This is a genomic window from Gluconobacter sp. Dm-44 (genome assembly GCF_018256175.1).
Taxonomy (GTDB): domain Bacteria; phylum Pseudomonadota; class Alphaproteobacteria; order Acetobacterales; family Acetobacteraceae; genus Gluconobacter; species Gluconobacter cadivus.
On the sequence record NZ_JAERLZ010000007.1, the window covers coordinates 57,672 to 142,500 of the forward strand.

Sequence of the window (84,829 nt, forward strand, 5' to 3'; positions counted from 1 at the left end):
ATCCGGCCCAGCCGGCGCCTACAATGATCGCATCGATATGTTTGACCATCAGGCAGTCTCCCCGGAAATGGAAACCGGACCGATGGGGTAGTACGCACCTTCCTGATTCACCCAGTCCATGAAGTCTGCTCGGGCTCCGGGAAAGCCCAGCATGACCCATCCCCCAAGGCCCCGGTTGCCACCGTAAAGCGGATCGGCAAAAGCTCCTTCTAGTGTGTTGGTCCGAAGCTGTTCGAAAAAGACACGCCCCGGAATGTCCCCAAGCTGTACCGATCCGCCTTCCAGGGCTGTCAGGATTTCGTCCTGCTGCAGAGCGGACAGAGCCGCAAATCCCTTCCCGTATTGCTGACGGGCGTAGTGCTCCACGCCTGCAATCCCTTTGCGGTACAGGTCCTTGGGGACGAACGGCAGTTGGTAGCCCAGATTGGCTGGTCCCTGCTCGAACGGGCCGGACATGTACCAGTTCTCCCCCAAAGCGTATGGGGTCTGCATCTGCCGGTCCAGGAATTCCGCAACACCGAGCGCCCTTGCGCCCGGGCCGTTATGGTCAGCGGGAAACAGGCGTTCGCAAGCGGATTCGAGAAACTGGTATTCCGCAACATCGAAAAAAACTGGACGATAGGGCTGGGCCGCTTCAGCCGCCAGAGCTTCGGCCCAGTGGGCATTTCCTGACGCCACCCAGAATGACGTGGTTCCCAGAAGGCCTTTCATGACACTGCGGCGCAGTGGATTGTTCAATGTCGGTTCCATGGGCGCACAGCTTTCTTCGGGGATAGAACCAAAGGGTATAGAAAATATGGAAATGGGTAATTTACAAAGCCTGTTTTCTAACGAAGACAGATGAAGCCCGCCAGACGACCGCTCATCACAACCTGTCGAGAGGCCTTAACCCGAACTGAAATTCAGTGGGTTGCGGAACTGCCCGTTGAAGGAAGTTGCAGGGTTCCGGGCTGGGGTGAGCGCTGGACGGTGGCGGGCGTGGTTGTGGTGTCGGTCTCTGCACCCGTCGGGAAAATAGCATCCGGAGCACTGGGGGCCGCAACAACGGGCGTTACGGTTTTTGCAGATGTAGGAGGTGCCGTATCCGGTGTGCTCAGTGTGGGCGTTGTGGGTGCTGTGACCGGCTTAGCTCCCGGTACGCCCAGTGTCTGCTGCTCTACGCCGCCATTGACGATTGGCGTTCCCGCAGCATCCGTTATCCAGGACAGGAGCTTCTTGCGGATCTGAAATTCCAGCTCCACATTCATATCCTGCATCATCTGGTTGGTAAGGGTATAGAGTTCCTTGCGGGATGTCGGATCGCGGTCTCCGGCGTCCAGCTTGCGCGTGATGCGGGCATGAACGAATCCGGTATGCTGGTTGTTGGCATCCGCGACATTCAACTGCACATCCATGGCGCCTTCCACCGCATTGTCGCCCGCACGGTTCAGATAGGCCTGCTTGATGATGAAGTCTGCCTTGCCCGAAGTCCCGCTGGCGACCAGACGCTGTGCGGCCATATTTTTAAGCGCCTGATCCGGTGCAATGGGTGCTTTGGCCGACAGGGAATCCTGTGCGGCAGGCGCTTCGTCCTGAACGTCGATCGAAGCCACATTCAGATGGATCTGGGGAAGATAGCTGTAATCGGTCGGGGGAAATGTCTCGTCCGCAGTTCCGTCCGAGCAGGCCGTCAGACCCAGAGACAGCATCAGGGCTCCCAGACCGGTCCAGTAACGTATGCGCATATCCTGTCTCCTGAAGGCTTTACCGACGACTGAAAAGGGACTTGATCCGGCTTTTCAGCCTCTGTCCAGAGGCTGGAAAGTGGGAAGTGGGCGCTGGCGGCTGGGACAGCGTATAAGACGGCGCCTTTTCGGGAGGCGAAGGAGGCGGCGTTTCTTCCGGGGGCGTTGAACGAAAGCCGGAAGCCTGCCCGACCCCAAAATCTTCCGCTCTGAACGGACGGGCGTCCCGGATCAGGGAAACATGTTCGGGATGACGGGCATACCAGCCCAGAATCAGCCCCGGAATCATTGCGGCTCCTGGATCGTCACTGATCAGCATCGGAGCATCGGGATAGTAAAAAGACGGACGCAGCGCCGGAAATGCCTTATTCCAGATCAGGTAAAATACTGTATCGGCGTCCTGAAAGCGGCTTACACTGAGCGACTGCACCTGAAAGGTGATCTGGGCCAGCAGCGGCAGCGCCGTGAAGGGCGACGAGACGATCAGCGGACCCTGCCCGCGCTGGGCTGCCAGCAGGGCTGTGAGCCGGTTTTCAGCAATCTGCCGCCCGTTCGGACAGGACAGGGCTTCGCCGCTATCGGCATGACCAGACGGCAGCAGCAGCGTATGGGGCGCAAACCCTCCAATCCATGAGCCGGAGAGTTCATTGACGGCGATTTCAGGCAAAGTTTCGCAGGACGGACTGGCCTGCGGGGGGAGGGGAGCACCTAAAACTCCAGTCGCCAGCGGCCAGAACACTCTGTCCATCGCCACCAGAAGACGCTTCCGGGCGGCCTCATCGAGCGTCAGAACATGACTTGCGCAGTAGTCATCCCCTTCAAGCCACCAGCAGGCCTGCTTGCCGGTCGCGTCTTCCTTAAAAACCACAACGCTGAAATCATCCGCCACAACATCCCGACTGCTCGGACTCCAGCCGGGGTAAAGCTGCTCGACCGGAAAGCCATCGAGCTTCACGCCATCAAGCAGGGGCAGCGTCATGCAGTCCGTTCTCCCAGTTCCCCGCGCGTAAAGCGGAAACCGACATTGCAGAATTCACAGTTCATCGTGATGGCGCCATTTTCGACCATATGGTCGAGGTCGTCCTCGGGGAATGTCTCCAGAACGGAGGCCAGCCTCGCCCGGTTGCATCGGCAGCCATAAGCCAGCGCGCGTGGCGTCCCAACACGGACGTCCAGCGTGCCGAAAAGCCTCTGGATCAGGCGCTCGTTGGACAGGTCCGGGTCAAGGATCTCCTGCTCCGTCACTGTCGCGGCCAGCGTACAGGCAGTTTCCCAGGCGTCCTCATCCTGTTCGGACGCCTCGATCCCGCCTTCTGCCGCGATCCGCTCCAGAACAAGTGCCCCGGCCTTCCATCCATCCGCCGATTGCGCACAGAACAGCCGTATCCAGCAGTCATGCTGCTCGCTGGTCTGGAAATAGTTCACGGCCATGTCCGCCAGCGTCGTGCCGGTCAGATCCACGATGCCCTGATGCCGGTCCATGTCCGGCCCCTGATCGATGGTGAACGCCATGTAGCCGTCCCCCAGAAGGCCCTTGGCCGTCTCAGGGAGGGCATCCCGGTCCGCATCCTCGCGCAGACGCGCGAAGAACCGCAGATCCCCGCTGTCTGTGGCATCCGTCACGAGCATCGAAACCGGACCGTCGCCCTTGATCTGGAGGGAAAAGGCCCCCTTGAACTTCAGAGCCGACACCATGGCCGCCACGAGGGCCAACGCCTCTCCCCCAAGCTGCGAAACCGCATCGGGATTGTCATGTCGCGACAGGATGGCATCTGCCAGAGGCCCAAGTCGCACCAGACGTCCCCGTACCGGGGAGCGTTCCAGATAAAAGGGCGTAACGCCGCCCGAGACGACCATGTTCGGAACGTCAGGCCGGTTCGTGTCGAGGAAGGGGGGTGTGTCCATCAACCGTTTTCTTTCCCGAGAGCCCAAAGCAGCAGGCCCTTCTGCGTGTGCAGGCGGTTTTCCGCCTCATCGAAGACAACGGACGCCGGGCCCTCAAAGACCTCTGGCGTCACTTCTTCCCCAATATGGGCAGGCAGGCAGTGCAGGAACAGGGCATCGGGTGCAGCTTTTGCCATCAGCGCCGTATCGACCTGATAGGGCTGGAACACCTTGAGGCGGGTTTCACGGTCCTTGTCGCCCATGCTGACCCAGGTATCCGTCAGCACGGCATCCGCGCCCGCGACGGCTTCCGCCGGATCGCGGAAGACCTCGATCGTCGCACCATGGGCGCGTGCCCACGCCACGGCGTCCGGATTGGGCGCGAATTCTTCCGGTGTTGCCAGACGGACATTGAAGCCCAGCAGGGCCGCGCCCTCCATCAGGGACGTGGCGACATTGTTGCCGTCGCCGATCCAGGCCAGCGTTTTGCCGCGGATCGGCCCGCGATGTTCCTCGAACGTCAGGACATCCGCCAGAATCTGGATCGGATGGGAGACGGGCGTCAGGCCGTTGATGACCGGAACCGAGCTCCACTTCGCCAGTTCGCGCAGATTGGCGTCATTCCCGGTCCGCAGAACGATTACGTCCAGAAAACGCGACAGGACGCGGGCGGTGTCGGCTACAGTCTCGCCCCGGCCAAGTTGCATATCACCCGGCGAAAGCACCGAAACGGACCCGCCAAGCTGCCCCATCCCGACCTCGAACGACACGCGGGTGCGCGTCGAAGGCTGAGCGAGGATCAGGCCGAGGGTACGGCCTTCCAGCGGGCGATCCGGATGCAGGGGCTGACGGCGCCCGTTCTGCATAGCCTTGACCTTTGCGGAAAGGTCAATGATCTGCCGGATGATTTCGGGGCTGAAATCGCGCAGATCCAGAAAGTGCCGGGGGGCTGTTGTCGCACTCACGATGCTTTCTCCTGCGTGGCAGAGGCTTTCAGGGACAAAGCGGCTTTCACCAGCCGCTCGCAGGCCTCACGACATTCCGCTTCCGTGACGATCAGCGGCGGGACGAGACGCAGCACATTGTCTCCAGCGCCTACGGTCAGAAGGCCCTGATCCAGAACGGCCTGCATGACGTCGCCCACAGGCGGCACACAGTGTAGGCCGCGCATCAGTCCAAGACCGCGGGCATTGTCGAAAACGCCTTCCGAGCGGCTGACAACGTCTTCCAGCATCTTGCCGAACGCATCCCCGACCGTGCGGACATGCTCCAGAAAGCCGGGGCTCAGGATTTCTTCCAGAACGGTCACCCCGGCCGCACAGGCCAGCGGATTGCCGCCAAAGGTCGTCCCGTGGGAGCCCGGTGTCAGGTGTCGCGCCAGTTCTTCCGTCGCAAGCACGGCACCAAGCGGGAAGCCACCGCCAATGCCTTTGGCCACCGAAATCACGTCCGGACGAATGCCATACCATTCATGCGCAAACAGCTTGCCCGTCCGGCCAACGCCCGTCTGGACTTCATCAAAACCCAGATACAGCCCGTATTCGTCACAGACGGCGCGCAGCCCTTCCATGAACTCGCGGGTCGCAGGCTTGATGCCGCTCTCACCCTGAACGGGCTCGACGATGATGCCGGCCGTGTGCGGCGTAATGGCCTCACGCAGCGTGTTGGTGTTGTTGAACGGCGCATGGTCGAACCCCTCCACCACAGGGCCAAAGCCCTTCTGATAAGCGGGGTTGCCCGTCGCGGAGATCATGGCGAGCGTCCGGCCATGAAAGGCTCCGTCGAAACACAGAATGCTGGTCCGCTCCGGATGCCCGTTCTCGAACTGGGCGCGGCGGATCATCTTGACCATGCCTTCATTGGCTTCGGCGCCCGAATTGCAGAACAGCACGGAGTCCGCGAACGTGTTCTGCACCAGCAGTTCCGCCAGCGCCTCCGCCTGCGGAACCCGGTACAGGTTCGAGACATGCATGACCTTTGCGGCCTGTTCCGCAATGGTTTTCACCAGTTTCGGATGGGCATGTCCCAACGAGGTCACGGCAATTCCGGCCCCGAAATCCAGATATCGTCGCCCGTTCGTCGCCGTCAGCCAGACGCCTTCGCCCTGCTCGAAAGCGAGGTCGGCACGTTTGTAGTTCGGCATCAGCGCGGGGATCATGATGGATCTCTGAATATCTGGTTGAAAACGAAACGGTTCATGCGGAATCGCAAAACCCTGCTCCGGTTGCCCGGAGCAGGGCTTCAAATTCCGCCAGCGCATAGTGAAGGGCAGAACGGGGTTCCGTCAAACCCCGGCGTGCCGGAATGTGGCGGTCAACCCGGCAAATCAGACCCGTTGATACAGCAGATCCCGCGCCAGCCAGCACCCGACCCGTACCGCCGTCACGCTCCCGCCCTGCCGCTCGAAGGCCAGCGTCCAGTCTCCGGGAGCCGTATGATCGAGTGCGCGCGGGCAGGGCAGAACCCACACATCCTTTGCCAGACGCTGGAGCATTTCCATCCGTCCATCGCCCAGAATTCCCGAAAAACCGCCATAAACCACGCCACCCGCCAGTGTGATGGTGACTGCGGCTTCGTCCAGTTCCTCGCAGCGATAGACGCCAGCCAGTTCAGCAATATCCTCGCCGGGCGTCTCGTCGCAGCGGGTAAGGATGCTCGTCCGGTTTTCTCCCGGACGCTCCACCACGACTTCCGGTCCCTCCGCAGTCTCCTGCGCTTTTACGACGACCGATCCAGCTTCGGCCCGCGTTGCCGAAATCCCTGCCAGAACCTCCGGTACCATTAGATAGCGCAGTGTTGCTCCACCGGGAGCGGGTTCGATTCGGGCCGACAGACCCGTTTCCCGCTCCAGATAGGTCCCATACAGCGCGGTCGGAGGCTGCGTGCTGCGGTCCGGCTCGTATGGAACACCCAGAGCCGCTGCCAGAATCTGCGCCGCCGCAACCTGTGCCGCGCTCATGTGATTGAACATCACCACAACTGACAGACGCTCGGACGCGACATGCAGCCGATGGGAGCGCCAGCCCCGCAGAGCGCCGCCATGCATCGTGACGTCCCGCCCGAACATCGTGCTGCGTTGCAGGCCGAATCCATAAGGCGCGGCCTGACCGTCGCTGAACATCACCGGCGCGGTCAGGCGCCGATACAGACTGTCCGGCGCGTCGCGGGTTTCATCAATGAACCGCTCCCACGCGATCATGTCGTCCAGAGACGCCCCAAGTCCGGCATCTCCCGTCCAGATGACATTGTTGACTGCCGGACGGAAGCCGCTCTCCACGGTTCCTTCATAGCCGACTGTCCCATCCGGCATGGCACGCGTATCGGCGGCCAGAATGGCGCGTTCCATGCCAACCGGATTGAAGATCGACGTCTGGAGCAGTTCGGCGAAGCTGCGTTCCGTCCGGTCCTGAAGAATGTCGGACATCAGCCGGAAATTCTGGTTCACGTAGGAATAGGACGTGCCGGGCTGAAACTGGAGCGTCCGCGTTCCTTCAATAACGCGCCGTGCCTCGCGGTCTCCGAAGTCGCCTTCGATGGGCGCACCATGCAGCATCGCCACGGCCCAGTAGTCCCGCAGCCCTGACTGGTTGTGAGCCAGATGCAGCATTCCCGGCGAAGGCTCGTCGAGCTGCGGCAGGCGCGCATCCACATCCGCATCCAGCTCGGAGGGATCGTCATACAGATCAAGCAGCGTGCCGCAGGTGAACTGCTTGGTGATGGAGCACATACGGAACAGCGTGGACGGCGTGAACGGAATGCGCCGCTCCACATTCGCATAGCCCCAGCCATGCCGGATCAGAACTTCACCGTCCTTCAAAACGGCCACAGCCCCGCCGGGGCCGGGAAAGCGGGCAGGGAGGGCGGAGACGGCCGCTTCAAGACGGGTCAAAAGTGAATCGCTCATGGAGGGAATGATGGCTCCAGACCGGCTTGCCGTAAATGCCTTTCACCCGGCATAATTGTCCCATCATGGAGGACAATCCCGCCCCGCCCCCCGTTCCGGATGCCGCGTCCCTGCGTGAGGCCGCGCTGACACATCTCGCCCGCTTCGCCACGACCGAACAGGGGCTGCGTCAGATGCTGGACCGTCGTCTGCGCCGTTGGGGCGTGCGTGCGTCGCATGCCGGTCTGCCGAACGAAGATATCGAATCCGCCATTGCCGCCCTGCGCCCCGCCATCGATGGAATCGTCGCGTCCATGACCGATCTGGGCGCCGTGGACGATGCTGGGTTTGCCCGCAACCGTGCCACCAGCCTGACCCGCACCGGTCGGTCCCGCCGCGCGGTGGAAGCGCATCTCGCCAACAAAGGTGTCGATCAGGAGACGGTCCGCGACGCCCTCAACGACTCGCTGGGCGAACGCTCGGACAGCAGCGCACGGGAAGCCGAACTCGCTGCCGCCCTCGTTCTGGCCCGCAAGCGTCGTCTCGGCCCGTTCCAGCGACCTGACCGCGAAGACGACGATTCTCTCAAGACCCTTGGAGTCTTTGCCCGGAACGGCTTCTCCCGTGATGTCGCGCAAAGCGTGCTCGACATGGACCCTGATGAGGCGGAAGACCGCATCATCGCCTTTCGGAGTCTGTGAGCATGACATCCCGCTTCCTGCCGCTCGGTCTGCTCGTGATGCTCGCGGCCTGTGGCAATCGCTACGAATACAGCCGTGCCAGCTTCAACGGCCCGCTGCAATGTGCGCCCTATGCCCGTGAACGCACCGGCCTGAAACTGAGCGGAAGTGCGGCTTCATGGTGGGGGCAGTCCAGTGGACGCTATGCCCACACCCATACGCCCCGTCCCGGAGAAGTGCTGGTTTTCCGCGCCACGTCCCGGGTTCCCAGCGGCCATGTCTCCATCGTGCGCCGACAGGTTTCAGACCGCACGATCCTCGTCGATCATGCCAACTGGGAGCCCGGCCGCATCGACCACGCCGTCCCCGTGACGGATGTGTCGGCCCGCAATGACTGGACGCTGGTGCGGGTCTGGTGGGCGCCGGTTCATGGTCTGGGAAAGCGCGCTTACCCGACCTATGGCTTCATATCATCGCATGACAGTGACGATGCTTCCTGAGAGGAATGCTTGCACAATCGTCCAAGCCTTGCCACATGATGAGGCCTCGGGTGGATCCCCTCGCTTTTCGGAGTAACACACTATGGGTAGCATGAGCCCCGTTCACTGGCTGATTCTGGCGGTTGTCCTGCTCGTCGTGTTTGGCGGCGGCGGCAAGATCAGCGGCCTGATGGGAGATTTTGCGAAGGGCATCAAGTCTTTCAAGAAGAACATGGCCGACGATGAATCCATGACCGCGTCGGACGCCCCGCAGGCTCCGGGTCATATTTCGCCGCCGAACCAGAACCCCGGCTACAGCCAGACGACCAGCAGCGACACGCACCGCAATCAGGTCTGATGCAGAACCTCAAGGTTGATGAAAGCTGGGGCAATGCCAGCCGCCAGATCGTACGCGCTGGCCAGCGGATGGACCAACGCGGCTGGGTTCCGGCCACAGCGGGGAATCTGTCATGCCGTCTGCCGGATGGTCGGATCGCCATTACGCGCTCCGGCGGCCACAAAGGCTTCCTGACGGACAGCGACGTCATCGAGATCACGCCGGACGGCGTGCCGGTCGATCCCGCCAATCGCGCGAGTGCGGAAACGCTGCTGCACACGCAGCTTTACGCCCATGACCCCGCGATCGGCGCCGTTCTGCATGGCCATTCCGTCGCCGCGACCATCCTTTCGATGGATGAACCGTCCGACGCGATCACACTGGCAGGCTATGAAGTCCTCAAGGTTTTCGAGGGCCAGACAACCCATGACACAAGCCTTGAACTGCCCTTGTTCAACAACGATCAGGATATCGCCCGGCTGGCCACGGTCGTTGCACCAAAGCTTGCGGATATGCGCCTTGGCTATCTTATCCGCGGCCACGGCGTTTATGTCTGGGGCAAGGACATGTTCACGGCCTTGGCCCGTCTCGAAGGGCTTGAGTTCCTGCTTGCCTGCGAACTCGCCCGTCTGCAGAGAAAGGCCTGATCATGAGCCGCCTGACCGTCTATCGCGACGATGCCCCCGACACGATTCTGTTGGACGTCACCACCCCCGGCGAGATCGCGGAAACCCTGCGACCGCACAACATCCGCTTCGACCGCTGGTCGGCGCCCGTCACACCGGCCCCCAACGCTCCGGCGGAAGAGGTTCTGGAGGCCTATCGCCCCTATCTCGACACGCTGATGGGCGAGACGGGCGCAGGAAGTGCCGACGTGGTGCGGATCAACGCGTCCACGCCAAACCTTCCGGAACTCCGGAAAAAATTCCTCTCCGAACACACTCACAGCGAAGACGAAGTTCGCTTCTTCGTGCATGGGCAGGGTGCGTTCGTCCTCCATATCCGCGGGCGCGTCTATTCCGTTTTATGTACCCAAGGGGACCTGATTTCCGTCCCCGCAGGCGTCCCGCACTGGTTCGACGCCGGGCCGAATCCGGACGTGGTGGCCCTGCGCGTCTTCACCGACACGACCGGCTGGATCGCGCAATATACCGGCGATGACATCGCCAACCGCTTCCCCGCTGAAGTTCCCTGAAAGTCTCCCATGATCCGTCTCGTCCTGCTTGATATCGAGGGCACAACCCTGCCGATCTCTTTCGTGCGGGACGTCATGTTCCCCTATGCGGCCAAGGCCCTTCCGGCCCTGATGCAGGACCACACGAACCCGACGGTCGTGGCGGCGCGGGCGGATATCGTCATGGAATATCCGGGACAGGACCCGCTGAAAGTCTGTCAGGACTGGATGAAAGCGGACGTGAAGGCGGCCCCTCTCAAGACGCTTCAGGGCCTGACCTGGCGTCAGGGGTTTGAGGACGGTACCCTTCAGGCTGATCTGTACCCGGATGTCCCGCCCGCCCTGAAAGCATGGTCGAAAGGCGGCCTGCGTCTTGCCGTCTATTCCTCCGGCTCCATCCCGTCGCAGAAACTGCTCTACGGCCATACAGCACAAGGCGATCTGACGCCTCTGTTCGAAGACTTCTTCGATCTTTCAACCGGCGGAAAAAAAGACGCGGCCTCCTACGAAAAGATCACCGCCGCCGTCGGTCTGCCCGCAGACGAAATCCTGTTCCTGTCCGATATCGGCGCAGAGCTGGACGCCGCCCGGACGGTGGGCATGAGCGTCTGCCAACTCGTTCGGGAACAGGACGGCACTGTCCCACATCGGGGTGTCGCGCAGGCTCCCGACCTGAACGCCGTTTCCAGCCAGTTTGGCCTGCCCGTCGCATGATCCTGCACACGGACTGGCGCCATATCCCTGCCTCCGCCCGCAATACGGTGGCAGCGCTTGGCAATTTCGACGGCGTACATCGCGGCCATGTGCATCTCCTCGACACATTGCGGATGGCTCGTCCCGATCATCCGCTGTCAGTCGTTACGTTCGACCCGCACCCCCGTACCCTGTTCCGCCCGCAGGACCCGCCGTTCCGCCTGATGCTGCCGGATGTCCGCGCTTCAGCCCTCGGCGGGCAGGGCGTGGAACATGTCTTTCAGATCCCGTTCGATGCGAAGTTCTCCCGTCTGAGTGCCGACCGGTTCGTGAACGATGTCCTCGTGAACGGCCTCGGCGTGGCGCACGTGGCCTGTGGCGCGGATTTCGCCTTCGGCCATCGCCGACACGGCAATATCGACCGTCTTGAGGCGCTTCTCGCGCCACACGGAATCGGCCTGACCATCGTGCCGCAGCTTGTCGATGAGGGCGGCCCGATCTCCTCCAGCCGCATCCGTCGCCTGTTGCAGGAAGGTTATCCAGAGCGCGCCGCCGAGGAGCTGGGACGTCCCTGGAGCATTACCGGTCCTGTCATGCACGGAGACCAGCGCGGGCGTCTTCTCGGCTTCCCAACCGCCAATATTCCCCTGACCCAGCATCTCGAACCCGCGCGCGGCGTTTATGCTGCCCGCGTTACGCTGCCGGATGGCCGGGTGATCCCCGGCGTTGCCAATATCGGCCGTCGTCCCACGATCAATGATGGTCGGGAAAGCCGTCTTGAAGTCCATCTCTTCGACTTCAACGAAGATTTGTATGGCCAGATCCTCAGCGTCGCCCTGATTGCGCTACTGCGTGAGGAAAAGCGTTTCTCCGGTCTGGACGAACTCAAAGCCCAGATTGCCGCCGACGCCGCGCAGGCCCGCGCCATTCTGGCCAACTGAGTCTTCTTCTCAATCACCTGAACCTCGATGGACCGCGGCCCTTCTCCGTTTTCGGGGAAGGGCTTTTTCTGTATGACATTGTGTGTCATTTCGGTCACTTTCCTAAAGAGAGAATGAGAATCCTTCGCATTCTTGCGGAATCTGTATTGAGAATAATTCTCAATAAATCTTTAAGGACAGCATCAGTTTTCGTTTGCAGGATCGTGATCCGATGTCGTCCAGACTACCTCGCCCTCCTCTGGGCCCGCTCTCTCTGGCCGCTGGTCTGACGTTTGTCTGTACCGCAGCCCATGCCCAGCAGACTGATGCCCGGCATCATCACAAAGCCCGTCGTCAGCCCGTTCCCAAAAATACCGTACTCCCGCCGCAGGCCGCCAAATCCGCAGTCCCGAAGAGTGCAACACCCACTCCGAAAACGGCGGATAACAGCGTCAGCGCCGCCCCCGGTGAAGACGAGCATCTTCAGGTTCTGGGCTCGCCCATGAACATCCTGCACGAGACCATGGGCCTGAGCCGGATGCCGGAAGACGCGCTGCATACGCCGCAGACGATCAACATCGTCCCCCAGCTTCTGATGCAGCAGCAGAACGTCAAATCCCTCGACGAAGCCCTGCGTAACGTGCCGGGCATCACAGCCTCCGTCGGTGAGGGCGAGGGCGGCATGGCGGGCGATCAGTTCCTCATCCGCGGCTTTCAGGCCCAGAACGACATCTACGAGAACGGCCTGCGCGATTTCGGCGTCTATACCCGCGATAGCTTCGATTACGACCATGTCTCGGTCATCAAGGGACCGTCTTCCGAAGTCTTCGGTAATGGCACCACGGGTGGCGCCATCAACATTACCACCAAGGTCGCACATCTCGGCGACAGCTATGGCGGCAGCTTCTCGGGAGGCTCAGCGGACTACTATCGGGGCACGCTCGATTTCAACAAACAAATCGGGGACTCTACGGCCATCCGCATCACCGGCATGGGCAACGAGAACAACACGGTCGGCCGCGACAACGTCTATTCGCACCGCTGGGGTCTCGCGCCGTCGATCGCGTTCGGTCTGGGCAAGCGCACGACGTTTACGCTCGAATATTTCCACCAGACCGACAACCGCGTGCCGGATTATGGCGTGCCGGTCGTGACCAAGCCGGGTACGCGGATTGCGAAGCCTCTGACGGAGTATGGCCTGAACCGCAACAACTGGTACGGCACAACTTACGATCAGGATGCCTCGAACGTGGATATGCTGACAGGCCGCCTGAAATTCGACCTGAACAAGCATATCACGCTGTATGACGACCTGCGCGGCGGCATGTACAGCCGGTATTTCTCCGCTTCACAGCCCGGCTGCGATACAACCTGCGTGGCCAATTATTTTAACAACCCCGAGGCGGCGACCATTAACCGGCGCGGCCATCTGGGCGGCCCGGAGCCCTACCAGCAGGACGACTGGTCCGTGCAGAACGTCTTTTCGGGCGTTGCAAAATTCTCCACAGGCAGCATCCGTCATCAGATCATCGCAGGCGTCGACGTCGCGCATATTTATGACCGGCGCACCAACTACGCCTATAATTTCAATGGCCAGAACGGCACGCGGACCGATACGACAAGCCTGACCAATCCTTCCGCCACACAGCCCGGCCTGCTGCTCGGCACGCTTGGCCAGTATAGCGGTACCCTCGTCAACATTCCCGGTGTCGGCCGTGCGCTCTACAAGACGGGCGATGCCACCGATGTGGGTGCGTTCTTCTCCGAACAGATGTGGCTTCTGCCGGAATTTTCGATCCGTGGTGGCTTCCGCTGGGACCACTGGGACAGCCATTACTCCGCCAACGGTGGAACCACAGGCGCCGGGGTATCGTACGGACAGACGCAGGACACGTTCAACCCGACCGTCAGCCTGATGTACACACCGACCAACGACCTCATGGTCTATTTCAACTGGGCGCAGTCCACCACGCCGCTCGGCCTGTATGTGACGAACAGCTCCGAACCCCTGAAATCCTCGACGCAGGGGTTCAGTCCCGAACGCAGCAGCCTGTACGAACTGGGCGCGAAGTATAACGCGTTCCATGGCCGGATGGGCTTTACGGCTTCCGTGTTCCGTCTGGAGAAGGGCAACGCCCTCATGACCGATCCTTCGACCGGGGATGTGTCGTCTTCCAGCGACCGCCAGCGGAACCAGGGTGTCGAACTCAGCGTCTCGGGCGAGATTCTGAAGAACTGGACGATGATCGGCACTTACGCCTACTACGACGCTACAACCGTCTGGTCCCAGACGGCGGCCGATCTTGGCAAGCGCATCCAGTACGCCCCGAAAAACTCGGCCACGATCTGGTCCACCTATACGATCGCGCCCAATCGCCCGTGGAATGTCACGTTCGGCGGTGGCCTGACATGGCGTGATGGCGTGTATCTGAATGCCGCCAATACGGGCTGGGTGCCTGCGACCATGGAGTGGGATGCCGTCATCTCGCATAATTTCGGCAAGCACTGGCGCGTGGCCATGAACGGCTACAACCTCGATAACCGCCTGAACTACAGCAACCTGTTCAGCGACCGCGCCACCCCGTCCGTCGGCCGCTCTTTCCTCTTCAATCTTTCGGCGAATTACTGAACCGAAACAGCCTCGCCTGAAGGAGAAATTCCCATCTCCCTCAGGCGCTCGCGGACCCGCCCCAGCAGGTCCGCATCGCCCTGCGGCCCCAGCGCCGTGAGCTTCTGGTCCATCGCCAGCAGGATGTCGGACGTCGCATCCACAACAGCCTGACGCCACCAGCCCAGCGCCTCTTCGACCTTCCCGGCATCCACGAGCGCCGTCGCGTAATTATGCTGCCCCCGATAATCGCCGCCCTCGGCCGATTTCCGGTACCAGTCCAGCGCCGCTATCCGATCTTGGGGCACAACCCAGCCTTCCTCCAGAAACCGCGCATAGAGGTTCATGGATTTCGCATGACCGTGACCAGCGGCCGTGCGGAACAGATCGAGCGCCCGCGCGAGATCCGCCTCCATGCCGATCCCGCGCATGGTGAGGATGCCCAGATTATACCGGCCCCATTCGTCGCCCGCTGCGGCGGCCGCTGCGTAACATTGTGCCGCCTGTTGCAGATCCTTCTCACAGCCCCAGCCGAACTGGAAACACCGCCCGCGCATGTTGTGCCCCGGCCCGAACCCGGCACTGGCCGCAATCGTGAACCACTCCAGCGCCCCTGCCGGATCATGCGGAACATGCACGCTGTCCAGCAGCACCTGCCCCCACTGCACGATCTGAAGATGCTGACCCTTCAGCGCACCCTGCCGGATCTCCTCGATCTGCGGCGGCAGCACAGGAGCCTCAGGACGACGGGGGCGGGATTTGCGGCCCAGAAATTTCCGAACGATCCGCTTCATCAGAGTGCCGGCACGATCTGCTGGACCGTGAACCCGTCCTTCCGCAGAAGGGCAGGCAGTCCTTTCGGCCCTGCCATATGAAGGGAGCCCACCGCCACGAACAGCGAGGTTCCGTTTTCATGGATCTTCGCAATTTTCGCAGCCATGCCGACATTCCGATCGTCCAGAAGCCGCGACATGAAGCGCCGTTCCTGCGCGGTGTTCAGACAGTCACACCAATCCCGGTACGCATCCAGCCGCTTCACGTCACTGGACGCCCACATTTCCGCAAGCCGCCGGTTTTCGGCCTGTGTCTTGCCCGATGACACGCCTTTGACGATGTCGTCGATGAACGCATCTTCATCTGCCTGATCCGGCCCGATCAGCAGGTCACGCTGCATCTGCACCGTCTCCAAGCCGATCAGCGGTTTTTTCAGACTGCCTGCCATGCCCTGAAGCACGGCATCCACAGCATAGTCGGGATAATATCCATCCCCGCGCGCCGAAAGTGCCTCGACGCCCGCTGCTTCGACGCCCACAGCCACATGGGCGAACGCCGCACTCGGCACACATTGCTGATCCATAAGCGCATCCACCTTCGCCTTGCGTCCGGACTGCACGAGATGCGCCCAGCGCGCTGCATCTTCAGGCTGACGCAGGCTGGTCGCGGTGTCGGGCGCGTTCAGATCAAGCTCCAGTGCGACCTCGCTGCTGTGCAGGATCGCAGCCCGCGTCAGCGGACCGGGCATCAGCCAGTCCTGCTTTGCCACATGCAGCGTTCCGTACAGCCAGGACGAATGCCCGTCCTTCGTCACTTTCCACAAAAAGCCCCGGTCCGGAGCCGTCCTGAACATCTGCCCCATCCGGGCCTTATCCGGCACACTCGCCGCCGCCGGACAACGGGGTGCCTGCGCGAAGGCTCCCGTGCAGAAAACCAGCACAAGCCCTGCAACAGACTGGAAAAGACGATGTGACCGCACGGATCTGCCTTCTGAAAAAAGCGTTATATCCTACATCATCCGCCAGTCCCGCTGTCCCGGCAACCCGCTTTGAGACGGCTCTGCATTGCTGTCGCCCTCAACCCTGGACTTGACCGGATTGGCTCTCGATCTCCATATGGTCCCCCTTAGTGTGAATGACCGAAACTGGCCCGTCCCCCATGTCCGATAAGACTCCCGATCCTTCCGTCGCCGCATTCAAGGAACAGCAGGACCGCTACCGCGACACTGTGTTCCTTCCCCGCACCGGTTTTCCGATGCGCGGCGGCCTGCCCAAGCGCGAGCCCGAAACGCTCGCCCGCTGGGCCGCGATGGGTCTGGACGACAGGATCCGCGAAGCCGGGAAGGGACGTCCCGTCTTCACGCTTCACGACGGCCCGCCCTACGCCAACGGTCATATTCACATCGGACACGCCCTGAACAAGGTGATGAAGGACGTGGTCAACCGCGCCCATCGTATGGCGGGCTACGAGGTCCGCTATCTTCCGGGCTGGGACTGTCACGGCCTGCCGATCGAATGGCGGATCGAAGAACAGTACCGCAAGGCGGGCAAGGACAAGGATCAGGTGCCGCTGCTCCAGTTCCGTGCCGAGTGCCGCCAGTACGCCGCCGAATGGGTCCAGAAACAGGCCGAAGACTTCAAGCGCATCGGCGTACAGGCCGAATGGGCCAACCGCTATGTGACGATGGACTTCACCTCCGAAGCCAAGATCGTCGATGAAATCGGCAAGTTCCTGCTTAACGGCAGCCTCTATCGCGGCCTACGCCCCGTCATGTGGAGCCCGGTCGAGAAGACCGCCCTGGCCGAAGCCGAGATTGAATATCACGACATCGACTCCACCACGATCTTCGTGGCCTTCCCGGTCATCAAAGACCCGACCCCCGCCCATGCTCTCGCAGGCGTGTCCGCTGTCATCTGGACGACCACGCCCTGGACCATCCCGGCCAACCGCGCGCTCGCCTATGGCCCGGACATCACCTATGTCGTCCTGCGCATCGACGAGACGAACGAAAACAGCATCGTCCCACAGGGCGCGAAGCTGCTGGTGGCCGAAGACCGCGTGGAAGCCTTCTGCACGGAAGCGGGCATCACCGCCCATCACACGCTCTACACCCTTCCGGGCACGGCCCTCGAAGGCGCGGTCTGTGCCCATCCGCTGCGTGGCCGTGGGTATGAATATGACGTGCCGATGCTACCGGGCGAGTTCGTCACGACCGATGCTGGTACGGGCCTCGTCCACATGGCGCCGTCGCATGGTCAGGACGACTTTGCACTCTGCCGCCAGTACGGCATCGAAGTCCCCGAACTGGTGGAAGACGACGGGCGTTACGCGCCGTGGGTTCCGCATCTGGCCGGCATCCATGTTTTCAAGGCTGCCGATCCGGTTTGCGACCTGCTGACGGAAGCCCGCCAGTCCGCCGAACATGACGATGCGGCCGCCACCGGCCTCATGGCCCGCGGCTCGGTCCGCCATTCCTATCCGCATTCCTGGCGCTCCAGAGCCCCGATCATTTTTCGCGCCACGCCGCAATGGTTCATCGCGATGGATGGCGAGACGAAGCTGCGCGAAAAATCCCTGAGCGCGCTGGACAACGTCACCTTCGTCCCCGAAGCGGCCCGCCGCCGTCTCACGTCGATGATCGAACAGCGTCCGGACTGGTGCATCTCCCGCCAGCGCGCCTGGGGCGTGCCGATCGCGGTCTTCGTCGAGAAACGCACCGGCGAGGTCCTGCGCGATGCCGCCGTCATGCAGCGCATCGTCAACACCTTCCGCGAGAAGGGGGCCGATGTCTGGTATGAAGCCGACCCGGCCGTGTTCCTTGGCGCTGACCGCAATCCAGCCGATTATGAACAGGTCTTCGACATCGTGGATGTCTGGTTCGAAAGCGGCTCGTCCCATCGCTTCGATCTGGGGCAGGAGGGGCTGAACTTCCCCGCCGATGTCTATCTCGAAGGCTCGGACCAGCATCGCGGCTGGTTCCAGTCCTCCCTGCTGGAAAGCGTCGGCACAATGGGTGTCGCGCCCTACAAGGCCCTCGTGACCAACGGCTTCGTCATGGACGAGCAGGGCCGCAAGATGTCCAAGTCTCTGGGCAATGTCGTGGCCCCGTCTGACGTGACCGACAGCCTCGGCGCGGACATCCTGCGTCTGTGGGTCCTGAACTCCGACACGAACGAAGACCTTCGCATCGGGCAGGAAATCCTCAAGCAGCAGGGCGAACTTTACCGCCGCCTGCGCAACACCCTGCGCTGGCTCCTCGGCGCGCTCGATGGCTTCACGGCCGAAGAGGCTGTTCCTTACGCCGATCTGCCGCCGCTGGAGCAGTATATCCTGCACCGCCTGTCCGAACTGCGCGGCCTGATCTCCAGCGCGGTCGAGACGCATCAGTGGGTGGGCGTCTATCCGGCTCTGCACGGGTTCTGCACTACCGATCTTTCGGCGTTCTATTTCGACATCCGCAAGGACGCGATCTACTGCGACGCTAAATCCGATCCGACGCGCCGCGCGGCCCGCACGGTTCTGGACGTCCTGCACCGCGCGCTCTGCACTTGGCTGGCCCCTGTTCTCGTCTTCACGGCGGAAGAAGCCTGGCAGGCCCGTTTCGGCGAGAACGACAGCGTGCATCTTGCGCAGTTCTTCGAACCGGACGTCGAATGGAACGACCCCGAACTCGGCAACCGCTGGGAAGACATCCGCGCCTATCGCCGCCTCGTCACGACCGAGCTGGAAACGGCCCGCCGTGACGGCACGATCGGCTCCTCGCTCGAAGCCAGCGTCACGCTGCCGCTGTCGCAGGAAGAAGCCGGAATTCTGGGCGGTCTCGACTGGGCCGAACTTCTCATCACGTCCCATGCCGAAACCGAGCTGCTGCCGGGCGACACGGCCCATGGCGGCCCGCAGGTCGAGCGTGCGCCGGGCCATAAATGCGCCCGCTGCTGGAAAGTCCTGCCCGAAGTTGGTGAAGACGCCGAACATCCTGCCCTGTGCCGCCGTTGCATCGATGTGGTGAGCGCCTGATGTCCCTGTGGCATGACGGCATGAGCCGTACAGGGCGTATGGTTCTGGGCTTCGCCCTGCTGGTTCTGGTTCTCGTTCTGGATCAGGCCAGCAAGGACTGGATTCTGTACACCTATCACCTGCCGGATCGTGGTTCGGTCGAGATCCTGCCGTTCCTGAACTTCACGATGGTCTGGAACCACGCCGTGACCTTCGGCATGTTCGGCGGCCTCGGCAGCCGTGGGCCGTGGATTTTCTGCGCGGTCTCGCTGATTGCGGTGGGGCTTCTGGTCTGGACCCTGACGCGGACGAAGCGCACGCTGGTTGCGGCGTCCTGTGGGGCGATCGCCGGGGGCGCCATCGGCAATGTCATCGACCGCCTGCGCTATGGCGCGGTCGTGGATTTCCTGCACGCCCATGCGTTCGGCTGGTCATGGTATGTCTTCAACGTTGCGGATTCCGGGATCGTCTGTGGCGTCATTGTCTGGCTGATCGACTCCCTTCTTGCCGAACGTCAGGCCGCCAGAGCGTCGAACGCGAAGTGATACGCTGGCGGAACTTGTTTCCACGCTCCGCTCCGGCCTTGCTCCCGCGCCGCGCGGACTGTAGGAGTGTTCCAATCATGATCGCGTCCCAGGGGCCCTCCATGCGTCGTAACCGTCTTTTCGTTGCCCGTCTCAGTGTCCAGATGGGTGCCATGGCTTCCGTCGGCCTGCTGCTTTCGGGCTGCTCGGGCGCCGATGTCTCCCGCGCGATCGGTCTCGAACGGGCCATGCCCGATGAGTACACCGTCACAACCCGCGCCCCGCTCTCCATGCCGCCTTCCGAGCAAATGCAGCTCCCCGGCGCGGCGGATGCCCATCGCCCGGATGAAAGCCCGCGGATGCAGGCGCTCGAAACGCTCTCGCCGGACACGGCCCTGCATCCGGACTCCGGTAAAGGCAGCACGGGGCAGACCGCACTGGTCGGACAGGTGGACAAGTCCGCCAATGCGCCGAACAACGCCGAACTCGGCGCGGCCGATGCGGGTTTTGTGGACAACCTGATGTTCTGGAAAGGCGGCAATGCCGGATCCGTCGTCGATGGTGACGGCGAAAACCGTCGCATTCGCGAGAATTCGGCTCTGGGCCGCAACCCCGCAACGGGCGCCACCCCGACGGTCCGTAAGAAGAAAGCCTTTCTCGGCGTTCTCTGAGTATGCCCGTTCCTTCCGCTCCCTGACGGAGCAGAAGGAACGGCCCTGTCTGCCGTCCGGCTCCTGCCCGGACGATGAGGAGGCATCGTGACCGAGGCCCCGTCCTTTCCCCACCCCCCAAGCCGTCCCACAATCCGTCGTCTGTCCGGCCACGTCATCGACCTGATCGCGGCGGGCGAGGTCATTGAACGTCCTGCCGCTGCGCTGAAGGAACTGGTCGAAAACGCCATTGATTCCGGCGCAACCCGCATTGTGGTCGCGCTGCGTGCAGGCGGGACGGACCGGATTGACGTTACGGATAATGGCTGCGGCATGAGCCCGGTCGAACTGGAACTGGCTGTCGAGCGGCATTGCACGTCCAAACTTCAGGACGACCATCTCGTCCAGATCCGCACGCTCGGGTTCCGGGGGGAGGCGCTGCCCTCCATCGGCGCCAGCGCGCGCCTCTCCATCACGTCCCGTACGCCAGAGTCTGACACCGCCTGGTGCATCCGCGTTGATGGCGGTGTCATCACCCCGCCACAGCCCGCCTCCGGCCCGGTCGGCACGCGCATTGTCGTAACGGACCTGTTCTTCGCCACCCCGGCGCGACGCAAGTTTCTTAAGAGCGCGCGTGTTGAGAGCGGGCATGCCGAGTCCGTCATGCGGCGGCTGGCCCTGTCCGCGCCCCATTGCGCCATGCGTGTCCTGCTGGACGACAAGGTCCTGTTCGACCTGCCCGAACAGAGCCCGATCAGTCGTGCGGCGTCCATCCTTGAGACCACGCCCGATACGCTGATCCCGCTCGACGAGCAGCGCGGGGCCGTGCGTCTGTCGGGGTTCGCCTGTGGTCCGGCCCGCACTCGCGCCACCGGATCGGGTCAGTTCATTCTGGTCAACAACCGCCCGGTGACGGACCCCATGCTCCGGACCGCCATTCGCGTGGCCTATCGTCCCGTCATCGAGCGCGGGCGCTTCCCGGTCATGGCGCTGCATCTGAAAGTACCGCTGGAACGGCTGGATGTGAACGTCCATCCCGCCAAGACGGAACTGCGTTTCGCCGACGAAGCCGAAATCCGCTCTCTCGTGATCGGCGGTCTGGGCAGGGCGCTCGGGCATGGCTCGAAGGGCGGAGGCGGCATTCATGCGAGTTTCGCCCCGCGGCCTTCCATCGTCTATCCGCCCCGCCCGCCGGAACCCCGTGAGGCGGTGACGTCGCTCCCGTTACAGACCATTCTGCCCACGGCCTCAGCGCCCCAAACCCCGCAAGCCGCCTCCCGTCAGGGGTTCGCAGAAACGGACCCGGCTTTCGCTCCTGTCGCCCGCGCTCCGCAGCAGCCCGAGGCGCTCGATCCGGCATTTCCGCTCGGCGCGTCCATCGCGCAGGTTTTTGACACCTACATTCTCGCGCTCGCACCCGATGGCGATCTGATCCTCGTGGACCAGCATGCGGCTCATGAGCGCCTGACCCATGAGCGCCTGCGCGAACAATATGCGAGCGGCGGCACCTTGCGCGCCCAAGCCCTGCTCCTGCCCGAAGTGGTGGACCTGCCCCGCCGTGAGGCCGAGGCCCTCATGGCGCGGGCGGAGGATCTCGCCAAACTCGGGATCGACCTCGAATCCTTCGGTCCCGGCAGTGTTATACTGCGCTCGGTCCCTGCGCTTCTGGGCGCGAAGGACATTCAGGGCCTCCTGAAAGACGTTGCCGACGAACTGGCCGGCGATCCGGATCTGGATGCCGCCAGTACGGGAAGTTTTGCCCATCATCTGGACGCCATTCTCGCTCGGATGGCCTGTCATGGCAGTATTCGTGCAGGTCGTCGGCTCAAGCCCGAAGAAATGGATGCCCTGCTGCGGGAGATGGAACGGACACCGCGTGCCAATACCTGTTCGCATGGACGGCCGACATGGCTTCGATTGACACGACGGGAACTTGAACGTCTCTTTGGACGCGTAAAATAACACGCAGGGTTGAAGAGTGGTTTCTTGCAGCCCCATGTTAGGACCAGCGGCGATCACGTTGCCGGCAGGAAAGACAAGAGAATGTCAGCGTCAGTACAAGGCAGTTCCGAGGCAACTGATGCCTCGCTCATCCACTCCCTCCGCGCCATTCTCGGAGCGCGACATGTCCTGACGACCCCTTCGGCGACTTATCGCTTCCGCAAGGGGTTCCGTTTCGGCATGGGAGACGTAGTGGCGGTGCTTCAGCCGGGCAGCCTTGTTGAACTGTGGCGTGCCGCGAAGCTCTGTGCCGAGTCCGGCCGGATCATCATCATGCAGGCCGCTAATACGGGCCTGACCGGTGGTTCCACCCCTGACGGCAACGACTACGACCGTGGTGTTGTCATCATCAACACGAACCGTCTGGACGGCATCCACCTGATCGGCGAGGGGCGGCAGGTCGTGTGTCTGCCCGGCTCCACCCTGCATGATCTGGAAGATAAACTTGCTGCCATTGGCCGCGAACCGCATTCCGTAATCGGCTCGTCCTGTATCGGTGCCTCGGTTCTGGGCGGTGTCAGCAACAATTCCGGCGGCGCGCTGGTCCAGCGCGGCCCCGCCTTCACGGAAATGGCGCTGTTCGGCCAGATGGGCGCGGACGGCAAACTGCATCTCGTCAACCATCTCGGCATCCGTCTGGACGGCAATCCGGAACAGATCCTCGCCGCCGTGCAGGCGGGGCAGCTTCCCGAAACCGCCATCGACTGGAACGCCGGACGCGGTCACGACGAAAATTACGCCACCCATGTCCGGGACGTGGATGCCGATACGCCCGCTCGGTTCAATGCCGATCCCAACCGCTGGTATGAAGCTGCGGGATGTGCGGGCAAGCTGGTCGTGTTCGCGGTGCGTCTGGATACGTTCGAGGCGAACAAAAATCCGGCTGTGTTCTATATCGGGACGAACAGCACGTCCGATCTTGAAGACCTCCGCCGTCACGCCCTGACCCATTTTGATGAACTGCCGATCGCCGGTGAGTATCTGCATCGCGATGCGTTCGATATTGCCGAGAAATACGGCAAGGACACGTTTGCGGTCATCCGCTATTTCGGCACGAAATACCTGCCGAAATTCTTTTCCATGAAGTCCCGTTTCGACGTTTTCGCTCAGAAAGTGCCGTTCCTGTCCGATCATTTCAGCGATCTGGCGATGCAGTTCCTCAGCCGCTTTCTGCCGAAGCAGCTCCCCAAGCGCATGAGCGACTACCGCGACCGTTTCGAGCATCACCTGATGCTCAAGGTCTCGGCCCCCATGACCGCGCCTGTTCGGACCTATCTGGAACAGTGGGCCTCAAGCACGGGCGGGGCTTTCTTCGAATGTACGCCCGAAGAGGGCAAGCTCGCCTTCCTGCACCGCTTTGCCGCGGCCGGTGCTGCCGTGCGTTACCGCGCAATCCATACGAAAACCGCCGAAGACATCGTGGCGCTCGACGTCGCCCTGCGCCGTAATGATCGTGAGTGGTTCGAGGTTCTGCCGAAGGAGATCGAAGACAAGATTATCGTCAAACTCTATTACGGCCACTTCTTCTGCCATGTGATGCACCAGGATTACGTGATCAAAAAGGGCTACAACGCCATGCAGGTGGAGCACGACATGCTCCCCGGACTGGACGCCCGTGGCGCGCGCTATCCGGCGGAACACAATGTCGGACATCTTTACAAGGCGCCGGACGAGATGGTCGCCCATTACCGCAGCCTCGATCCGTGCAACTGCTTCAATCCGGGCATTGGCCTTGCGACAAAGACCCGGAACTGGGTTGCCGAGAGCGTCTGACGCTCTCGGTTCTGTTGCGGCCCGACCCTTGTTAGAATGCGGCGGTCAGGTTCATGTTGAAAGACCGCCCCATTCCCGGCAACGCCCCTAGCATACCCGTAGCGTCGTAATCCCCCAGCGAGAGGCCGCCCAGCGGCAGATAATATCGCTGATTCAGCACGTTCGCGAGTTCGGCATTGAGCGTGAAATACCGCCAGCGATAGCTTCCCCCAAGCCCCAGAAGCGCATAGCCGGGCGTACGCGGCTCATTGCGCAGCCAGTCCACGGTGTCCTTGGATTTCACGAGCGTCACCTCGACGCGGCCTGTCCAGTTCTCATAGGTCTCGTGCAGCCCGATCAGGCCGTTCGCCGGCATCTGGTGATACAGGCCCGAATGCGTGACCAGATCCACACCGCGCACCCAGTTGATGTTCCCGACCAGCTCGCCCCGTCCATAAGCCGTCCTGTCCCACAGACGCACTGAGCCTGAGGCGTTGATGCCATAGCTCTGGGCGTTGTGATTGACGAAACCCAGCATCGACAGTCCGTTGGAGAAGCTGCTCAGACGCCGGACGTTAATGTAGTTGTGCGTGTAGGTATAAAACGGCTGGATCTTCAGGTCCCAGCGCTGGGTCGGGTTCGGGTCATGCCAGTCCACCGTCACGCTGGCCGTATTGGCGACCTCGGGAGACAGGTTCAGGTTTCCCACATAACCGTTGCCATCGCCAAACCAGCCGATCATCCGCGTCGCCATGCTCCCCATGCCCCAGGCATAACGTTCATAGAGGTTTGGCGAGCGCGTCTTGCGGGCATAGCCGCCTTCGATGGACAGGCTGTCCAGCGGCTTCCAGCGTCCTGTTGCGGTCACGTCGAAATTGACGTCCGTGCGCCCGCGTGACGCCTGGTTGAACCGCTCCGCCGCCATCGCATCGGCCATGGACATCATCCCGGTCCAGGAATAGGGCGCGACCTTGCCCGTATTCATCATCACCAGATCGTTGCGAAATCCGAGCTGTGTGGAAAAACGGGGCAGCCACTGCGCGTCCCATTCCGCGAAATGACCCAGCCGATCCCGATGGCCGTTATTGATGTTGTGATAGGTGCCCGGCCCCATCATCATGCTGCCCTGAAGTGGCGGCCACCAGTCGTTCAGTCCGTTATGGTCGAAGGAGCTGCCCAGCTTGAGCGTGTGCTTCAGCCCGAGCGGAATGGTCGCCTTGATCGCATAGGTCGCCGTCCGCGCATCTGTATTCATCGGCATACCCGTGGTCGCACTGTGACCGCCCTTGTCCGAAAGCATGTCCATGACATGCGTCACCCGCTGCCAGGAGCCGCGCACATCGAGTGTGCCCCAGTTGAAGTCGCCCTTGTACTTGCCGTTCACGAAGGTGGAGCGGTTGTTGGTCATGTCCATGTACTGGTTGGGAAAACCCTCATAGGGGATGTCCTGCTGACCGAAGGTCAGGGCCAGAAGATGGTTGGCCTTTTTCACGCCCAGCGTCACGGCATGGTTGAAGCTCAGATACTCGGTGGACCGCACGCGCTGCCCGCTCCCGCCTGCCTGATAGTCGCTGGCATGGGAATAGGACGCGGTATAGCGCAGGCTGAACATGTCATTGGCGACCGTCAAAGACCCCGAGGCCCCCGAACCGCCGCCATTGCTGCGATAATCCCCCCGCACATGCCCCGTCACGAGGATATTGCCCGTTTTGGCAAAGAGCGGGTCTTTGCGCTCGATCTCGACGGTCCCGCCGATGCTGTCCCCGCCCAGACTTACGGGCGTGATCCCCGCAATGGCCACGGCCCGCGAAACGCTGTCGGGATCGACATAGGACATGGCGGGATTCATATGGTTCGGACAGGCAGCATCAATCCGCATCCCATCCACGAGCGTCGCCACCCGGTCGTCTGCCATACCGTTCAGGACGGGCAGGGCGGAAACGCCGCCCGCGGAATAGGTGCTGTAACCGAGCGCATGGTCCAGAAGGTGCGCCGTATCTGCGCTGGTCGTCTGGGGCTGGTGTACGCCGATGACACGCAACTGTTCCGCCTTGGCGGACTCTACGGAGTCCGGCTGGACATCCTGTGCGGACGCTGCTGAAAAGGTACTCAGGGTAAAGAGAATGGCCGTCAGACACGGGCGCGCATAACCTGCGCCCGTGCGGGTCCTGTAATGGGGGAGCATGATCCACATCCTCGACTGATCTGAAATCCAGTCACGGCGGATCACGCCCCACAGACTGTCCCGAAAAAGACAGATCGCAGGCAGTTCCTTCCTCCGCCATGACCACAATGGGGTTCAGACGAGGCGGGGCGGTCCTCGGGAGGGGGGAAGCAGTCGCCAGATCGCGGGAGGCGCACGAGGCGCACCGGGCGTCTGGCGGATCTGGCGTCCTAGGATCCCACAGGCCGGCAGCACAGGCAGACTGGCCAGAATGACCGCCAGAAGCTGTAACAGCGGACAGAGCGGGCAGGTGCCGTCATGCGAGTGATGGTGATGATGCTGATGTCCGGTAGTCATGCCGGGCATCGGTCCCGCCATTTGCTCCGTCATCACCATGGGGGACGGTGCAATGTCGATGCCCGTCAGGCGCTCGATCGTCGCCCGGGGACTTTCTTCGGGATAGGAACATCCCTGAAGAACGAGCTGCCCCAGAAACCCCAGAAGAACCGCGGCGATGACTGCGAGCGCAGGCAAACCGGACCGTCGGTTCGAAGGGGACAAGAGGCGCGACATGACGCCCGCATCTGGCGCCGACATCCCCCGTCGGTCAAGAGAGCGAAATACGTCCCGACCCTATATTTCTGTCTGTTTTCAGCCGATTATAGGGCCCGCGTTGCGTCAGTGCAGGGACTTCTGCCGTCCGGTCAGCACATTCCCTGCCGAGGCGGCGGCAATACACAGCACCCCCATCCAGCGCATCGCGGACAGGGCCTCGTGCAGGAACACAAACCCTGACAGAGCGCCCAGCATCGGCTCCATGCTCAGCAAGATGCCCAGATCGCGCGGGCTGAGAGTCCGCATCGCCATCATGTCCAGAATATACGGCACTGCTGAAGACAGGACCGCTACACTCAGCGCCGCCCCGCCCTGCCACGGATGGGTCAGAACTGTTGGAATCGTCGGGATCAGGCAGGGTAGAAGCAGAATGGCCGCCGTGCTCATGCCCAGTGTCGTGGCAACGGGCGCCGGGAACATTTTCCCCATCCGCGTGCCGGTCAGGATATAGACCACCCATCCACACCCGCTCAGAAGGGCCGCTGCCACACCGAACAGATTGAGCGACGCCAGACCCACTGTCGGCCCCTCAGGCCGCAGCAGCAGGAACAACCCAGCCACCACAAGCCCCGCCCAGCACAGATCCAGCCAGCGGCGGGAGCCGACCAGCGCCAGCGTCAGGGGGCCGGTAAACTCAAGCGCGACGACCACACCCAGCGGCAGCCGGACCAGAGCCACGTAAAAACAGAAATTCATGATCGCGACAGACGCGCCATAGGGCAGCAGCAGCTTCAGCCGCTCGACCGTCAGCGTGCCCGGCGTCGGCCGCCAGATGCACAACAGAATGACCGCAGCCAGACAGACGCGCAGCCCCACCATGCCGGTCGGGCCAAACAGTGGGAACAGTCCTTTCGCCAGCGTCGCGCCGATCTGGAAGGAGGAAATTCCCCCGATCAGACATCCGACCGCCTTGAGCTGGCTATTCGTTTCCGTGGAGCTGACCTGTGACGACACGCTCAGACGTCGAGTTCGTCAACGGAACGGGCATGTTCCTGAATGAAACGGAACCGCAGTTCCGGCTTGCGGCCCATCAGGCTTTCCACACGCTCGCTGGTCACCAGACGGTCCTCAGGCGGGGTGATAACGCGCAGAAGCGTCCGCCGGGCCGGGTCCATGGTGGTTTCCTTGAGATCCTTCACCGGCATTTCGCCCAGCCCCTTGAACCGGGAGACCTCGACCTTCGCATTGGCCTTGAAATCGGTCTTGATCCGTCGGACGCGGTCCTGATCGTTCATGGCATAGACCGTCTTGGGTCCATGCGTGATGCGATAGAGCGGTGGCTGCGCCAGATGCAGATGGCCCTGACGGATCAGTTCCGGCATTTCGCGATAGAAGAACGTCATCAGAAGCGAGGCGATATGCGCCCCGTCCACGTCGGCATCCGTCATGATGATGACGCGCCCATAGCGCAGACGGCTGATATCGAATGACGCTCCAATGCCGCAGCCCAGGGCTTCTGTCAGATCCCGAAGTTCCTGATTGGCCCGCAGTTTGTCGGTCGTGGCGGAGGCCACGTTGAGGATCTTGCCCCGCAGCGGCAGCACGGCCTGCGTCTCGCGGTCACGCGCCTGCCGAGCGGAGCCGCCAGCCGATTCGCCCTCCACGAGGAACAGTTCGGTCTCTGCAGCATTTTCGCGCGTGCAGTCCGTCAGCTTGCCCGGAAGGCGCAGCTTGCGCGTGGCGCTCTTGCGGGCCGTGTCCTTGACTTCACGGCGGCGCAGACGCTCTTCAGCGCGTTCCACCATAAAGGCCAGCAGGCTGTCCGCCTGTTGCGGATTGCCGCCCAGCCAGTGATCCACGCGGTCACGCAGCGCACCTTCGACCAGTCGCGATGCCTCCTGAGAGGTCAGTTTGTCCTTGGTCTGGCCCTGAAATTGCGGATCGCGAATGAAGACCGAGAGCTTGGCGGCCACGGAGCCGAGAACGTCCTCAGCCGAAATCGCAGCGGCCCGCTTGACCTTGCGCTGATCGCCCCAGGCGCGCAGGCCCTTGACCAGAGCCGCGCGGAATCCAGCCTCATGCGTGCCGCCCTGAGGCGTGGGAATCGTGTTGCAGAACGAGGACAGGGTCGCCGTTCCGCTCTCAAGGAACGCCACGGCCCATTCCACGCGTCCGCCCGTACGCCCATCGGATGCGATCGGCAGATCCACATCTCCCGCCCAGAGCGGTGTCAGCAGATCCGGGTCAGGCCCGAGTTCCGCTGAAAGCGCGTCTTCCAATCCGTTGGGGAACTGGATGGTGGCTTCAACCGGCGTCTCGTCGCCCGCTTTGATGAGGGATGCTTCGCATTTCCACTGGATCGTCACCCCCCGGAACAGCGCCGCCTTGGAGCAGCACATCCGGTAGAGCCGGGCAGGGGAGAAATGATGGTTGCCGAAGATTTCCGGATCGGGCGTAAACCGCACCGTCGTGCCGCGTCGGTTGGGCGCGTTACCGACTTCCGCCAACGGCGCCAGCGAGACACCGCGCACAAAGTCCTGCCGGTACAGCGTCCTGTCTCGCGCGACTTCGACTTCCAGCTTCTCGGAGAGCGCATTGACGACCGAACTGCCCACGCCGTGCAGGCCGCCGGACGTGTCATAGGCCTTGCCCGAGAATTTTCCGCCCGCATGCAGCGTGGTGAAAATCACTTCAAGCGCGGATTTTTCAGGAAATTTCGGGTGAGGGTCGGTCGGAATGCCACGGCCGTTGTCGCGCACCATGAGCGTGCGCGGGCCTTCCAGCCGCACGTCGATGGTGGTGGCATGACCTGCCACCGCTTCGTCCATCGCGTTGTCGAGGATTTCGGAGGCGAGATGATGATACGCGGTATCATCCGTTCCGCCGATATACATGCCCGGACGGCGCCGGACGGGTTCAAGCCCTTCCAGCACCTCAATGTCGTGGGCACCATATTCCGTATCGACCGGCCCCTTGCGGGATGTTCCGGCCTTCGGTTTGCCTGTCTTGCCTGACTCGAACAGATCGCTCATGTCTGCGTTGTCGCCGCCCCGCTAAGGAACGTCAAGCAAACGCTTTGAGGCAGGGCGATCGTCGGTTTCAGAACAGAGGCTCAGGCGCGGTTTGTGCGGCGTGTTGCGGCCTTTTTCGTCACGCCCTTGCGGGAGTGGCGGTCCACGGTCGCCGGGGCTTCGCAGCTCTCATAGGAAGCAGGCTGGGCCACATCCTTGGCTTCGGCGTAATGGGCCAGATCGGCAGAGCTTTCGAGAGCATTGATTTCGTCGAACATTGCTTCGCGCTGCTGGCAGAACACCGTGCCGGATTTCAGTCCACCGAGCGACTGGATGTCGGCAAGCTGCGTGATGTAGTCGTCATGCTCGACCTGCGCGCGACGGCCATAGGTCGTGCGGAAATAGCTGTTCAGGCGCTCGTCTGCATTCAGCAGGGCAGGGCGGAACTTGTTGACGAAGGCATTGTAGCGGTCCTGCGCCTTGCACGACAGCGCCGTCACCATCAGTTCGGACTTCAGTCCGGCCACATCGAAAGCCTCGTGGGCGGGCGAATTGCCGCAGTCCGCAGCGCGGGCGGACAGGGGATGAACGGCAGCAAGCGTAGCGCAGGAAAGCCCCACAGCAAGCAGGCCCTTGACGGAACGACGGAAGATCGACGGCATTGACAGACTCCACAAGGCCGGATCGACCGGCCACAACCACTGGAACAGACTACCCGCGGTCGACCCCCGGCGAAAGCTGATTCTGCGTCTGAGGAACGTGCGGCAAGCCCTTCATCTGAAACATGATTTCATGGCAGAAAAGGGGCGTGACGGCCTTCAGGGGCAATTTATCGGCCCTGTGGCACAAAATACCGTCAAAATGGCTGGAGCACTCGGATGCAGCCTTTCGCCCCGTGCCGTCCTGCTCTACATGCGAACGTCTGTCTGCTGCGGAAACGCGGCCTGTCCTGTCACGATGCGTTGGAGTTGACCGTGCGTCTGCGAGGTTCTGCCATTACCCTGGGTTCGGCACTGGCCGTGTCCCTGCTTCTCTCCGGCTGTGCCCAGCAGCCGATCGTTCAGCGTTCCGTGGCTCCGAATCCTTTCGGCTACCAGCGGACATCCGCCGTCTGCCACGTCTCGTCCGTCAAGAAGGCTGCCGATGGCACGATGAGTGTGGACATGACGGTCCGCAGCGATGACGGCCTGTGCTCCATCGCCATCCAGCAGCCGCTGGGAGGCAATTATGCCTCTTTCGGTGTCAATCCTCCGCCGTCACACGGCAAGGCCTTCCTCTACAATTATGACGGCAAGACCTATGTGGATTACACGCCCGCTACGGCTTATGCCGGAACGGATTCGTTCACGGCCGAACTGATCCCAGGGAATGGCCAGAAGCGCGAGCATCTGACGATTCACGCCACGGTCGATGCAACCGGTGTGGTCGTCGCAAAGCCGCCCGCAGTCGTTGCCCCCACACCGGCCAAGGCTACGGCCAAGAAGGCGCCTGTCCGTCACACGACGCACCGCAAGAAATAAGACCCATTCCAGTCATGGACAGGGCGGAGAGGCTTCTCTCCGCCCTTTTTTGTGCCTGACAGACATAAAAAAACCGGCGGCTCCAAAGGAAACCGCCGGTTGACCGGAAAGGAGAGTCTGTCCGCAGGTGTTACTTGAAGTCGATTTCCACGCGCCGGTTCTGCGGCTCGCGTGTATTAGCTGCCGTGACCACCAGCGGATGGCTCTCGCCGAAACCCTGTGTCGCGATCATTCCCGCCGCTACGCCATCCCGCACCAGCTCTTCCTTGACGGCACTTGCACGACGCTGGGACAGCGCCATGTTGTAGGCTTCGCCACGCTGGCCCGGATGCGCTGCCGAACTGTCGGTATAACCGCTGACCTCGATATGCGTGACCTGAACGGACGTGGAGTTGCGCGCTGCTGCCGCGACCACGGCTTTTGCCCGTGCGCTCAGCGTGGCCGAATCCCAGTCGAAGAATACCAGATAGGTCCGGGTCGGTGCAGGGCCCGGGATCGGCATTGGCGCTTCAACTGGCTTCGGCGGCGGCGGAGCTGGATTGAACTCGTAGCGCAGACCCAGCATCAGCGAGTGGTTGAAGTCTGTACGGGTGTCGCGGTTGCCGCTGGATACGCCGAATTCCTTCGTCTTGTCCCAGCCGCCATAGATGCCGGTGGCCGTGGCATGATGCCCGTTCGGCCCCATCAGCGTGTAGAATCGGTATTCCGCCGTGGCCGACAGACCCACGACCCACGGAACGGGGAAAGACAGGCCGAAAATGCCCTGATAGGCGAAGTTTCCGGCCGTGCCCCCGACATGCTGGTCAAAGGCGCCGTTCGGAGCATGAACATAGGTGTTCATCGCCTGCCAGCCATAGCCGATACCCGCGCCGAAATACGGGAAGACCCAGGACTTGCCGATATCCATGTCAAACAGAGCATTGGCCATGACGCCATAGCCCTGCTGACGCCCGCCGACAGAGGACGGGAACGTGCTGGAGCGGAACTGCTGCAAGCGGTTGTTGCGGTAGTTGCCTTCGACCTCGACACGGAATCCGTTTCCAAGGCCATAGCCCAGACTGCCGATTCCGGTCACGCCCGCCTGATAGTGGTCACGCCCGCTCGGAAAGACAGGCGACAGGCGTGCCGTCTGGTCCTGATTGAAGCTCGCGCCGCCTTCCCCTGCAACATACAGTCCTTTGACAGGCTGTGCGGTTGCGGCACCCATGACGAGCATCGAAACGCCTGCAGTGAACCCGGCACGGGTTAGCCAGGTCCTGACAACGGATCGGTGCGTCATGTCCATTTTTCTCCAACCAGCCAAATCTGCCAACCTTACCGTGTGTGTTCTTGCCGAAAGCTCGGACGATGGCAACGCATCACACGGCATAATGCCGCATCATGCAGTTTTCTTTATGGCAGGTTCGCCATGTGCTGTGTCTTCACTCCCACAGTTTACGCCTCTTCGTCCAGATCGAGCCTGCGCGATCCGAGCGTCCGCTCGATAGGCAGGGAGACGTCGCGCATCTCAAGCTCAACGATCCACAGGTCGGGATCATACTGTTTCTGCCGTTCCAGATAGGCGTCCACACTGGCGGCATCGCTCGCATCCACGCGGGTCCAGCCCGATCCGTCCTCCCGCAGCACACCAGTCCCGCCTGAGCGGTCCGTCAGGACGATCAGGACCGCACCGGCATCCTCGTCTCCCTTTTTCAGAACCATGGCCGAGGTTCCGTCCGAGGAAATACGGCGCAGGACAGCCCGTACCCAAAGTCCCGTTTTCAATCGTGCGCCCATAACCGTTTCCGTTCGTCCTGCAAGGTTAGTGGAGAGGCGCGCTGTTCTCGTCGGGAACAGACTCCAGAGCCGCCTTATAGGCGGCAGGGGAAGACAGCAGCGCCTTTGCTGCGTCCATGTCGGCATCCGAGCCGATGGCGGCCGGACAGTGCTTGCGGATCTCGAGGATTTTCGCGACCGGGACCGGATAGCGAGCGGCCCGGGCGGTCTGTACGGCCTCGCCCTGAAGGCTGTTTCCCGCTTTCAGGGCGGAAAGCTGTGCCTGAAGTGCGTCCGCTCCAAGCGACGTGCAGATCTGCGGCATCACGCCCAGTCCCTGAATCGGCCAGCCCAGCGGGGCCTGATTGCGACTCCATGTCACGAACAGTTCGCCGCCATTGGGCATCTGCCCGATCACCTGAACCAGTCCCTTGCCCAGCGTTTCGCTCCCGATCACGACAGCGCGCCGGTGATCGGCCAGTGCGGACGCCAGAATTTCGGCAGCACTCGCTGTCCGCCCGTCTACGAGAACCACCACGGGCGTTCCGTTGGTCATGTCGCCGCCCTGAACGGCCCAGATATGGTTGGCGAGAGGATTCCGGCCCTGCGTGGTTACGGCGACGCCATGATCCAGCAGGAGGGCCGCAGTCGTTACGGCCTGTTGCAGGACGCCACCGCGATCGCCACGAAGATCGAGAATGATGCCCGCAGCCTTGCCTTTCCCCGGCGGCGGAGCTGGGGCGTCCGGGGTCGGTTCGTCCACGACCTGATCGATATACTGGCTGATTTCCTCGGCTGTCTGGGTCGAGAAGGACGTAACGCGCAGAACGGTGAAGGGACCATCGGTGGACGCAAACACGGTTTCGGGCGGAACCTGAACCCGTTGCAGTTTGAAGGTCGTGGGTCGGTGTCCCTTCGCGGCGATTCCCAGCGTAACGGCGCTGTGTTCGTCGCCTTCCAGCCAGTCCTGAACGGTTGCGGCATCCTGACCGTGCGTAGAGCGTCCATTGACGGACACCAGATGTTCGCCCGTATCGATGCCTGCTTCCCATGCGGGACCGTTGGCGTTGACGGCTGTAATCACGATGTTCCGTCCGCTCTGCCCGAGGCTCACCCCGACCGTGCCGGTGCTGCCCGTGCGCCGCGTCCGGTCCGACGTAGCGGGGGAGGGGGCGAGATAGCGGGAATACGGGTCGAGATGATTGAACAGTTCGTCGAAGAAGCCCTGCAACAGCGCGTCTGATCCGGCATCCCGCAAGGTGGAGGAATGCTGCCAAGCCGCCTGCATGGCCGCCGTGACCAGATCCGCCCATGCGGTATGGCTGTTTGTCGAGGGCAGAGCGCGGCTGAACAGAACGGTCTGGCCCTGAAGGACGCTCAGTGTCGTGGTGGACGGCGCATCGGCAGGTTTTTCAGCCGCGACGGCCGTTCCGGACGTATGGACGACGGCAGGGGCTGCGGCCGAGGGCGTGATCGTGACGGATAGGGTCGGGTCGATGGCCGTCAGACCGTCCAGCCCCCAGACGCAGAAATCCCGTGCGGAATGGGCCTCCAGCGTTCGCGGCTCCAGAAAGCCGAGCGCCGCGACCAGAACGTCCCGTGTGATGGGGGACGAAAAAACGGGAGGTGCGGGCGGGGGCGGAGCGGCTGTGGGCGTGGCGGGAGCCGGGGCGGTATCGGTCGGTGTCTGGGCTTCTGCGGCGCTACTCTGAACTGCGAGAACCATGAGGCAGACCGTCAGACACAGCGCCACACGACATGCCGCCTTGCGGCTGCGCGGCATGAAAAAGGTCACAGGGCGGGCGACATGACGCAAGACGGGGTCCTTGGAGACGGGACGGCAAAAAACGGCTGCTCCCGTAACGCGACCACGCCACAAACTTCAGCCACGGTAAAGACTTGCCAGATCAAATCTGGGGTCGGCAGTGCCATCTGGCAACACTGCCGACCCGATCTGTTTTCAGTCTTCCGACGACGTGTCGGAGACAGTCTTACGCTTCCGCGGCGTTGTGGTTTTCGTTTTTGTGGCGGATTTGGCCGAGATACGCTTCGTTACCGTCTTCGGAGCGGCCTCATCCCCTTCCGCAGAGGCAACGGCTTTCTTGGCCTTTGTGGCCTTCGGAGCTGCTTTTTTCGCCGAAGTTTTTTTTGCGCCACCTTTCAGTGGTTTGCCCTTTTCCGCCAGAAGCGCCACGGCCTCATCGAGCGTGACCTCCTCCATATCCAGCCCCTTCGGCAGGTTGGCGATCAGCTGACCATGCTGGGCATAGGGTCCGAACCGTCCCTTGCGGATCATGACCGGTTCGCCGTCTTTCGGATGCGCTCCCAGATTGCGGATGGACGCCAGCTTTTTGGCCAGCGAATCCACAGCTCGGTTCAGCCCGACCGTCAGAACATCGTCATCCTTGTCGAGCGTGCCGTAGATCGCACCCATCTTCACATACGGCCCGAACCGTCCCAGACCGGCCTCGATTTTCTCGCCCGTTTCAGGGTGAAGCCCGACCAGACGCGGCAGGGACAGCAGCCCCAGCGCCTGTTCCATGGTCATGGTGTTGCCGTCGATTCCCTTGGGAATGGTCGTCCGCTTGGGTTTGGCTTTCTTGTCCTCGGGATTGGGTTCGCCGCGCTGGATATACAGCCCGTACGGCCCGCGACGGATCGAGATGTCCTCGCCGGTATCCGGGTCCTGACCCAGAACTTTCGGACCGTCGTTCAGCCCTTCGGTATCGCCTTCTTCGGCCACCAGACGGCGTGTGAACTGGCAGGTCGGATAGTTCGAGCAGCCGATGAAGGCGCCGAACTTGCCCAGCCGCAGGCCCAGCCGCCCGGTTCCGCAGGACGTGCAGACGCGCGGATCGCTGCCATCAGGGCGGGGCGGGAAGAAATGCGGCGCGAGGTCTTCGTCCAGAGCGTCGATGACGTCCGAGATTTTCAGATCTTTGGTCTGCGCCACTGCCGCCGAGAAATCATGCCAGAACGCGGCCATGACATCATGCCAGTCCGCGCGGCCGCCCGAAATATCGTCGAGCTGTTCTTCAAGCGAGGCTGTGAAGCCCGAATCTACATAGCGCTCGAAAAAGGAGGTCAGGAAGGCCGTAACCAGTCGTCCACGGTCCTCGGGGATGAAGCGCCGTGCATCCAGCCGAACGTAATTGCGGTCCCGCAGCACGCCCAGAATGGACGCGTAGGTCGAAGGACGGCCAATGCCGATCTCTTCCATTTTCTTGACGAGCGAGGCTTCCGAATAACGCGGTGGCGGCTGGGTGAAATGCTGTTCGGCATCCACGGCGCCGGTCGTCAGGCGGTCGCCTTCCTTCATCGGCGGCAGGAGCTTGCCGTCTTCATCCTCGACTTTGGTGTCGTCCCGGCCTTCGATGTAGAGCTTGAGGAAGCCGTCGAATGCGATGGTCGAGCCTGTGGCGCGCAGAAGCGTCTGACCGCTGGCATCGGCGAGCGTCACCGCGACCTGATCCAGTTCCGCCGACTGCATCTGGGAGGCAACGGAGCGCTTCCAGATCAGTTCGTACAGCTTCTTCTGGTCGGGCGTCAGTGCATGGCCAACCTGCTGGGGCGTCAGGAAGACATCCGTCGGGCGGATGGCCTCATGGGCCTCCTGCGCGTTCTTGGCCTTGGTGGCATAGGCGCGCGGGAAATCCGGCACATAGTCGTCGCCGAATGCCTTGCCGATATGCCCGCGGATGGATCCGATGGCTTCTTTCGCCATCGTCACGCCGTCGGTTCGCATATAGGTGATCAGGCCTGTGGTTTCGCCGCGCAGATCCACGCCTTCATAAAGCTGCTGGGCCGTACGCATCGTCGTCTGCGCGCTCATGCCGAGCTTGCGGGACGCCTCCTGCTGGAGGGTTGATGTCGTGAATGGCGGGGGCGGATTACGCTTGGTGCGCTTGCGTTCGACAGACCGAACCGTGAACTGTCCGCTGAGGACTGTATCGCGCGCTCCGAATGCCAGCTGTTCGTTGTTCAGGTCGAACTGGTCGAGCTTTTCGCCCTTGAGATGCGTCAGGCGTGCTTGAAACGCAGCCTTGCCGGGTGTCGTGAAGCCGCCGGTGACGGTCCAGTATTCTTTCGGGCGAAAAACCTCGATTTCGGCTTCGCGCTCACAGATCAGACGCAGGGCGACGGACTGCACGCGCCCGGCGCTCCGGCTGCCCGGCAGCTTGCGCCACAGGACGGGGGAGAGCGTAAAGCCCACCAGATAGTCCAGCGCACGGCGGGCGAGATAGGCGTCGATCAGCGGTCGGTCCAGTTCGCGCGGAGCCGCCATCGCTGCCGTAACAGCCGATTTGGTGATTTCGTTGAAGGTGACGCGATGGACGTCCACGTTCTTCAGAAGCTTTTTTTCTTCCAGAACGCTGCGGACATGCCACGAAATCGCTTCGCCTTCGCGATCCGGGTCAGTGGCGAGGTAGAGGTTTTTCGCCCCCTTCAGCGCCTTGGTGATGGCCGAGATCTGCTTTGCGCCGCGTTCGTCCGTCTGCCAGCTCATGGCAAAGTTCTCGTCCGGGCGCACGCTCCCGTCTTTGGGCGGCAGATCTCGCACATGTCCGAATGAAGCGAGCACGGTATATCCGCTTCCCAGATATTTGTTGATCGTCTTGGCCTTTGCCGGGCTCTCGACCACCACAACGTCCGTCATCGCCACTCCGGTATTCCGCGTCACTTCAGTTCGGCAGCAACGCCACGCGTCCGCCGGGCACAAACTCCACGATCCCACCGAGCTCAAGCTCAGCCAGCGTCGCAAGCACTGCCGACACGGAGAACTGGCAGCGGCGCACCACATCGTCAACTGCTACAGGCGTCACGGAGAGAAGAGGCCGCACGCTTTGCTGTACGAGATCGGGGTCGATCCAGCCGGTGTCAGGGATGTCGCCCCATACAGACGCTGGTTCGGAAAAGCCGGTCAAAGGCGGGGTGTGGCGTGCTGGATGCTGCCATGGTGCAGGCTCACGCTCGGGAAGCTCAAACGGTAGAACCTGAAGAATATCGGCAATATTTTCTGTCAGGGTTGCCTGACCGGTTTTCAGAAGATGATTGCCGCCCCGTGACCGGGGATCGAGTGGCGAACCTGGCACGACCAGAAGTTCACGATTGTAGGACTGGGCGAGATCCGCCGTTATCATCGTACCAGAGTCCAGCGCTGCCTCAATGATCAAACATCCCGACGAAATCCCGGCGATCAGGCGGTTGCGCCGTGGAAAATGGCGGGCCTGCGGGGCGGTTCCGAGCAATGCTTCCGTCACCAGACAACCTTTTTCAGCAATCTGCTGCTGAAGGGATGCATTCTCCGGCGGATAGGCATGATCCAGCCCTCCGGCGATTGCCCCGACCGTCAGACCGGGATGCAGTGCGGCGGCGTGTGCTGACGAGTCGATACCCCGCGCCAGACCGGAAACCACGCAGATTCCGGCATGGGCCATTTCGGCCGAAAGGCTTTCTGCAATCCGGATTCCCGCAGCCGAGGCATTGCGCGCACCTACCACCCCTACAGACCGCATCGACAGCTTCCGGACATCCCCGAGCGCGAACAGCACCGGTGGCGCATCCGGCACATGGGACAGGAGTAGCGGATAGTCTGCATCCCCCCGGACCAGCATTTTCCCGCCCAGTTTTTCAAGGCGTTCCAGTTCGTCCGTCATGCGAGAAACGGACGGAATGGCAGGGTCGTCCCGCCGCCCTGCTTTACGCATGCGTCCGGGCAGTGCTGCCAGAGCGGCTCCTGCGCTGCCATACTGCGTCATCAGTCGCGCAAAGTTGATCGGACCAACGCCCGTTGTTTGCGACAGGCGCAGCGTGTCGATTCGGTCTGCGGCAGAAACGACGGGAGAGGCGGCTGCGGAATCTGTCATAAGGTCTTTCTCCTTAAGGCAGATTCCTTAATAGACACTTAAAATCTTAGGAACGAGGCGCCTGATCCACGTTCACGCGCGGCTCCTGTCCTGTCAGGAGGCGTGCAATATTGCTCCAGTGCCGCGCCCAGATCAGCAGCGAGATGAGCAGCGTCGCCACCGGGATGGGGGAGTGCAGCGCCCGCCCGGACAGCAGCACCATCAGCATCGGCGCGAGCAGAAATGCCGCCAGAGCCCCGGCTGAGGAAATCCGGCTCAGGCGCGCCACCAGCAGCCACACCACGCAGCAGGCCAGCCCGACCGGCCAGGACAGAGCCCAGATCGTCCCGAGACCCGTCGCAACGCCTTTGCCGCCCCTGAAGCCGAGCCAGACCGGAAAGCAGTGCCCGATAACGACAGCGACGGTCGCCACGGCCATGGTCATTTCGCTCGCGCCGGGGAAGAAAAACCGTGCGATCAGGACAGCGGCTGCCCCCTTGAGCGCATCCAGCAGCAGCGTGGCCGCAGCCAGCCCGCGTCGGCCCGTGCGCAGGACATTGGTTGCGCCGATATTGCCCGAACCGATCTTGCGGATGTCCCCGCCGCCTGCAAGCGCTGTCAGCAGCAGCCCGAACGGGATGCTTCCGATGACGTAGGACACGAGAAACAGCAGAATGAGCTGTGCCTGAAAGCCGCTCACGAGCGTGCCTCCGCCAGCCCGTCAGCCGTGAAGACTTCCACACCGCGCTTGAAGGTCCGCAGGACACGGCCTTTCAGATTCCGGCCGTCAAACGGTGTGTTCTGTGCGCGTCCCGGCAGGTCTCCGGCGACCACGGTCCACAAGCCTTCCGGATCGAACAGGCACAGATCGGCATCGCTCCCGACTGCCAGCGTCCCGGCTTCAAGGCCCAGCAGGGCAGCCGGAGCGGAGGTCAGCAGACGCAACGCATCCACAAGCGGCAGCCCCGCGCCGAGCGTGACGCCCAGCAGCGTGACCAGTCCGGTGCCGCCAGCACGGGCCTGCGCGAAAGGCAGCCGCTTGTCATCTGCATCCGCCGGGGCATGGTCTGAGGCTACGGCGTCGATCGTTCCGTCCGCCAGCGCGGCACAGACGGCCTGCCGGTCCGCGTCGTTCCGTAGGGGCGGCGAGAGTTTCGCGTAGGTGCGGAAGTCGCCGATATCGTCTTCGGTCATGGCGAAATAGGGCGGCGCCGTATCGCAGGTCACGCGTACGTTCCGGCTTTTGGCCGCACGGATCAGGTCCAGCCCCTCCGCCGTCGAGACATGCGCGAAATGCAGCCGTGCCCCGGTCATGGCCGCCAGACGCAGATCGCGGGCGATCATGATGGCCTCGGCTTCCGCCGGAACCTGCGGCAGGCCCATCCGGACCGCGCGTGCCCCCGCGGTGGCGCAGGCGCCTTTGGCCAGAGACGGATCTTCCGGATGCTGCACTACGATGGCGTCGAGGAAGCGCGAATAGGATAGCAGGTTACGCATCTGCTTGGCGTCCGAAATCGCGCGGGTTCCGTCCGTGAAGGCTACGGCTCCGGCGTTGCGCAGCAGGCCGAGTTCGGCCATTTCGCCGCCCTCGCAGCTGCGCGTCAGTGCGCCGTAAGGATGGATCGAGACCATGCCCGTTTCTTCGCCCCGGACCCGCAGCAGATGCACGAGCGCCGGATTGTCGATCGGGGGGGAGGTGTTGGGCAGGACCGCCATGGTGGTGATGCCACCCGCGACGGCAGCCCGCGCCCCGGAAGACACGCTCTCGCGGTATTCCGACCCCGGCTCCCCGAGGGCCACGCGCATGTCCACCAGCCCGGGACACAGCACGGCTCCCGCGCCATCAATGATCTGCGCGCCTTCGGGGACCGACCCGTCTTCGCAGGCGACGATCTTCCCCTGACGCACCACAAGTCGCCCGATTTCGTCCCGACCCGAAGCGGGGTCGATCAGGCGGACATTTTCAAAAACGATATCAGTCATACCGGCATCCGTGCCCGGGACAGACGGTCCAGAACCGCCATCCGCACAGCCACGCCCATTTCAACCTGTTCGGAAATCACGCTCTGATCCGAATCCGCAACGTCCGAGGCGATTTCGACGCCACGGTTCATCGGCCCCGGATGCATGACGAGCGCGCCGGGCTTTGCCAGCCTCAGACGGCGGCGGTCCAGCCCGAAGAAATGGAAATATTCCCGCGCGCTCGGCACCAGACCTGCCCCCATGCGCTCCTTCTGAAGGCGCAGGGACATGACGACATCCGCGCCATCCAGCGCCTTGTCCATGTCGGAATACAGCGCGACATTGCCGAGCTCAGCCATGGCCCCCGGCAGCAGCGTCGGCGGCCCGACCAGCCGCACCCGGTTTCCGAATGCCGTCAGCAGATGGATGTTGGAGCGTGCTACCCGGCTGTGCCCGACATCGCCGCAGATCGCGACCGTCAGCCCCTCAAGACGTCCGAAATGCCGCCGGATCGTCAGTGCATCCAGCAGCGCCTGTGTCGGATGTTCATGCGTGCCGTCGCCCGCATTGACGACGCTGGCCTCGACTTTCTGCGACAGCAGGGCCGGTGCGCCGGACTGCGCGTGGCGGATGACCAGCAGGTCACAGCGCATGGCGTTCAGCGTTGCTGCCGTATCCAGAAGCGTTTCGCCCTTGTTCACCGAACTTGTGGCGACGGACATGTTGATGACGTCCGCGCCAAGCCGCTGGCCTGCGAGTTCGAAACTCGTGCGGGTGCGGGTGCTGTCTTCATAGAACAGATTGATGACCGTCCGCCCCCGCAGCGCATCACGCGGCGCGGAGCGTGAACGGCTCAGCAGCGCGTAGCTCTCTGCCAGATCGAGGAACGGTACGAGCTGTTCAGCCGACAGCCCCTCGATTCCCAGAAGATGCCGGGGGACGGAGGGCCGCTCAGCCATTGGTGGACGTGGCATCGCTGGACGCAGAAGCAAGAACAGCTGCGATGCGGGCCAGAACCTCGTCCTGCCCGAGAGCCGCAAGCGTCAGATCAATGCCCGGAGACGTTGTGGAGCCCGTCATGGCCGCGCGCAGCGGCTGGGCCACGGAGCCGAGCTTGATCTCGTGTTTTTCAGCATAGGCGCGCAGTGTCGCATCGACGGTTTCGGGCGTGAAGTCCGAAAGTGCGGCCAGATCCTTGCCTACGCCCTGCAGAACCGTGCGCCCGTCCTCGCCCAGCAGCTTCTCGGCTTTGGGGGTGAAGGTCAGGGGCAGGGTGAAACCTGCGAAAGCGGCGTTGTCTGCCAATTCCACGAGTGTTTTTGCGCGCTCTTTGAGGCCCGGCATCATTGCAAGAATACGCGCACGGGTGCGGTCGTCGGTGACAACGCCGTCGCGGCCCTGAAGGCGCTGCATGACGTCATCCGTCAGGCGCGCATCATCGGCGACGCGCATCCAGATTCCGTTCAGATGCGCCAGCTTGACGTAATCCATGCGGGACGGGGAGCGGCCCACGCCATCCAGATCGAACAGCTTGATCTGTTCTTCGCGGGACAGGACTTCGGCATCGCCATGACCCCAGCCCAGACGCAGCAGGTAGTTGCACAGCGCTTCCGGCAGATAGCCTTCCTCGCGGAAATCCACGACCGACTGCGCGCCATGGCGCTTGGACAGCTTGGCGCCGTCAGGGCCGTGGATCAGCGGCAGATGTGCGAAATGCGGCAGGTTCCAGCCCATGGCGCGGTAGATCATGGCCTGACGGAATGTGTTTGTCAGATGGTCGTCACCGCGCATGACATGGGTGATGTCCATATCGTGATCGTCGACGACCACGGCATGCAGATAGGTCGGCGTGCCGTCCGAGCGCAGCAGGATCAGGTCGTCCATTTCGGAATTTGCGACCCGGACTTCGCCCTGCACCAGATCCTTGATGATCGTCTCGCCGTCACGCGGGGCCTTCAGACGCACGACATACGGCGCACCGGCGGGTGCTTCGGACGGATCGCGGTCCCGCCATGTGCCGTCGTAACGGGGCGGCCGCTTCTCGGCCATGGCCTTCTCGCGCATGGCGGTCAGTTCTTCAGGCGTGCAGAAGCACTTGTAGGCCTGACCTTTTTCCAGAAGCTCAAGCGCCACTTCCGTATGGCGGTCCTGCCGGGCGGACTGGAAAACCGGTTCCGCATCCGCCTCGATTCCCATCCAGGCCAGACCGTCAAAGATTACGTCCACGGCTTTTTGAGTGGAGCGTTCCTTGTCGGTGTCCTCGATCCTCAGGAGGAATTCGCCGCCGTGATGACGGGCAAAGAGGAAATTGAACAGGGCGGCGCGGGCGTTGCCGACATGCAGCAGACCCGTCGGGGAGGGGGCAAATCGCGTACGGATGGTCATGCCGCCGTCATATCATGCTCTGACCCGCGCTTCCATCCGCCTGCGCCAGCGGGGGTGCGGCGCTCCGTCACGCGCCATCGTTTTACAAAAAGCTAAGGTTCTTCAAGCGCGTGTGATTTCCAGCGGCCTCCCGAAGCGGCCTATTGTGACGTTCAATAGTCCGGGTGGTGCCTTTCCAATGAACAGACGCGATTTTAATGCCCTGCTGGCAGGGCTGGGTCTGACCTTCGGAGAGGGGAAGATCCATCACGCCAGCGCCACGACCTCCCGTGTGGATGTCTTTACGCTGCGCGCCAATGACTGGGTTCCGAACAATCCGGAACTCCCTGTCATCGTCTATCGCAATGCGCTCGAAGCCGGGCCGGATCGCGAAGCGGTGTATGAAGACCTGTTCAGCCGGAACGGCTGGCCGCCGCAGTGGCGCAACGGTGTTTATCCGTTTCATCACTATCACAGCCTTGGCCATGAAGTTCTGGGCTTTTCCAATGGTTCCGCACGCCTGATGCTGGGCGGGCCGAACGCCCGGACGGTCGAGGTGCGCGGTGGCGACATCGCCGTGCTTCCGGCCGGAACGGGGCACTGCAATCTCGGATCGGACACGGAGTTCACCGTCATCGGCGCTTATCCGCCCAACCAGTCTTTCGACATTCTCCGCGCCGCGCCTACGGCGGAGCAGAGTGCCCGTATTCACGGCCTGCCATTCCCGAAAACCGATCCGGTTCAGGGTGCTGCAGGTGTTCTCGCACGGGAGTGGCACCCATCATGACGGGTTTTCCTCTCAGGCGCCGTCCTTTCCTCGCAGCACTCGCGGGGCTGGCGACGGTCAGCAGCGCCAGTGCGGTCGAGGCGACGAGCCAGAAAATGCGGATCGGCATTATCGGTACAGGTCATGTCGGCACGACGCTGGCTGAACTCTGGGTCCATGCGGGTTATCCCGTCATGGTGTCGTCGCGCTCCCTGAGCGAGGCGCAGTCTCTTGCCACCTCGCTGGGCCCGCTCGCCACGGCCGGAACCCCGGCGCAGGCGGCGGCCTATGGCGATGTGGTGGTGCTGGCCGTCCCCTATGGCGCCATTCCGCAGCTCGGCCCGCAGCTCAGCCGGACGTTGTTGGACAAGGTTCTGCTTGATCCGTCCAATCCCTATCCCTGGCGGGATGGGGCGATTGCGGACACGGCGCAGCGGGACGGGGCAGGGGTGACGACACAGCGTTATTTCCCTTCGGCGCATGTGGTGCGGGCGTTCAACTCCATCGACATGACCACGCTGCGTTCCGAGGCGCATCGCGCTTCGCCGCTTCTGGCGGTTCCGGTGGCGGGGGATGATGCGCAGGCCGTGTCGCAGGTGACGATGCTGGTGAAGGCGGCCGGATTCGACCCTGTTGTGACAGGCAATCTTGCGACCGCAAGGCTGTTTCAGCCGGGAAGTACGGGGTTTGAACTGGAGCGGGATGCTACTGGTCTGAAACAGGTGCTGCATCTTCCGCAGTAGATTGGGCCGCAGGAGGCGCTTGCCTTAATAGGGGAGGCGCGTCCTGCGGAAAAATCCGTTACGGTTCTGTTTGTGAAGACAGAACCCCTTTCCGTCCCGGACCTTGATCCGCGCGAACTTCTGGACAGCGTGGAAGACTTCGACCTTGTGCCGAAGTCGCCTTCAGCCGTGATCCGGTCTGTTCTGGATCAGGGGCGGCAGATGATCTGCTGGCTTCCGGTGGCAGTCGGGCTGGGGGACGTGTTCTATCTCGCCCTGCCGTTCGAGCCTTCCATCCTGTCTGTTGTGTTTGGCACTTTTTTGATGGGGCTGTCAGGGGCAGCGTGTCTCCGGTGGGGCTGGCAGCGGCTGTTTCCGCGCCTGCTGGGGTTTGCGCTGCTTGCTTTTGCGGCTGGTTTTGGTGATCTGGCTTTTCAAGCCTGGATTCAGCCACCCATGCCGGTGTTGCCGACCCATGCCACCGTTCTGACGGGCCGCGTACAGTCGCTGGAAATCCTACCGCCCCGGAATGATGACGAAGATGACGGCCATCGCATCACTTTGGCCGATGCCGTGTTCGACACGCCCGTTGATGCCGGAATGGCCCCATTGCGCCGGACGCTGCATATCCGTCTGCGCGACGATGACGATCTGTTGCCCGAGCCGGGAAGCACGATCAGTCTGCGCGCGATGCTGCGGCCGCCGCCCCCGCCGTCATGGCCCGGCGGACGCGATCTTCAGCGCGAGGCATGGTTTTCGGGGCTGGCGGGAAGCGGTTATGCGCTGGGGCCGATCAGTCTTTCAGGCGCAGCGGTCCGGGCTTCATGGATCGAGACCCTGCGCGAGGCTGTTGCGTTCCGCACCGCGGCTGTGCTGCCCGACCAGACCGCCGCGATTGCGGCCACGCTTCTGGCCGGTGAAGCCGGGGGCATTGACCAGCAGACGCGGGAAGCATTTTCCGCATCTGGGCTGGCGCATCTTCTTGCTGTGGCGGGGTTGCATCTGGGGCTCGTAATGGCGGCTGTGATCGTGACGCTGCGGTGTGGTCTGGCGTCGATTGAATATGTCGCCCTGCGCTGGCCCTGTCGGCAGATCGCCGCCGTTTCGGGGTTGTTGGCCGGGGCGGGCTATGTGCTGTTGACGGGGGCGCATCTGCCCAGCCTGCGGGCGCTGGGCATGGCGAGCCTCGTGACGCTGGCCATCGTGACCGGGCGGCGCGTCCTGTCCGTGCGATCGCTGTCCATTGTGGCGTTGCTGATCCTGCTGGTTTCGCCGGTTTCGGTCGTGGATGTGTCGTTCCAGATGTCTTTCGCCGCCGTGATGGGGCTGATTGCGGGCTATGGTGTGCTGCGTGAGCCGCTTATGCGGCTGCGCGTGGAGGGGAAGTGGTACAGGGTTGTGGCGTCCTATGGTGCGGCCCTGACGCTGACGAGTCTTCTCGCCGGGTTGGCGACTCTGCCTGTCAGCATGGCGCATTTCGGGGCGTTTCAGCCGTGGTTTGTGCTGGCCAATCTTGCGGCCGTGCCGCTTGCGGCTGTCTGGATCATGCCGGTTGGGCTTCTGGCGCTTGTCGCCATGCCGTTTCATGCGGAAGCGCCGTTTCTGAAACTCATGGGTGTGGGCATCCACGTCGTGCAGGTGCTGGCGGAGCGGGTGGCGGCGTTTCCGATGGCGCATCAGCCTGTTCCGGCCATGCCGGGCTGGGGGCTGCTGTTCGTGATGCTTGGGCTTTGCTTCCTGTGTCTGTGGAAAGGCCGGATTGCTCTTGCCGGTCTGCTGCCGGTGGTGATCGGGGTGGCGTCGATCTGGCTGGCGCCGAAGCCTGATATTTTCGTGTCGGCGGATGCGGGGCTGATGACGGTGCGTCGTCCGGATGTGCTTCTGGTTGGTCCGCATTCCGGTCTGGAAGAGCGCACGTTGGAAGACTGGCAGCAGGCCTTGGCGCTTCCGGTGGCGCCTCTGCCGCCGGAGTGTCTGGTCGGTTTGTGCCGGATCAGCATTGGCGCGCAGACCGTGCTGCTGCGTCCGCATGATTTATCGGACGGTGCTCATCTCCCGACGATGCAGCAATGCGATGGGGTGAGCCTGTTCATCAGCACGTCTCCCGCCCGTAAAGGCTGCGCGGATGTGCCGTTCATTGACCGGTTTTCGGTCTGGCGTGATGGGGCTTATGCCGTGTTTGCCGGGCGCAGTCTCACGATTGTTTCGGACCGAAGCTGGCGGGGGAACCGGCTCTGGGTTCCACCTGTGGGCTGGCACGGCATGCCGAACCTGCCTCTGGCGCAATCCGAGTAAGGTCTGCGATTTTCAGGCCGTAGCTGTTTTCCGTGTGGATGGAGCCACCATGCGTTTGTCCGGGTACAGGCACCATGTCGTGGCCGGGCAGCGCCAGCATTCGGGCACGCGGGCCTTGCAGACATAGCGTCCGTGCAGGATCAGCCAGTGATGCGCCGGGCGGAGCATGTCTTTCGGGATGCGGGCGACCAGCCCGTCCTCGACTTGTCGCACGGTTTTGCCGGGGGCCAGACCGGTGCGGTTACCGATGCGGAAGATGTGGGTATCGACCGCCATCGTATCCGCGCCGAATGCGACATTCATCACGACATTCGCCGTCTTGCGCCCCACACCAGCCAGCGCTTCTAGCGAAGCCCGGTCGGAGGGGACCTGTCCATCATGACGCTCCAGCAACTGATGGCAGAGCAGGTCCACGTTATGCGCTTTCGCCCGCCACAGGCCGATGGTGCGAATGTGCCGCGCAATACCCTCTTCGCCGATGGCTGCCATGGAGGTCGGGTCGGGGGCTTCCTCGAACAGGCCTTTCGTCGCCTTGTTGACGGATTTGTCCGTCGCTTGTGCCGAGAGCACGACGCTCACCAGAAGTTCGAACGGATTGCGGAACACCAGTTCGCTTTCCGCATCAGGATTGGCTTCGGCCAGTGCCGTGATGAAGGCTTTGGCGGCCGCCTTGCTCATGGCCCGCTTGGCGGTTGCGGGGGCATCGGTCATGACGGGCACTCCAAGAGGGTGTGTTGCCGGGGGTGTGTTGCGTCTGGTCCGGACACACAGCAAGATACGGCAAAGTTCTGAAAACTCCATGCCATCACACCCCATGCCATTACACCGTGGCCGGTTCTGCATGACATCGCAGACCGGCAGACGGCGGAGCGCCCTGTGCCTGATACCGTGTCCGATACCCCTCTTCCCATGAGTCGCCAGCAACAGGAGGGCCGCAAGCAGGAAGTGTCCTTCACGGACGTCCTGTCTTTCGTCTGTAGCCGCTGGTGTGATCATCCTCTTCTGCTGGCCAAGACCCTCGGCGGCGTTGCCCTCGCCACGCTGGCCGATGTCTGCACGCCGGTTCTCGCAGGCCGTCTGGTGGAGGATATTTCCCGCCATGCCGCTGGCCCGGCTGTGGAGAAAACTTCGGAACTGCTGCATCTGCGCGATGATGCGGGACTGATGGTCGCGGGGCTGATCGTGCTGGGGCTGGTGGGGCTGTTCGGCCGCCGCTCCTCCTTCATCGGGATTTCGCATCTCACGCTTGCCATCATGCACCGCGTTGCCAATCAGGCGTTCGATCGGGTGCAGCGGTTCTCGACGGACTGGCATGCCAATAATTTCGCGGGTTCGACCGTCCGCAAGCTAACGCGTGGGATCTGGGCGATTGATACGCTGGACGATACGCTCCTGCTTCTGATCGCGCCGGAAGTGCTGGTTCTGGGTGGGACGACGGCGGTTCTGATGTTTCGTTCGCCGTTGATGGGGTCGGTTCTGGCGGTTTCGGTCGTGCTGTTCGCTACGCTCTCCATCCTGCTGACCCTGCGCTATGTCGCGCCTACCGCCCGCGCGTCCAATGAATGGGACACGAAAATGGGTGCGGCCATGGCGGATGCCGTGACCTGCAATCCGGTCGTTAAGGCATTCGGTGCGGAAAACCGCGAGGACGACCGGCTCGACAGCATCATCCGGGGCTGGCGTCAGCGCACACTGACGACATGGGTCCGGGGCACGAATAGCGCCAATCTTCAGGCTCTGGCGTCGCTCGCCATGCGGATGCTGCTGATCGGGCTGGCTGTCTGGTTGTGGTGGGGAGGGAGCGCTGGTCCGGGGGATGTGGCTTATGTTCTGACCATGATGTTCCTGGTGCAGGGGTATCTGCGCGATCTGGGGCAGCAGGTCAGTCAGGTGCAGCGTTCGGTCAATGAGATGGAGGAACTCGTGGCGATTTTCCGCCGCGATCCCGCCATTCAGGACGCAGACGATGCTCAGACGGCCCGTTTCACAACAGGGGCGATCCACTTCGAGCATGTGGACTTCCAGTATCCGGGGCAGGTCAAACCGCTTTACCACGACCTGAGCATCGACATCGCGCCGGGGTCCCGCGTGGCGCTTGTCGGGCCGAGCGGTTCGGGCAAGACGACCCTGACCAAGCTGCTCCAGCGCCTTTATGACGTGAATGGCGGTCGGATTGTGGTGGACGGGCAGGATATCGCGCATGTCACGCAGGAGTCCCTGCGCGCGCATATCGCCATTGTTCCGCAGGAACCGGTGCTGTTTCATCGCACGCTTGCGGAAAACATCGCCTATGCGCGCCCCGATGCGAGCCGCGCCGAGATCGAAGACGCTGCCCGTTTGGCCAATGCGGCGCCGTTCATCGAGCGGCTGCCCGAGGGTTACGAAACCATGGTCGGAGAGCGCGGCGTGAAGCTTTCGGGCGGTGAGCGCCAGCGTGTTGCCATCGCCCGCGCCTTTCTGGCCGATGCGCCCATCCTGATTTTCGACGAAGCGACGTCCAGCCTCGATTCCGAGTCCGAATCCCTCGTGCAGGATGCGATGCGTCGCCTAATGCAGAACCGGACCGTCATCGTCGTGGCGCATCGGCTCTCGACCGTCATGGAACTGGACCGCATCCTCGTGTTCAGTCAGGGCGCGCTGAAAGAAGACGGCACGCACGCCGAACTGATTACCCGCGAAGGCGGGATCTACCGCCGCCTGTTCGAGCTTCAGTCGCTGGAAGGCTGAAGCCCGAAGGAAATCGGCATCTTTCCCGGTCTGGGGGCGTTTCGTCCTTCATGCACGTTTCCGCCCGGACCACAGGATGCCCGACAAAGAAGCTCGGCGGGAGCCACACAGGAGACCGCCGCATGACCATCCGTTCCGTCTTCACCGCCCTGCTGCTCGCAACGCCTGCCGCTTTCAGTGTCGGAAATGCGCTGGCAGAGCCGGTCGCATTCGAGCATGCGCGGCTGATTGACGGGACCGGGGCATCGGCGCAGCCGGACGCTACGGTGGTCATCGATAATGGTGTGATTCTTTCGGTCGGCATCCCGGCTCCCGCCGATGCGCGGCATGTGGACCTGACGGGCAAGACGCTGATGCCCGCTCTTATCAGCGATCACAGTCATGTCGGCCTCGTGAAAGGTACGGGGGCCAGCCGCGATAACTATACCCGTGCCAATATTCTCGCCGCCATGAAGCAGTATGCCGACTATGGCGTCCTGACCGTCACGGCGCTGGGCCTGAACCGTTCTCCGCTGTTCGATACGCTGCGTCAGGAACAGCATGAGGGCCGTAATCCGGGGGCGGATCTGTATGGCGTGGATCAGGGGATTGGTGCGCCGGATGGTGTGCCACCGGCCGCCATGGTCAAGGGCGTTGGTCCCGATCAGGTGTTCCGTCCGACCACGCCGGAAGAGGCGCGCAAAGACGTGGATCAGATGATTGCGGAACACACGGATCTGGTGAAGCTCTGGGTGGACGACTTCCGCAATGACGTTCCGGACGGCAAGACCTATCCCATGCTGCCGCCCGCCATCTATCAGGCCGTTATCGACGAAGCGCACCAGCACGACACGCGGGTTGCGGTGCATATCCATGATCTCGCCGTCGCCAAGGCCATCGTGGCGGCAAAAGCCGATATTCTCGCGCATGGCGTGCGGGATCAGCCGGTGGATCATGATCTGATCGCGGCGATGCTCCGTCAGGGCACATGGTATATTGCGACGCTGGATCTGGATGAGGCGAATTATCTCTATGCCGAGCAGCCGGAGCTGCTCTCCAATCCGTTCGTTCTGGCGGGTATGGACCCGGCCCTGCGTCGTCAGTTCACAGACCCGAAATGGCGCGCGGAGACACTGGCCAAGCCTCTGACCAAGGCTTCGCATTATGCATTGTCAGTGAATCAGAAAAACCTTGCCGTTCTGTATCGGGCGGGAGTGAAGGTTGGTTTCGGGACGGATTCCGGGGCCGCACCGACCCGTATTCCCGGCTTTGCCGAGCATCGTGAGTTGTATCTGACGGTGCAGGCCGGGCTGTCCCCTGTGCAGGCTATCAGTCTGGCCACGGGCAATGCCGCGGCTCTGCTGCATCTGTCAGACCGGGGCGTGATTGCTCCGGGCCGCCGGGCGGATCTTCTGGTTGTGGACGGCAATGCGGATGAAAACATCGCTGCCGTGGACCAGATTGATCAGGTCTGGCAGCGGGGCGCGCTTGTCAGCCACGGCCCCGTCCGTTCGAAGGACTGATTATGCTACGGTCTCGGGGCGCGAACGTCCCGAGACGAGCCGGAACATCGGCCCGGTCAGCGTCGTGGAGATCACGGCCAGAACCATCAGCGAGGCAAAGGCGAATTCCGAAATCATGCCGTGCGCGTGCAGGATGGTCGCCGCCACGATTTCCATCAGCCCCTTGCACTGCAACAGGGAGCCGATGCCCAGCGCCTGACGGTTCGTCAGGCCCGGAGCAGGCGGGAAAATCCAGACGGCAAGGATTTTCGTGACGATCGCAATGACGACCAGCAGCAGGGATGCCAGAACGGACGGCCAGGTCAGCGCATCGCCGTCGATCCGCAATCCGCTATGGCCAAAGAACATCGGGGCCAGCCAGATCAGCGAGAACGTCCCCACGGCCTCGACCGGCAGGCGACGGACCCAGCGCGGTGGCATGAGCGCGCCTGCGAAATAGGCGCCGATCAGTTCGTGCAGCCCCAGTTCGTGGCTCGCCCAGGACCCGGCGGCCAGATAGGCCGGAACAGCGGCCCAGATGATCCAGATCGGCGGGTTTTTCAGGTTCCGCGTGGCCCAGCTGCTGAGGAGCGCCATGCCGACCAGAAGCAGGACGGCCAGTCCTTCAAATCCGGTCCAGCCATGCAGCGCATCCGATCCGCGTGCCGCGAACTGGAGGATGGCCAGCCCGATCCAGAGGGCCGCATCGTCCACGACTGCGAGTTTGAGAGCAAGCTGTCCGACGGGGCGGTACACAGGCTCCAGTTCACGCACGATCCCGATCAGAACCGGCAGCGCACTGACGGAAATGCACAGCCCGATCGACATGGCGCCGATCCAGCTATTGCCCTGCGGGGCCTGCCAGCCATGCAGCGGCAGGAAGAACAGCTTGACCAGAATGGTCCCGATGACGAACGGAACGCCCAGCGCTACGAGCGCTCCGCCCAGCAGGCGACCCAGCGTCGGGGAGGGGAGGTTTTCGGCTTCGGGAGAATGGGTGGGGTTCTGCCACATTTCCAGCCCGGCGGTGAACGCCAGAACCAGAACGGCCAGCCAGCCGATATAATCGCCGTAAAGCGAGGGAATACCGACTTTTGATGCTGGAAAATGCAGGACCGCCAGAACAATGCCCACCAGAATGGGCAGGATGGCAATGGGAATGGAACGCCTGAGCAGTTGCCACAGTCCCCACGGAACGAGGACAAATATAAATGCATCCGCAAACAGTGCTGTCACATTCCCCATGACGATCCCTTTTTTGTTTCAGGTCCGGTCAGGGTAACATGGATCAAAAAAATTAGGGTAATTTTTTATTTCCATGTAATAAATAATTCTATGTTTCTATTTTCAAAGAACTGTTTTTGAAAGGAATGAAAACCCGGAATTTTCTTTTGGAAAAGACCGGGTTTTTCCAGTCATCAGGCGATAAAATTCTTCAGGAATTGCTCCAGCGCCCGGCCGCGATGACTGATGGCATTTTTCTCGGCTTCGGTCATTTCCGCAAAAGTCCGGCTTCCGCCTTCCGGCACGAACATCGGATCATAACCGTGTCCATGATTGCCGCGTGGGGGCCAGATGACCGTGCCGTGACATTCGCCCTGCACAGTCCGCGTTTCGCCATCCGGCCATGCCAGACACAGGGCCGCGACGAAAAAGGCCCGGTGATCGGCACTGTCGCCCATTTCCCGATGCACGCGGTTCATTGCGATCTGCATGTCTTTGGTCGGGCCGCCCCAGCGCGCGGAATAGACGCCGGGCCGGTTGTCCAGCGCCGCGACGCAGAAACCGGAATCATCGGCCAGCGCGGGCAGTCCGGAAGCCCGGGCTGCGGCCAGAGCCTTGATGGCGGCGTTGCCAGTGAAGGTCTCTTCCGTCTCTTCAGGTTCCGGGAGATTCAGTTCGGCGGCTGAGATGACGGTGATCCCGCTCTCGGCCAGCAGGGTGGAAAATTCGCGCAGCTTGCCGGCATTATGGCTGGCCAGAACGATTTTTGAGCCTCGGGACAGTGTCCGCATCATGCAGTCTCCAGGACGTGATTTTGGGCGTCGAACAGTCGGGCTGTGCCGAGCTTTGCCAGTCGGAGGAGTTCGAAAAATTCGCTCTCCTGAAACGGCTTGTCCTCGGCGGTCCCCTGAATTTCGATGATGCCACCATCCGCCGTCAGGACGAAATTCGTATCAGCCTGCGCGTTGCTGTCTTCGATATAGTCCAGATCCAGCACGGCTCCCGCCTCTGTCAGCCCGCATGAGACTGCTGCGACCTGAGCCGTGAGCGCCTGTGAGCGCTTGATTGTCTTCAGCGCGATCGCTAGTGCCACCCAAGCCCCCGTGATGGAGGCGCAGCGCGTGCCGCCATCCGCGTTCAGGACGTCGCAGTCGAGCGTGATGGTTCGCTCTCCCAGCTTTTTCAGATCCACACAGGCCCGGAGCGACCGGGCAATCAGTCGCTGGATTTCCTGCGTCCGGCCGGACTGCTTGCCTTTGGCCGCTTCGCGCTGGCCGCGATGATGCGTCGCCCGGGGGAGCATTCCGTATTCGGCCGTGATCCAGCCCTGTCCCCTGTTGCGCAGAAACGCCGGAACACGCTCCTCGACCGTGGCCGTGCACAGGACTTCCGTGCCGCCCACGCGGATGAGCGCGGAGCCTTCGGCATGGCGGGCAAAGCCTGTTTCGATTGAAACAATGCGGTTTTCGTCCGGCGCACGCCCGGAGGGACGCTTGCGTGCGGTGTCAGTCATGTCAAAAAAGATCCTGTGGAAGAATATGTCCCGCCTCTAGCGCGTTTGACGCAGACCCATCCAGCCCCGACAGTGGGTTTACCATGATGCGACCACAGCCTCCCCTGTTCCGCCCTTCCATCCCGATGCCGCACGGTCTGGGAGATCGTGAAGCCGCGATTTTGCGCGAAATCGTTGAGGAATATGTCGAAACGGGGGAGCCTATCGGCAGCCAGACGCTGGCCCAGCGCCTGCAACCGGCGCTGTCTTCGGCCACGATCCGCAATGTCATGGCGGATCTGGCGCGGGCCGGGCTACTGTTCAGCCCGCATGTCTCAGCCGGGCGTCTGCCGACCGAAAAGGGCGTGCGTCTGTTTGTGGATGGCCTGCTCCAGTTTGGCGCGCTGACGGAAGAAGACCGCGCCAGTATTGACAGCCGGCTCGATATTCACGGGCGGTCCTATCAGGACATTTTGTCTGAAGCGTCGTCCCTGCTGTCGGGTCTGTCTTCCGCTGCCGGGCTGGTGCTTGCGCCGAAATCGGATGCCGCGCTCAAGCACATCGAGTTCGTAGCACTTGGTCCGGGGCGGGTTCTGGTCATTCTGGTGGGTTCGGACGGGCAGGTTGAGAACCGCATCATCGAGACCCCGCCCGGCGTGCCGCCTTCCGCTCTTGTCGAGGCCGGGAACTACCTGAATGCCCGTCTTGGTGACCTAACGCTCGGTACGCTGCGCGAGCGGGTCCGAGGCGAAATGGATGCCAGCCGCCATGAACTCGACGCCCTGACAGCCAGTGTGATCGAAAGCGGTCTTGCGACATGGGACGCCGACGGGGGGACGCTGTTCGTGAAAGGGCAGGGGAAGCTGCTGGCCGACATCACGGAAATCGAGCGCCTGACGACGATCCGTATGCTGTTCGACCATCTGGAGACGCAGGAGACCATGCTTCAGCTGCTGCAACTGGCCGATGCGTCCGAAGGGGTGCGGATTTATATCGGGCGTGAAAGCGGCATGTTCGGGATGTCGGGCGTGTCCATGATCGTGGCGCCTGCCCGCAACGAGGCCCAGAAAATCGTGGGGGCGATTGGCGTGATCGGCCCGACCCGTCTGAATTACGGGCGGATCGTGCCTGTTGTGGATTACACCGCACGGATGGTTGGCCGTTTGCTTGGCTGAAGGCTGCTGAACGTTTCGGGAGGATGGTCCCGGGGTTACGCCTCTTTCATGAAATGACCTTTTTAGACGGGGCGACGAAAGGGGCGGAATAATGCTATGCAGGGGGCATGACGCGACGCTCTCTCCGCTCCCGTAACCCTCAAGGTCCGGGCGCCACGCCACCACGCCCTCCCCGTTTCCGCCGCTACCGGCAGTCCCTGGCGATCATCGCCGGTGTGGGGCTTGTGGGTGTGGCTGGGGCAGGCGTTCTGGGCTGGACGACCTATGCCAAGCTGGTGGCGGATCTGCCCAGCGTGGACAGCCTGCGCGCCTATCAGCCGCCGACCGTCAGCCGCATCTATGCTGCCGATGACCGTCTGATGGCCGAGCTGGCGAACGAACGCCGGATCTTCGTGCCGATCAACGCCATCCCCGAGCGCGTGAAGAATGCCTTCATCGCCACGGAAGACCATAATTTCTACACGCATGGCGGCGTGGATTTCATGGCGATCGGCCGTGCGGGCCTGACGGACATTTTCGCGCGTCATGGCCGCCGTCCGCTGGGTGCTTCGACCATCACCCAGCAGGTGGCGAAGGTCATGCTGCTCAACAGCAACGTCGTGAGCCTTGATCGCAAGATCAAGGAAGCCCTGCTTGCCATAAAAATGGAGCAGGTGCTGTCCAAGGACAAGATTCTCGAAATCTACCTGAATGGCATCTATCTCGGGAACGGCGCTTATGGTGTCGCCGCGGCCGCGCAGAGCTATTTCAACAAGCCGCTCGACCAGCTTGATGATGCCGAAGCCGCCTCGCTGGCAGCCCTTCCCAAATCGCCCACGAACTACAACCCGTTCCTGCATCCGCAGGCCGCGATGGGCCGCCGTAACCTTGTGCTGGACCTGATGGTCGAGGCAGGCGTTCTGACGCGTGAGCAGGCCGATCAGGAAAAGCAGGAGCCGCTGGTCCCGCAGCAGAAGCAGCGTTTTGGGCCTTTGCCGGATTCCGAATGGTTCGGAGAGGAGGTCCGTCGTCAGTTGATCGCCCAGTATGGTCAGGACCGTGCGGCACAGGGTGGTCTGGAGGTCCATACCAGCTTGGACCAGAACCTTCAGACCACCGAGACGCGCCTGCTGCATGAAGGGCTGATGAATTACGACCGCGCCCATAGTGGCTGGCGGGGGCCGTTGCGGACCCTGTCGGACATTCAGGACGATAGCTGGGAAAGCGCGCTCGATCATGTCACGCCGCCCGGCGGGATGCTGCGCGAGTGGCGTCTGGCGGTCGTGTTGCCGGGTGGCACGCATGTCGGCTGGATCGAGGAAGGCAGCCCCCGCAAAGGCGCGCTTCTTGCGACCGACATCGGCTGGGCGCGGCGGGCGCATCCGCTGCGTGCCGGGGACGTCATCATGATCGAACCGCAGGAAGGCGGTTCGGCGGCCTTGCGCCAGATTCCGCAGGTCGAAGGCGCGGCTGTGACGCTGGATGTGCATACGGGCCGCGTTCTGGCGATGGTCGGCGGCTGGTCGTTCCATGAAAGCCAGTTCAACCGGGCCACGCAGGCGCTGCGTCAGCCGGGGTCGTCGTTCAAGCCTTTCGTCTATCTGGCCGCGATGGAACAGGGGATTTCCCCGTCCGAGCGTTTCGACGATTCGCCCATTTCCTATGGCGACTGGCATCCGCAGAACTACGAACATGACAACTGGGGTCCGACGACGCTGCATGACGCGCTGCGCGAAAGCCGCAACCTCGTCACGATCCGTGTCGCCGCCCATCTCGGCATGAAAGCGGTCGCCGATACGGCCATCCGCGCCGGGCTTGTGGCGCAGATGCCGCATGTTCTGCCCGCAGCACTAGGCGCCGTCGAAACCACCGTCATGCGCGAGGCTGCGGCCTACGCCACGATCGCCAATGGTGGCCATATTGTCACGCCGACTCTTGTGGACGACATTCAGGACCGCTCCGGGAGCGTGCTGTGGCAGGCGGGGGGGCTGAAGCTCGGCACCGCCATGCAGGCTCCGCCCAGCGAACAGCCTGCTCCCACGGACGGCGCCCCGACCGACGGGACGACGGCACCTGCCGTGCCCGTTCCCGCCCCGGCCATGCCCGTACCCGGCAGCGTGTCCGTTCCCTCCCTGACCGACACGCGCCCGACGCTGGCCAGCGAGCAGAGCACGTTCCAGATCGTGAAAATGATGCAGGACGTGATCGCCCGGGGCACCGGCCGTATGGCGGGTGTCGGTATCGACCGTCCCATCGCGGGCAAGACCGGGACCAGTCAGGACTTCCATGACGCGTGGTTTGCCGGGTTCTCCCCCGATATCGTCACGGTGGTCTGGGTCGGTTTCGATACACCCCAGACGCTGGGTCGCAATTCGGATGGCGGCCGCATTGCCGGGCCGATCTGGAACAAGATCATGAAGGTCGCTCTGGCCAGCCGTCCGAAGCTCGACTTCCGCGTGCCAGACGGTATTACGCTGGCCAGCTACGACACAGGACGTATTTCGGCCGTCGATGGCTTCAAGACCGATCAGGTTCCGGGTGCGTCCGTTGAGCTGCATGGCTTCGGCGCGGGGACCGAGGCTCTGACCGCTGCCGATACAGGCGCGGACAGCGTGATTTCGGATTCCGAAAGTGGCATGGCCCAGATGCCGGATCAGCCGGGAGGCGGCACAGCCGGAACCGGGTCGTCCGCAGCGCCGGGACAGGTCCAGAAACCTGCTCCGTCCGATGGTGACATCGGCGTGGGCGGCCTATACTAAGGCCACCAGAACAGACCCCCCTTATGAGTGGAGGACACTATGTCGGCCGAAACCGAGGCCCTTTCCGTCCAGATCAAGCAGTCGGTGGCACTGCTGAGGAGGCATCTTTGACTGGGATGTCGCAACAACACGCCTCGCGGAACTGAACCACCGCGTTGAAGACCCTGACCTGTGGAACGATGCAGACGCTGCCCAGAAGCTGATGCGCGAGCGCACGACGCTTGCCAACCAGATCGAAGGCGTCCAGCAGATCGAAGCCGAGGTCGAAGGCACGCTCGAACTGGTCGAACTGGCGGAGATGGAAGGGGATGACAGTCTCGTTCAGGATGCCGTTCAGACCCTGCGTGCCATCGCCGAAGACGTCCGCAAGCGCGAAATCGAAAGCCTGCTCTCGGGCGAGGCGGACAGCAATGACTGTTACGTTGAGGTGAATGCGGGCGCCGGTGGTACGGAAGCTCAGGACTGGGCCGAGATGCTCCTGCGCATGTACACGCGCTGGGCCGAGCAGCATGGCTACAAGGTCACGTTCATCGAAGGCAGCGAAGGCGAGCAGGCTGGCATCAAGTCCGCGACCATTCAGGTGAGCGGTGCGAACGCCTATGGCTGGCTCAAGACCGAAGCGGGCGTGCATCGTCTGGTTCGGATCTCGCCGTTCGATGCGGCGGCCCGACGTCAGACGTCGTTCGCGTCTGTGTGGGTCTATCCGGTCGTGGATGATTCGATCGAGATCGAGATCAACGATTCGGATCTGCGCGTTGATACGTTCCGGGCCTCGGGCGCGGGTGGACAGCACGTCAACAAAACGGATTCGGCCATCCGGATCACCCATATCCCGACCGGGATCGTGGTGGCCTGTCAGACCGACCGTTCGCAGCACCGCAACCGCGCCAAGGCAATGGAAATGCTGCGGGCCCGGATGTACGAAGCCGAGTTGCAGAAGCGCGAAGCCGCTGCCGCCCAGACGGAAGCCTCCAAGACCGATATCGGCTGGGGACACCAGATCCGGTCCTACGTTCTGGCGCCCTATCAGCTCGTCAAGGACTTGCGGACGGGTGTGGAGAAGGGAAATCCGGGCGCGGTGCTCGATGGTGCCCTGGACGACTTCATGTCGGCCTCGCTGGCGCAGAGCGTCGGGGCGACCCGGTCGGAGGCTAGCGCCTCGGCCCAGTAAACCCTGTTACGTTTAAGCCCTGTCGGCTTTCAGACGGATTCGCTCAGGCGCTGGAACAGAAAAACTGTTCCGGCGCCTTTTTTCTTGAATCTGTCATAACGCGGTGAAGTGACGTTACGTTCTCAGGATTTCGGGGAATATTTTTATTTGCCCGGACAGGGCGCAAAGCGCAGAATATGTCCACAATATGAAAAAATCGTTTCGATAAGAGCAATCACCGGCTTGACAGCATGGGGGTTAGACTGCCCAATCAGCATATCGGGTATGTTCTCACGGCATATGACGCATTCCTATGCGTCTGCAGCGGGAAAGCCTGATGGCAACACAGAAATCGGGGCACCGCACCCGGCAGATGTGGACCAACGCCGGTGTCAGTGAGGGGTAAGAAGGTTTCGACATGAAGAGCTACGCCGCACAGCAGCGCAAGCCGACAGACTACATTGTCGCGATCGTCGTGGCCGTGCTGGCTATGGGCGCTGTGATCTATGCGCTTATGAGTGGTGCTGTGAGCAAGCTGGTCCAGGAAAAGCCGCCTATCAAGACGGAAGTGATCAAGGAACAGCCCAAGCCACCGCCGCCACCGCCACCGCCGCCGCCGCCGCAGATGGAGCAGCCGCCGCCGCCGTATATTCCGCCGCCGAAGATTTCCGTGCCGCCGCCGCCCAAGGCGATCCAGCGTGTCACTCACGCCAAGCCGCCGCATCCGGTACCGCCCAGCCCGACCCCTTCGCCGGAGCCCGTTCCGTCTCCGCCGCAGGGACCGCCAGCTGACGCAGTGCCAGATCATCAGGCAGGCGCGCGGCCGATCAACGGTGCACAGGCTGTCTATCCGGACGAGGCCATGGAAGAAAACCGCGAAGGTCATGTGACCGCATCGTGTGACATTCTTCCGACAGGCAAGACGGCGAACTGTACCATTACCAGTTCGAGCGGTGGCCATGAGTTCGTGGAAAGTGCGCTCGACTTCCTTCGTCGGGCCCGTTACCAGCCCGCCGTTGTCAATGGCGTTCCGGTAACAGAGCATCACCACGTCCTGCACATCGACTTTACGATGGGCGACGACTGATCTTTCGACTGCCGTCAAACAGAATTGCCCTGTCAGGATTTCCAGTCCCTGACAGGGCTCAGAAAAGGGCCGGTCTCCATATGGCCGACACCCCATTAAAAGCTCCGGAAACGGGCATCGATAACGAGGATATGGAGTTCATGACCAGACTGTTCCGCCTTCCTGCCCTTGCCGTTCCGACGAAGGCGCGTGCCGTCCGGGCCAGCGCGCTGGCTCTGACGCTGGCCCTGGCTTCCGGTGCAGTTGCACCGGCCGTCGCTTTCGCCCAGCCGGCTCCTGCCGACCAGAGCGCCCCTGCAGCCGCTCCGGTTGACCCCTCTACCAACCCGGCACCCCCGGCAACGTCCGCCGATCCGGCTGGCGCTCCTGGGGCAGCTGCTCCGAATGATGCGGGTGCACCTGCTGCGCCTGCTGACAGTGCCGCTCCGGCAACGGCTCCGGCCGACCAGTCTCCCGCAGCGGCTGCAACGCCGGGCGAGAGCGCAACCGCGACGCCGGAAGCTCCTGCTCCGCAGGGTAACCCGTATGGCCTCGGCGCTCTGTGGGCCAATGGCGATGCGATTGCCCGTGGCGTTCTGATCATCATGGTGATCATGTCCGCTGGTACCTGGATCATCATGGTCATGAAATTCCTGGAGCAGGGCCGTCTGTTTGCTGCCTCCAAGGAAGCTGCACGCGAGTTCTGGACCAAGCCGTCCGTTCAGCAGGGTGCTGCTGCCCTGAAGGCGTCTTCTCCGTTCCGCTACATTGCAGAAACGGGCATCGTTGCCGCCGAGCACCATGAAGGCTCCATGCGTGACTCGATCGACCTGCCGTCCTGGACCGAAATGTCCATCTCGCGCTCGGTCGACACCATCAACACCCGTATGCAGGGCGGCCTCGCCTTCCTCGGTACGGTGGGTTCCACGTCGCCGTTCGTCGGTCTGTTCGGTACGGTCTGGGGTATCTATCACGCCCTGACGGCCATCGGCATCTCCGGTCAGGCATCCATCGACAAGGTTGCAGGCCCGGTTGGTGAGTCCCTCATCATGACGGCCATCGGTCTTGCCACCGCTGTTCCGGCCGTGCTGGGTTACAACCTGCTCGTTCGCCGTAACAAGGGTGCCATGGATCGCGTTCGCAACTTCGCGGCCGACATCCAGTCCGTCCTGATCGGCGGCTTCCGTCACGGCGTCAGCCCGGAACAGGGCAGCATGGCTGTTCCGACCACCATCACCACCAGCGAGCGGATCTGATCCTATGGGAATGAACGTCGGAGGAGGCGGCGGTGACGACGAGGTGGTGTCGGCAATCAACACCACCCCCCTCGTCGACGTCATGCTGGTGCTGCTGATCATCTTTCTGATCACCATCCCGGTCGCCACACACTCGGTGAAGGTCAAGCTGCCGGTCGATGCGAATACGCCTACCCAGACCAGGAAGGGCAACATCGTTCTGGCAGTGAATTCAAACGGCCAGGTGTTCTGGGACACGACGCCGGTTGCGAACCACACTGACCTGCTGAACCGTCTCGTTGAGGTGGCAAAGCAGAAGCCCCAGCCGCAGATCCAGATCCGCGGTGATCAGGCTGCCAAGTATCTGGCAGTCGGCCAAGTGGTCGCGACCTGCCAGGAAGCTGGTATCGCCCACGTGGACTTCATTACCGAGCAGCCTCACTCGAACTGAGGTCGTGTCGGGTCGTTCCGGACAGGGCGGCCCGACAAAGCTTTCACGTCACCTTTTTGGAGAACCGCCGTCATGGGCATGAGCGTCGGATCTGACAGCACGCACGAAGACGAAGGCATTGTCGATATCAACACCACGCCGTTGATCGACGTGATGCTGGTGCTGCTGATCATGCTGATCATCACCATTCCGCTTCAGACACACTCGGTGGCGATCGATCTGCCTCAGGGCAATCCTCCCCCATCGACCGAACAACCCAAACTCGTGACCGTCAGCATCGGCTACGACAACAGCATTTCCTGGAACAACGAGCCGATTACGTCCGAGGCGTCTCTTCAGGCTCATTTTCAGGCCGCTGCCGCAATGCCGGACCAGCCTGAAATGCATATCCACCCGGATCGTCTTGCGGACTACAAGACCGTGGCCCATGTTATGGCAGACGCACAGCGTCTTGGTATGACCAAGCTTGGAATTGTTGGTCTGGATCAGTTCATGGAAGGACAGTAATTCGTGTCTTTGTCCCTTTACCGCCGTCTGAGCGCCCGTAATCTTCTGCTGGCCGGTGTCTTTGGTATCGCCGCGTTTGCTGGCTCCGCCCATGCCGATGACGTTCTCGGTCAGGCTGTTGGCAAGGATCTGCAGCAGGCCCAGAGTGCTCTGGCATCCAAAAATTATGCCAAGGCCATGGAAGCCGTCGATGCCGCAGACGCGGTCAAGGGCAAGACCGATTACGAAACCTACACCACGGCTCAGATGCGCGCCGCGATTGCCGCACAGTCCGGCAACACGGACGCCGCGATCAAGGCCTATGACGTTCTGATCAACAGTTCGCGTACGCCGAAGGCCGCGAAGGGCCAGATGCTGATGGCACAGGCCACCATGGCCTACAGTGCCAAGCAGTACGCCCGCGCCATTCCGGCGACCGAGCGCTATCTGAAGGAATATGGCGCCGACCCGCGCATGCAGACCATGTTGATCCAGTGCTACTATCTGCAGCAGGACTGGAAAGGCACGGCCAAGGCCGCGCAGGAGCAGGTGGACGCCACGATCAAGGCTGGCAAGGTTCCGGCCGAAAATCAGCTTCAGATGCTGGCCACGGCCTATACGAACCTGAAGGATGCGGACGCCAAGACGCATGCCTATGTTCTTCTAGCCAAGTATTATTCGAAGCCTGATTACTGGTCGATGCTGATCCATGATCTGGTCGCGAATCCGAACCTCTCGCCGCCGCTCATTTTCTATGTCGAGCGCCTGCGTCTGGCGACGGGTGTGCTGAAGGATCCGTCCGATTATCAGGACATGGCCGAGCGTGCAGTGCAGATGGGCCTGCCCCAGCTTGCGCTGAACCTGCTCAATCAGGGTTATGCGAATCACTCGCTTGGTAACGGCCCCACCGCCGCTGCTGATGCGAAGTTCCATGCGTTCGTTGCCCAGCAGGCTGCCACGAACCGGAGCCAGCTTGCTGCTGCTGTGACGCAGGCGGCCTCTGCGCCGAATGCAGGACCGGCTCTGACCGCTGGCTACAATCAGGTGCTGAACGGACAGGTTGATGCCGGTCTGGCCCTGATGAAGACGGGTCTGGGGAAGAATCCGCGTTACCCCGATCTGGCTCAGGTTGAATACGGTATGGCGCAGATGGATGGTGGCCAGAAGGCCGAAGCCATCAAAACGTTTGAGGCTGTTTCCGGAAACGGAGCGGCTCGTGACGTGGCGGAGCTCTGGTCTCTGCTGCTTTCGCGTCCTGCGAAGTAAGACAGTCTTTCGATTCACAAAAAAGCCGGGGCTCTCCCCGGCTTTTTTGTGTTCAGAACGGCAGGACCGTGTCCATGAACTGCTGCCCGTAACGTGGTGTCTGAAGCTGCGTGAGGGTTCCGCGTCCACCGTAGGAGATCCGCGCTTCGGCCATCCGGTCATGCGTGACTGTATTATCCGCCGTGATGTCCTGAGGGCGGACAATGCCGCTCACGCCCAGCTCGCGTAGCTCGCTGTTGACCCGGACTTCCTGTTTTCCCATCACGACAAAATTGCCGTTGGGCAGGACCTGAGTGATGGTTCCGGCCAGACGCAGGGTAACAGTTTCGTTGCGGGTGATTTTCCCGGTCGCGCTGGAATCGCTGCTACTGGCCGTATTCAGGCTGTTTGCACCGGTAATCGAACTGATGATCTTGCCCTTGATGCCGAAAAGGTTGGGAATGCCGAACTTTTCGTCAGCGGCTCTGTCAGCCGTCGTTCCGTTGTTGAAAGCGGCGTTGTCGGTGATGTCCACGATAATCGTGACGAGATCCCCGACCTGAGAGGCACGCTGATCCTTGAAGAAGGCTTTGCTTCCGGATCGCCACAGGCTGGCCGCTTCGTCAGGAGGCGGCTGAAGGGGGGGCATTGGCATGCTGACCGGACGATAGGAGGCCGCCAGCGTCGGATTTGTGATGGAGGTCATGCGGGGTGGTCGCCCGATTTCGGACATCTGGGCAAGGGAATTGCAGGCTGACAGGACAGGCAAGAGGCCAAGCAGCCCCAGAGTACGCACAGAATGTCGAAAAGGATGCCGCATGGGGAAGTTGAGATCCGTCAGTTCCGTAGGGTCTCAAGCAAACACGTTAGCGGTAAAAAACCTGTTAAGACGCCTGCATTCTTGCGCGTTTAAAAGGCGCGTTGAACGTGACTGATCAACCATTGCATCGCTTACTTTCCCTTGCCCTGTTCGCGGATGTGACCGAAAAGAGTCCGGTCTGGGATGGCATTTGGTCAGTCTGGGCCATTCTGCCGGGAGAACGCCCCATGCCGACTGTTTCTGTCTTTTCTGTTGCGGGCCGTTCGTTCGCTTATGGCTCCTGACATGGGGCTGCGGATTCTGCTGACGGGTGGGCAGGGGTTTGTCGGGCAGCATCTCAAGGCCCGGCTTCTGGACCGTCTGCCTGGGCATGTGCTGCTGGAAGATCCGATGGATATCCGGGACCGGCCTGCCGTCGAACGTTTTGTCCGTAGCGAAAAGCCCGATGCCTGTCTGCATCTGGCTGCCGTCTCTTCGGTTGCACGTGCCGAGGCTGAGGACGCATGGACCGTCAATCTGGACGGGACGCTCATTCTGGCCGAGACATTTGAGACTTATGCTCCGCAGGCCAGCTTTGTGTTCGTCTCGACGGCTGAGATCTATGGCGCGAGTTTTTCGTCAGTGCAGCCGCTCGATGAAACGGCCGTTATTGCGCCGGTTAATGCCTATGCGTCCAGCAAGGCGGCAGCGGATCTGGCGGTCGGAAATCTGAGTCAGGAGGGGTTGCACGGCGTGCGCCTGCGCTCCTTCACGCAGGCCGGAACGGCGCAGGATGAAGAGGCGATTCTGCCATTTCTTGCGGCACAGGTTGCGCGGATCGAGGCTGGCCAGCAGGCTCCGGTCATTACCGTTGGCCAACCGGATGCCGGGTTTGACGTCACCGATGTGCGCGATGCGTGTGATGCCTATATTGCGGCGCTCGTTCCGCCTCGTCCGCTGCCCAATGGCAGCGTTCTGAACATCTGCTCCGGCGTGACGCGGACCGTCCGTTCGATGGCGGAGGATCTTCTGGACGTTGCGGGTGTTTCGGCCACGCTCAGGGTGGATCCGGCCCTTGCCTCGCCGTCTGGTCTTGCGGTCATGCAGGGTAATCCGGCGGCGGCGCGTGAGGCACTGGACTGGTCCGCGCGCATTCCGTGGAGCGAGACGCTGGTAACGGTTCTCAATGACTGGCGTTATCGCATCACACTCTGAAAGCCCGTAATACAATCGACAAAGACCATTTTCTTCGCAAAACCGGAGTTCGTATGATGACAGACCCTCATGACACTGAAATCACGGTGCTCGCCACTGCGAACGGACTGGTCATTCCGGTCGAGTTCCATGCAGGCGTGCGCAGTAATCTGGATCTTCTGCGCAGTTATGGTGCGCTGATCGAAGGGCTGGAACTGCCTGATCGCCTTGAACCTGCATTCCGGTACGAGCCATGAGCGGCCTTCAGCAGCGCACCGTCGCGCTCGCCGCCAGCGTTCGCAAGGGCGAGATTTCCGCCCGAGAACTCGCGCTGAAGGTTCTGGCCGATATCGAAAGCCGGGACGGGGCCTATGGCTGTGTGACGCGCCTTCTGATGCAGCGCGCGCTGGAAGCCGCCGAGCGGGTGGACCGTCTGGTGCTTCAGGGGCAGGATCCCGGACCGCTTGCGGGTGTGCCTTTCGGCATCAAGGATCTGTTCGATGTCCGCGGAGAGATCACGACGGCGGGGTCCAAGGTTCTCGCCAATGATCCGCCCGCCACGCAGGATGCGGTTCTGGTCGCGCATATGATCGCAGCCGGGGCCATCCCCGTTGCCCTGACGAACATGGACGAATTCGCCTACGGGTTCGCCACGGTCAACGCGCATTATGGCAATACCCGCAATCCCCATGCGCCCGACCGCCTGGCGGGAGGTTCCTCGGGTGGTTCGGCGGCGGGTGTGGCGGCGCGGCTGTTTTCCATCGGGCTGGGGTCCGATACGAATGGCTCGATCCGCGTTCCGTCCTCGCTTTGCGGTATCTGGGGCCTTCGGGCGACGCAGGGGCTCCTGTCGACCGAAGGCAGTTACCCGTTCGTGCCGAGTCTCGATACGGTCGGCCCCTTTGCGGACAGTGCAGGCGGGCTGAAGGCCTGTTTTGAGGCCCTCAGCGCCAAGGCGCTTCCGGCTGTGGAGGCAGGCAGCCTGCGGATTGCCCGGCTTGGCGGCTGGTTCGGGGAAAACATGTCTCCCCCGATGCAGACGGCCATCGACAAACTCTCGATGGCGCTGGGGGCGACGGATGTGGTCGAACTGCCGGAGGTGGCGCGGGCGCGGGCGGCGGCTTTTGTTATCAGTGCGTCCGAAGGGGCGGGGCAGCATCTTACCCGCTTGCGGACACGGGCTGCGGAATACGATCCCGCCGTGCGTGACCGCCTGCTGGCCGGTGCGCTTCTGCCATCCACGCTCGTCTTTCAGGCCCATCGTCTGCGGCACTGGTTCCGGGACCAGATGCACGAAGCGTTTGCAAAGACAGATATCCTGCTGGCCCCGGCGCTTGTCGGAGAAGCGCCGCGCTTCGATCAGCCTGAAATCGAGATCGGCGGCAGGATGGTCTCCGCCCGCGCCAATCTGGGACTGTATACGCAGCCGCTGACGCTGGCTGGGTTCCCGGTTCTGACGGTTCCGATGGCGGTTCCGGGCCTGCCGCTCGGCGCGCAGTTCATCGCGCGTCCGGGGCGGGAAGACCAGCTTTTCGCGCTGGCGGAAAAGCTGGAAGCGGACGGGCTGGCCGAAGCCCGTCTGATCTGACTTAGGGCTGTTTCAGCGCCTCGGCCATTCTTGCGTGGTCGAGGCGCTTTTCCCACGCAGCGATCAGGACCGGGGCCACGCAGTTACCGGCGAAATTGCCGACAGCCCGGGCGATTCCCACGAACCAGTCCACGGCCAGAAGCATCACCAGACTTCCGGGCGGAATGGAGGGAACGCTGGCCAGCGTCGCCGCCAGAACGACGATCGCAAAACCCGGAATGCCGTGCGCGCCTTTGGACGTGATCAGGGCGGTTACCAGCAAGGTTGCGATCTGCCAGAATGTCAGATGCGTCCCGGTGGCATTGGCCAGAAAAATGACCGTCAGCCCCAGATAGATCGACAGTGCATCCAGATTGAGCGAATAGCCCGCAGGCACCACGATTCCGACGACCTGCCGCTCGACGCCCAGTTTTTCGAGCTTGCTCATGAGGCTGGGCAGAACCGCATCGGAGGCCGTGGTGGTGGCGACGATCAGCAGTTCTTCACGGAAATACCGTGCAAATCGCAGCGGGTTTACGCCTGCGAGCCGAAGGCCCCCGCCTAATGCGCAGACGACAAATGCGCCGACCAGCAGGAAGTACAGGACTGTAAATCCGGCCAGATGGCCAATTGTTCCGAGGCCATATCGTGCCGTCGTCGTCACCATCGCTCCGAAGACGCCGAGTGGTGCCACGCGGATGATGAGGCCCATCATGCGTGAAAACAGGTCGGACACGCTTTCGATCAGTCGGACCAGCGGCAGGCCCCGGTCTCCCATGCCGCTCAGGCAGCATCCGACAAGAATCGCGAAGACCAGAATCTGAAGGACATTGCCCTGCGCAAACGCATCGGCCGGGGTGTGGGGGACGAGTGAGAGCAGAAATCCGCTAAAGCCTTCCGCACGCAGATTCTGGGCATGGCCGCCATAGGACGCGATCATCCGGGCGTCGCTCGCTGTGGGAACGAAGCCCACGCCCTGTCCGATTCCCAGCCCCATTGCCACCATGACCGCCACGACAAGCGCCACTGTGGTCATGAGTTCGAAATAGAGCATCGCGCATCCGCCAAGACGCCCCACTGTCTTCAGGGAGCCCGCACCCAGAATGCCGAGTGTTACGATGCAGAACAGTAGCGGCCCGACCGCCATGATGATGAGGCGCATGAACAGCGCTGTCATCCAGCCCACGTCATCTGCCAGAAAAGGGCAGAACAGCCCCGCACCAAGCCCCAGAACGGTCGCCAGAACGACCTGCGCGAACAGGCTTTCCGCAAAAGACTTCACCATGCTGCGACGGCTCCGTCGCTCCGGGGGTCAGTTGCGCCTTCGAGCCGTCCGTTCTCGTGACGGACTAATGCACCAGCATGGCCCATGATAATGGACTGTTCTTCAAGCGCCTCGACGACGTGGCCGGCCGTTTCAAGCTGCGACATCACATCCGGGCTGAAACCCGGCTCCACCTTGAGCGACAGGCTCTCTTCCCCCCATGTTCGTCCGAGCAGCCAGCGGGGGCGGCGGATGGCCTCCTGAAGCGGAACGCCGTGGCGGACGTGACGGCTGAAGACCGCGGCCTGTGTCTGGGGCTGCCCTTCGCCGCCCATGGTGCCGTAAACCATGGTCCGTCCGTCGCGGAGTCGGGCTGCGGCCGGGTTGAGCGTATGAAAGGGCTTTGCGCCAGGGCGCAGGATGTTCCAGCCCGAATGGGCCAGACGGAAGGACGAACCGCGGTTCTGCCAGAACAGTCCGCTCTGTGGCAGCATCACGCCGGAGCCGAACTCGAAATACAGGCTCTGGATCATGCTGACGGCCACGCCATTGCGGTCGATCGCGCCCATCCAGGTCGTGTCGCCCCACTGCGTCTGTTCCGTCCAGGGCATGGCACGGGTCATGGACATTCGGGCGGCCATCGCCTCCAGCCGTGCCGGATCGGCGAGCAGGCTCCGCGCCAGCGCTTCGGAATGCTCGCTGCCATCCGTGTGACTGTTGCGATAGAGAAACGCCTGTTTGGTCGCCTCGACCAGCCCGTGGATGTGCGAAAAGCTCTCCGGCCCGTCCTCGCGGCTCAGATGATCCGAGAGCGCAAGGATCAGAAGCGATGCCACGCCCTGGGTGGGAGGCGCGGTGTTGTAGAGGGTGCCATCGCTCGTCTGGGCCTGAAGCGGTTCCTTGACCTCCGCGCGATGCGCCAGAAGATCCAGTGACCGGACCGGGCTGCCTGCCGCCGCCAGGTCCGCCGCCAGACTGCGGGCGAGCGGACCGTTATAGAAGCTCCGCAAGCCGTCCCGGTTGAGCATCCGCAGCGTCTGGGCCAGTTCCGGCGATTTGCGGATGCTTCCTGCCGTCCAGGGTTTGCCTTCGGGAAAGCAGACCCGCGCCAGTGTCGGGTCTGACATCAGTTCGTGCTGTTTCTGCGCGAGCAGGGCGCCCTCGCTTTCGGAAACCACCCGGCCATGTTCGGCGTAATGGATGGCGTCGCGCAGCAGCCGGTCCAGCGGCAGGGGATCGCGCAGTTCGGCGCTCAGTTCCAGCGCGGTTTCCCAGCCCGAGACTGTACCCGCAACCGTATTGGCCGCAAGGCCGCCGCGCCAGGGAATGACGGTGTGCCCGGCTTCGGTATAGATCGTATGTTCGGCGCCCATCGCCAGCGCTCCGCAGGCGTCAATCGCCACGGTGCGGCCGTCCGGATGGCAGATCAGCCAGAACGCATCGCCGCCCAGCCCCGTCATGTGCGGATACACCACGGCCAGCGTGGATGCCGTGGCGACGACGGCCTCAATGGCCGTGCCGCCTTCGCGCAGGACATCCAGCCCCGCCTGACTGGCCAGATGGTGCGGCGACGTCACCATTCCGCCAAGAGCGTTGGGTGTGAGCATGGTTTCGTCCTTAAACTGGGAGGAGTTCGGGCTGAAGGCGCGGGACATGCGCGCATAGCGTCCGGATCAGCAGGTCTTCGGGGCCCTGCGCGGTTTGATGGCGGGTGGAGGCGATGAATTCCACCTGCGGCATGTCCGGCAGAAGGCCCGGCGCGCAATGCGGCAGATGCTCCACATTTCGCAGAAACGCGGGTTGCGGGGTGACGCCATATCCTGCGCGGACAGCGGCCAGAAGTGCCCCGAGACTGCCGCTGGTAAAGGCCAGATGCCACGCTCTTCCGCTCTTGTTGAGCGTCTCGATCGCCAGTCTGCGTGTTACGCTGCCATCGGGGAATGTGACGAGCGGAATGGACTGTTCTGCCGGAAATTCGGTGCCAGCGGGCGCGTACCAGCGCATCTCCTCGGTCCAGAGTTTCTGGCCGCGTGTCTCGCTTGTGCGTCGCATCCCGCACCAGACATCCAGTTCTCCCTGTTCCAGAAGATGCGCCAGATGCGCCGACAGCCCCACGGTCAGCGTGATCTGAAGGGAGGGGTGGGAGGCGCGGAAGGTTCCAAGAATTTCGGGAAAGCGCGTCAGGAGCAGGTCTTCCGTCACACCCAGCCGGATTGTCCCGCGCGGCGCTTCCTGCCGGAAGCGGGACAGGATGCTGTCCTCGCATTGCAGAAGCTGTCGGGCCAGACCGATCAGCGCCATGCCGTCTCCGGTCAGACGCACGCTTTTGGTGCTGCGGGCCAGCAGGCGCGTGCCAAGCTGTTCCTCCAGCCTGCTGACATGCTGGCTGATGGTGGACTGGCTCACCCCCTGGCTCTGCGCGGCTGACGTGAAATGCAGCGTCTCCGCGACGGCGAGAAAGGATTGCAGATGGAACGGATCGAGATGGATCTGATCTTTCATGCCAATATGTGGGACCATATTTATTGGCAGGTCAACTTGATCTGATTCCGTTATGAGCGCAAAGTTCCCCCGCTTGACCCATCACCCCGGACAGGAGCCCCCATGACAGCCCACGGAGCCCGCGCCGTCGAGCGGTGCCGTCTTCTCGCAGATGGTCCGTTCAGCGAGACGCCGGGCAGTCTGTTCCGATTCTGGCTCGGTCCTGCCTATCAGCGCACGCTTGCGCAGGTCGCAGAATGGATGGAAGAGGCCGGTCTGGGTACCCGTCTGGATGCTGCCGGCAGCCTTGTCGGGCGCTACGAGGGGCTTGTGCCGGGTGCTCCGGCCCTGATGATCGGTTCGCATCTTGATACCGTCCGCAATGGCGGTGCTTTTGATGGCAATCTGGGCGTCATGCTGGGGATCGAGCTTGTTTCCGCCCTGAAGGAAGAGGGCACTCGCCTGCCATTCGCCATCGAGGTCATGGGGTTCGGAGACGAAGAGGGGTCCCGTTTTGCAGCCCCCATGATCTGTTCCCGCGCCATGGCCGGGCTGATTGAATCCATTCCCGAAGGCATGACGGATGCGTCCGGCGTGACCATGGCCGAAGCCATGATCCGTTATGGTCTTGACCCGGCGCGCCTGAGTGAAGCCGCCCGTCGGCCGGATGAGCTGATCGCTTATATTGAGCCTCATATCGAACAGGGCCCGGCGATCGAAAGCGTGGACGGAGAAATCGGTGTCGTCACCGCCATTGCCGCCCAGACCCGCCACCGGGTGACCGTCACCGGCCAGTCCGATCATGCGGGTACGACGCCCATGAGCATGCGTCAGGACGCCCTGACGGCGGTGGCTGAAATGATTCTCGCTGTTGAACGTCATGGCCGCTCCGGAGGCGCCACGCAGGTTGCCACGGTCGGGCAGGTTGAGGTCGTGCCCAATACCTCGAATGTTATTCCGGGCGAAGTTCGCTTCTCGCTCGACATGCGGGCTGAAACCGACGCGGCTCGGGATGCGATGGTGGGCGCCATTCGCGCAGATCTGCACGCCATCGCCGCCAGCCGGGGCGTCGGCATCACGTTCGACACGCCGCAAGTCCTGCCTGCCGCTGCCTGTGCGCCCGAACTGGTGGAGCGCCTGTCCCGGGCCGTGACAACCGTGACCGGCCGTCCGGCCCAGCGCGTTCTCAGCGGTGCTGGGCATGATGCCATGGCCATGGTCGATCTGTGCCCGATGGGGATGCTGTTCATCCGCAGCCCCGGCGGCCTCAGCCATCATCCCGATGAAACCGTTCGTGTGGGAGACGTCGCGCTCGCCCACCGCGCCCTGCTTGCCTTCGTCAAGGAGTTCCAGTCATGAGCCAGCCCTCAACTTACGCACAGCTCGACCCGCCGTCCCGCCTGCTGATGGGGGCGGGGCCGACCAACGTCCATCCGCGCATCCTGCGCGCCATGTCCTATGACGTGATCGGCCAGATGGACCCGGAAATGACCGCCTATATGGACGAGGTCATGGCCCTGTACCGCGAAGTCTTCCGCACGAAGAACCACTGGACGCTGCTCGTGAACGGCTCGGCCCGGTCGGCTATTGAAGCCGCTCTGGTGTCGCTGGTCTCACCGGGTATGAAGGTCGTCATTCCACGTTTTGGCCGCTTCGGCCTGCTGCTGACGGAAATCGTCCATCGCTGCGGCGGTATCCCGTGTACGGTGGATGTGGAATGGGGGGAGGTCGTTGACCCAGCCCGCATCGAGGCCGCCATCATTGAGCACAAGCCCGGTCTGGTCGCCTGTGTGCATGGCGACACGTCCACCACGACCGCCCAGCCGCTCGAAGAGATCGGCCGGATCTGTCGCAAGCATGACGTGCTGTTCTATGTGGATGCCACTGCCACCCTCGGCGGCATGACGTTCGAGACCGACGCCTGGAATATCGACGTCGCCACGGCAGGACTTCAGAAATGCCTGAACGGTCCTCCGGGTTCCGCGCCGATCACGCTGTCGGATCGTGCCGTCGCCGCCATTCTTAAGCGCCGTCACGATGAAGCCGGGATTGCCACCGGTCAGGAACAGGGGAGTGGTCCGGTCATCCAGTCGAATTATTTCGATCTGGCGATGCTGATGAACTACTGGTCTCCGGCCCGGATGAACCATCATACCGAAGCGACCTCCATGCTTTATGCCGCGCGTGAGACGGCACGTCTGGTTGTGGAAGAGGGCGTGGAGGCCCGTGTTGCGCGTCATGTCAGGGCAGGGCGCGCCATGGTTGCCGGGCTGCGGGCCATGGGGCTGAAGGTCTATGGCGACGATACCACCCGCATGAGCAATGTTACCGGCGTCTGGGTGCCGGACGGTGTGGACAATGCCCGCATCCGTGAACTGATGCGCGACGATTTCGGGATCGAGATCGTCTCGTCCTTTGGACCGCTGACCGGGAAGATCTGGCGCATCGGGGCCATGGGTCTCAACGCCCGCAAGGACAAGGTGCTCCTTACGCTGGCCGCGCTCGATTCCGTTCTGGCTGGCGAAGGCGTTACGCTGAATCGTGGTGCGGGCGTGGATGCTGCCCGTGCTGCCTGGGACGCGGCCTGAGCAGTTTTCGGGCCGGGAACTCTATCTGGAAGCTCTATTTCGGATGGTTCTTCCGGCCTGAACCACTTTTCTTCCCGCCACCGTCTTCCTTATTGACCGTGGCCCAGGCGCGGCGCTCCGCTTCCTTTTCGGAGATGCCGCGCTTTTCGTAGCTCTCCTCGATATGCTCCGCTTTGCGCTTCTGTTTGTCGGTATAGGCTGACTTATCCCCACGAGGCATGATCCTGCCCTCCTGCATGAGATCCAGCCTCCTCTACGTCCGGACCCGACACGCGTTCCCCGGCGCTTTGTCCCTACACAAACAGGTGTAAGGGCAGGAGTGCGGGCTTGATCCGAAGCCCTCATGGCGCGAGCATCTCCGGACTTCATTGCCGCCCGGAGAACATGCAGAATGTCGCTCGTCTTTCATCATACGCCCGAACGTGTCGCAGTCTGGCGAGAGAAATTCGCTCGTGCCCGGCCGGATATCCCGTTTCATGTCTGGCCTGAAACCGGCCCGAAAGAAGATGTCCGCTATCTTGCGGCCTGGCAGACGCCGGACGATCTCGGCGCGCTTTTTCCCAATCTGGAAGTCCTGTTCTCGCTGGGCGCAGGGATCGATCAGCTCAATCTGGCCAATATTCCCCCCGGCGTGCAGATCATCCGCATGGTGGAGAACAGTCTGGTTGAGGGCATGATCGAATATGTTCTGTGGGCGGTGTTTTCCTTCCATCGGGACATGTTCCGCTAAGCGCGCCAGCAGCGCGAGCATGTCTGGAACGGTTCGCACAACCGTCCTGCGAAGCTCTATCGCGTTGGCGTCATGGGGATGGGAGAACTGGGGAGCCCGGTTCTGGAGAAGCTCGTCTCTTTCGGATACGAATGCCGGGGCTGGAGCCGCAGCCGCCGGGAGGTCACGGGCGTGACATCCTTTGCGGGAGAAGCGGAGCTGGGCGAGTTTCTGGCACAGACCGACATTCTGGTCTGCCTTGTCCCGCTGACGGAGGCCACGCGCGGCATCCTCAACCGCGACCTTTTTGAAAAACTGCCGAAAGGCGCGTGCGTCATCAACTGCGGACGCGGTGGTCATCTGGTGCAGGACGATCTGATCCCGGCGCTCGATAGCGGACAGCTGTCACAGGCGGTTCTCGATGTCGCCACGCCCGAACCGCTGCCGCCCGAACATCCGTTCTGGGATCATCCGCGAATTTTCCTGACCCCCCATATCGCCAGCGCCGCGCAGTCGGAAAGCGCGGCCGAGGTCGTTCTGGCCAATTTGCGACGCTACGAAGCGGGCGAGTCCATGACCGGCGTTATCGACACAGGACGGGGTTACTGAAGATGAGGGCCGGTTTTTGCATTTTCCGGCTTGCCAACCCTCAAGGGCTCGGTTAGAACGCGCCCACCTTGATGGGTGCGCCGGTGTAGCTCAGCTGGTAGAGCACGTCATTCGTAATGATGGGGTCGGGAGTTCGAATCTCTTCACCGGCACCATCAAGGTCTTTCTGAAAATCCGACTATGATGTTCCGTGTCCTGTCTGTCGGACACGGTGCGGCCTCATGGTGCGGATCTTCACATTTTTTCAAAACATTGCCGATAAAATCCGCGTCCTCTGGGCAATATGCCTGTAATGGGACTACGGTGAGTGTCGATATCCCGATGCAGAGGACTGCCCGGAGGAGGGCAGACTGTCAAAAGACGGCTCCCTGCGCTAGGTTAGGAGCCCGATGTCTGACCGTTTCCATAAACGGCTGTGGCGCAATGCCGTCAGCTTCTCCCGCAGTCAGGAGCCTCACGCCTCCATCCACGCGGTGGAGGGTCTGCGCGAATGCCCGACCTGCGGCCTTTTTCAGCATGTCCCGCGTCTCAAGCCCGGCCATCTGGCGGAGTGCCTGCGCTGTGGCTGTCAGCTTGCCCGCCGCCGCAAGACGTCCCTGATCGGCGCTCCGGCTGCTTTCTGCCTCACCTCCGCCGCACTCTATGCCGCTCTTCTCATCAGCCCTCTCATGACGCTGAATGTTTATGGGCGGGAAAATACCGTTTCCCTCATGAGTGGGCCGATCGAACTCGGACATCAGGGCTATGGTATGATCGGCGTGCTCGTCGCCCTTGTGACGGTGATCATGCCCGGGGTCATTATCGCCTTGATGGCGGCCATCCTGTATGGAGCCTCCCGCCCGCAGATGCCCGACTGGACCCCGCGTCTGCTCACCTGGTACGACCGCCTGCGCGGCTGGTCGATGGTGGAAGTCTATGTGCTGGGCGTGCTCGTGGCCTACACGAAGCTCGTTGACCTCGCGCTCGTCATTCTTCAGCCCGGCGTCTATCTTCTGGGGGGGCTGATGCTGAGCATGGCCGCCGTGGATTCGACGTTCGATGCCGAACGGATCTGGCGCAGCCGGGACATCCGTCCCACCGTTGAAGGCCATCACGGGCATCGTCTGGACGTCGCGCATCTGGATGCCCGCAACGGCGTTATTCCGCCCGTGGAAAACATGCTCTCCTGCCATGCCTGCGATCTGGTTCTGGCGTTCGATCACGCTGTGCCGCAGGAGCAGGACATGGGCGACTGTCCGCGTTGCGGACAGATCCTGCGTCGCCGCAAACCGCAGAGCCTGATCTCTGGCACATGCCTGCTGGTGGCGGGGATCGTGTTCTACCTGCCCGCCAATATCCTGCCGGTCATGACTTACACAAAGGTAGGGCAGGGCGCGCCCAGCACCATCATCAGCGGTGTGATCGAGCTGTGGCAGGCGGGAATGATCCCGTTGTCACTATTGGTGCTCTTTGCCAGTATCACTGTGCCGGTTCTCAAGATCGTCGCCCTGACCATCATGATCATCGGCACCCGGTTCCGCTCCCGTTGGCATCTGCGCAACCTCTCGAAGCTATATCGGCTCGTTGTCATTATCGGCCGCTGGTCGATGATCGATGTTTTTATGATTTCCATCCTCGTCGCCGTTGTGCATTTCGGCTTTCTGGCGAATGTCACAGCCGATCCGGGGATGGTATGCTTTGCTCTGGTCGTGATTCTGACCATTTTCGCAGCAGAGCTTTTCGATCCCCGCAGCATGTGGGATGCAGCCGGTCTTAACGGCGTGGTTGCCCCTCCTCTGGCGGATGGGACGCCTCCTGAGACAGAGTCTCCGACCGAGTCCGTTCCTCAACTGCCTTCTTCTGACCCAAACGACATGGAGCCTGAACGCGCGTGAGCGATTCCCGAAACAACCGGGGGGAGCAGCCGGTCTCGCCCAAGGAAGCCCCGGTGCGCCGCACCCGCTTCTCTCTCATTCTGCTGATTCCCGTGGTGGCCATTCTCATCGCCGGATGGCTGGCGTGGGAGCATTTTGCCACGCGCGGCCCCGAAATCACCATCACGTTTGAAACGGCGGATGGCCTGACACCCGGCCAGACGCAGGTAAAGAACAAGGCCGTAACACTCGGCACGGTGCAGGACATTACCTTGAGCGACGACATGAAGCATGTCGACGTGACGGTGCAGATGAACGCCAACAGCGCCCATATCCTCACCGATCACACCCGTTTCTGGGTCGTGCGTCCGCGGATCAACGGTGCCAGCATCACCGGCCTCGATACGCTGTTCTCCGGTGCCTATATTGCTCTGGACCCCGGAACGGATGATGGCCACTACCAGAAGTTCTTCAAAGGACTGGAATCACCGCCCGGCGTCCGATCGGACCAGCCGGGTGAGACGTTCTGGCTGGTGTCGCCTTCGCTGGGCTCGCTTGGTCCGGGGTCGCCGGTCTTCTTCCGCGATCTCCAGGTGGGCGAGGTGCTTGGCTATACGATGCCGCCGGGTGGCAGAGGGCCGATCGTCATTCAGGCCTTCGTCAAGGCGCCCTACGACCACTATCTGCGGACGGACAGTCGTTTCTGGAACGTCTCGGGCGTTCAGGTGGGCCTTGGTGCGGGCGGGTTGAAGGTCCAGCTCAAATCGCTTCAGGCTCTGTTCTCTGGCGGCATTGCCTTTGGTCTGCCGGAACAACGCCTTGCCATTGACCTGCCCACTGCCCCCGCTAATTCCGTCTTCAAGCTCTATGCCAGCGAAGCCGATGCCGATAACGCCCGTTATCACAAACGTCTGCGGGTCGTGACGTATATCAACTCTTCCGTCAAAGGCCTGACGAACGGCAGTCAGGTAACGATGTTTGGTCTCCAGATCGGCACGGTTACGGATGTCCGACTCCTTCTGCAGGGACCGACGAAGCTGCCCCGTGTCCGCGTGGATATGGAGCTTGAGCCTGAGCGCATGCTTTCGAACTGGGATGAGCGGCTCGAGAACAGCAGGGATGCGCCTGTGGAAAAATATCTTCAGGCTTTCGTAGCCGAAGGGATGCGCGCCTCGGTCCAGAGCGCCAGCTTCCTGACTGGCGAATCGATGATCGCCCTGCAATTCGTCAAGAGCGCGCCCGTCACTACCCTGACCTATGAAGGGGATGTCGCCGTTCTCCCCAGTCAGGCAGGCGGTATGGACGGGATCATGGAATCCGTCTCCACCATTACCGACAAGATCGCAGCAATGCCGCTGACCGAAATCGGTGGGCACGTAAACGATCTTCTGGCGCATGCGGATGGTCGTCTGAACAGTCCTGAAGTCACGCAGTCCCTCGCGGCCTTGCGCGATTCGCTCCAGAACCTGAACAAACTGACGAAAACCGCCAACCAGAACCTGCCGGAACTGATGAAGAGCCTTCAGACCACAATGAACAGTGCGCAATCGGTTCTGGGGTCTTATGGCGGCGACACGGATTTCCACCGCAGCCTTCAGGGCATGATCGTCCAGCTGACCCAGATGTCACGGTCCCTGCGTTTCCTTACGGATTATCTGGATCACCACCCCTCTGCTCTCATTACCGGCCGCAGGAACTGAGCCATGACACAGTCTTCGACGCCCCGCCTTCGTTTCCTGTCCCTGATGGGTGCTCTGGGGATGAGCGGCCTTCTTGCAGCATGCAGCAGCGACCCGACGCTCTATACGCTCGCACCCGTACCGGGAGTGGCGCAGGCCGGTGGTCCCGTCGTGGTCGAGGTCCGGACGCCTGTTGTCAGCACACGGCTGGATCGTGACACGATCGTCAGAGCCAATGAGGATTACCAGACGCGTCTCGCAAGCGGTACAAGCTGGAGCGAGCCGCTTTCGGACATGGTCGGTCAGACGCTGACAAGTGATCTGGCCCAGCGTCTGCCGGGCACGACTGTTTTTGCCGAGAATGATGCGGTGAGCACGACTCCGTCAGCCTATGTCGAACTGACCGTTCGTAATTTCGAAGCCGATTCGGCAGGACATGCGCTCGTGACGGGCACGCTGTCAGTTCATCCGGCAGGGAAGATGATTGGTCCTGTGCTGACATCGCCTGTCGTCTGGCAATCGCAGGATGCGGTGGCGTCCAGTACGACAAAGCTGACCGCAGCCCTGAGTCAGGGGGTAGCTGCGATTGCCGATCAGGCCGCCGAAAAGCTGCGTCTCCTTCCGCCCCCGGTCACGAACTGATGGGGCTCAGCAGAAGGTACAAACAAAAAAGGCTCCCGGAATGGGAGCCTTTTTTGTTGGAAGAACCGACAGACTGAAAAGTGTTAGAGCTTTTCAACCTGCGTGAAGTCGAGGTCAACAGGGGTCGAGCGACCGAAAATGGACACGCTGACCTTGAGGCGCTGACGCTCGTCGTCGACATCCTCGATCATGCCGGTGAAGGACGTAAACGGACCATCGGCCACGCGGATCTGCTCGCCAATCTCGAAAGACAGGCTGGAACGGGGGCGCTCGACGCCTTCCTGAGCCTGCTTCATGATCCGGTCGGCTTCGGCAGCCGTGATGGGGGTCGGACGGTTGCGGGTTCCGAGGAAGCCCGTGACCTTGGGGGTGTCCTTGACGAGATGCCAGGCTTCGTCCGTCAGTTCCATCTTGACGAGGACATAGCCCGGAAAGAACTTGCGCTCCGCATTGACCTTACGGCCGCGGCGCATTTCCGTCACGTCTTCGGAAGGGACGAGGATCTGTTCGAAGTGGTCCGAAAGGCCCTTTTGCGCCGCCTGTTCCTGAATGTGACTCGCGATCTTTTTCTCGAATCCGGAATAGACGTGAACAACATACCAACGCTTCGCCATGGTGCGAACCTAGCCTCCGACGCCAAAAAGTCCGCGGACGCCAAGGCCGATCAGCTGGTCCACGATGAAGAAGAAGATGCAGGTCACGGTGACCATGACCAGCACGGCACCTGACGTGATCAGGGTGTTGCGACGGGTCGGCCACGTGACGCGCTTCGCTTCGGCGCGGACGTCACGGACGTAAGCGACCAGATTGAAGCCGGATCCGTTCTTTTGAGGCGCTGTTTTCCGCGACTCGTCTTTCGGGGTACTGACCGACACCATCGTCCTCGAATCAAGTGAAAGTCCCGCTCCCGGTGTCGGGGGGGACATCCGGCGAGAAGGAGTGGCAGGGGCGGAGGGTCTCGAACTCTCAACCTCCGGTTTTGGAGACCGGCGCTCTAGCCAATTGAGCTACACCCCTATCGTCGTGCAAGGCGTCTTGTGAACGTCATGCCAGCGACAGTGGTCGCAAAAGAGAATGTTCAGGACTGAAAGTCAAGTGCCCTGAAGATCTTTGTTGTGGAATTTCCATTTTGGATTTTCCCCTCTTGCGGGCTCGACAGGAGATGGAGTAAGGACACTCCCAATCCGAGCGGGCGTAGCATAGTGGTAATGCAGTAGCCTTCCAAGCTTCTTAGGAGGGTTCGATTCCCTTCGCCCGCTCCAGATTTCCAGAAAATTCAGTTCCTGCCCTCACTGCCACTGGCAGGGAGTATGCGACGGTGTTGCGTCTCCGAACTGGAGAACCTGAAGTGCTACGGCCGCATCGCCGACATTTCCGGACAGATGGCCCTTGGGGTCCGAGCCGTGAGCAACTGGCGCCACGTCCTCGCTGAGCAGGATGTCTCCCGGATTCAGCTCGACGCTGGTCCCGTCCATGGCTTTGACGAAATAGATTCCCGAAAGCGGCACGATCCACTGCACCCGATGACTTTCGCTCCATCCTCCCTTCCAGTGTGGAGGCTGAACGCGCAGGGTCACGGTTGCCGGTCCGTCATGGGGGCTGCTGAGCATGATCTTGTCGCCATCAGGCGTGAGAGAATCTTCATGGAAGGTCGACATCTTGCATTTGGTCAGATGCGTGGTTCCCTGCGGATCGGTCCAGTTGTCCCAATAGGAGATGGTGGGGAAGGAGGGTTTGTCCTCGATGGGGGTCGCATGAGCCACTGGACCCAGGACGGGGACGGACAGGGCGCCGAGCAGGAGAAAAAGGCGCTTCTGGATAGACATCGAATCTCCATATGTTTTTTGTTGGGGAGGGTATGACGAGGCAGAAGAAAATCTGCCGGAAAGCCGCTGTGAAGCGCCCGTCATGCCAGTTCGGCATCATAAAGCGCAAACCCGCGTCACGATCCTTCCGTCTGAGGGGGCTATTTGCGATCCTCTTGGTTGCGCAGGGCTGGGACAGCGTGCTAGAGGCGGCGCCAAGTGGAGGACCGGGTTTCAGACGAATCCTGCGCAGGGACGTCTATGCCCGGTCCGGACAGTTTTGATGCAAGGGACCGGATAAGCCGGTTCCGGCCGCACTCTGCGGCGGATTTAGTGAGACGGAACACGCGTGTGACGGTGACACAGGTGCCGCAGGTTGGACAGACAGGGGGCTTGGCCCAGCGCTACGCCCGTGCGCTTTATGATCTCGCTTCGGAGCAGGGGATTCTTCCCGATGTTCTGGGTGAAGTGAAGGCGCTGCGTACCGCCATTTCCGAAAGCGACGACCTGCGGAAATTTCTGGCTGACGCCCGGTTGGACATCCGCCAGGGCCAGACGGTTTCGACTGTGCTGATGTCGAAGCTTGGTTTTGGGGACGTCCTGCGCCGGTTTGTCGGCGTTATCGCGGACAATCGCCGCCTGCCTGATCTTGCATCCATTCTGGACGGTGTTCTGGCGCTTGATTCCGCTCTTCGCGGCGAAGTCGTGGCCGAAGTCCGCTCCGCACAGCCTCTTAACGACACGCAGCGCAGCCAGCTTCAGGCCCGACTGGCCGAAGCTGGCTACAGCCGCGTGTCCATGACCGAACATACGGACGCTGCCCTCCTTGGTGGCATGACCGTACGGATCGGTTCCACACTCTTTGATACTTCGATCGCCGGGCGCCTGACCCGCCTGCAGAACGCCATGAAGGGAGCCGCGTGATGGATATCCGTCCCGCCGAGATTTCGGACATCCTCAAGCAGCAGATCGCGTCTTTCGACCAGGTCGAGACCGTTTCCGAAACGGGAACGGTCCTGTCCATCGGCGACGGCATCGCCCGCGTCTACGGCCTGAACAATGTCATGGCCGGTGAAATGGTCGAGTTCGAAGGAACCGGCCTCAAGGGCATGGCCCTGAACCTCGAAGCCGACAATGTCGGTGTGGTTCTGTTCGGCGATGGCGACGGCATCCGCGAGGGCGATACCGTCCTGCGTACGAAGTCCGTGGTTGAAGTGCCGGTCGGCAAAGGCCTGCTGGGACGTGTGGTTGACGGTCTGGGCAACCCGATCGATGGCCGTGGCCCGCTGACGGACGTTGAATACCGCCGCGCCGAAGTGAAAGCTCCGGGCATCATGCCGCGCCAGTCGGTCAGCGAGCCGATGCAGACGGGCATCAAGGCCATCGACGCTCTCGTTCCCATCGGACGTGGCCAGCGTGAGCTGATCATCGGCGACCGCCAGACGGGCAAGACCGCGATCCTGATCGACACCATTGTCGCCCAGAAGCCGGTCAATGCCGAAGGCGATCCAAAGAAGTCCCTGTACTGCATCTATGTCGCCATCGGCCAGAAGCGCTCCACGGTGGCTAATCTGGTCCGCACGCTGACCGAACATGGCGCGATGGAATTCTCCATCGTTGTTGCCGCTACGGCCTCCGATGCGGCTCCGATGCAGTATCTCGCACCGTACACGGCCTGCGCCATGGGTGAGTATTTCCGCGACAACGGCATGCACGCTCTTGTCTGCTATGACGATCTGTCCAAGCAGGCTGTGGCTTACCGTCAGATGTCCCTGCTGCTGCGTCGTCCGCCGGCACGTGAAGCCTTCCCGGGTGACGTGTTCTACCTGCACTCCCGTCTGCTGGAACGTGCGGCCAAGATGTCCGACGCCAATGGCGGCGGCTCCCTGACGGCCCTGCCGGTCATTGAGACGCAGGCTGGTGATACGGCTGCCTACATCCCGACCAACGTGATCTCCATCACCGACGGTCAGATCTTCCTTGAGACGGACCTGTTCTACAAGGGCATCCGTCCGGCCGTGAACGTTGGTGGCTCCGTGTCCCGCGTGGGTTCTGCAGCCCAGATCAAGGCGATGAAGCAGGTTGCCGGCAAGATCAAGTTGGAGCTGGCGCAGTATCGTGAAATGGCTGCGTTCTCGCAGTTTGCTTCCGATCTGGATGCCGCAACCCGCAAGCAGCTCGATCGTGGTGCGCGCCTCGTCGAACTGCTGAAGCAGCCCGAGACGTCCCCGCTGCCCGTCGAAGAGCAGGTTGTTGTTCTTTACGCCGGTACGCGTGGCTACGTTGATCCGATCGCAGTGGACAAGGTTGTGGCCTACGAAGCCGCCCTCCTGTCCGAGCTGCGCGGTGCGGGCTCTGACATCCTGACGGCCATTCGCAATGACCGCCAGATCAAGCCGGAGACGGAAGGCAAGCTCAAGGAGCTGCTCGAAGCATTCGGCAAGCGCTTTTCGGCCTGAGGATAGCCCATGGCTTCGCTGAAGGAACTGCGTGGACGGATTACGGGCGTCAAATCGACGCGCAAGATCACGAACGCGATGAAAATGGTCGCAGCCTCCAAGCTGCGACGCGCCCAGATGCAGGCCGAAGCGGCTCGCCCCTATGCCGACGCCATGCGTCGCATGATGGCAGAGCTGGCGACGGCGACCCGGGGTGAGGACGCGACAAGCCTGCCGCGCCTTCTCGCGGGAACGGGCAAGGACCAGACCCATCTCGTGGTGGTGCTGACCTCTGACCGTGGCCTTGCTGGCGGCTTCAACGCCAATATCGTCCGCAGTGCCCGTCAGCTGGTCGATACGCTGGTATCGGAAGGCAAGACGGTCCGCATCCTGCCGGTCGGGCGCAAGGGAGCCGATATCCTCGTGCGTCACTATCCGGACATGATCGTTGATCGTCTGGCCGGAACCGAAGGCAAGGATGTCGGGTTCGACAAGGCTACCGACATCGGAAGCCGGATCGTGACCCTTCTGGAAGCTGGCGACATCGACCGCTGCACGCTGGTCTATAACCGCTTCCTCAATGCCATGACGCAGGTTCCGGTCCAGGCACCTCTGGTTCCGCTCGCGGTTCCCGAGAACGACAATGCTGCTCTGGATGCCGACACAGCCCAGTACGAATTCGAGCCGGACGAGACGACGCTTCTGACGCAGCTTCTGCCGCGCAACCTTCAGGTCCAGATCTTCTCGGCCCTGCTGGAAAGTGCTGCTGGCGAGCAGGGTGCGCGCATGACCGCGATGGACAATGCCAGCCGCAATGCCAGCAAGGCCATCGACCGTCTGTCGCAGAAGTACAATCGTACGCGTCAGGCCAACATCACCAACGATCTGATCGAAATCATCTCCGGCGCAGAAGCCGTTTGAGATCACGCAGGAGACGAATCCGATGTCCGAAACCCTTACCCCTTCTGCCGGAGCTGCCAACAACGTGGTCGGCCGCGTCACTCAGGTGCGTGGCCCCGTCGTGGACGTGCAGTTCGAAGGCGATCTTCCCTTCATTCTGAACGCCCTGCACGTCCAGAACGGCGATCATACGCTGGTTCTGGAAGTTGCACAGGAAATCGGCGAGCGTCAGGTCCGCTGCATCGCCATGGACACGACCGACGGCCTGGTCCGTGGCGCCGAAGTCCGTGACACGGGCACGCAGATCATGGTGCCGGTTGGCCCGGCAACGCTCGGCCGTATCCTGAACGTCGTTGGTGAGCCCATCGACGAGCGCGGCCCGATCAGCAGCGAACTGCGCTTCCCGATCCACCGCCCGGCTCCGGCTTTCGAAGATCAGGCCGCTGCGTCCGAGATCCTCGTGACCGGCATCAAGGTCGTCGATCTGCTCTGCCCGTACCTCAAGGGTGGCAAGATCGGTCTGTTCGGTGGCGCCGGCGTCGGCAAGACGGTCATCATTCAGGAACTCATCAACAACATCGCGAAAGCCCATGGCGGCGTGTCCGTCTTCGCCGGTGTCGGCGAGCGTACGCGTGAAGGTAACGACCTGTATTTCGAAATGCAGGACGCAGGTGTCATCAAGATCGCCGAAGATGGCTCGACCGAGGGTTCCAAGGTTGCGCTGGTCTATGGCCAGATGAACGAGCCGCCGGGAGCGCGTTCGCGCGTCGCCCTTACGGGTCTGTCGCTTGC

Annotated in this window: 76 protein-coding genes, 3 tRNA genes and 1 pseudogene (2 of these 80 only partly in view); 43 read left to right on the top strand and 37 right to left on the bottom strand. The window is 62.2% G+C overall.

Annotation, left to right across the window (positions count from 1 at the left end; genetic code table 11):
- The 8 genes from JK213_RS09770 to JK213_RS09805 form a co-directional block, all read right to left on the bottom strand.
- On the bottom strand, window positions 1–49 hold the 5' portion of the coding sequence (locus JK213_RS09770; protein ID WP_408869899.1) for a GMC family oxidoreductase. 1,727 nt of this gene lie to the left of the window's left edge; only the first 49 of its 1,776 coding nucleotides appear in the window; its start codon is at window positions 47–49; the stop codon falls past the left edge of the window.
- The gene (locus JK213_RS09775; RefSeq protein WP_228125545.1) at window positions 49–750 is read right to left on the bottom strand and encodes a gluconate 2-dehydrogenase subunit 3 family protein; all 702 of its coding nucleotides are present in this window, start codon (window positions 748–750) and stop codon (window positions 49–51) included. The genes JK213_RS09770 and JK213_RS09775 overlap by 1 nt, the downstream gene beginning before the upstream one ends.
- 152 nt (window positions 751–902) lie before the next feature.
- Window positions 903–1,724, bottom strand: coding sequence for a hypothetical protein (locus JK213_RS09780; protein WP_194262768.1), 822 nt, complete (start codon window positions 1,722–1,724; stop codon window positions 903–905).
- Between the two features lie 19 nt (window positions 1,725–1,743).
- Entirely contained in the window at window positions 1,744–2,703 is a 960-nt protein-coding gene (locus tag JK213_RS09785) for a hypothetical protein (protein WP_194262769.1), read from the bottom strand.
- The gene (locus tag JK213_RS09790; protein WP_194262770.1) at window positions 2,700–3,629 is read right to left on the bottom strand and encodes an Hsp33 family molecular chaperone HslO; all 930 of its coding nucleotides are present in this window, start codon (window positions 3,627–3,629) and stop codon (window positions 2,700–2,702) included. Before JK213_RS09790 ends, JK213_RS09785 begins: the two co-directional genes overlap by 4 nt.
- Window positions 3,629–4,573, bottom strand: coding sequence for an ornithine carbamoyltransferase (gene argF / locus JK213_RS09795; protein ID WP_322783050.1), 945 nt, complete (start codon window positions 4,571–4,573; stop codon window positions 3,629–3,631). Before argF ends, JK213_RS09790 begins: the two co-directional genes overlap by 1 nt.
- Window positions 4,570–5,766, bottom strand: a complete 1,197-nt coding sequence (locus JK213_RS09800; RefSeq protein ID WP_194262771.1) for an aspartate aminotransferase family protein — start codon at window positions 5,764–5,766, stop codon at window positions 4,570–4,572. The genes argF and JK213_RS09800 overlap by 4 nt, the downstream gene beginning before the upstream one ends.
- A gap of 168 nt (window positions 5,767–5,934) precedes the next feature.
- Window positions 5,935–7,512: a D-aminopeptidase gene (locus JK213_RS09805; protein WP_194262772.1), complete on the bottom strand. Its 1,578-nt coding sequence runs from the start codon at window positions 7,510–7,512 to the stop codon at window positions 5,935–5,937.
- A gap of 65 nt (window positions 7,513–7,577) precedes the next feature.
- Here JK213_RS09805 and JK213_RS09810 point away from each other — a divergent pair, with 65 nt between their 5' ends.
- From JK213_RS09810 to JK213_RS09845, 8 genes are all read left to right on the top strand, one after another.
- The gene (locus JK213_RS09810; protein WP_194262773.1) at window positions 7,578–8,192 is read left to right on the top strand and encodes a regulatory protein RecX; all 615 of its coding nucleotides are present in this window, start codon (window positions 7,578–7,580) and stop codon (window positions 8,190–8,192) included.
- Between the two features lie 2 nt (window positions 8,193–8,194).
- Window positions 8,195–8,671, top strand: coding sequence for a CHAP domain-containing protein (locus tag JK213_RS09815; RefSeq protein WP_153430703.1), 477 nt, complete (start codon window positions 8,195–8,197; stop codon window positions 8,669–8,671).
- 82 nt (window positions 8,672–8,753) lie between these two features.
- Window positions 8,754–9,008 (top strand): twin-arginine translocase TatA/TatE family subunit, encoded by a 255-nt coding sequence (locus JK213_RS09820; RefSeq protein ID WP_194262774.1) that lies wholly within the window; start codon window positions 8,754–8,756, stop codon window positions 9,006–9,008.
- Window positions 9,008–9,634 carry a methylthioribulose 1-phosphate dehydratase gene (locus JK213_RS09825; protein WP_194262775.1) on the top strand — a complete coding sequence of 209 codons (627 nt, stop codon included), beginning with the start codon at window positions 9,008–9,010 and terminating at the stop codon, window positions 9,632–9,634. Before JK213_RS09820 ends, JK213_RS09825 begins: the two co-directional genes overlap by 1 nt.
- A gap of 2 nt (window positions 9,635–9,636) precedes the next feature.
- Window positions 9,637–10,182, top strand: a complete 546-nt coding sequence (locus JK213_RS09830; RefSeq protein ID WP_194262776.1) for an acireductone dioxygenase — start codon at window positions 9,637–9,639, stop codon at window positions 10,180–10,182.
- Between the two features lie 9 nt (window positions 10,183–10,191).
- Window positions 10,192–10,875: an acireductone synthase gene (mtnC, locus tag JK213_RS09835; protein ID WP_194262777.1), complete on the top strand. Its 684-nt coding sequence runs from the start codon at window positions 10,192–10,194 to the stop codon at window positions 10,873–10,875.
- Window positions 10,872–11,795, top strand: coding sequence for a bifunctional riboflavin kinase/FAD synthetase (locus JK213_RS09840; RefSeq protein WP_194262778.1), 924 nt, complete (start codon window positions 10,872–10,874; stop codon window positions 11,793–11,795). The genes mtnC and JK213_RS09840 overlap by 4 nt, the downstream gene beginning before the upstream one ends.
- 211 nt (window positions 11,796–12,006) lie before the next feature.
- Window positions 12,007–14,403 (top strand): TonB-dependent siderophore receptor, encoded by a 2,397-nt coding sequence (locus JK213_RS09845; protein WP_194262779.1) that lies wholly within the window; start codon window positions 12,007–12,009, stop codon window positions 14,401–14,403.
- Here JK213_RS09845 and JK213_RS09850 read toward each other — a convergent pair.
- Together JK213_RS09850 and JK213_RS09855 are read right to left on the bottom strand one after the other, a co-directional pair.
- Window positions 14,397–15,176 (bottom strand): tetratricopeptide repeat protein, encoded by a 780-nt coding sequence (locus JK213_RS09850; protein ID WP_194262780.1) that lies wholly within the window; start codon window positions 15,174–15,176, stop codon window positions 14,397–14,399. The genes JK213_RS09845 and JK213_RS09850 overlap by 7 nt on opposite strands.
- On the bottom strand, window positions 15,176–16,135 hold the full coding sequence (locus JK213_RS09855; protein WP_322783051.1) for a TraB/GumN family protein: 960 nt from the start codon (window positions 16,133–16,135) through the stop codon (window positions 15,176–15,178). Before JK213_RS09855 ends, JK213_RS09850 begins: the two co-directional genes overlap by 1 nt.
- A 179-nt stretch (window positions 16,136–16,314) precedes the next feature.
- On the opposite strand from JK213_RS09855, the gene ileS reads away from it, so the two are divergent.
- The 5 genes from ileS (at window position 16,315) to dld (ending at window position 24,100) form a co-directional block, all read left to right on the top strand.
- Complete coding sequence (gene ileS, locus JK213_RS09860; RefSeq protein WP_194262781.1) at window positions 16,315–19,173, top strand: isoleucine--tRNA ligase; 2,859 nt, start codon at window positions 16,315–16,317, stop codon at window positions 19,171–19,173.
- Entirely contained in the window at window positions 19,173–19,697 is a 525-nt protein-coding gene (lspA, locus tag JK213_RS09865) for a signal peptidase II (protein WP_194262782.1), read from the top strand. Before ileS ends, lspA begins: the two co-directional genes overlap by 1 nt.
- 77 nt (window positions 19,698–19,774) lie before the next feature.
- A complete protein-coding gene (locus JK213_RS09870) occupies window positions 19,775–20,347 on the top strand; it encodes a DUF3035 domain-containing protein (RefSeq protein ID WP_062030712.1) in 573 nt (190 codons plus the stop codon).
- An 87-nt stretch (window positions 20,348–20,434) separates the two neighbouring features.
- On the top strand, window positions 20,435–22,288 hold the full coding sequence (gene mutL, locus JK213_RS09875; RefSeq protein WP_194262783.1) for a DNA mismatch repair endonuclease MutL: 1,854 nt from the start codon (window positions 20,435–20,437) through the stop codon (window positions 22,286–22,288).
- Window positions 22,289–22,369: 81 nt separating this feature from the next.
- On the top strand, window positions 22,370–24,100 hold the full coding sequence (gene dld, locus JK213_RS09880) for a D-lactate dehydrogenase (RefSeq protein ID WP_194262784.1): 1,731 nt from the start codon (window positions 22,370–22,372) through the stop codon (window positions 24,098–24,100).
- A 31-nt stretch (window positions 24,101–24,131) separates the two neighbouring features.
- On the opposite strand, the gene JK213_RS09885 is transcribed toward dld, so the two are convergent.
- The 5 genes from JK213_RS09885 to JK213_RS09905 all read right to left on the bottom strand — a co-directional run bounded on the left by JK213_RS09885 (window position 24,132) and on the right by JK213_RS09905 (window position 30,471).
- Window positions 24,132–26,264, bottom strand: coding sequence for a TonB-dependent receptor (locus tag JK213_RS09885; RefSeq protein WP_194262785.1), 2,133 nt, complete (start codon window positions 26,262–26,264; stop codon window positions 24,132–24,134).
- 114 nt (window positions 26,265–26,378) lie between these two features.
- Window positions 26,379–26,816 (bottom strand): DUF2946 family protein, encoded by a 438-nt coding sequence (locus JK213_RS09890; protein ID WP_194262786.1) that lies wholly within the window; start codon window positions 26,814–26,816, stop codon window positions 26,379–26,381.
- A 105-nt stretch (window positions 26,817–26,921) separates the two neighbouring features.
- Complete coding sequence (locus JK213_RS09895; RefSeq protein WP_194262787.1) at window positions 26,922–27,812, bottom strand: DMT family transporter; 891 nt, start codon at window positions 27,810–27,812, stop codon at window positions 26,922–26,924.
- 2 nt (window positions 27,813–27,814) lie between these two features.
- Window positions 27,815–29,830 carry a DNA topoisomerase IV subunit B gene (gene parE, locus JK213_RS09900; RefSeq protein ID WP_194262788.1) on the bottom strand — a complete coding sequence of 672 codons (2,016 nt, stop codon included), beginning with the start codon at window positions 29,828–29,830 and terminating at the stop codon, window positions 27,815–27,817.
- 80 nt (window positions 29,831–29,910) lie between these two features.
- Window positions 29,911–30,471 carry a hypothetical protein gene (locus JK213_RS09905; protein ID WP_099286058.1) on the bottom strand — a complete coding sequence of 187 codons (561 nt, stop codon included), beginning with the start codon at window positions 30,469–30,471 and terminating at the stop codon, window positions 29,911–29,913.
- A 216-nt stretch (window positions 30,472–30,687) separates the two neighbouring features.
- Between JK213_RS09905 and JK213_RS09910 the strand changes: the two genes are divergently transcribed.
- On the top strand, window positions 30,688–31,329 hold the full coding sequence (locus JK213_RS09910; protein ID WP_228125546.1) for an Ig-like domain-containing protein: 642 nt from the start codon (window positions 30,688–30,690) through the stop codon (window positions 31,327–31,329).
- A gap of 130 nt (window positions 31,330–31,459) precedes the next feature.
- Here the strand turns inward: JK213_RS09910 and JK213_RS09915 are convergent, their stop codons facing one another.
- From JK213_RS09915 to gltX, 9 genes are all read right to left on the bottom strand, one after another.
- Window positions 31,460–32,608: an OmpA family protein gene (locus tag JK213_RS09915; RefSeq protein ID WP_194262789.1), complete on the bottom strand. Its 1,149-nt coding sequence runs from the start codon at window positions 32,606–32,608 to the stop codon at window positions 31,460–31,462.
- Between the two features lie 155 nt (window positions 32,609–32,763).
- Complete coding sequence (locus JK213_RS09920; RefSeq protein WP_194262790.1) at window positions 32,764–33,105, bottom strand: DUF1491 family protein; 342 nt, start codon at window positions 33,103–33,105, stop codon at window positions 32,764–32,766.
- Between the two features lie 25 nt (window positions 33,106–33,130).
- Window positions 33,131–34,900, bottom strand: coding sequence for a S41 family peptidase (locus JK213_RS09925; RefSeq protein ID WP_228125547.1), 1,770 nt, complete (start codon window positions 34,898–34,900; stop codon window positions 33,131–33,133).
- 144 nt (window positions 34,901–35,044) lie between these two features.
- Entirely contained in the window at window positions 35,045–37,741 is a 2,697-nt protein-coding gene (gene topA / locus JK213_RS09930) for a type I DNA topoisomerase (RefSeq protein WP_194262791.1), read from the bottom strand.
- Between the two features lie 25 nt (window positions 37,742–37,766).
- On the bottom strand, window positions 37,767–38,951 hold the full coding sequence (gene dprA, locus JK213_RS09935) for a DNA-processing protein DprA (protein WP_194262792.1): 1,185 nt from the start codon (window positions 38,949–38,951) through the stop codon (window positions 37,767–37,769).
- 46 nt (window positions 38,952–38,997) lie between these two features.
- Window positions 38,998–39,630: a glycerol-3-phosphate 1-O-acyltransferase PlsY gene (gene plsY, locus JK213_RS09940; RefSeq protein WP_194262793.1), complete on the bottom strand. Its 633-nt coding sequence runs from the start codon at window positions 39,628–39,630 to the stop codon at window positions 38,998–39,000.
- Window positions 39,627–40,913 carry a dihydroorotase family protein gene (locus JK213_RS09945; RefSeq protein WP_194262794.1) on the bottom strand — a complete coding sequence of 429 codons (1,287 nt, stop codon included), beginning with the start codon at window positions 40,911–40,913 and terminating at the stop codon, window positions 39,627–39,629. Before JK213_RS09945 ends, plsY begins: the two co-directional genes overlap by 4 nt.
- Window positions 40,910–41,851: an aspartate carbamoyltransferase catalytic subunit gene (locus JK213_RS09950; protein WP_194262795.1), complete on the bottom strand. Its 942-nt coding sequence runs from the start codon at window positions 41,849–41,851 to the stop codon at window positions 40,910–40,912. The genes JK213_RS09945 and JK213_RS09950 overlap by 4 nt, the downstream gene beginning before the upstream one ends.
- Window positions 41,844–43,277 (bottom strand): glutamate--tRNA ligase, encoded by a 1,434-nt coding sequence (gene gltX / locus JK213_RS09955; protein WP_194262796.1) that lies wholly within the window; start codon window positions 43,275–43,277, stop codon window positions 41,844–41,846. Before gltX ends, JK213_RS09950 begins: the two co-directional genes overlap by 8 nt.
- Before the next feature lie 178 nt (window positions 43,278–43,455).
- Between gltX and JK213_RS09960 the strand changes: the two genes are divergently transcribed.
- The 3 genes from JK213_RS09960 to JK213_RS09970 all read left to right on the top strand — a co-directional run bounded on the left by JK213_RS09960 (window position 43,456) and on the right by JK213_RS09970 (window position 47,039).
- The gene (locus JK213_RS09960; RefSeq protein WP_194262835.1) at window positions 43,456–44,043 is read left to right on the top strand and encodes a cupin; all 588 of its coding nucleotides are present in this window, start codon (window positions 43,456–43,458) and stop codon (window positions 44,041–44,043) included.
- Window positions 44,040–44,765 carry an NADPH-dependent F420 reductase gene (locus tag JK213_RS09965; RefSeq protein WP_194262797.1) on the top strand — a complete coding sequence of 242 codons (726 nt, stop codon included), beginning with the start codon at window positions 44,040–44,042 and terminating at the stop codon, window positions 44,763–44,765. Before JK213_RS09960 ends, JK213_RS09965 begins: the two co-directional genes overlap by 4 nt.
- A 72-nt stretch (window positions 44,766–44,837) precedes the next feature.
- Window positions 44,838–47,039: a ComEC/Rec2 family competence protein gene (locus tag JK213_RS09970; RefSeq protein ID WP_322783052.1), complete on the top strand. Its 2,202-nt coding sequence runs from the start codon at window positions 44,838–44,840 to the stop codon at window positions 47,037–47,039.
- A 12-nt stretch (window positions 47,040–47,051) separates the two neighbouring features.
- On the opposite strand, the gene nth is transcribed toward JK213_RS09970, so the two are convergent.
- Complete coding sequence (gene nth / locus JK213_RS09975) at window positions 47,052–47,750, bottom strand: endonuclease III (RefSeq protein WP_194262798.1); 699 nt, start codon at window positions 47,748–47,750, stop codon at window positions 47,052–47,054.
- 198 nt (window positions 47,751–47,948) lie between these two features.
- Between nth and JK213_RS09980 the strand changes: the two genes are divergently transcribed.
- A complete protein-coding gene (locus tag JK213_RS09980) occupies window positions 47,949–49,766 on the top strand; it encodes an ABC transporter ATP-binding protein (RefSeq protein WP_228125560.1) in 1,818 nt (605 codons plus the stop codon).
- Window positions 49,767–49,888: 122 nt separating this feature from the next.
- Window positions 49,889–51,268 (top strand): amidohydrolase family protein, encoded by a 1,380-nt coding sequence (locus JK213_RS09985; protein WP_194262799.1) that lies wholly within the window; start codon window positions 49,889–49,891, stop codon window positions 51,266–51,268.
- On the opposite strand, the gene JK213_RS09990 is transcribed toward JK213_RS09985, so the two are convergent.
- The 3 genes from JK213_RS09990 to rph form a co-directional block, all read right to left on the bottom strand.
- Window positions 51,269–52,492: a cation:proton antiporter gene (locus JK213_RS09990; RefSeq protein ID WP_194262800.1), complete on the bottom strand. Its 1,224-nt coding sequence runs from the start codon at window positions 52,490–52,492 to the stop codon at window positions 51,269–51,271. It abuts the gene before it with no gap.
- Window positions 52,493–52,665: 173 nt separating this feature from the next.
- Window positions 52,666–53,262: an RdgB/HAM1 family non-canonical purine NTP pyrophosphatase gene (gene rdgB / locus JK213_RS09995; protein ID WP_194262838.1), complete on the bottom strand. Its 597-nt coding sequence runs from the start codon at window positions 53,260–53,262 to the stop codon at window positions 52,666–52,668.
- The gene (gene rph / locus JK213_RS10000) at window positions 53,262–53,984 is read right to left on the bottom strand and encodes a ribonuclease PH (protein WP_194262801.1); all 723 of its coding nucleotides are present in this window, start codon (window positions 53,982–53,984) and stop codon (window positions 53,262–53,264) included. Before rph ends, rdgB begins: the two co-directional genes overlap by 1 nt.
- 83 nt (window positions 53,985–54,067) lie before the next feature.
- Between rph and hrcA the strand changes: the two genes are divergently transcribed.
- The 8 genes from hrcA (at window position 54,068) to JK213_RS10040 (ending at window position 63,530) form a co-directional block, all read left to right on the top strand.
- On the top strand, window positions 54,068–55,138 hold the full coding sequence (gene hrcA, locus JK213_RS10005; RefSeq protein WP_194262802.1) for a heat-inducible transcriptional repressor HrcA: 1,071 nt from the start codon (window positions 54,068–54,070) through the stop codon (window positions 55,136–55,138).
- Window positions 55,139–55,245: 107 nt separating this feature from the next.
- Window positions 55,246–57,876, top strand: a complete 2,631-nt coding sequence (locus JK213_RS10010) for a penicillin-binding protein 1A (protein ID WP_194262803.1) — start codon at window positions 55,246–55,248, stop codon at window positions 57,874–57,876.
- Window positions 57,877–57,915: 39 nt separating this feature from the next.
- Window positions 57,916–59,047 (top strand): peptide chain release factor 2 gene (gene prfB, locus JK213_RS10015; protein WP_194262804.1). Its coding sequence is split into 2 segments (ribosomal slippage): window positions 57,916–57,984 and window positions 57,986–59,047, totalling 1,131 coding nucleotides; the frame shifts between segments, so codons are not numbered across the junction.
- A 397-nt stretch (window positions 59,048–59,444) separates the two neighbouring features.
- A complete protein-coding gene (locus JK213_RS10020) occupies window positions 59,445–60,113 on the top strand; it encodes an energy transducer TonB (RefSeq protein WP_194262805.1) in 669 nt (222 codons plus the stop codon).
- A 140-nt stretch (window positions 60,114–60,253) separates the two neighbouring features.
- Complete coding sequence (locus tag JK213_RS10025) at window positions 60,254–61,348, top strand: MotA/TolQ/ExbB proton channel family protein (RefSeq protein WP_194262806.1); 1,095 nt, start codon at window positions 60,254–60,256, stop codon at window positions 61,346–61,348.
- Between the two features lie 4 nt (window positions 61,349–61,352).
- Window positions 61,353–61,778, top strand: coding sequence for a biopolymer transporter ExbD (locus tag JK213_RS10030; RefSeq protein ID WP_062028222.1), 426 nt, complete (start codon window positions 61,353–61,355; stop codon window positions 61,776–61,778).
- Window positions 61,779–61,850: 72 nt separating this feature from the next.
- Window positions 61,851–62,285 (top strand): biopolymer transporter ExbD, encoded by a 435-nt coding sequence (locus tag JK213_RS10035; RefSeq protein WP_099286074.1) that lies wholly within the window; start codon window positions 61,851–61,853, stop codon window positions 62,283–62,285.
- 3 nt (window positions 62,286–62,288) lie between these two features.
- Window positions 62,289–63,530: a lipopolysaccharide assembly protein LapB gene (locus tag JK213_RS10040; protein WP_194262807.1), complete on the top strand. Its 1,242-nt coding sequence runs from the start codon at window positions 62,289–62,291 to the stop codon at window positions 63,528–63,530.
- A gap of 52 nt (window positions 63,531–63,582) precedes the next feature.
- Here JK213_RS10040 and flgH read toward each other — a convergent pair whose 3' ends face one another.
- Complete coding sequence (gene flgH / locus JK213_RS10045; RefSeq protein WP_194262808.1) at window positions 63,583–64,329, bottom strand: flagellar basal body L-ring protein FlgH; 747 nt, start codon at window positions 64,327–64,329, stop codon at window positions 63,583–63,585.
- Window positions 64,330–64,614: 285 nt separating this feature from the next.
- Between flgH and JK213_RS10050 the strand changes: the two genes are divergently transcribed.
- Genes JK213_RS10050 through JK213_RS10060 form a run of 3 tightly spaced genes read left to right on the top strand, consistent with a single transcriptional unit; the run spans window position 64,615 to window position 67,090 of the window.
- Window positions 64,615–65,523 carry a GDP-mannose 4,6-dehydratase gene (locus JK213_RS10050; protein ID WP_249200521.1) on the top strand — a complete coding sequence of 303 codons (909 nt, stop codon included), beginning with the start codon at window positions 64,615–64,617 and terminating at the stop codon, window positions 65,521–65,523.
- A 53-nt stretch (window positions 65,524–65,576) separates the two neighbouring features.
- A complete protein-coding gene (locus JK213_RS10055; RefSeq protein ID WP_244178027.1) occupies window positions 65,577–65,759 on the top strand; it encodes a DUF4089 domain-containing protein in 183 nt (60 codons plus the stop codon).
- Window positions 65,756–67,090: an AtzE family amidohydrolase gene (locus JK213_RS10060; RefSeq protein ID WP_211571377.1), complete on the top strand. Its 1,335-nt coding sequence runs from the start codon at window positions 65,756–65,758 to the stop codon at window positions 67,088–67,090. The genes JK213_RS10055 and JK213_RS10060 overlap by 4 nt, the downstream gene beginning before the upstream one ends.
- Window position 67,091: 1 nt before the next feature.
- Here the strand turns inward: JK213_RS10060 and JK213_RS10065 are convergent, their stop codons facing one another.
- From JK213_RS10065 to JK213_RS10075, 3 genes are read right to left on the bottom strand one after another with little or no spacing between them, the layout of a single operon-like run.
- Entirely contained in the window at window positions 67,092–68,354 is a 1,263-nt protein-coding gene (locus JK213_RS10065; RefSeq protein WP_211571378.1) for a cation:dicarboxylate symporter family transporter, read from the bottom strand.
- Window positions 68,348–69,913 (bottom strand): gamma-glutamyltransferase family protein, encoded by a 1,566-nt coding sequence (locus JK213_RS10070; RefSeq protein ID WP_283091833.1) that lies wholly within the window; start codon window positions 69,911–69,913, stop codon window positions 68,348–68,350. The genes JK213_RS10065 and JK213_RS10070 overlap by 7 nt, the downstream gene beginning before the upstream one ends.
- A gap of 37 nt (window positions 69,914–69,950) precedes the next feature.
- Window positions 69,951–70,835 (bottom strand): LysR family transcriptional regulator, encoded by an 885-nt coding sequence (locus JK213_RS10075; RefSeq protein ID WP_194262811.1) that lies wholly within the window; start codon window positions 70,833–70,835, stop codon window positions 69,951–69,953.
- A 102-nt stretch (window positions 70,836–70,937) separates the two neighbouring features.
- Between JK213_RS10075 and JK213_RS10080 the strand changes: the two genes are divergently transcribed.
- Both JK213_RS10080 and JK213_RS10085 read left to right on the top strand, forming a co-directional pair.
- The gene (locus tag JK213_RS10080) at window positions 70,938–72,173 is read left to right on the top strand and encodes an allantoate amidohydrolase (RefSeq protein ID WP_194262812.1); all 1,236 of its coding nucleotides are present in this window, start codon (window positions 70,938–70,940) and stop codon (window positions 72,171–72,173) included.
- Window positions 72,170–73,402 (top strand): alanine--glyoxylate aminotransferase family protein, encoded by a 1,233-nt coding sequence (locus JK213_RS10085; RefSeq protein ID WP_194262813.1) that lies wholly within the window; start codon window positions 72,170–72,172, stop codon window positions 73,400–73,402. Before JK213_RS10080 ends, JK213_RS10085 begins: the two co-directional genes overlap by 4 nt.
- A 34-nt stretch (window positions 73,403–73,436) precedes the next feature.
- Here JK213_RS10085 and JK213_RS10090 read toward each other — a convergent pair whose 3' ends face one another.
- Window positions 73,437–73,622 carry a hypothetical protein gene (locus tag JK213_RS10090; protein ID WP_194262814.1) on the bottom strand — a complete coding sequence of 62 codons (186 nt, stop codon included), beginning with the start codon at window positions 73,620–73,622 and terminating at the stop codon, window positions 73,437–73,439.
- Between the two features lie 171 nt (window positions 73,623–73,793).
- Here JK213_RS10090 and JK213_RS15865 point away from each other — a divergent pair, with 171 nt between their 5' ends.
- From JK213_RS15865 to JK213_RS10115, 6 genes and pseudogenes are all read left to right on the top strand, one after another.
- The gene (locus tag JK213_RS15865; protein WP_249200522.1) at window positions 73,794–74,132 is read left to right on the top strand and encodes a hypothetical protein; all 339 of its coding nucleotides are present in this window, start codon (window positions 73,794–73,796) and stop codon (window positions 74,130–74,132) included.
- A gap of 15 nt (window positions 74,133–74,147) precedes the next feature.
- Window positions 74,148–74,720, top strand: a pseudogene (locus tag JK213_RS15870) (NAD(P)-dependent oxidoreductase); the annotation flags it as partial.
- A 79-nt stretch (window positions 74,721–74,799) separates the two neighbouring features.
- A tRNA-Thr gene (locus JK213_RS10100) sits at window positions 74,800–74,875 on the top strand.
- 234 nt (window positions 74,876–75,109) lie between these two features.
- Entirely contained in the window at window positions 75,110–76,594 is a 1,485-nt protein-coding gene (locus tag JK213_RS10105) for a paraquat-inducible protein A (RefSeq protein WP_194262816.1), read from the top strand.
- Window positions 76,591–78,273: an MlaD family protein gene (locus tag JK213_RS10110; protein ID WP_194262817.1), complete on the top strand. Its 1,683-nt coding sequence runs from the start codon at window positions 76,591–76,593 to the stop codon at window positions 78,271–78,273. Before JK213_RS10105 ends, JK213_RS10110 begins: the two co-directional genes overlap by 4 nt.
- Before the next feature lie 3 nt (window positions 78,274–78,276).
- Window positions 78,277–78,894, top strand: coding sequence for a membrane integrity-associated transporter subunit PqiC (locus JK213_RS10115; protein ID WP_194262818.1), 618 nt, complete (start codon window positions 78,277–78,279; stop codon window positions 78,892–78,894).
- 83 nt (window positions 78,895–78,977) lie between these two features.
- Here the strand turns inward: JK213_RS10115 and nusG are convergent, their stop codons facing one another.
- From nusG to JK213_RS10130, 3 genes are all read right to left on the bottom strand, one after another.
- On the bottom strand, window positions 78,978–79,508 hold the full coding sequence (gene nusG, locus JK213_RS10120) for a transcription termination/antitermination protein NusG (protein ID WP_062028195.1): 531 nt from the start codon (window positions 79,506–79,508) through the stop codon (window positions 78,978–78,980).
- Window positions 79,509–79,517: 9 nt separating this feature from the next.
- Complete coding sequence (gene secE / locus JK213_RS10125; RefSeq protein ID WP_208611655.1) at window positions 79,518–79,772, bottom strand: preprotein translocase subunit SecE; 255 nt, start codon at window positions 79,770–79,772, stop codon at window positions 79,518–79,520.
- Window positions 79,773–79,834: 62 nt separating this feature from the next.
- Window positions 79,835–79,911 (bottom strand) — tRNA-Trp (locus JK213_RS10130).
- Window positions 79,912–80,082: 171 nt separating this feature from the next.
- Here JK213_RS10130 and JK213_RS10135 point away from each other — a divergent pair.
- Window positions 80,083–80,156 (top strand) — tRNA-Gly (locus JK213_RS10135).
- 27 nt (window positions 80,157–80,183) lie between these two features.
- Here JK213_RS10135 and JK213_RS10140 read toward each other — a convergent pair.
- Window positions 80,184–80,720: a hypothetical protein gene (locus JK213_RS10140; RefSeq protein ID WP_194262819.1), complete on the bottom strand. Its 537-nt coding sequence runs from the start codon at window positions 80,718–80,720 to the stop codon at window positions 80,184–80,186.
- Between the two features lie 330 nt (window positions 80,721–81,050).
- Here JK213_RS10140 and atpH point away from each other — a divergent pair, with 330 nt between their 5' ends.
- The 4 genes in view from atpH to atpD are tightly spaced (at most 22 nt apart) and all read left to right on the top strand, a layout consistent with a single transcriptional unit that may run on beyond the window.
- Window positions 81,051–81,623: an ATP synthase F1 subunit delta gene (atpH, locus tag JK213_RS10145; RefSeq protein WP_194262820.1), complete on the top strand. Its 573-nt coding sequence runs from the start codon at window positions 81,051–81,053 to the stop codon at window positions 81,621–81,623.
- Window positions 81,623–83,158 carry a F0F1 ATP synthase subunit alpha gene (gene atpA / locus JK213_RS10150; RefSeq protein WP_211571379.1) on the top strand — a complete coding sequence of 512 codons (1,536 nt, stop codon included), beginning with the start codon at window positions 81,623–81,625 and terminating at the stop codon, window positions 83,156–83,158. Before atpH ends, atpA begins: the two co-directional genes overlap by 1 nt.
- 9 nt (window positions 83,159–83,167) lie before the next feature.
- Entirely contained in the window at window positions 83,168–84,058 is an 891-nt protein-coding gene (locus tag JK213_RS10155; protein WP_194262821.1) for a F0F1 ATP synthase subunit gamma, read from the top strand.
- A 22-nt stretch (window positions 84,059–84,080) separates the two neighbouring features.
- Window positions 84,081–84,829 carry the 5' portion of a F0F1 ATP synthase subunit beta gene (gene atpD, locus JK213_RS10160; RefSeq protein ID WP_062028184.1) on the top strand. 715 nt of this gene lie beyond the right edge of the window, so only the first 749 of its 1,464 coding nucleotides appear in the window; the start codon lies at window positions 84,081–84,083; the stop codon falls past the right edge of the window.

Bases quoted from the DNA above. Each gene is read 5' to 3' on its own strand.
- JK213_RS09775 (WP_228125545.1), bottom strand. From the start codon at position 750: ATGGAACCGACATTGAACAATCCACTGCGCCGCAGTGTCATGAAAGGC.
- JK213_RS09780 (WP_194262768.1), bottom strand. From the start codon at position 1,724: ATGCGCATACGTTACTGGACCGGTCTGGGAGCCCTGATGCTGTCTCTG.
- JK213_RS09785 (WP_194262769.1), bottom strand. From the start codon at position 2,703: ATGACGCTGCCCCTGCTTGATGGCGTGAAGCTCGATGGCTTTCCGGTC.
- JK213_RS09790 (WP_194262770.1), bottom strand. From the start codon at position 3,629: ATGGACACACCCCCCTTCCTCGACACGAACCGGCCTGACGTTCCGAAC.
- JK213_RS09800 (WP_194262771.1), bottom strand. From the start codon at position 5,766: ATGATCCCCGCGCTGATGCCGAACTACAAACGTGCCGACCTCGCTTTC.
- JK213_RS09805 (WP_194262772.1), bottom strand. From the start codon at position 7,512: ATGAGCGATTCACTTTTGACCCGTCTTGAAGCGGCCGTCTCCGCCCTC.
- JK213_RS09810 (WP_194262773.1), top strand. From the start codon at position 7,578: ATGGAGGACAATCCCGCCCCGCCCCCCGTTCCGGATGCCGCGTCCCTG.
- JK213_RS09815 (WP_153430703.1), top strand. From the start codon at position 8,195: ATGACATCCCGCTTCCTGCCGCTCGGTCTGCTCGTGATGCTCGCGGCC.
- JK213_RS09820 (WP_194262774.1), top strand. From the start codon at position 8,754: ATGGGTAGCATGAGCCCCGTTCACTGGCTGATTCTGGCGGTTGTCCTG.
- JK213_RS09825 (WP_194262775.1), top strand. From the start codon at position 9,008: ATGCAGAACCTCAAGGTTGATGAAAGCTGGGGCAATGCCAGCCGCCAG.
- JK213_RS09830 (WP_194262776.1), top strand. From the start codon at position 9,637: ATGAGCCGCCTGACCGTCTATCGCGACGATGCCCCCGACACGATTCTG.
- mtnC (WP_194262777.1), top strand. From the start codon at position 10,192: ATGATCCGTCTCGTCCTGCTTGATATCGAGGGCACAACCCTGCCGATC.
- JK213_RS09840 (WP_194262778.1), top strand. From the start codon at position 10,872: ATGATCCTGCACACGGACTGGCGCCATATCCCTGCCTCCGCCCGCAAT.
- JK213_RS09845 (WP_194262779.1), top strand. From the start codon at position 12,007: ATGTCGTCCAGACTACCTCGCCCTCCTCTGGGCCCGCTCTCTCTGGCC.
- JK213_RS09850 (WP_194262780.1), bottom strand. From the start codon at position 15,176: ATGAAGCGGATCGTTCGGAAATTTCTGGGCCGCAAATCCCGCCCCCGT.
- ileS (WP_194262781.1), top strand. From the start codon at position 16,315: ATGTCCGATAAGACTCCCGATCCTTCCGTCGCCGCATTCAAGGAACAG.
- lspA (WP_194262782.1), top strand. From the start codon at position 19,173: ATGTCCCTGTGGCATGACGGCATGAGCCGTACAGGGCGTATGGTTCTG.
- JK213_RS09870 (WP_062030712.1), top strand. From the start codon at position 19,775: ATGATCGCGTCCCAGGGGCCCTCCATGCGTCGTAACCGTCTTTTCGTT.
- dld (WP_194262784.1), top strand. From the start codon at position 22,370: ATGTCAGCGTCAGTACAAGGCAGTTCCGAGGCAACTGATGCCTCGCTC.
- JK213_RS09885 (WP_194262785.1), bottom strand. From the start codon at position 26,264: ATGCTCCCCCATTACAGGACCCGCACGGGCGCAGGTTATGCGCGCCCG.
- JK213_RS09890 (WP_194262786.1), bottom strand. From the start codon at position 26,816: ATGTCGCGCCTCTTGTCCCCTTCGAACCGACGGTCCGGTTTGCCTGCG.
- parE (WP_194262788.1), bottom strand. From the start codon at position 29,830: ATGAGCGATCTGTTCGAGTCAGGCAAGACAGGCAAACCGAAGGCCGGA.
- JK213_RS09905 (WP_099286058.1), bottom strand. From the start codon at position 30,471: ATGCCGTCGATCTTCCGTCGTTCCGTCAAGGGCCTGCTTGCTGTGGGG.
- JK213_RS09910 (WP_228125546.1), top strand. From the start codon at position 30,688: ATGCAGCCTTTCGCCCCGTGCCGTCCTGCTCTACATGCGAACGTCTGT.
- JK213_RS09915 (WP_194262789.1), bottom strand. From the start codon at position 32,608: ATGACGCACCGATCCGTTGTCAGGACCTGGCTAACCCGTGCCGGGTTC.
- JK213_RS09920 (WP_194262790.1), bottom strand. From the start codon at position 33,105: ATGGGCGCACGATTGAAAACGGGACTTTGGGTACGGGCTGTCCTGCGC.
- topA (WP_194262791.1), bottom strand. From the start codon at position 37,741: ATGACGGACGTTGTGGTGGTCGAGAGCCCGGCAAAGGCCAAGACGATC.
- dprA (WP_194262792.1), bottom strand. From the start codon at position 38,951: ATGACAGATTCCGCAGCCGCCTCTCCCGTCGTTTCTGCCGCAGACCGA.
- JK213_RS09945 (WP_194262794.1), bottom strand. From the start codon at position 40,913: ATGACTGATATCGTTTTTGAAAATGTCCGCCTGATCGACCCCGCTTCG.
- JK213_RS09950 (WP_194262795.1), bottom strand. From the start codon at position 41,851: ATGGCTGAGCGGCCCTCCGTCCCCCGGCATCTTCTGGGAATCGAGGGG.
- gltX (WP_194262796.1), bottom strand. From the start codon at position 43,277: ATGACCATCCGTACGCGATTTGCCCCCTCCCCGACGGGTCTGCTGCAT.
- JK213_RS09960 (WP_194262835.1), top strand. From the start codon at position 43,456: ATGAACAGACGCGATTTTAATGCCCTGCTGGCAGGGCTGGGTCTGACC.
- JK213_RS09965 (WP_194262797.1), top strand. From the start codon at position 44,040: ATGACGGGTTTTCCTCTCAGGCGCCGTCCTTTCCTCGCAGCACTCGCG.
- nth (WP_194262798.1), bottom strand. From the start codon at position 47,750: ATGACCGATGCCCCCGCAACCGCCAAGCGGGCCATGAGCAAGGCGGCC.
- JK213_RS09980 (WP_228125560.1), top strand. From the start codon at position 47,949: ATGAGTCGCCAGCAACAGGAGGGCCGCAAGCAGGAAGTGTCCTTCACG.
- JK213_RS09985 (WP_194262799.1), top strand. From the start codon at position 49,889: ATGACCATCCGTTCCGTCTTCACCGCCCTGCTGCTCGCAACGCCTGCC.
- JK213_RS09990 (WP_194262800.1), bottom strand. From the start codon at position 52,492: ATGGGGAATGTGACAGCACTGTTTGCGGATGCATTTATATTTGTCCTC.
- rdgB (WP_194262838.1), bottom strand. From the start codon at position 53,262: ATGCGGACACTGTCCCGAGGCTCAAAAATCGTTCTGGCCAGCCATAAT.
- rph (WP_194262801.1), bottom strand. From the start codon at position 53,984: ATGACTGACACCGCACGCAAGCGTCCCTCCGGGCGTGCGCCGGACGAA.
- hrcA (WP_194262802.1), top strand. From the start codon at position 54,068: ATGATGCGACCACAGCCTCCCCTGTTCCGCCCTTCCATCCCGATGCCG.
- JK213_RS10010 (WP_194262803.1), top strand. From the start codon at position 55,246: ATGACGCGACGCTCTCTCCGCTCCCGTAACCCTCAAGGTCCGGGCGCC.
- JK213_RS10020 (WP_194262805.1), top strand. From the start codon at position 59,445: ATGAAGAGCTACGCCGCACAGCAGCGCAAGCCGACAGACTACATTGTC.
- JK213_RS10025 (WP_194262806.1), top strand. From the start codon at position 60,254: ATGACCAGACTGTTCCGCCTTCCTGCCCTTGCCGTTCCGACGAAGGCG.
- JK213_RS10030 (WP_062028222.1), top strand. From the start codon at position 61,353: ATGGGAATGAACGTCGGAGGAGGCGGCGGTGACGACGAGGTGGTGTCG.
- JK213_RS10035 (WP_099286074.1), top strand. From the start codon at position 61,851: ATGGGCATGAGCGTCGGATCTGACAGCACGCACGAAGACGAAGGCATT.
- flgH (WP_194262808.1), bottom strand. From the start codon at position 64,329: ATGCGGCATCCTTTTCGACATTCTGTGCGTACTCTGGGGCTGCTTGGC.
- JK213_RS10050 (WP_249200521.1), top strand. From the start codon at position 64,615: ATGGGGCTGCGGATTCTGCTGACGGGTGGGCAGGGGTTTGTCGGGCAG.
- JK213_RS10055 (WP_244178027.1), top strand. From the start codon at position 65,577: ATGATGACAGACCCTCATGACACTGAAATCACGGTGCTCGCCACTGCG.
- JK213_RS10060 (WP_211571377.1), top strand. From the start codon at position 65,756: ATGAGCGGCCTTCAGCAGCGCACCGTCGCGCTCGCCGCCAGCGTTCGC.
- JK213_RS10065 (WP_211571378.1), bottom strand. From the start codon at position 68,354: ATGGTGAAGTCTTTTGCGGAAAGCCTGTTCGCGCAGGTCGTTCTGGCG.
- JK213_RS10070 (WP_283091833.1), bottom strand. From the start codon at position 69,913: ATGGTGACGTCGCCGCACCATCTGGCCAGTCAGGCGGGGCTGGATGTC.
- JK213_RS10075 (WP_194262811.1), bottom strand. From the start codon at position 70,835: ATGAAAGATCAGATCCATCTCGATCCGTTCCATCTGCAATCCTTTCTC.
- JK213_RS10080 (WP_194262812.1), top strand. From the start codon at position 70,938: ATGACAGCCCACGGAGCCCGCGCCGTCGAGCGGTGCCGTCTTCTCGCA.
- JK213_RS10085 (WP_194262813.1), top strand. From the start codon at position 72,170: ATGAGCCAGCCCTCAACTTACGCACAGCTCGACCCGCCGTCCCGCCTG.
- JK213_RS10090 (WP_194262814.1), bottom strand. From the start codon at position 73,622: ATGCCTCGTGGGGATAAGTCAGCCTATACCGACAAACAGAAGCGCAAA.
- JK213_RS15865 (WP_249200522.1), top strand. From the start codon at position 73,794: ATGTCGCTCGTCTTTCATCATACGCCCGAACGTGTCGCAGTCTGGCGA.
- JK213_RS10105 (WP_194262816.1), top strand. From the start codon at position 75,110: ATGTCTGACCGTTTCCATAAACGGCTGTGGCGCAATGCCGTCAGCTTC.
- JK213_RS10115 (WP_194262818.1), top strand. From the start codon at position 78,277: ATGACACAGTCTTCGACGCCCCGCCTTCGTTTCCTGTCCCTGATGGGT.
- nusG (WP_062028195.1), bottom strand. From the start codon at position 79,508: ATGGCGAAGCGTTGGTATGTTGTTCACGTCTATTCCGGATTCGAGAAA.
- secE (WP_208611655.1), bottom strand. From the start codon at position 79,772: ATGGTGTCGGTCAGTACCCCGAAAGACGAGTCGCGGAAAACAGCGCCT.
- JK213_RS10140 (WP_194262819.1), bottom strand. From the start codon at position 80,720: ATGTCTATCCAGAAGCGCCTTTTTCTCCTGCTCGGCGCCCTGTCCGTC.
- atpA (WP_211571379.1), top strand. From the start codon at position 81,623: ATGGATATCCGTCCCGCCGAGATTTCGGACATCCTCAAGCAGCAGATC.
- JK213_RS10155 (WP_194262821.1), top strand. From the start codon at position 83,168: ATGGCTTCGCTGAAGGAACTGCGTGGACGGATTACGGGCGTCAAATCG.